Source organism: Blattabacterium cuenoti (genome assembly GCF_014252255.1).
Lineage (GTDB): Bacteria > Bacteroidota > Bacteroidia > Flavobacteriales > Blattabacteriaceae > Blattabacterium > Blattabacterium cuenoti_J.
The window spans coordinates 57,672-173,014 of record NZ_CP059213.1 but is presented as its reverse complement, the minus strand read 5'-3'; the positions used below and the strand labels follow the sequence as shown (position 1 = coordinate 173,014).

General features: G+C 22.9%; 107 protein-coding genes, 5 tRNA genes, 1 other RNA gene and 1 pseudogene (2 of these 114 cut by a window edge). 46 read left to right on the top strand and 68 right to left on the bottom strand.

The features are described 5' to 3' along the window. From purD to surE, 12 genes are all read right to left on the bottom strand, one after another. Nucleotides 1–1,140, bottom strand: the 5' portion of a protein-coding gene (gene purD / locus H0H41_RS00795; protein WP_185872354.1) for a phosphoribosylamine--glycine ligase. It extends 105 nt beyond the left edge of the window; the window shows 1,140 of its 1,245 coding nt (coding positions 1–1,140); its start codon is at nucleotides 1,138–1,140; the stop codon falls past the left edge of the window. A 19-nt stretch (nucleotides 1,141–1,159) separates the two neighbouring features. Continuing rightward, nucleotides 1,160–2,689, bottom strand: coding sequence for a bifunctional phosphoribosylaminoimidazolecarboxamide formyltransferase/IMP cyclohydrolase (purH, locus tag H0H41_RS00790; RefSeq protein WP_185872353.1), 1,530 nt, complete (start codon nucleotides 2,687–2,689; stop codon nucleotides 1,160–1,162). A 51-nt stretch (nucleotides 2,690–2,740) separates the two neighbouring features. After that, nucleotides 2,741–3,304, bottom strand: coding sequence for a formyltransferase family protein (locus H0H41_RS00785; RefSeq protein WP_185872352.1), 564 nt, complete (start codon nucleotides 3,302–3,304; stop codon nucleotides 2,741–2,743). A gap of 17 nt (nucleotides 3,305–3,321) precedes the next feature. Next, nucleotides 3,322–4,299, bottom strand: coding sequence for a phosphoribosylformylglycinamidine cyclo-ligase (gene purM / locus H0H41_RS00780; RefSeq protein WP_185872351.1), 978 nt, complete (start codon nucleotides 4,297–4,299; stop codon nucleotides 3,322–3,324). Next, the gene (purF, locus tag H0H41_RS00775) at nucleotides 4,296–5,741 is read right to left on the bottom strand and encodes an amidophosphoribosyltransferase (protein WP_185872495.1); all 1,446 of its coding nucleotides are present in this window, start codon (nucleotides 5,739–5,741) and stop codon (nucleotides 4,296–4,298) included. The genes purM and purF overlap by 4 nt, the downstream gene beginning before the upstream one ends. A gap of 62 nt (nucleotides 5,742–5,803) precedes the next feature. Beyond that, a complete protein-coding gene (purC, locus tag H0H41_RS00770; RefSeq protein ID WP_185872350.1) occupies nucleotides 5,804–6,526 on the bottom strand; it encodes a phosphoribosylaminoimidazolesuccinocarboxamide synthase in 723 nt (240 codons plus the stop codon). Between the two features lie 2 nt (nucleotides 6,527–6,528). After that, the gene (gene purE / locus H0H41_RS00765; RefSeq protein ID WP_185872493.1) at nucleotides 6,529–7,011 is read right to left on the bottom strand and encodes a 5-(carboxyamino)imidazole ribonucleotide mutase; all 483 of its coding nucleotides are present in this window, start codon (nucleotides 7,009–7,011) and stop codon (nucleotides 6,529–6,531) included. A 24-nt stretch (nucleotides 7,012–7,035) separates the two neighbouring features. Further along, on the bottom strand, nucleotides 7,036–10,731 hold the full coding sequence (locus H0H41_RS00760; RefSeq protein ID WP_185872349.1) for a phosphoribosylformylglycinamidine synthase: 3,696 nt from the start codon (nucleotides 10,729–10,731) through the stop codon (nucleotides 7,036–7,038). Nucleotides 10,732–10,755: 24 nt separating this feature from the next. Next, entirely contained in the window at nucleotides 10,756–12,192 is a 1,437-nt protein-coding gene (purB, locus tag H0H41_RS00755) for an adenylosuccinate lyase (RefSeq protein ID WP_185872348.1), read from the bottom strand. Between the two features lie 12 nt (nucleotides 12,193–12,204). Continuing rightward, on the bottom strand, nucleotides 12,205–13,503 hold the full coding sequence (locus tag H0H41_RS00750; protein WP_185872347.1) for an adenylosuccinate synthase: 1,299 nt from the start codon (nucleotides 13,501–13,503) through the stop codon (nucleotides 12,205–12,207). A 66-nt stretch (nucleotides 13,504–13,569) separates the two neighbouring features. Then, on the bottom strand, nucleotides 13,570–14,535 hold the full coding sequence (ruvB, locus tag H0H41_RS00745; RefSeq protein WP_185872346.1) for a Holliday junction branch migration DNA helicase RuvB: 966 nt from the start codon (nucleotides 14,533–14,535) through the stop codon (nucleotides 13,570–13,572). Nucleotides 14,536–14,555: 20 nt separating this feature from the next. After that, nucleotides 14,556–15,362 (bottom strand): 5'/3'-nucleotidase SurE, encoded by an 807-nt coding sequence (surE, locus tag H0H41_RS00740; protein WP_185872345.1) that lies wholly within the window; start codon nucleotides 15,360–15,362, stop codon nucleotides 14,556–14,558. A 57-nt stretch (nucleotides 15,363–15,419) separates the two neighbouring features. Between surE and H0H41_RS00735 the strand changes: the two genes are divergently transcribed. Next, nucleotides 15,420–17,534: a carboxy terminal-processing peptidase gene (locus tag H0H41_RS00735; protein WP_185872344.1), complete on the top strand. Its 2,115-nt coding sequence runs from the start codon at nucleotides 15,420–15,422 to the stop codon at nucleotides 17,532–17,534. On the opposite strand, the gene gyrA is transcribed toward H0H41_RS00735, so the two are convergent. Beyond that, entirely contained in the window at nucleotides 17,518–19,974 is a 2,457-nt protein-coding gene (gene gyrA, locus H0H41_RS00730; RefSeq protein ID WP_185872343.1) for a DNA gyrase subunit A, read from the bottom strand. The two genes, H0H41_RS00735 and gyrA, sit on opposite strands and share 17 nt — an antisense overlap. 79 nt (nucleotides 19,975–20,053) lie before the next feature. Next, nucleotides 20,054–21,133, bottom strand: a complete 1,080-nt coding sequence (gene aroB, locus H0H41_RS00725; protein WP_185872342.1) for a 3-dehydroquinate synthase — start codon at nucleotides 21,131–21,133, stop codon at nucleotides 20,054–20,056. Between the two features lie 244 nt (nucleotides 21,134–21,377). Here aroB and H0H41_RS00720 point away from each other — a divergent pair, with 244 nt between their 5' ends. After that, nucleotides 21,378–22,025 carry a DedA family protein gene (locus tag H0H41_RS00720; RefSeq protein ID WP_185872492.1) on the top strand — a complete coding sequence of 216 codons (648 nt, stop codon included), beginning with the start codon at nucleotides 21,378–21,380 and terminating at the stop codon, nucleotides 22,023–22,025. On the opposite strand, the gene H0H41_RS00715 is transcribed toward H0H41_RS00720, so the two are convergent. From H0H41_RS00715 to H0H41_RS00705, 3 genes are read right to left on the bottom strand one after another with little or no spacing between them, the layout of a single operon-like run. After that, nucleotides 22,018–22,452, bottom strand: a complete 435-nt coding sequence (locus tag H0H41_RS00715; protein ID WP_185872341.1) for a nucleoside deaminase — start codon at nucleotides 22,450–22,452, stop codon at nucleotides 22,018–22,020. The genes H0H41_RS00720 and H0H41_RS00715 overlap by 8 nt on opposite strands. Before the next feature lie 25 nt (nucleotides 22,453–22,477). Beyond that, the gene (locus tag H0H41_RS00710) at nucleotides 22,478–23,119 is read right to left on the bottom strand and encodes a 50S ribosomal protein L25 (protein WP_185872340.1); all 642 of its coding nucleotides are present in this window, start codon (nucleotides 23,117–23,119) and stop codon (nucleotides 22,478–22,480) included. A 1-nt stretch (nucleotide 23,120) separates the two neighbouring features. Further along, a complete protein-coding gene (locus H0H41_RS00705; RefSeq protein ID WP_185872339.1) occupies nucleotides 23,121–24,059 on the bottom strand; it encodes a ribose-phosphate diphosphokinase in 939 nt (312 codons plus the stop codon). Nucleotides 24,060–24,134: 75 nt separating this feature from the next. Between H0H41_RS00705 and H0H41_RS00700 the strand changes: the two genes are divergently transcribed. Then, nucleotides 24,135–24,929 carry a thymidylate synthase gene (locus H0H41_RS00700; protein WP_185872338.1) on the top strand — a complete coding sequence of 265 codons (795 nt, stop codon included), beginning with the start codon at nucleotides 24,135–24,137 and terminating at the stop codon, nucleotides 24,927–24,929. A 5-nt stretch (nucleotides 24,930–24,934) separates the two neighbouring features. On the opposite strand, the gene thrC is transcribed toward H0H41_RS00700, so the two are convergent. Genes thrC through thrA form a run of 3 tightly spaced genes read right to left on the bottom strand, consistent with a single transcriptional unit; the run spans nucleotide 24,935 to nucleotide 29,685 of the window. Next, nucleotides 24,935–26,272, bottom strand: coding sequence for a threonine synthase (gene thrC, locus H0H41_RS00695; RefSeq protein WP_185872337.1), 1,338 nt, complete (start codon nucleotides 26,270–26,272; stop codon nucleotides 24,935–24,937). Nucleotides 26,273–26,290: 18 nt separating this feature from the next. Continuing rightward, a complete protein-coding gene (locus H0H41_RS00690; protein ID WP_185872336.1) occupies nucleotides 26,291–27,232 on the bottom strand; it encodes a homoserine kinase in 942 nt (313 codons plus the stop codon). Nucleotides 27,233–27,237: 5 nt separating this feature from the next. Then, on the bottom strand, nucleotides 27,238–29,685 hold the full coding sequence (gene thrA, locus H0H41_RS00685) for a bifunctional aspartate kinase/homoserine dehydrogenase I (RefSeq protein ID WP_185872335.1): 2,448 nt from the start codon (nucleotides 29,683–29,685) through the stop codon (nucleotides 27,238–27,240). Nucleotides 29,686–30,078: 393 nt separating this feature from the next. Here thrA and H0H41_RS00680 point away from each other — a divergent pair, with 393 nt between their 5' ends. Together H0H41_RS00680 and ureC are read left to right on the top strand one after the other, a co-directional pair. Next, nucleotides 30,079–30,708, top strand: a complete 630-nt coding sequence (locus H0H41_RS00680; protein ID WP_185872334.1) for an urease subunit gamma — start codon at nucleotides 30,079–30,081, stop codon at nucleotides 30,706–30,708. Beyond that, complete coding sequence (gene ureC, locus H0H41_RS00675) at nucleotides 30,705–32,423, top strand: urease subunit alpha (protein WP_185872333.1); 1,719 nt, start codon at nucleotides 30,705–30,707, stop codon at nucleotides 32,421–32,423. Before H0H41_RS00680 ends, ureC begins: the two co-directional genes overlap by 4 nt. Before the next feature lie 17 nt (nucleotides 32,424–32,440). On the opposite strand, the gene H0H41_RS00670 is transcribed toward ureC, so the two are convergent. Then, nucleotides 32,441–32,526, bottom strand: a tRNA-Leu gene (locus H0H41_RS00670). Then, a complete protein-coding gene (locus tag H0H41_RS00665; RefSeq protein WP_317168634.1) occupies nucleotides 32,480–32,821 on the bottom strand; it encodes a deaminase in 342 nt (113 codons plus the stop codon). Before H0H41_RS00665 ends, H0H41_RS00670 begins: the two co-directional genes overlap by 47 nt. 138 nt (nucleotides 32,822–32,959) lie before the next feature. Between H0H41_RS00665 and H0H41_RS00660 the strand changes: the two genes are divergently transcribed. Next, on the top strand, nucleotides 32,960–33,778 hold the full coding sequence (locus H0H41_RS00660; RefSeq protein WP_185872332.1) for a TrmH family RNA methyltransferase: 819 nt from the start codon (nucleotides 32,960–32,962) through the stop codon (nucleotides 33,776–33,778). On the opposite strand, the gene H0H41_RS00655 is transcribed toward H0H41_RS00660, so the two are convergent. Beyond that, nucleotides 33,775–34,260 carry a ribonuclease HI gene (locus H0H41_RS00655; protein WP_185872331.1) on the bottom strand — a complete coding sequence of 162 codons (486 nt, stop codon included), beginning with the start codon at nucleotides 34,258–34,260 and terminating at the stop codon, nucleotides 33,775–33,777. The genes H0H41_RS00660 and H0H41_RS00655 overlap by 4 nt on opposite strands. Before the next feature lie 7 nt (nucleotides 34,261–34,267). After that, nucleotides 34,268–35,026, bottom strand: a complete 759-nt coding sequence (locus tag H0H41_RS00650; protein ID WP_185872330.1) for a lysophospholipid acyltransferase family protein — start codon at nucleotides 35,024–35,026, stop codon at nucleotides 34,268–34,270. A 94-nt stretch (nucleotides 35,027–35,120) separates the two neighbouring features. Here H0H41_RS00650 and fbp point away from each other — a divergent pair, with 94 nt between their 5' ends. The 3 genes from fbp to H0H41_RS03075 are packed head-to-tail and all read left to right on the top strand — an operon-like array spanning nucleotide 35,121 to nucleotide 36,492. Next, the gene (gene fbp / locus H0H41_RS00645; protein WP_185872329.1) at nucleotides 35,121–36,128 is read left to right on the top strand and encodes a class 1 fructose-bisphosphatase; all 1,008 of its coding nucleotides are present in this window, start codon (nucleotides 35,121–35,123) and stop codon (nucleotides 36,126–36,128) included. 17 nt (nucleotides 36,129–36,145) lie between these two features. Next, entirely contained in the window at nucleotides 36,146–36,331 is a 186-nt protein-coding gene (locus tag H0H41_RS00640; protein WP_185872328.1) for a hypothetical protein, read from the top strand. Next, the gene (locus tag H0H41_RS03075) at nucleotides 36,328–36,492 is read left to right on the top strand and encodes a hypothetical protein (protein WP_185872491.1); all 165 of its coding nucleotides are present in this window, start codon (nucleotides 36,328–36,330) and stop codon (nucleotides 36,490–36,492) included. The genes H0H41_RS00640 and H0H41_RS03075 overlap by 4 nt, the downstream gene beginning before the upstream one ends. A 26-nt stretch (nucleotides 36,493–36,518) precedes the next feature. Here H0H41_RS03075 and H0H41_RS00630 read toward each other — a convergent pair whose 3' ends face one another. Continuing rightward, nucleotides 36,519–37,091 (bottom strand): MarC family protein, encoded by a 573-nt coding sequence (locus H0H41_RS00630; protein WP_185872327.1) that lies wholly within the window; start codon nucleotides 37,089–37,091, stop codon nucleotides 36,519–36,521. A gap of 198 nt (nucleotides 37,092–37,289) precedes the next feature. Further along, nucleotides 37,290–38,660, bottom strand: coding sequence for an orotidine-5'-phosphate decarboxylase (gene pyrF / locus H0H41_RS00625; protein WP_185872326.1), 1,371 nt, complete (start codon nucleotides 38,658–38,660; stop codon nucleotides 37,290–37,292). A gap of 64 nt (nucleotides 38,661–38,724) precedes the next feature. On the opposite strand from pyrF, the gene H0H41_RS00620 reads away from it, so the two are divergent. Then, the gene (locus H0H41_RS00620; protein WP_185872325.1) at nucleotides 38,725–39,660 is read left to right on the top strand and encodes a dihydroorotate oxidase; all 936 of its coding nucleotides are present in this window, start codon (nucleotides 38,725–38,727) and stop codon (nucleotides 39,658–39,660) included. Here the strand turns inward: H0H41_RS00620 and proS are convergent. Further along, a complete protein-coding gene (gene proS / locus H0H41_RS00615; RefSeq protein WP_185872324.1) occupies nucleotides 39,654–41,129 on the bottom strand; it encodes a proline--tRNA ligase in 1,476 nt (491 codons plus the stop codon). The two genes, H0H41_RS00620 and proS, sit on opposite strands and share 7 nt — an antisense overlap. 86 nt (nucleotides 41,130–41,215) lie before the next feature. Between proS and rpmF the strand changes: the two genes are divergently transcribed. Genes rpmF through accC form a run of 3 tightly spaced genes read left to right on the top strand, consistent with a single transcriptional unit; the run spans nucleotide 41,216 to nucleotide 43,248 of the window. Next, nucleotides 41,216–41,401, top strand: a complete 186-nt coding sequence (gene rpmF / locus H0H41_RS00610; RefSeq protein WP_185872323.1) for a 50S ribosomal protein L32 — start codon at nucleotides 41,216–41,218, stop codon at nucleotides 41,399–41,401. A gap of 14 nt (nucleotides 41,402–41,415) precedes the next feature. Next, nucleotides 41,416–41,877, top strand: coding sequence for an acetyl-CoA carboxylase biotin carboxyl carrier protein (gene accB, locus H0H41_RS00605; protein ID WP_185872322.1), 462 nt, complete (start codon nucleotides 41,416–41,418; stop codon nucleotides 41,875–41,877). A 6-nt stretch (nucleotides 41,878–41,883) separates the two neighbouring features. Then, the gene (gene accC / locus H0H41_RS00600) at nucleotides 41,884–43,248 is read left to right on the top strand and encodes an acetyl-CoA carboxylase biotin carboxylase subunit (RefSeq protein ID WP_185872321.1); all 1,365 of its coding nucleotides are present in this window, start codon (nucleotides 41,884–41,886) and stop codon (nucleotides 43,246–43,248) included. A 24-nt stretch (nucleotides 43,249–43,272) separates the two neighbouring features. Here the strand turns inward: accC and prfA are convergent, their stop codons facing one another. Continuing rightward, complete coding sequence (gene prfA / locus H0H41_RS00595; RefSeq protein WP_185872320.1) at nucleotides 43,273–44,361, bottom strand: peptide chain release factor 1; 1,089 nt, start codon at nucleotides 44,359–44,361, stop codon at nucleotides 43,273–43,275. 35 nt (nucleotides 44,362–44,396) lie between these two features. Beyond that, nucleotides 44,397–44,783: a DUF4293 family protein gene (locus tag H0H41_RS00590; protein WP_185872319.1), complete on the bottom strand. Its 387-nt coding sequence runs from the start codon at nucleotides 44,781–44,783 to the stop codon at nucleotides 44,397–44,399. Between the two features lie 167 nt (nucleotides 44,784–44,950). On the opposite strand from H0H41_RS00590, the gene rho reads away from it, so the two are divergent. The 3 genes from rho (at nucleotide 44,951) to H0H41_RS00575 (ending at nucleotide 47,867) form a co-directional block, all read left to right on the top strand. Next, nucleotides 44,951–46,525, top strand: a complete 1,575-nt coding sequence (rho, locus tag H0H41_RS00585) for a transcription termination factor Rho (protein ID WP_185872318.1) — start codon at nucleotides 44,951–44,953, stop codon at nucleotides 46,523–46,525. Between the two features lie 70 nt (nucleotides 46,526–46,595). Next, a tRNA-Met gene (locus H0H41_RS00580) sits at nucleotides 46,596–46,668 on the top strand. Nucleotides 46,669–46,697: 29 nt separating this feature from the next. Beyond that, complete coding sequence (locus H0H41_RS00575) at nucleotides 46,698–47,867, top strand: DNA recombination protein RmuC (protein WP_185872317.1); 1,170 nt, start codon at nucleotides 46,698–46,700, stop codon at nucleotides 47,865–47,867. A 2-nt stretch (nucleotides 47,868–47,869) separates the two neighbouring features. Here H0H41_RS00575 and H0H41_RS00570 read toward each other — a convergent pair. The 3 genes from H0H41_RS00570 to H0H41_RS00560 all read right to left on the bottom strand — a co-directional run bounded on the left by H0H41_RS00570 (nucleotide 47,870) and on the right by H0H41_RS00560 (nucleotide 49,016). Continuing rightward, nucleotides 47,870–47,955: transfer RNA gene (locus H0H41_RS00570), tRNA-Ser, on the bottom strand. Nucleotides 47,956–47,959: 4 nt separating this feature from the next. Then, an RNA gene (gene rnpB / locus H0H41_RS00565) (RNase P RNA component class A) lies at nucleotides 47,960–48,303 on the bottom strand. Then, a complete protein-coding gene (locus H0H41_RS00560; protein ID WP_185872316.1) occupies nucleotides 48,297–49,016 on the bottom strand; it encodes a YebC/PmpR family DNA-binding transcriptional regulator in 720 nt (239 codons plus the stop codon). The genes rnpB and H0H41_RS00560 overlap by 7 nt, the downstream gene beginning before the upstream one ends. A gap of 63 nt (nucleotides 49,017–49,079) precedes the next feature. Here H0H41_RS00560 and rpmB point away from each other — a divergent pair, with 63 nt between their 5' ends. From rpmB to htpG, 5 genes are all read left to right on the top strand, one after another. Next, nucleotides 49,080–49,313, top strand: coding sequence for a 50S ribosomal protein L28 (gene rpmB / locus H0H41_RS00555; protein ID WP_185872315.1), 234 nt, complete (start codon nucleotides 49,080–49,082; stop codon nucleotides 49,311–49,313). Nucleotide 49,314: 1 nt separating this feature from the next. Continuing rightward, nucleotides 49,315–49,497: a 50S ribosomal protein L33 gene (gene rpmG / locus H0H41_RS00550; protein ID WP_185872314.1), complete on the top strand. Its 183-nt coding sequence runs from the start codon at nucleotides 49,315–49,317 to the stop codon at nucleotides 49,495–49,497. Between the two features lie 3 nt (nucleotides 49,498–49,500). After that, nucleotides 49,501–49,662, top strand: a complete 162-nt coding sequence (locus H0H41_RS00545; RefSeq protein ID WP_185872313.1) for a DUF4295 family protein — start codon at nucleotides 49,501–49,503, stop codon at nucleotides 49,660–49,662. After that, nucleotides 49,659–50,615 carry a signal recognition particle-docking protein FtsY gene (gene ftsY, locus H0H41_RS00540; protein WP_394798448.1) on the top strand — a complete coding sequence of 319 codons (957 nt, stop codon included), beginning with the start codon at nucleotides 49,659–49,661 and terminating at the stop codon, nucleotides 50,613–50,615. Before H0H41_RS00545 ends, ftsY begins: the two co-directional genes overlap by 4 nt. 70 nt (nucleotides 50,616–50,685) lie before the next feature. Next, on the top strand, nucleotides 50,686–52,560 hold the full coding sequence (htpG, locus tag H0H41_RS00535) for a molecular chaperone HtpG (RefSeq protein ID WP_185872311.1): 1,875 nt from the start codon (nucleotides 50,686–50,688) through the stop codon (nucleotides 52,558–52,560). 17 nt (nucleotides 52,561–52,577) lie between these two features. Here the strand turns inward: htpG and H0H41_RS00530 are convergent, their stop codons facing one another. Next, entirely contained in the window at nucleotides 52,578–53,348 is a 771-nt protein-coding gene (locus tag H0H41_RS00530; RefSeq protein WP_185872310.1) for a 3'-5' exonuclease, read from the bottom strand. A gap of 21 nt (nucleotides 53,349–53,369) precedes the next feature. Further along, nucleotides 53,370–54,074, bottom strand: a complete 705-nt coding sequence (locus H0H41_RS00525; RefSeq protein ID WP_185872309.1) for a CDP-alcohol phosphatidyltransferase family protein — start codon at nucleotides 54,072–54,074, stop codon at nucleotides 53,370–53,372. Between the two features lie 37 nt (nucleotides 54,075–54,111). On the opposite strand from H0H41_RS00525, the gene ybeY reads away from it, so the two are divergent. The 3 genes from ybeY (at nucleotide 54,112) to fumC (ending at nucleotide 58,313) form a co-directional block, all read left to right on the top strand. Further along, a complete protein-coding gene (gene ybeY / locus H0H41_RS00520; protein WP_185872308.1) occupies nucleotides 54,112–54,528 on the top strand; it encodes an rRNA maturation RNase YbeY in 417 nt (138 codons plus the stop codon). Nucleotides 54,529–54,538: 10 nt separating this feature from the next. Continuing rightward, a complete protein-coding gene (mnmG, locus tag H0H41_RS00515) occupies nucleotides 54,539–56,413 on the top strand; it encodes a tRNA uridine-5-carboxymethylaminomethyl(34) synthesis enzyme MnmG (protein ID WP_185872307.1) in 1,875 nt (624 codons plus the stop codon). 514 nt (nucleotides 56,414–56,927) lie between these two features. After that, a complete protein-coding gene (gene fumC, locus H0H41_RS00505; RefSeq protein WP_185872306.1) occupies nucleotides 56,928–58,313 on the top strand; it encodes a class II fumarate hydratase in 1,386 nt (461 codons plus the stop codon). Between the two features lie 27 nt (nucleotides 58,314–58,340). Here fumC and H0H41_RS00500 read toward each other — a convergent pair whose 3' ends face one another. Continuing rightward, entirely contained in the window at nucleotides 58,341–59,114 is a 774-nt protein-coding gene (locus H0H41_RS00500; RefSeq protein WP_185872305.1) for a TatD family hydrolase, read from the bottom strand. Nucleotides 59,115–59,158: 44 nt separating this feature from the next. Between H0H41_RS00500 and fabD the strand changes: the two genes are divergently transcribed. From fabD to H0H41_RS00485, 3 genes are read left to right on the top strand one after another with little or no spacing between them, the layout of a single operon-like run. Continuing rightward, nucleotides 59,159–60,043: an ACP S-malonyltransferase gene (gene fabD / locus H0H41_RS00495; RefSeq protein WP_185872304.1), complete on the top strand. Its 885-nt coding sequence runs from the start codon at nucleotides 59,159–59,161 to the stop codon at nucleotides 60,041–60,043. Next, nucleotides 60,036–60,956, top strand: coding sequence for a GYDIA family GHMP kinase (locus H0H41_RS00490; RefSeq protein ID WP_185872303.1), 921 nt, complete (start codon nucleotides 60,036–60,038; stop codon nucleotides 60,954–60,956). The genes fabD and H0H41_RS00490 overlap by 8 nt, the downstream gene beginning before the upstream one ends. A 59-nt stretch (nucleotides 60,957–61,015) precedes the next feature. Next, the gene (locus H0H41_RS00485) at nucleotides 61,016–62,275 is read left to right on the top strand and encodes a citrate synthase (RefSeq protein WP_185872302.1); all 1,260 of its coding nucleotides are present in this window, start codon (nucleotides 61,016–61,018) and stop codon (nucleotides 62,273–62,275) included. A 4-nt stretch (nucleotides 62,276–62,279) separates the two neighbouring features. On the opposite strand, the gene H0H41_RS00480 is transcribed toward H0H41_RS00485, so the two are convergent. The 3 genes from H0H41_RS00480 to H0H41_RS00470 form a co-directional block, all read right to left on the bottom strand. After that, nucleotides 62,280–62,362: transfer RNA gene (locus tag H0H41_RS00480), tRNA-Leu, on the bottom strand. A 63-nt stretch (nucleotides 62,363–62,425) separates the two neighbouring features. Beyond that, nucleotides 62,426–63,967: an Rne/Rng family ribonuclease gene (locus H0H41_RS00475; protein WP_185872301.1), complete on the bottom strand. Its 1,542-nt coding sequence runs from the start codon at nucleotides 63,965–63,967 to the stop codon at nucleotides 62,426–62,428. 196 nt (nucleotides 63,968–64,163) lie between these two features. Next, on the bottom strand, nucleotides 64,164–64,457 hold the full coding sequence (locus H0H41_RS00470) for an HU family DNA-binding protein (RefSeq protein ID WP_185872300.1): 294 nt from the start codon (nucleotides 64,455–64,457) through the stop codon (nucleotides 64,164–64,166). Nucleotides 64,458–64,540: 83 nt separating this feature from the next. Here H0H41_RS00470 and H0H41_RS00465 point away from each other — a divergent pair, with 83 nt between their 5' ends. From H0H41_RS00465 to H0H41_RS00440, 6 genes are all read left to right on the top strand, one after another. Beyond that, nucleotides 64,541–65,620, top strand: coding sequence for an A/G-specific adenine glycosylase (locus H0H41_RS00465; protein ID WP_185872299.1), 1,080 nt, complete (start codon nucleotides 64,541–64,543; stop codon nucleotides 65,618–65,620). A 65-nt stretch (nucleotides 65,621–65,685) separates the two neighbouring features. Continuing rightward, nucleotides 65,686–67,020, top strand: coding sequence for a gliding motility-associated protein GldE (gldE, locus tag H0H41_RS00460; RefSeq protein ID WP_185872298.1), 1,335 nt, complete (start codon nucleotides 65,686–65,688; stop codon nucleotides 67,018–67,020). 41 nt (nucleotides 67,021–67,061) lie between these two features. Beyond that, nucleotides 67,062–67,700, top strand: a complete 639-nt coding sequence (locus H0H41_RS00455) for a tetratricopeptide repeat protein (RefSeq protein WP_185872297.1) — start codon at nucleotides 67,062–67,064, stop codon at nucleotides 67,698–67,700. Between the two features lie 11 nt (nucleotides 67,701–67,711). Continuing rightward, on the top strand, nucleotides 67,712–68,194 hold the full coding sequence (ribH, locus tag H0H41_RS00450; protein WP_185872296.1) for a 6,7-dimethyl-8-ribityllumazine synthase: 483 nt from the start codon (nucleotides 67,712–67,714) through the stop codon (nucleotides 68,192–68,194). A 1-nt stretch (nucleotide 68,195) separates the two neighbouring features. Continuing rightward, the gene (gene mutL, locus H0H41_RS00445; protein ID WP_185872295.1) at nucleotides 68,196–69,953 is read left to right on the top strand and encodes a DNA mismatch repair endonuclease MutL; all 1,758 of its coding nucleotides are present in this window, start codon (nucleotides 68,196–68,198) and stop codon (nucleotides 69,951–69,953) included. After that, on the top strand, nucleotides 69,950–70,645 hold the full coding sequence (locus H0H41_RS00440) for a rhomboid family intramembrane serine protease (protein ID WP_185872294.1): 696 nt from the start codon (nucleotides 69,950–69,952) through the stop codon (nucleotides 70,643–70,645). Before mutL ends, H0H41_RS00440 begins: the two co-directional genes overlap by 4 nt. An 8-nt stretch (nucleotides 70,646–70,653) precedes the next feature. Here H0H41_RS00440 and lepB read toward each other — a convergent pair whose 3' ends face one another. Further along, nucleotides 70,654–72,045, bottom strand: coding sequence for a signal peptidase I (gene lepB / locus H0H41_RS00435; RefSeq protein ID WP_185872293.1), 1,392 nt, complete (start codon nucleotides 72,043–72,045; stop codon nucleotides 70,654–70,656). A 10-nt stretch (nucleotides 72,046–72,055) separates the two neighbouring features. Beyond that, nucleotides 72,056–72,760, bottom strand: coding sequence for a 4-hydroxy-tetrahydrodipicolinate reductase (gene dapB, locus H0H41_RS00430; RefSeq protein ID WP_185872292.1), 705 nt, complete (start codon nucleotides 72,758–72,760; stop codon nucleotides 72,056–72,058). A gap of 76 nt (nucleotides 72,761–72,836) precedes the next feature. Between dapB and H0H41_RS00425 the strand changes: the two genes are divergently transcribed. Continuing rightward, nucleotides 72,837–72,923 (top strand) — tRNA-Leu (locus tag H0H41_RS00425). 12 nt (nucleotides 72,924–72,935) lie between these two features. Here the strand turns inward: H0H41_RS00425 and ilvA are convergent. From ilvA to atpB, 15 genes are all read right to left on the bottom strand, one after another. Next, on the bottom strand, nucleotides 72,936–74,201 hold the full coding sequence (ilvA, locus tag H0H41_RS00420; protein ID WP_185872291.1) for a threonine ammonia-lyase: 1,266 nt from the start codon (nucleotides 74,199–74,201) through the stop codon (nucleotides 72,936–72,938). A 50-nt stretch (nucleotides 74,202–74,251) separates the two neighbouring features. Continuing rightward, nucleotides 74,252–75,304: a ketol-acid reductoisomerase gene (gene ilvC / locus H0H41_RS00415; RefSeq protein ID WP_185872290.1), complete on the bottom strand. Its 1,053-nt coding sequence runs from the start codon at nucleotides 75,302–75,304 to the stop codon at nucleotides 74,252–74,254. 14 nt (nucleotides 75,305–75,318) lie between these two features. Beyond that, a complete protein-coding gene (locus H0H41_RS00410) occupies nucleotides 75,319–75,633 on the bottom strand; it encodes an acetolactate synthase (protein WP_185872289.1) in 315 nt (104 codons plus the stop codon). A gap of 25 nt (nucleotides 75,634–75,658) precedes the next feature. Then, nucleotides 75,659–77,356 carry a biosynthetic-type acetolactate synthase large subunit gene (gene ilvB / locus H0H41_RS00405; RefSeq protein WP_185872490.1) on the bottom strand — a complete coding sequence of 566 codons (1,698 nt, stop codon included), beginning with the start codon at nucleotides 77,354–77,356 and terminating at the stop codon, nucleotides 75,659–75,661. A 5-nt stretch (nucleotides 77,357–77,361) separates the two neighbouring features. Continuing rightward, nucleotides 77,362–79,047, bottom strand: a complete 1,686-nt coding sequence (ilvD, locus tag H0H41_RS00400) for a dihydroxy-acid dehydratase (RefSeq protein ID WP_185872288.1) — start codon at nucleotides 79,045–79,047, stop codon at nucleotides 77,362–77,364. 315 nt (nucleotides 79,048–79,362) lie between these two features. Continuing rightward, a complete protein-coding gene (mnmA, locus tag H0H41_RS00395) occupies nucleotides 79,363–80,550 on the bottom strand; it encodes a tRNA 2-thiouridine(34) synthase MnmA (protein WP_185872287.1) in 1,188 nt (395 codons plus the stop codon). 93 nt (nucleotides 80,551–80,643) lie between these two features. Then, on the bottom strand, nucleotides 80,644–81,762 hold the full coding sequence (locus H0H41_RS00390; RefSeq protein ID WP_185872286.1) for a DnaJ C-terminal domain-containing protein: 1,119 nt from the start codon (nucleotides 81,760–81,762) through the stop codon (nucleotides 80,644–80,646). A gap of 12 nt (nucleotides 81,763–81,774) precedes the next feature. Continuing rightward, nucleotides 81,775–82,338 carry a nucleotide exchange factor GrpE gene (locus H0H41_RS00385; RefSeq protein ID WP_185872285.1) on the bottom strand — a complete coding sequence of 188 codons (564 nt, stop codon included), beginning with the start codon at nucleotides 82,336–82,338 and terminating at the stop codon, nucleotides 81,775–81,777. A gap of 85 nt (nucleotides 82,339–82,423) precedes the next feature. Continuing rightward, a complete protein-coding gene (gene trpS, locus H0H41_RS00380) occupies nucleotides 82,424–83,416 on the bottom strand; it encodes a tryptophan--tRNA ligase (RefSeq protein WP_185872284.1) in 993 nt (330 codons plus the stop codon). A 53-nt stretch (nucleotides 83,417–83,469) separates the two neighbouring features. Beyond that, a complete protein-coding gene (atpG, locus tag H0H41_RS00375; protein ID WP_185872283.1) occupies nucleotides 83,470–84,381 on the bottom strand; it encodes an ATP synthase F1 subunit gamma in 912 nt (303 codons plus the stop codon). 9 nt (nucleotides 84,382–84,390) lie between these two features. Further along, on the bottom strand, nucleotides 84,391–85,971 hold the full coding sequence (gene atpA, locus H0H41_RS00370; RefSeq protein WP_185872282.1) for a F0F1 ATP synthase subunit alpha: 1,581 nt from the start codon (nucleotides 85,969–85,971) through the stop codon (nucleotides 84,391–84,393). A 21-nt stretch (nucleotides 85,972–85,992) separates the two neighbouring features. Continuing rightward, on the bottom strand, nucleotides 85,993–86,550 hold the full coding sequence (gene atpH, locus H0H41_RS00365) for an ATP synthase F1 subunit delta (RefSeq protein ID WP_185872281.1): 558 nt from the start codon (nucleotides 86,548–86,550) through the stop codon (nucleotides 85,993–85,995). 42 nt (nucleotides 86,551–86,592) lie between these two features. After that, the gene (gene atpF, locus H0H41_RS00360; RefSeq protein WP_185872280.1) at nucleotides 86,593–87,081 is read right to left on the bottom strand and encodes a F0F1 ATP synthase subunit B; all 489 of its coding nucleotides are present in this window, start codon (nucleotides 87,079–87,081) and stop codon (nucleotides 86,593–86,595) included. An 8-nt stretch (nucleotides 87,082–87,089) separates the two neighbouring features. After that, on the bottom strand, nucleotides 87,090–87,317 hold the full coding sequence (atpE, locus tag H0H41_RS00355; RefSeq protein ID WP_185872279.1) for an ATP synthase F0 subunit C: 228 nt from the start codon (nucleotides 87,315–87,317) through the stop codon (nucleotides 87,090–87,092). Between the two features lie 20 nt (nucleotides 87,318–87,337). After that, a complete protein-coding gene (gene atpB, locus H0H41_RS00350; RefSeq protein WP_185872278.1) occupies nucleotides 87,338–88,399 on the bottom strand; it encodes a F0F1 ATP synthase subunit A in 1,062 nt (353 codons plus the stop codon). A 165-nt stretch (nucleotides 88,400–88,564) separates the two neighbouring features. Between atpB and H0H41_RS00345 the strand changes: the two genes are divergently transcribed. Further along, nucleotides 88,565–89,710, top strand: coding sequence for a trans-sulfuration enzyme family protein (locus H0H41_RS00345; protein WP_185872489.1), 1,146 nt, complete (start codon nucleotides 88,565–88,567; stop codon nucleotides 89,708–89,710). On the opposite strand, the gene cysS is transcribed toward H0H41_RS00345, so the two are convergent. The 3 genes from cysS to nadE all read right to left on the bottom strand — a co-directional run bounded on the left by cysS (nucleotide 89,702) and on the right by nadE (nucleotide 92,712). After that, nucleotides 89,702–91,159: a cysteine--tRNA ligase gene (gene cysS, locus H0H41_RS00340; RefSeq protein ID WP_185872277.1), complete on the bottom strand. Its 1,458-nt coding sequence runs from the start codon at nucleotides 91,157–91,159 to the stop codon at nucleotides 89,702–89,704. The two genes, H0H41_RS00345 and cysS, sit on opposite strands and share 9 nt — an antisense overlap. 13 nt (nucleotides 91,160–91,172) lie before the next feature. Continuing rightward, nucleotides 91,173–91,823 (bottom strand): GTP cyclohydrolase I FolE, encoded by a 651-nt coding sequence (gene folE, locus H0H41_RS00335; protein WP_185872276.1) that lies wholly within the window; start codon nucleotides 91,821–91,823, stop codon nucleotides 91,173–91,175. 97 nt (nucleotides 91,824–91,920) lie between these two features. Then, entirely contained in the window at nucleotides 91,921–92,712 is a 792-nt protein-coding gene (gene nadE / locus H0H41_RS00330) for an NAD(+) synthase (RefSeq protein ID WP_185872275.1), read from the bottom strand. 15 nt (nucleotides 92,713–92,727) lie between these two features. On the opposite strand from nadE, the gene tsaB reads away from it, so the two are divergent. The 3 genes from tsaB to H0H41_RS00315 all read left to right on the top strand — a co-directional run bounded on the left by tsaB (nucleotide 92,728) and on the right by H0H41_RS00315 (nucleotide 96,136). Continuing rightward, nucleotides 92,728–93,363: a tRNA (adenosine(37)-N6)-threonylcarbamoyltransferase complex dimerization subunit type 1 TsaB gene (tsaB, locus tag H0H41_RS00325; RefSeq protein ID WP_185872274.1), complete on the top strand. Its 636-nt coding sequence runs from the start codon at nucleotides 92,728–92,730 to the stop codon at nucleotides 93,361–93,363. Between the two features lie 309 nt (nucleotides 93,364–93,672). Beyond that, the gene (locus H0H41_RS00320) at nucleotides 93,673–95,430 is read left to right on the top strand and encodes a TrkH family potassium uptake protein (RefSeq protein WP_185872273.1); all 1,758 of its coding nucleotides are present in this window, start codon (nucleotides 93,673–93,675) and stop codon (nucleotides 95,428–95,430) included. A gap of 16 nt (nucleotides 95,431–95,446) precedes the next feature. Next, entirely contained in the window at nucleotides 95,447–96,136 is a 690-nt protein-coding gene (locus H0H41_RS00315; RefSeq protein ID WP_185872272.1) for a potassium channel family protein, read from the top strand. A gap of 80 nt (nucleotides 96,137–96,216) precedes the next feature. On the opposite strand, the gene H0H41_RS00310 is transcribed toward H0H41_RS00315, so the two are convergent. From H0H41_RS00310 to H0H41_RS00285, 6 genes are read right to left on the bottom strand one after another with little or no spacing between them, the layout of a single operon-like run. Next, nucleotides 96,217–97,398 (bottom strand): hypothetical protein, encoded by a 1,182-nt coding sequence (locus tag H0H41_RS00310; protein ID WP_223843740.1) that lies wholly within the window; start codon nucleotides 97,396–97,398, stop codon nucleotides 96,217–96,219. A gap of 47 nt (nucleotides 97,399–97,445) precedes the next feature. Beyond that, complete coding sequence (locus H0H41_RS00305; protein ID WP_185872270.1) at nucleotides 97,446–98,048, bottom strand: c-type cytochrome; 603 nt, start codon at nucleotides 98,046–98,048, stop codon at nucleotides 97,446–97,448. A gap of 12 nt (nucleotides 98,049–98,060) precedes the next feature. Continuing rightward, a complete protein-coding gene (locus H0H41_RS00300; RefSeq protein ID WP_185872269.1) occupies nucleotides 98,061–98,591 on the bottom strand; it encodes a DUF3341 domain-containing protein in 531 nt (176 codons plus the stop codon). Beyond that, entirely contained in the window at nucleotides 98,584–99,963 is a 1,380-nt protein-coding gene (gene nrfD, locus H0H41_RS00295) for an NrfD/PsrC family molybdoenzyme membrane anchor subunit (RefSeq protein ID WP_185872268.1), read from the bottom strand. Before nrfD ends, H0H41_RS00300 begins: the two co-directional genes overlap by 8 nt. A gap of 21 nt (nucleotides 99,964–99,984) precedes the next feature. Further along, nucleotides 99,985–102,954, bottom strand: a complete 2,970-nt coding sequence (locus H0H41_RS00290) for a 4Fe-4S dicluster domain-containing protein (RefSeq protein WP_185872267.1) — start codon at nucleotides 102,952–102,954, stop codon at nucleotides 99,985–99,987. A 36-nt stretch (nucleotides 102,955–102,990) separates the two neighbouring features. Further along, nucleotides 102,991–104,304, bottom strand: coding sequence for a c-type cytochrome (locus tag H0H41_RS00285; protein WP_185872266.1), 1,314 nt, complete (start codon nucleotides 104,302–104,304; stop codon nucleotides 102,991–102,993). Between the two features lie 120 nt (nucleotides 104,305–104,424). On the opposite strand from H0H41_RS00285, the gene H0H41_RS00280 reads away from it, so the two are divergent. Genes H0H41_RS00280 through H0H41_RS00260 form a run of 5 tightly spaced genes read left to right on the top strand, consistent with a single transcriptional unit; the run spans nucleotide 104,425 to nucleotide 108,835 of the window. Next, complete coding sequence (locus H0H41_RS00280) at nucleotides 104,425–105,756, top strand: M16 family metallopeptidase (protein WP_185872265.1); 1,332 nt, start codon at nucleotides 104,425–104,427, stop codon at nucleotides 105,754–105,756. Next, nucleotides 105,737–107,191 (top strand): M16 family metallopeptidase, encoded by a 1,455-nt coding sequence (locus tag H0H41_RS00275; protein WP_185872264.1) that lies wholly within the window; start codon nucleotides 105,737–105,739, stop codon nucleotides 107,189–107,191. Before H0H41_RS00280 ends, H0H41_RS00275 begins: the two co-directional genes overlap by 20 nt. Continuing rightward, nucleotides 107,188–107,517 (top strand): iron-sulfur cluster assembly protein, encoded by a 330-nt coding sequence (locus H0H41_RS00270; RefSeq protein WP_185872263.1) that lies wholly within the window; start codon nucleotides 107,188–107,190, stop codon nucleotides 107,515–107,517. The genes H0H41_RS00275 and H0H41_RS00270 overlap by 4 nt, the downstream gene beginning before the upstream one ends. A gap of 21 nt (nucleotides 107,518–107,538) precedes the next feature. After that, nucleotides 107,539–108,474 (top strand): SPFH domain-containing protein, encoded by a 936-nt coding sequence (locus H0H41_RS00265; protein ID WP_185872262.1) that lies wholly within the window; start codon nucleotides 107,539–107,541, stop codon nucleotides 108,472–108,474. Nucleotides 108,475–108,487: 13 nt separating this feature from the next. Then, nucleotides 108,488–108,835, top strand: coding sequence for a DUF3127 domain-containing protein (locus H0H41_RS00260; RefSeq protein ID WP_185872261.1), 348 nt, complete (start codon nucleotides 108,488–108,490; stop codon nucleotides 108,833–108,835). Nucleotides 108,836–108,843: 8 nt separating this feature from the next. Here H0H41_RS00260 and H0H41_RS00255 read toward each other — a convergent pair whose 3' ends face one another. The 3 genes from H0H41_RS00255 to sucC all read right to left on the bottom strand — a co-directional run bounded on the left by H0H41_RS00255 (nucleotide 108,844) and on the right by sucC (nucleotide 113,006). Continuing rightward, nucleotides 108,844–109,479, bottom strand: a complete 636-nt coding sequence (locus H0H41_RS00255; protein WP_185872260.1) for an endonuclease III domain-containing protein — start codon at nucleotides 109,477–109,479, stop codon at nucleotides 108,844–108,846. Then, nucleotides 109,476–111,599, bottom strand: a complete 2,124-nt coding sequence (locus H0H41_RS00250) for an ATP-dependent Clp protease ATP-binding subunit (RefSeq protein ID WP_185872259.1) — start codon at nucleotides 111,597–111,599, stop codon at nucleotides 109,476–109,478. Before H0H41_RS00250 ends, H0H41_RS00255 begins: the two co-directional genes overlap by 4 nt. A gap of 204 nt (nucleotides 111,600–111,803) precedes the next feature. Further along, nucleotides 111,804–113,006 carry an ADP-forming succinate--CoA ligase subunit beta gene (sucC, locus tag H0H41_RS00245; protein WP_185872258.1) on the bottom strand — a complete coding sequence of 401 codons (1,203 nt, stop codon included), beginning with the start codon at nucleotides 113,004–113,006 and terminating at the stop codon, nucleotides 111,804–111,806. A 210-nt stretch (nucleotides 113,007–113,216) separates the two neighbouring features. Here sucC and H0H41_RS00240 point away from each other — a divergent pair. The 3 genes and pseudogenes from H0H41_RS00240 to H0H41_RS00230 all read left to right on the top strand — a co-directional run bounded on the left by H0H41_RS00240 (nucleotide 113,217) and on the right by H0H41_RS00230 (nucleotide 115,135). Next, nucleotides 113,217–113,892, top strand: a pseudogene (locus H0H41_RS00240) (ABC transporter ATP-binding protein). 8 nt (nucleotides 113,893–113,900) lie between these two features. Beyond that, on the top strand, nucleotides 113,901–114,563 hold the full coding sequence (locus H0H41_RS00235; protein WP_185872257.1) for an alpha/beta hydrolase: 663 nt from the start codon (nucleotides 113,901–113,903) through the stop codon (nucleotides 114,561–114,563). A gap of 17 nt (nucleotides 114,564–114,580) precedes the next feature. Next, a complete protein-coding gene (locus H0H41_RS00230) occupies nucleotides 114,581–115,135 on the top strand; it encodes a hypothetical protein (protein ID WP_185872256.1) in 555 nt (184 codons plus the stop codon). Nucleotides 115,136–115,160: 25 nt separating this feature from the next. Here the strand turns inward: H0H41_RS00230 and odhB are convergent, their stop codons facing one another. Beyond that, a protein-coding gene (gene odhB, locus H0H41_RS00225) for a 2-oxoglutarate dehydrogenase complex dihydrolipoyllysine-residue succinyltransferase (RefSeq protein WP_185872255.1) crosses the window boundary here: on the bottom strand, nucleotides 115,161–115,343 show its final stretch. It continues 1,008 nt past the right edge of the window; only the last 183 of its 1,191 coding nucleotides appear in the window; the start codon falls outside the window, past its right edge; the stop codon is at nucleotides 115,161–115,163.

The following is a 115,343-nucleotide window of genomic DNA, read 5'->3' as shown; positions in this document are numbered from 1 at the left end:
TAATCCAATGATGTTGAGAACACGTCCACTTGATGTTATCCATTTTTCTTTTTCTTTTTTTGCTCCTGCAATATAAAAAGGATCTTTTAATGAATCTAATCCTATTATAATTTGTCCATTTTCGTGTTTTTCTGGATATCCTTTAGAAGATAAAACAACACAACAAGAACATAATTTTTTCCAAAAAATAGATACTTTTTTATTTATAAAAAAAGATTGAATTATATCTAAAAAATTACTTTTCATTAATGGTAATAAAGTTTGAGCTTCAGGATCTCCAATACGAGTATTATATTCTAATAAATAAACTTTATTTGAAGTTATCATTAATCCAAAATATATAAAACCAAAAAAAGTTAATTTTTCCGAAATTAATCCTTCTAAAGTAGGCATTAATATATTTTTTTGAAAATCAATCCAAATAGCATTCGTCATATATGGATTTGGAACAATTGCTCCCATTCCTCCTGTGTTCATTCCTGTTTCATTTTCTCCAATTTTTTTATAATCTAGAGCAGATAAAAAAGGAATAATCTGTTTTCCATTAAAAATAGATATTATAGAAGCCTCTTTTCCTTGTAAAAATTCCTCTATAATAATTTTATTTCCAGATTTTCCAAATTTTTTTTTTATCATTATAGTTTCTAAAGCTTTTTTTGCTTCATTTTTATTATGAGTTAAAATTACTCCTTTTCCTCCAGCTATTCCATTTGTTTTAATAGCTAAAGAAACAGTAGTTTTATCTAAAAAACGTATAGCTTTTTTATAAGAATAAAAAATATTATACTTAGGAGTTCTAATTCCATATTTTTTCATAAACGATTTAGAAAAAATACGATCTCCCTCAAGTTTAGCTGCTAAATAATGAGGACCTATGATTTTTAATCCTAATTTTTGAAAAATATCAACAATTCCTTCTATTAAAAAAACTTCAGATCCTACAATAGTTATATCTATTAAATTTTTTTTAGCAAAAAAACCTAATTCTAATAAAGAATATTTAGTTTCAATATTTTTTCCTATCATGCTCGTTCCTCCATTTCCAGGATAAAAATAAATATTGATATAATGATTATCTTCTAATAATTTTTTTCCAATAGCATGTTCACGTCCACCATTTCCAATAATTAAAATATTCATAACTTATAATGTTTTTATATTAATGTTTAAAATGTCTTTTTCCAGTAAAAGCCATAGCTATTCCATAATCATTACAAGCTTTTATAGATTCTTCGTCTCTGATAGATCCTCCTGGTTGAAGAATAGCACATATTCCACCTGAACGAGCCGCTTCATCTACAACATCCCGAAAAGGAAAAAAAGCATCAGAAACAAGAACTAATCCTGTTTTACTTTTTTCTAAAGCTCTTTCTATAGCTTGACGAGCAGCCCAAATTCTATTAGTTTGTCCTCCAGAAATACCTAAAGTTTGCGTTCCTTTAGATACAACAATAGCATTAGATTTTACATATTTTACTATTTTTTGAGAAAAAAATAAAGATTCTATTTCTTTATTATTAAATTTTTTTTTAGTAACTATTTTATAATTTCCATCATAAGGAAAAAAATAATCGGATTCTTGTACTAAGATTCCTCCATCTATTTGAATATATTCTAGTTTATCCGAAATAGGATTATTAATATTAATAATTCTAATATTTTTTTTAATTTTTAAAATATTTAATACATCTTCTTCATAATTTTGAGAAATAATAACTTCTAAAAAAATATGATTAATCTCTTTTGCTAATTCTTTTGTTATTGGAATATTAACTGCCATTATTCCTCCAAAAGAAGAAATAGTATCAGCATAATAAGTTTTTTGAAACGCTTCTATAATGTTATTTCCTAATGCTACTCCACAAGGAGTAGAATGTTTAACTATACAACAAGCAGGTTCTGAAAATTGAGAAACTATTTTCCAAGCTATATCCATATCTCGTAAATTATTAAATGATAATTGTTTTCCATGTAACTGATTAAAATTACACATGGATCCATTCTGAATGGTATTAATATAATAAGATGCTTTTTGATGAGGATTTTCCCCGTAACGTAGAATCATTTTTTTCTTATAAGAAGAATGTAAATAAATAGGAAATTTTTCATCCATTAAAAAATATTGAGAAATAGCAGAATCATAAGAAGAAGTAAAATTAAATACTTTTCCTGCTAATTTTTTTCTCATTTTTAATGAAGTAAATCCATTATGTTCAATTTCATTTTGTACTAATTCATAATCATTTTCGTCTATAATAGCAGTAACATGTAAATAATTTTTAGCAGCTGCACGAAGCATAGAAGGACCTCCAATATCAATAAATTCAACTATTGAATTGATATGATATTTTTTTGTATGCATTTTTTCAAAAAATGGATAAAAATTAACCAATACAATATCAATTAATTTAATATTATGAGTATGAATAGATTTTACATGTTTTTCAATTAAACGATTGGCTAAAATACCTCCATATATATTCGGATGAATAGTTTTTACTCTTCCATCTAAAATTTCAGGAAAAGAAGTTACATTTGATACTTCTATTACATTAGATAAACCATTTTTGATTAAAAATTGGTAAGTACCACCAGTAGAAATTATTTGATATCCCTTTTTATATAAAAAATTAGCAAACTGAAATAATTTATTATTTTTAGAATAAACACTAATTAATGCTCTTTTCATACTACTTATTTTATTTTTTAATAAGTGTATTTTAAATAAAAATTTTTTTTATTAAAAATTTTTTATAGATTGAATTAATATTTCTTTTTCTATAAGAGAAACTTTTTTTGATAAAGATATTGGAGTTTCTTCTAATGAAACTTGACATGATTTTTTTAAAATTATATCTCCAGAATCTATATTTTTAGTAACATAATGAACTGTAGCTCCTGATATTTTTTCCTTATTTTTAATAACTTCTTGATGTACCTTTATTCCATACATTCCTTTTCCTCCATATTTTGGTAAAAGAGAAGGATGAATATTAATAATTTTTCTGAACCATTTTTTACAAAATTTAGCATCAAGTATAGAAAGAAATCCAGAAAGAACTATAATATATGGAATATCTTTTACTAAAAAGTTATTTATTTCATTAGAAATAAATTTTTTATTAATTTTTTCTAAAGATATAGCTTTTATATTTTTTTTTAACGCATATTGAATAGCATAACAATGTCTATCAGATATAACTAAATTAATTATAAAATTAGGAAGTATCCCATTTTTAATTGCTTGAAAAATATGCTGCATATTAGTTCCTTTTCCAGAAACTAAAATAGTTATTTTTTTCATGATATATGAAAATATTTTTATTTAAAAAACACTTTTTGATTTCCTTTTATAATTTGTCCAAAAACAAAAGGTTTTTCTCCTAAAAAATGTAATTTTTTTAAAATAGAGGTTTCATCCTTACAAGATGCTATTATAATCATTCCTACTCCCATATTAAAAGTATTCCACATTTCTTTATCAAATAAATTACCTTTTTTTTGAATATAATTAAAAATAGGTTGAATAGGAATTTTTTCTTTTTCTACTATAGCTGATAAATTTTTTGGAAGAATTCTAGATAAATTATCTGATATTCCTCCTCCTGTAATATGAGCTAATCCATGAATCATAAATTTTTTTAATAAAAAATGAATAGGAAAATGATAAATTTTAGTAGGTATTAAAAGAGTTTCATAAAACGGTTTTTTTTGAAAAATTTTCATAAAATCTTCTGTAGAAAAAATGTTTCTAATTAGAGAAAAACCATTACTATGAACTCCAGATGAAGGAAGTCCTATTAAAATATCTCCTTCATGAATAAATTTTTTTCCATCTATAAGATGATCTTTTTCTACAATACCAACACAAAATCCAGAAATATCATAATCATTTTCTTTATAAATTCCAGGCATTTCTGCAGTTTCTCCTCCAATGAGACATGTATTAGTTCTTTTACAAGAAAAGGCTATTCCTTGTATTATTTTTTTTACAATAGTATAATCAATTTTACCACAAGCTAAATAATCTAAAAAAAATAAAGGAGTAGCTCCATGACATAAAACGTCATTTGCGCACATTGCGAAGCAATCTTCTCCAATTAAAGAATATTTTTTATAATTGATAGCTAAACGTAATTTTGTTCCAACTCCATCAACTCCAGATACTAAAATAGGTTTTTTATATCCACATTCATATATTTTATAAAATCCAGAAAAATGATCTAACGTACTAATAACTCTATTATTATAAGTTTTTTTTAAAATTTTATTTAATATGTCGATATTTTTTTCTTTCATAATTTATTATTATATTTTTTAACAGGATAATTTCCTGTAAAACAACCAAAACAATAATTATTACCACCTAGAATAGATATTAAATTAGACATGCTTAAAAATTCTAAACTATCTACATCTAGAATTTTGGCAATACTATTTTTATCAAAATGATTATATGAAATTAGATCTTTTTTACTTGGAGTATCAACTCCTAAATAACATGGAGCTATAATAGGAGGAGAAGCACTTCTAAAATGAATTTCTTTTGCTCCTGCTTTTCTTAAAATATAAACTAATCTACGACTAGTTGTTCCACGAACTATAGAATCATCAATAATAACAATACGTTTTTCTTTTATTTCATCTAATATAGGATTTAATTTTAAGTTTACCATCTTTTCACGCATTTCTTGTTTAGGTAAAATAAAAGATCTTCCAATATATTTATTTTTTACTAAAATAGGTTTAAAAGGTATTCCAGAAGCTTTAGAATAACCAATTGCAGCTGGTACACCTGAATCTGGAACACCAATGACTACATCTGCTTCTACTGGATGTTGTTCATAAAGTTTTTCTCCACTTTTTTCACGAATTTCATATACATTTATATTTTCAATTAAAGAATCAGGACGAGAAAAATAAATATACTCAAAAGAACATATTCTTTTTTTTGTATATTTTTTTTCTTTCAACATAGAAAATTTAATTGATTTTTGATCTACTATAATAATTTCTCCTGGGAATAAATCTCTTACAAAAAATCCACTTACAGAATCTATTCCACAAGTTTCAGAACTGAATATATAAGTTTTTTCATTTAACATTCCATAACATAAAGGACGTATTCCATTTGGATCTCTAAATGCAGCCATTTTATTATTCATAAGTACTATGACAGAATAAGCTCCTATAATATCTATAGTTGTTTTTTGAATAGCTTTTTCTAAATTATTATTATATTGTAATAAATATTTTTGTATTAAACGTAAAATAACTTCAGAATCAGAATATTCAGATATAAAATGTATTCCTTCAGATTCTAATCTTTTACGAATTAATTGAGCATTAACTAAGTTACCATTGTGTACTATAGATATAGTACTTTTTCCATTAGTATCCTCTCCAAAAAAAGGTTGAATATTTTTCTTACTTTGTCCTCCTTCTGTTGAATAACGTGTATGGCCAATTACGGCATTACCATGATAACATTTAGAATTAGAAATATTTTTAAAAAAATCTAAAACAAGACCTTCACTTTTATGAGATATAATAAATCCATCTCGTAAAACAGAAAAACCACAAGCTTCTTGTCCTCTGTGTTGTAATGCAAATAAACCAAATTGAACTAAAGAAAAAGTGTCTACTTTATGAGGAGAAAAAATCCCAAAAATACCACATTCATCATGAAATTTATCAAAATAATTATTTTTCAGGATTGAAATAAATAATTGAGATATCATCTTTTTGGAAAAAGAATATCTTTGCCCCATTATTTTAATGGTTTAATTAATGAATGTATGTATTATTTTACATTTAACCTTTTTAATATTTCCATATAAATGTCAAGTACATCTTCCTGTAATTTCATTCTAAATAAATCTTTATCTAGTTTTTTCATTGTTTTTTTATCCCAAAAACGACAAGTATCAGGAGTAATTTCATCAGAAAGTAAAATATTATTTTTATGATCTTTACCAAATTCTATTTTAAAATCTACTAAAATAATATTTTTATCTAAAAAATATTTTTTAATAATATTATTGACATTCGATATAATCTTATAAATATTATTGAGTTCTTCATAAGAAATAATTCCTAAAAATACAGCATGATGATCATTAATCAATGGATCTTTTAATTTATCGTTTTTATAAAAAATTTCAAAAATTGGATTTAATAAACGAACCCCTTCTTTAATATTTAAACGTTTCGACATACTTCCAGCTACAATATTTCGAACGACAAATTCTAAAGGAATTATATCTACTTTATGACATAACTGTTCTCGATTATTTATTTTTCGTATAAAATGAGTTTTAATTTCACAAGAATTAATAAATTTAAATACTAATGTACTTATTTCATTATTTAAAATTCCTTTATCTTGTAAAAATTTATTTTGTAATCCATTACAAGCAGTTATATTATCTTTATAATGAATTAATACTTGAAATGGATTATTAGTGTTATATATTTTTTTTGTTTTTCCTTCTAAAAAAAGATTTTTTTTAATTACAGATTTCATAATTATAAATATTGCTCTATTTCATTTATTAATTTTTTTCTTTTTTTTATTCGAAATTCTAGCAATGATTTTTTAAGATCTTTATTTTTTATAGATAAAATATGAACGGCTAACAAAGCAGCATTATAAGAATTATTTATACCTACCGTAGCAATAGGTACATCTTTAGGCATTTGAACCATAGAAAAAAGAGCATCTATTCCTCCTAATAATCCATTATTATTACATATAGGAACTCCTATTACAGGTAATATCGTTTTTGACGATATAATTCCAGGTAAATGAGCAGATAATCCAGCTCCTGCAATAATTAAATCAATTCCTTCATTTTCTATTTTTTTTATGGTATTTGATAAAATGTCAGGAAGTCTATGTGCAGAAATTATATAAGATATATAATTTATATTAAATTTTTTTAGTATTTCAGTTGCTTCTTTCATTACTTGTTTATCAGAAGCACTTCCAATAAATATAGCGACTTTCATACTCATATAATATGATTTAATTTTTTATAAAAAATATTGTACTGCATTTCTAAAAATAGAATGTTCATGAACATTATGTATATTTTTTAATAAACCATGTTCATAACGTTCTGGATGAGTCATCCTACCATAAATTTTTCCATTTTCACTTAATAATCCTTCTATAGCGTCAACAGATCCATTGGGATTATATAATCTTTCTAAACTAGGATTACCACATAAATCAACATATTGTGTAGCAATTTGATTTTTTTGAAATAAAATATTTGTAATTTCTTTTTTAGCATAAAATCTTCCTTCACTATGTGATATGGGAAGAGTATATATTTTATTTTTCATACCATTTAACCATGGAGATTTATCAGAAATAACTTTTATATTAACACATTGAGATATATGTTTTTCTATTTTATTATAAGTTAATGTAGGCGATTTATAATTTCTTAACCCAATTTTACCATAAGGTAATAATCCAGATTTAATTAATCCTTGAAATCCATTACAAATACCTAATATTAATCCATCTTTACTAAGAAAATTTTGAATAGCATCCATAATATATGGATTATGTAATATAGATACAATAAATTTTGCTGATCCATCTGGTTCATCTCCAGCACTAAATCCTCCACAAAGCATAAATATTTGAACAGATTCTATATATTTTTTAATAGAAAATATAGATTCAATAATATCTTTATTATTCAAATTTTTAAATACAAAAGTATTTACTATAGATCCCGCTTTTTCAAATGCACGAATAGATTCGAATTCACTATTTGTTCCAGGAAATATTGGAATAAATACGCGTGGTATTCCTTTTTTTTTAAATTTACATTTCCATATTATGGTATTATTTTTTTGTTTTTTATAAATTATTTTTTCTTTTTTTTTAATATTTTTATTTTTTTTAATTTTACTTTTAATTTCATTATAAGAAAAAATAGGAGTAAAAGTTTTTATCCAATTTTTTATTGATTCATCAATATCAATAGATATTCCATTAAAATTTAATGATTTAGAAGAAGTAATTTCTCCTATTTGAATAAAATTATCTGACATTGGATATGAAGATTCTATAATTAAGGATCCTATATTCATTTCAAATAAATGCTCTTTACAATTTATAATTACTCCTAAATGATTTCCAAATGCCATTTTTGCAATAGCAATAGAAATTCCTCCATCTTTTACTGTTTTTACTGAAACAATTTTTCCTGAACAAATTCCTTTATAAATTTGATTATAAGCTTTTTTTATAGAATGAAAATCTGGCATTTCATTTTCTAATGAACGATGATAATATAAATAAATTTTATTTCCTATTTTTTTAAATTCAGGAGAAATAATATTTAAACAAGAACCAGTCGAAACTCCAAAAGCAATGAATGTCGGAGGAACATGTATATTTTTATATGTTCCGGACATAGAATCTTTTCCTCCAATAGAAACTAATCCTAAAGACATTTGAGCATGATAAGCTCCCAATAAAGCAGAAAAAGGTTTTCCCCAATTTTTTGGATCATTTCCTAATTTTTGATAATATTCTTGAAAACTAAAATAGGAATTTTTATAATTTCCTCCCATCGAAACAATTTTAGAAATACATTCTACAATTGCATAAGCTCCTCCATGAAAAGGACTCCAAGAAGAAATTTCAGGATGAAAACCCCAAGCAGCTAAACTAACCGTATTTGTAGTTCCTTTTAAAACAGGAATTTTTTGTACACTCCCTTCACATGGTGTCATTTGATATTTTCCACCAAAAGGCATTAAAACTGTAGTAGCACCTACAGTACTATCAAACATTTCTATTAAATTTTTTTGAGAAGCTATATTTAATTTAGAAAGAGTATTTAAAAATGTTTTTTTATTAAATAAAAATTTTTTTGATTTTTTAAAAGGAGAAATTAAAGTTGGAGAACTAATAATAACAGATTGTTCTTTATGATATCCCCTTGTATTCATAAAAGAACTTTTTATATTAAAAATTTCTTTTTTTTTATAATAAAAAATAATACGGTCATTATCAGTTACTCTACCTATAGGTGTAGACATAATATTTTCTTCATGAGCTAAATCAATAAATTTTTCAACATTGTTATAATCTAATAATACAGCCATACGTTCTTGAGATTCTGAAAGAGCAATTTCAAGTGCATTCATTTTCTCATTTATAGGTATTTTATCTAAATATAATATCAAACTATTACTTAATTCTCCTATAGCAACTGCAGCTCCACCTGCTCCAAAATCATTACATTTTTTTATTAAAGATATGACTTCTTTTTTTCTAAAAAATCTTTGTATTTTTCTTTCTATTATTGGATTTCCTTTTTGTCCTTTTTGTATATTTTTTTTATCACTATTATCGTCTTCCTTAGAAGAATCAATAGCTCCTCCTATTCCTTCTTTTCCTGTTAATCCTCCAATCAATAAAATTATATCTCCTTTTTTTGGTTTTTCCTGTTTTATAAAATGAACAGGAACAGCACCAATAACCATACCCATTTCCATTCTTTTTGCTCTATACCCTTCATGATAAATTTCATTAACATGAGTTGTAGCTAATCCTACTTGGTTACCATAAGAACTAAAACCATAAGCTGATTCTAAACATATTTGATCTTGTGGCAATTTTTTATCAATAGTTTTTGATATTGTAGGATCAGAGGATCCACTTAATCTTAGTCCTTGATAAACAAAAGCTCTTCCTGATAATGGATCTCTAATAGCACCTCCTATACAAGTAGAAGCTCCACCAAAAGGATCAATTTCTGTAGGATAATTATGTGTTTCATTTTTAAAAAATAAATACCATTTTTCTTTTTTTTTGCAACCTATAATATCAACATCTATCATAATAACACACGCATTATGTTCATGAGATAAAACAAAATTTTTTAATTTTCCTTTTTTATAAAAAATTTTAGAAGGTAAATTAGATAAATCCATAAAATTAATGGGATCTTTTGATTTTCCTATTGAATCTTTATCTTTTAAATATTTTTTAAAAATTTTTTGATATGTTTTTTTTAAAAAACCATCAAAAGATATGTTTACTAATTTTGTATAAAATGTTTTATGTCTACAATGATCAGACCAATAAGTATCCAATATCTTAAATTCTTCTTCTGTTGGATTTTTTTTTTCTTGAATAAAATATTTTTGTATAAATAATAAATCGTTTATATCTATAGATAGATTAGAATTATTATGAAATTTTTTTATTTTTTCGAAAGAAAAATTTATAAAATTTTCTACAATTTTAACTTTATATTTTTTATTATCATTATTTTTATAATTATTATTATTATTAAAATATTTCTTTATTTTATAAAAATCTTGATTTTTATTTATTCCAATTAACTCTATTAATTGATTACTTCTTACTAAAACATTATTAGATTTTGATTTAAAATCCAAAATTTTTATACATTGTACAGCTGCATTTGCACGATTATTACATTTTTTTGTAAATTTTTCTATATAATATGAATTATTCCAATTCATTTTTTTATGTAAAATATCTGTTACAGGATCTACAAAAATTTTTGATAAACTTTCTAAAAAAAGTTCTTTTTTTATATAAAAAATATCATATATATGATAAATAATCACTTTAGATAAAGAAATATTTAAATTTTTTAATTTATGATATAATTTTCTAGAATCAATATCAAAAGGATTTTTTTTTTGTATATAAATTCTGAAATTCATTATTCAAATAGATAATTTAATTTATTAAATTTTTCTATCCATATTGGATATATCATCATCAATTAAATGATGGAATCGATCTAATATTGGATTAACTTCTTTTTCAATAAATTCTAAAGTTTGATCTGAAGAAAATCCTATAAAATTTTTAGAATTGAGCATTTGATTCATTTTTTTTTCATAAATTGGTATTTTTTTATCCTGTAAAATACGTTTAATAAAATCATTTTTTTTTCCTTCTAATTTTATTTTTAAATTTGTTTTCATAGAATGAATTCGTATTCTTTCATGAATTTCTTGTCTATCTGCTCCATTTTTTACACATTCTATAATAATGTATTCAGTAATTAAAAATGGAAGTTCTTCTTGAATATGTTTTTCAATGATTTTAGGATATACAATAATATTTTCTAATATATTATTCCAAATCATTAAAATAGCGTCTACAGCTAAAAATGATTGTCCTATAACTAATCTTCTATTAGCAGAATCATCTAAAGTACGTTCTAACCATTGAGTAGCTGCAACCATATATGAACTATTTGATAAAGAAATAACAAATTTTGCTAAAGAAGCTATTCTTTCACTACGTATAGGATTACGTTTATAAGCCATAGCACTAGATCCAATTTGATGTTCTTCAAAAGGCTCTTCCATTTCTTTTAAATTTTGCAATAAACGTAAATCATTGCTAAACTTATGAGAAGATTGAGAAATATTAGATAATAAATTTAATACTTGAGAATCGATTTTTCTGTCATAAGTTTGTCCCGTAATTGAAAAAAAATTTGGAAATCCAAATTTATTAGATATTTTTTTTTCTAAATATTTTACTTTTTGTAAATCTCCATGAAATAATTCTTTAAAGCTATCAGCTGATCCAACAGTTCCTTTTACTCCTCTAAAACGAATATTTTTTAATCTAAATTCTAATTCTTCTAGATCTAAAAGTAAACTTTGTATCCATAAAGAAGATCGTTTTCCTACAGTAGTTAACTGAGCAGGTTGATAATGTGTAAAAGCTAAAGTAGGAACTTTATGATATTCTAGTGAAAAATTTCTCATACGAAAAATTAAGTTTATCAATTTTTTAAGTAAAATTTCTAATCCATCACGAATCAAAATAATATCTGTATTATCTCCTAAAAATGCACTTGTAGCACCTAAATGAATAATAGATTTTGCTTTATTCGCTTTTTCTCCAAAAGCATATAAATGTGCCATTACATCATGACGAAATTTTTTTTCAAAAAAAGAAACTCTATCCCAATCAATATCATATAAATGATTTTTTAGATCATGTATTTGTTCATCGCTGATATTTAATCCTAATTCTTTTTGTATTTCTGCTAAATAGAACCATAATTTTCTCCAAGTAGTAAATTTTTTTTCTGGAGAAAAATTATATAACATTTCTTTGCTACTATATCGTTCTACCAAAGGATTTTTATATTCTTTCACAAGAAAATATTTTTAAGAAAAAATTTTAAAAAATGAATATTTATTTTTAATAATATTCTGTTCTCTTTCAGAACCTACAGAAATTAAAAGTATTTCTATATTTAAATAATCCTCAATAAATTTAATATATTTTTTACAATTTTTTGGTAAATTTTCATACTTATTAATATGAGATATATCCTTTTCCCAACCAGGAAAATCTATATAAATAACTTCTATATCTTTTTCTTCTATATTTGCTGGAAAATATTTTATAATTTTTCCATTATATTTATATTTGATACCTACTTTAATAATTTCTAATTCACTTAATACATCTAATTTTGTAATAATTAAAAAATGAATTCCATTAATCATACAAGAATATTTAAGTGCTATTAAATCTAACCAACCACATCGTCTTGGTCTATTTGTTGTAGATCCATATTCATTTCCTTTTTTACGTATAATATTATTAATATCATTATTAATTTCTGTAGGAAAAGGACCAAATCCTACACGTGTACAATATGCTTTTGCTATTCCTATAAAATTTTCTAAAAAATGAGGAGGAATTCCGGTACCTATACATACACCTCCTGTAGAGGTAAAAGAAGTTGTTACATATGGATATGTTCCATAATCAATATCTAATAATAAAGCTTGAGCTCCTTCAAATAAAATTTTTTTTTTATTATAAAAAGCATCATGTATTTCATAAACGGCATCAATTATCCGATTTGAAATAGCTTTTGCATATTCTACATATTCTTCATAAATAAGTTTAAAAACAATAGGTTCTTTTTTATAAATTTTCGTAATAATTTTATTTTTAAAATTTATATTATATTTTAATTTTTTATAAAAATTTTTTAGATTTAATAAATCTAATGCACGTATCCCCATACGTGCTGTTTTATCTTCATAAGTAGGACCTATTCCACGATGTGTTGTACCAATAGATTTATTTTTTAATATTTCTTCTTTATATTGATCTAATAAACGATGATAAGGCATAGTTATATGTGCTCTTTTTGATAAAAAAACTTTTGATGTATTAATATTCATTAATTCTAAATCTTGTATTTCTTTAATAAAAGATTTAGGATCAATAACTACACCCGGTCCAATAATGCATTTTACATTAGAATAAATTACTCCAGAAGGAATTAAATGAAGAATAAAACGACTACTTTTAACATGAATTGAATGACCAGAATTATTACCTCCCTGATAACGGATTACATAATCTGAATTTTTAGAAAGTAAATCTGTAATTTTTCCTTTTCCCTCGTCACCCCATTGGAGCCCAACAATAACATTTGAAGGCATGATTTTTATTTTTTATACTTTAACAAAGTTAATTTTTATAAATAGATAAATAAAAAATATTTCAGTTTATTTTTTTTTTAAATATCTTTTTAAATGTTTATATGCCAATTTTGTAACTTTTCTACCTCTTGGTGTTCTAATTAAATATCCTTCTTTAATAAGAAAAGGTTCATAAACTTCTTCTATTGTATCTGAATTTTCACTAACAGCTGTTGCTATAGTATTAATTCCTACAGGACCACCTTGAAAAGTATTTATAATAGATAGAAGAATTTTATTATCCATTTCATCTAATCCATTTTTATCTACATTAAGAGATTGTAATCCTAAATTGCATATATTGATATCAATAGTTCCATTTCCTTTTATTTGTGCAAAATCACGAATACGACGAAGTAAAGCATTAGCTATACGTGGAGTTCCACGACTTCTATTTGCTATTTCATTAGAAGCTTCTTCTGTAATTGGAATATTTAATAATTTTGCACTTCTATTTACAATTTTTTTTAAAAATTTATTTTCATAATAATTAAAACGAAAATTAATACCAAATCTAGAACGCATAGGAGCTGTAAGTAACCCAGATCTCGTTGTTGCACCTATTAAAGTAAAAGGAGATAAATCTATCTGTACTGATTTTGCCTTAGATCCAGAATCTATAATAATATCTATTTTGTAATTTTCCATAGCTGAATACAAATATTCTTCAACTATTGGAGAAAGTCTATGAATTTCATCAATAAAAATGACATCATTTACTTTTAAATGAATTAATAATCCCGCTAAATCTCCTGGTTTATCTAAAATAGATCCTGAAGTCACAGTTATATTCACACATAATTCATTAGCTACAATATAAGCAAGTGTTGTTTTTCCTAATCCTGGAGGTCCATGAAATAAAATATGATCTAAGGAATCTTTTCTTTTTTTAGCAGCTTGAATAAAAATTTTTAAATTTTCTAATATATCATGTTGTCCAACAAAATCTTCAATTTTATTTGGATTTAAAGATTCTTCTAAAGAATATGACACAATATCTATATTTTAATATATTAAAAATTAATAAATGAATCTAAAATAAAAAATACAAAACTCCAATATTTTAAAATATTTAATATAGGATAATTTGTTAAATCAAATTGAATAGGAACTATAGATATATATCCATTTTTTAGTGCCCATTCATCTGTATCTATATTTTTATCAAAATTGATAAAATCTCCAACTAACCAATAATAAGTTCTTCCTTTTGGATTTGATCTTTTATCAAAACTTTCTTTCCATTTAGATTTAGCTTGTCTACATATTTTAATTCCTTTTATTTGTTCTTTTTTCAATTTTGGAATATTCACATTTAAACTAATTATTTTTTCTGGAATAGGATTATAAAGTATTTTTTTTACAATTTGATAAACATATTTTTTTGAAGGCTCAAAATCAGCATTCCAATTAAAATCTAAAAGAGAAAATCCTATAGATGGTATCCCCTCTATTCCAGCTTCAATAATAGCGGAAACTGTCCCAGAATACATAATATTTATAGAAGAATTTGATCCATGGTTAATTCCTGATACACAAATATCAGGTTTTCTTGGAAGAATTTTATTAATAGCTAATTTAACACAATCTACCGGAGTTCCTGAACATTCCCATTCTTTTTGAATTCCGTTATCAATTTTTACCGAATCACAATACAATATAGAATCCATAGTTATTGCATGTCCTACTCCAGATTGAGGTTTATTTGGAGCAACAACATAAACATCTCCTAAAGGATTAATAACCTTAATAAGGGTTCTAATACCTGGAGCTATAATACCATCATCATTGGTTACTAAAATAATTGGTTTTTTTTTCATTTTTTTTTTTCATAAAAAAAAGTTATTTATACTTATGTTTAAAAAAAAAATAGAGTTTTGAATTCTAAAATAAAAAAATTTAAGAAAGTTAAGTATATAATAATTGGTTTTCTTTTTATTTTTCTATTAAGTTTTTGTTCTTCTAATGGAGAACAAGAAAAACATCGTTTAATCCTTAAAACAATATATAAAACACTTCATTTTCTACATCCAAATCCTATTTCTATTGATAATAATTTTTCACAAAAAGTATATAATCAATATTTTGAAAAATTAGATAATCAAAAACGATTTTTTTTACAAAAAGATATAGAAGATTTGTCTTTTTATAAAAATAAAATAGATGATTTTTGGATTCATGGAGATCCTACATTTTTCAATATTGTTATGAAACGTTTTTATCAAAGAATAAAAGACGTGGAATCTATATGTTTTAAAATTTTGAAAAAACCTTTTGATTTTAATCAAAAAGAAATGTTTTTTATTGGAAAAAAAAATATTTTTTATTCAAAAAATAATATAGAATGGATTATAAAATGGAGAAAATATTTAAAATATTTAACATTATTAGAAATAATAGATTCTATTAACCAAAAAAAATTAAATATTTCAAAACAAAAAATTTGGAAAAATGCATTTTTGAACGAAGAAAAAATTTCAAGGAAAAAAGTGCAAGAATATATTCAAGAATATTTAAGAAAATTAAAAATGAAAAAAGAATTTGATTGGTTTTCTATTTATGTAAATATTATTACTTCTCAATATGATCCTCATACTAGTTATTTATCTCCTAAAGAAAAAGAAATTTTTGATTTAAATATATCTGGTCAAATAGAAGGAATAGGAGCTGAATTACAAGATTACAAAGGATATCCTACAGTTGTAAATATTATTTTTGGTGGACCAGCATGGAAAAGTAAAAAAATAGAAATAGGAGATAAAATTATACGAGTAGCAAAAGATATAAATTCAGAATCTCAAAATATAGTGGGAATGTTATTGGAAAATTCTATTCGTTTAATAAGAGGAAAAAAAGGAAGTAAAGTTAAACTTACTATTCAAAAAAAAAATGGATTTATAGAAGAAGTATTATTAATACGAGATATTATAGAAAAAAAAGAAATTTTTGCAAAAAGTGTTATTATTTTAGATAAAAATAAAAATAAATATGGTATTATCTATTTACCTGAATTTTATTTTAATCCTGAAAATAAAAATGGAAGAAATGCCGCTAAAGATATCAAAAAAATTATTAATAAATTAAAAAAAGAAAATATAAAAGGTCTTATTTTAGATATAAGAAATAATGGGGGTGGATCTTTAGATACTGTAATAGAAATTACAGGTTTTTTCTTAGGAAAAGTTCCAGTAGTACAAATAGGTGGTAAATATAATAAGAAAAAAAAGATATTAAAAAATGATAAGGAAAAAATATTGTGGGAAGGGCCACTTGTAGTTCTTGTTAATGAATTATCCGCATCTGCTTCTGAAATTTTCGCTGCAGCTATATCTGATTATAAAAGAGGAATTATCGTGGGAAGTTATCAAACATATGGAAAAGGAACAGTACAAACTATTTATCCACTAAATCAATTTTTATTAACTAATAAAGAATTAGGTGCTTTAAAATTTACCATCAATAAATTTTATCGTGTTAATGGAAGTTCTACCCAATTAAAAGGAGTTCATTCAGATATAGTAATGCCTAGTAATTTAAGTAATATTTCGTTAAAATTAATGGAAAAAAATCAAAAAAATTCTATGAAATGGGATTCTATAGACCCAATTTTATATTCTTATTGGAATAAGAAAAAAAATTTAGAAAAAATAAAAATAAAAAGTATTCAACGTTTGAATAAAAAAAATAATTTAATGAATATTTATAAAAAAATACAATTATTAGAAAATAAATTTTTAGAAATTAAAAAATTTTCCTTAAACTGGAAAAAATTTTATTATGAAAATAAAAAAATAAAAGAAAAAAATAAAAAATTTCAAAAACTAAAAAATTATTTTCATATATATGGATTACGATATTTTCCTCCTTATTATCAAATTATTATCAATAAAGAAAAAAAAGAAGAAGAAGAAGAATGGCAAAAAAACTTGATAAAGGATTTTTACATTTCAGAATGTGTTAATATTTTACATGATTTTAATGAAACCCCATAATAGGTTTATAAACTTTTGCAACATCAGCTATGGCATCATTTTTTTTTAAATTAATTAATCGAACGCCTTGAGTTGTTCTACCCATAACTCTTATATCTGAAATAGGTATACGTATAATGATTCCCGATTTTTTAATAATCATCAAATCATCTCTATCTGTAACATTTTTAATAGAAATTAAATTACCTGTTTTTTGAGTAATATTTATTGTTTTTATTCCTTTTCCTCCACGATTAGTAATACGATAATCTTTTAAATGAGACCTTTTTCCAAATCCTTTTTCAGAAACAACTAATAAATTTCCTTTTTCTTCTTTATTGACACATATCATTCCAATTACCATATCATCTATAATTGTAAAATTAATACCTATTACTCCAGAAGAGGTTCTTCCAGTTGCACGAACTTTATTTTCTGAAAAACGAATAATTCTTCCACTTTTAACAGCGATAAAAACATGACTATCTCCCTTAGTTAAAATAGCTTCTAATAAAGAATCTCCTTTACGAATTATAATAGCATTAATACCATATTTTCTAGGACGAGAATAATTTTCTAAAGATGTTTTTTTAATAATTCCTTTTTGAGTAACCATCATAACGTAATAATCTTTTACGTATTTTTTATTAGTCAAATCTCCTGTTAATATATAAGCATTAACTTTATCATCTTGTTGAAGATGAATAATATTTTGTATAGCTCTTCCTTTAGAAATTTTAGATCCTTCTGGTATTTCATATACCCTTAACCAAAAACATTTTCCTTTTTCTGTAAAAAAAAGTAAATATTGATGATTTGTTGCTATAAGTAAATGTTTAAAAAAATCAGCTTCTCTAGCTGTAGCTCCTCTATTTCCTACACCACCTCTTCCTTGACGTTTATATTCTGATAAAGATGTTCGTTTTATATACCCAGCATGAGAAATAGTCAAAACAACTTGTTTATTTTCAATTAAATCTTCTATATGTACTTTATTACCTGAATAATCAATTTGTGTACGACGTGAATCTTGATATTTTTTTTTGATATCTAAAAGTTCTTCTTTAATAATTTTTGTTCTTATAGAATATTGAACTAATATATTTTGGAAATGCTCTATTTTTTTTATAATATCATTATATTCTTTTTTGATTTTTTCTAATTCTAAAGAAGTCAAACTTTGTAAACGCAAATCTAAAATAGATTTAGATTGATCCTCTGATATATGAAATTTTTTAATCAATGTAGAACAAGCGTCATGATGATTTTTAGATTTTTTAATCAATTGAATCATCATATCTAAATGATCTAATATTTTTAAAAAACCCATTAATATATGAACACGATTTTTACACTTTTTTAATTCATATTTGGTACGACGAATAATGACATCATGTCTATGATCTATAAAATGTTGAATAAGATCTTTTATATTTAATTGAACGGGAGTTCCATTAACTAATGCAATACTATTAACATTAAAAGAAGTTTGAAGAGAAGTATATTGAAATAATTTATTTAATATAATGTTAGAATTTGTATTATATTTAAGCATATAAACAATTCGTAATCCATTTCTATCCGATTCATCACGAATTTGATAAATTCCTTCCATTTTTCCTTCTTTCATTAATCCTACAGTTTTAGATATCATTTCTGCTTTATTTACTTGATAAGGAATTTCATCTATTATGATACATTGTCTTCCTTGAAGCTCTTCTAAATGAACTTTTGCACGCAAAATAATACGACCTCTACCAGTATGAAAAGCATTTTTTACTCCATCATATCCATAAATAATTCCACCTGTTGGAAAATCGGGAGCTTTAATATATTTCATTATTTGTTCAATAGATAAATTATTATTATCTATATAAGCACAAATAGCATTTATAGTTTCTTTTAAATTATGAGGTGGAATATTAGTAGCCATTCCAACTGCAATTCCTGAAGATCCATTAATTAAAAGATTAGGAATTCTCGTTGGTAAAACAGTTGGTTCCTCTAAAGAATCATCAAAATTTAATTGAATATCTACTGTTTCTTTTTTTATATCTAACAACATTTCTTCAGAAATTTTTTTCATTCGTACTTCTGTATAACGCATAGCTGCAGGTGGATCTGCATCTAATGAACCAAAATTTCCTTGTCCATCTATTAATGGATAACGAAGAGTCCATTTTTGTGCCATACGAACCATAGTATCATAAACAGAAATATCTCCATGGGGATGATATTTTCCTAAAACTTCTCCAACAATACGAGCCGATTTTTTATAAGAATTATTAGAAAAAATTCCTAATTGATACATTCCATAAAGAACTCTTCTATGTACAGGTTTTAATCCATCTCTAGCATCAGGAAGAGCTCTTGATACAATTACAGACATAGAATAATCTATGTACGATGATTTCATTTCATCTTCTATATTTATAGGAACTAATTTTTCTCCTTCACTCATTTTTATTATAAAATTATGAGATTTTTATTTTTATTTATTTTTAATATAAATAATATTTAAGAAAAAAAATGAAAAATTTTTATTTTAAAAAACTTTCCTTAATTAATAAATATGGAACTTCACAATTATAAGAACATTTTCCTATTTCTTTTAATAAAGAAAATTGAATTTTATTTTTTTCATTTTTTTTATCAAATTCCATAATTTTTAATATTTTTTCGATTTCTGAATCAGATAAATTATAAATTTTTTTTTGCATTGGATACAATGTAGATAATGTATCTTTTATATTTTTAAAATCATAAATGGATAATCCATTAATTTTGTATGAAATCCAAGATTCACAAATTATTCCCATAATAATAGCTATACCATGTAATATTGTATCCGTATTCATAAAATAACTTTCTAAAGCATGACCAATGGTATGTCCAAAATTAAGAATTTTTCTTAATCCTTTTTCTTTAGGATCTTTATCTACAATTTTCTTTTTTATTAATATAGATTGATTAATTAAATGATCCCATTGATTATTTTTTATATCACTAATATTTTTTATTTTATTTAAATTGATCCAAAAATTTTTATCTTCTATTAAACTATGTTTAAATATTTCAGCCATTCCAGAAATAATTTCTTCATAAGGAAGAGTTTTTAAAAAAGAAGAATCAATTATTAAAAATTCTGGAATATAAAAAGATCCTATTTCATTTTTAATAAAATTTAAATTAACACCTGTTTTATATCCTACAGATGCATCAACCATTCCTAATAAAGTAGTAGGAATATTCACAAAACGAATTCCTCTTTTAAATATAGAAGCAACAAATCCACCTATATCTGTTATAACACCTCCTCCTAAATTTATTATTATACTTTTTCTAGTAGCTTTCAATTTTTCCAAATTTTCACATATTTGAATACATGTATAAATATTTTTTTCTTTTTCTCCTGATTTAATCTTAATTAGATTAGATTTTTTTAAAAAATCAATATGAGAAAAAAGAATAGGAAGACAATATTGATCAGTATTATTATCCACTAAAATAAATATATTTTTTATAGAATCTATTTGATAAAGAAGATAATTTTTTAGTATTTCATAAGCTTTTTTATTAAAATAGATGAATTCCAATTTATCCTTATCATTATTTTTCATTCGTATACATTTGGATATTTTTAACAAAATTAACTAATTTATTAATCAATAAAATGAAATATTCTATATAACCAAAAAATAAGAAAAAAAAAACCAATTATTAAAAATAATATATTAGGATACCATCCTAAAATATTAATAAATTTGAATAAATACTCCATATCATATCATTTAAAATATAAAATAAATATTTTTTACTTTATAAAAAATGGAAATATTAAATTTTGTTTCTCATATTTGTAATATGTCGGATATTTGGGATTTTTTTCAACATTTATTCAATCCTAGATGGATATTTTTATATTTTGGAAATACAGCTTTTTTTATTCTTTTATCAATAGTTTTTGCAGAAACTGGATTTTTTATTGGATTTTTTTTACCAGGTGACTCTTTATTATTTACTGCTGGAATATTTGGAGAAGACTTATGCAAAAATTTTTATAATGTTCCTTTTTTTGTAATTATTTTAATTGTCGCATTTGTAGCTACTCTTGGTAATATGCAAGGATATTGGTTAGGATATAAATCAGGAAAATTATTATATAAAAAAAAGGATACATTTTTTTTTAAAAGAAAACATTTAATTATAGCAAAATTATTTTATAATAAATATAAAACAACTGCATTAATTATAAGTCGTTTTCTTCCAATGTTTCGTTCTTTTGCTCCTATTGTAGCAGGAGCAATTCGTATTAATTTTAAAAAATTTATGGTATATAATATTATAGGAGCGTTAACTTGGACTTTTTCTATTATGTTAGCTGGACATTATTTAGATAAAAGTTTTCCTGAATTAAAAAATCATCTTGAATGGATAATATTATTAATTATATTTACTACAACTATTCCAATTATTATAAAATTAAAAATAAAGAAAAAAGCACTTATTTAATTTTTTTTTTGAATTCTCTTTTAAAAGAAAAAAATTTTTTTATCAAATCTCTACATTTATTTTTCATAATTCCAGATAAAAATTTAGTTTTTGGATGTAATTTTATACCATAATATAAAAATCCTCTTTTAGGATTATTTAAAGCTCCACAAACTACTCTTCCTATTTGAGACCAAAATAAAGCTCCTGCACACATAATACATGGTTCAATAGTTACGTATAAAGTACATTTTTTCATATATTTATTTTTTAAATAATTAGATGCTAAATTAATTGCTAATATTTCTGCGTGTGCTGTTATATTATTAAAAGTTTCAGTTAAATTATGAGCTTTTGCAATAATTACATCTTCATATGTTATTGCAGCACCTATAGGAACTTCATTTTTTTGAAAAGCAATAATAGCTTCTTTTAAAGCTATTTTCATAAAATGAAAATCTTTTATAAAAAAATTATTTATGTTTTCCTTTTTGATCTTCTTTTCCTTTTTGATCTTCTTTTCCTTTTTGATCTTCTTTTTCTTCTTGTTCTTGTGTTCCTTTAATATTTATTCGTGAATTTTTTACACTTGCTATTAGTGTATGAGACGGATGTAATATAACATATTTATCGTTAAATAAATCTTTAACTGTTATTCTATCTCCTATATCTAAAGAATCAATATTTAATTTTATATATTCCGGTATATTATATGGAAAAGATTTCACTTTTAATTTTTTAATTGGAGAATAATATTCTCCACCTTTAGAAACTCCAATAGGTCTTCCAAAAGAAATTATAGGAATTTCTAATATAATTTTTTTTGATTCATCAATTTGAAAAAAATCTGCATGTAATATTGTATCGTGAATAGGGTCAAATTGTATTTCTTTTTTAACTGCATTTATATTTTTATGATATCCTTCTATTTTAATAATTATTCCATATACCTCTGTTTTTAATACTATTTTTTTTAAATCTTCTAATGAAGTAAAAAATGGAATATTAATATTTTTTCCATATAAAATACATGGAACTTTTCCAGACCTTCTAATAGAATGAACAGCTTTTTTCCCTACATTTCTTTTTTTTCCGTATAGATTTACATATTTCATATTATATTATAAATTTATTACTAATAGATTCATCATTATGTACCGATTGCATTACTTCAGCAAAAAGAGAAGCGCAAGATAAAACTTTTATTTTATTATTAGATTTTATTTTATCTATAGGAATAGTATCTGTAACAACTAATTCTTTTAGTACAGATTTATTTATTTTTTCGTATGAATTTCCTGATAAAACTGGATGAGTAGCAATAGCACGTACACTTTTAGCTCCTTGTTTTTTGATTAAATTAGCAGCTTCTGTTAGAGTACCAGCGGTATCTACCATATCATCTATAAGTATTATGTTTTTTCCCCTAACATTTCCTATAAGATTCATAAATTCAATTTCATTTGCCTTTTTTCTTTCTTTATAACAGATTACTACATCTGTTCCTAAATAACCAGCATAGCTTCTAGCCCTTTTTGCTCCTCCCATATCTGGTGAAGCAATAATTAATTGATTGATATTTAATTTTTTTATATAATTAATGAATATTCTAGATGCATACAAATGGTCTACAGGTATATCAAAAAAACCTTGAATTTGATCTGCATGTAAATCCATGGTCATAACTCTAGTTGCTCCTGAAGCAACCATTAAATTTGCTATAAGTTTTGCAGCAATAGGAGTTCTTGGTTTATCTTTATGGTCTTGTCTAGCCCATCCAAAATATGGAATAACAAGTGTTATATTATGAGCAGAAGCTCTACGAGCAGCATCACACATTAATAATAATTCCATTAAGTTATCCACTGGAGGAAAAGTAGAACCAATTAAAAAAACTTTAGATCCACGAACTGATTGTTCAAAAAAAGGAGTATATTCTCCATCACTAAATTCTAAAAATCTTACTTTACCAAGAAAAGTTCCATAAAAAGAAGCTATATTTTCTGATAATTTTAACCCACTTCTTGTAGAAAAGAAGAGAACCTTTTGATTCATAGTTATATTTTTTTTATGCAAAAATACTCTTAAAATTAAATTAAAAATTTAATAATTTTACTCATATTGAAAATTATGCAACAATATTTAAATTTATTAAAATACGTATTAAAAAATGGAAAAAAAAGAAAAGATCGTACTGGAATAGGAACAATAAGTATATTTGGATATCAAATGAGATTTAATTTAGACAAAGGATTTCCTCTTTTAACTACGAAAAAATTAAATATAAGATCTATTATTTATGAATTATTATGGTTTTTAAAAGGATATACAAATATTCAATATTTAAAAAATAATAAAGTTTTTATATGGAATGAATGGGCAGATAACAATGGAGAACTTGGTCCAATATATGGGTTTCAATGGAGAAAATGGCCTACATATGACGGATCTTTTATTGATCAAATAACTAATCTTATAGAAGAAATGAAATCAAATCCTAATTCAAGACGTTTAATTGTTTCTTCTTGGAATGTTGGAATGATTCCAAATATGGCGCTTCCTCCATGTCATTTATTATTTCAATTTTATATATCTAAAAAAAAATTATCTTTATTATTATATCAGAGAAGCGCAGATATTTTTTTAGGTTTACCTTTTAATATAGCTTCTTATGCTCTATTACTTATTATGTTAGCTAAAATTATTAATTTAAAAGAAAAAGAATTTATACACACTATAGGTGATGCTCATATATATAATAACCATATTAAACAAGTCCAATTACAAATAAAAAGAACTCCAAGAATACTTCCAACAATGATCCTTAATCCATCAATTAAAAATATTTTTGAATTTTGTTTTGAAGATTTTCAATTAAAAAATTATAACCCTTATCCTCATATAAAGGGAGATATTGCTATTTAAATTTTTTATTTTCTTTTTAATAACCAATCTTTAAAAATATTAAAATCCTTAGATAAGGATATTTTTTGTTTTTTTCTTTTTTTACTTAAAAATGTTTTCAATTTTTTAGGAAAAATAATTTTTTTTCTTAAAAAAGATGGAATTTCATCTATAAATTTAATTGGATGAGCTGTTTCTAAAAAAATGGCTATAGTAGATGAATCGTTTTGAACTTTTTGTTTTTTTAAATACTTTTTAAGTCCTAAATAACCAATAGCTCCGTGTGGATCTAACATATATTTATACTTTTCCCATACCATATTTATGGTTTTTATAGTTTCATCATCCGTAAATTTATAGGAAATAAATTTTTTTCTTAATTCATATATATTTTTTTTATATAAATACCATATTCTAGAAAAATTACTAGGATCAGATATATCCATAGCATTTGATATAGTTTTTTTGACTGGAAGAGGATAATATTTTTCAGTTTTTAAAAATCTAGGAATAGTATCATTAATATTTGTGGAAGCAATAAAAAATTTTATTGGTAATCCCATTTTTTCAGACATTATTCCAGCACATATATTACCAAAATTACCACTAGGAACTGAAAAAATTAATTCTATAGAATTATCTATTTTTTCTTCTATTATTATTTGTCTATAAGCTGAAAAGTAATAAAACATTTGAGAAAGCCATCTAGCTATATTAATAGAATTAGCAGAAGTCAATACATATTTTTGTTGTATTTCTTTATCTAAAAATGCTTTTTTTACCATTTTTTGACAATCATCAAAATTTCCATCAATTTCTAAAGAAAATATATTCTTTCCTAAAGAAGTAATTTGTTCTTCTTGTAAAGAACTAATTCCATTATATGGATATAAAATAATTACTTCTATTCCAGGTTTATTATAAAATCCTTTAGCTACAGCTCCACCAGTATCTCCTGAAGTAGCTACTAAAACTGTTACATTTTTTTCTATTTTTTGAGAAAAAAAACTTAAACATCCTGCCATAAATTGAGCTCCAATATCTTTAAAAGCTAAAGTAGGTCCATGAAAAAGTTCTAATACATGAATATTATCATGAATTTTTTTCAATGGAAAAGAAAAATTTAAAGTATCATGAATGATATTTTTAAGAAATTTTTCTGGTATAGATTTTTCTATATAAGGTTTGATAACAGTTAATGCTATTGTATAAATATCATAACTAGAAATATTATGAATAAATTTAGGATTTAACATAGGAATATATTCAGGAATGTATAATCCTCCATCAGAGGATAATCCTGTTAAAACAGCATTTTCAAAAGAAACTAAATTTTTATTATTTTCTAAACTATGATATAACATAAAATTATTTTATTTATTTTAAAGAATTTTAGACCATTTTACTCCTTTTTGATTTATAGAAGAAGTGTAAGTTTTATAATCAATTTGTAATGTTGAATAAACACGATTCATCATTTCAGTTACTTTTTTAGCCGTATGGTTTCCTTTACTTAACATAAAAACAGAAGGCCCTGATCCAGAAATACCTCCACCAAGAGCACCTATTTCTTTACATCTAATTTTTAATTCATAAAAAGCTGGAATAAGTATTGCTCGTATTGGCTCGACAATAAAATCTTCTAAAGATCTACTTATTAATCGATAATTTTCCTGATATAATCCCGCAACTAATGCTCCTATATTACCCCACTGTCGAATAGCATCTGTCATTAATATTTTTTGTTTTAAAATTTCTCTTGCATCCGATGTTTTAATTTCAATTTGTGGATGAATAATACTTATCCATAATTCATTAGGTACGTGTAATTTTGTAATATCTAGTGGCTGATAACTTCTTACTAATGTTAACCCACCCATTATAGCAGGAGCAACATTATCAGCATGAGCGGTTCCACTTGCTATACGTTCTCCTTCCATAGCAAAACGTATTAATTGCATAGTATTAAAAGGGTATCCTAATAATACATTAGCCCCATAAACAACTCCTGCTGCACTAGCAGCACTAGATCCTATTCCACTTCCAGGATGTATATTTTTAATTAATTCTATTTCAAATCCTATTTTTTTTTCTTTTTCTTGTTGGTATTTTTTTAAAAAAAACTGTAAAGCTACAAAAGCTACATTTTTTTTTGGATCATTTGGTAATGATGTTCCATGTATTTTTCTGATACGTATTCCTGGATTATTAGATTTATATAAAAAAATTTCATCTTTTGGAAAATCCAAAGCTAATCCAATTACATCAAAACCACAAGCTAAATTAGCAACAGTAGCTGGTGAAAAAATTTTAATCCCCTTCATGATTTTTATTTAGTAGCTTTAATAATATCAGAAAAAACTCCAGATGCCGTAACCTCTGCTCCAGCCCCTGCTCCCTTTATTATGAGAGGTTGTTCCGCATAACGATATGTATTATATAAAACCATATTATCTTTTCCTTCTAATTGAAAAAATGGATGACTTTGTTGAATGGATTCCAATCCTACAGAAGCTATTCCATTTTCATAACAAGCAATAAAACGTAAACGTTTTTTATTTTCTTCTGCTTTATTTCTTATTTGAAAAAAATAATCTTTGTATTTATCTAATTCTTGATAGAAATTATCTATAGAAGTTGATTTTGAACAACTTTCAGGAAGAAAAGATTTTTTATGAATATCATTTAATTCTAATGGAGATCCACATTCTCGTGCTAAAATAAGTATTTTTCGCATAACATCTAATCCACTTAAATCAATACGAGGGTCTGGTTCTGTATATCCTTTATATTGGGCTTCTTTAACTACTTCTAAAAATGATTTTTTTCCTATAAAATGATTAAATATAAAATTTAAACTTCCTGATAAAACTGCTTCTATTTTATTTATTTTATCTCCACTATTGATAAGATCATTTAATGTACTAATAACTGGAAGGCTAGCTCCTACATTAGTTTCAAATAAAAATGGAGCTTTAAAATGTCGAGAAAGTATTTTTAATTTTTTATAATGATCATAATCAGAAGAACAAGCTATTTTATTACAAGTAATAACACCAATTCCATTTTTTAAAAATTTATCATAAGTCATCGCCATTTCTTCACTAGCTGTATTGTCAACAAATAAACTATTTCTTAAATTAAATTTCCATACTTTTTCCATAAAAGAATATATATTCATTTTATGACCATTTTGATTTATATATTTTTCCCAATGATATAAATTCATTCCATGATCATTAAAATACATTTTTTTGCTATTAGCTAATCCTATAACTCTAACTTGAAGTTTTAATTCTTCCAATAGATAATTTTTTTGTTGATATAATTGTTCAAGTAATTTATTTCCTACTTTTCCTACTCCACAAATAAAAAGATTAATTTGTTTTGGAGGTCTTTCAAAAAAGGCTTCATGTAAAGTATTTAATGCTTTTTTAAAATCAGTTTTTCTAATAACAGCTGATATATTTTTTTCAGTAGAACCTTGAGCTATAGCTCTAACATTAATACTATTTCTTCCTAAAGAAGAAAACATTTTTCCACTAGTTCCATGAAGATTTTTCATATTATCTCCTACTACAGCAATAATACAAAGATCTTTTTCTATTCTTAATGGATCAATACGTCTTTGATGTATTTCTTGAGAAAATTCACTATCTATTACAGCTTTTGCTTTGATTACGTCCATTTCATGAATTCCTGTAGTAATAGAGTGTTCTGATGAACTTTGAGTTATAAATATTACATTTATTTTTTCACGTGATAATGCTTCAAATAAACGTTTAGAATATCCAGGTATTCCTACCATACCACTTCCTTCGAGAGTAAGTAAAGACATATTTTGAATTCCAGATATACCCGTAACGGGTTGGCTTATATTTGTATTTTTACTAATATAAATTAAAGATCCTGGATCTAAAGGAGAAAACGTATTTTTAATTTGTATAGGAATATGTTTTTTCATAGCAGGTTGAATTGTTGGAGGATAAATTACTTTTGCTCCAAAATGCGATAATTCCATTGCTTCTTCATAAGAAATTTCTTTAATAGGAAAAGCTTGATTAACAATTTTTGGATTAGCAGTCATCATTCCACTTACATCAGTCCATATTTCAAGTAAACTTGCTGATATAGCTGCCGCTAAAATAGCAGAAGTATAATCAGATCCACCTCTACCAAGAGTAGTAGTTTCATTTTCTAAAGTAGAACCAATAAAACCTGGTAATACAATAAATTCTGATATTTTTTCTCTAAAAAATTGGATAATATGATGGTTACTTGTGATAAAGTCGACTTGTGCACATCCAAATTGAGAATCAGTAATTATTAAATCACGACTATCTTTATAAATTGCATCTAAACCATATTGTTTCAATTTTTCTGCAATAAGAAAAGAAGAACTTAATTCTCCAAAACTCATTATTTTATCTAAAGATCGTTTTGAAAGTTCTTCTACTTGAAAAATTCCATCACATAAACTTTCTAAATCATTTATATTTTTTTTTATCCAACTCATTAAATGACTTTGATAGGTTATTGGAAATAATTCTCTGATAATATTTAAATGACGAATTTCTATTTTTTCTAATATATTTTTATAAACATTTTTTCTTTCAGAAGCTAATTGACCACATTGTATTAATTGATCAGTAATATTTCCTAATGCAGATACAACAATAGCATATTTTCCTTTTGGTTTTTTTTCTAATAAAGAACAAATACGTTGAATAGCATCAGAATTAGATACGGAACTTCCCCCAAATTTTAAAACTTGCATTTCTTAATTATTTTTTAAAACAATTTTCCCATTATTAAGGATGATGACAAAAATAATAATAATTTACGGAGACGTCCTTTTTTATTTTTTCATATTATAAATACGTATGAATAAAATATGGTATAATTGGAATGAGTAGATTACTATAATATATAATATTAATTAGTATTAAATATTATTAATAAATTAATAAATATAATTAAATAATTAAAAATAATATAATTTTATTCATTTTTTTATTCATTTTATTTAATTTTTTAAAATTTTATGATAAATAAAAAATTATTATAATATTTCATAACTTTAAACTTACTTATTACTTATACTTGTTTGTTGCAACGATATTATGTTTATATTTTTTTTATCAAAATAACTTAAAGAAAGAAAGAAAGTATGCATTTAACTTCTTATGAAAAGGAAAAAATTCTTCTGCATATGGCTGGAGAATTAGCAAAAAAACGTTTAAAAAGAGGATTAAAATTGAATTATCCTGAATCTTTAGCTTTAATTACTCATTATGTAATGGAAGGAGCACGTGACGGAAAAACTGTAAAAGAACTTATGTATGAAGCTGAAAATATTCTTAATGATGAACAAGTTATGGATGGAGTATATGAATTACTTAATAATGTTCAAATAGAGGCTACTTTTCCTGATGGAACAAAATTAGTTACTATACATAATCCTATTAAAAAAAATAAAAAAGAAAATTCTAATATGATTCCAGGACAATATAATCTTATGAAAGAAGATATTATCTTATTACCTAATAGATCTCGTATCAAAAGAATTGTATCTAATAATGGAAATCGTCCTATTCAAATAGGATCTCATTTTCATTTTTATGAAACAAATCCTGCTCTTTTTTTTAATCGAAAAGGAACTAAAGGATATAGATTGGATATTCCTTCCGGAAGATCTGTTCGTTTTGAACCAGGAGAAACTAAAGAAGTTACATTAGTAGAAATAGGAGGGACAAAAAAAATTTATGGATTTTCAGGAAAAGAAAATACAATAATATGAAAAAAATAGACAGAAAATCTTATGCAAGTATGTATGGTCCTACAAAAGGAGATAAAATTCGTTTAGGAGATACATCTTTATGGATTGAAATAGAAAAAGATTATACTATTTATGGAGATGAATGTGTATTTGGAGGAGGAAAAGTTATTAGAGATGGTATGGGACAACATCCATTTGCTACAAGAAATGAAGGAGTTTTAGATTTAGTATTAACTAATGCTATTATTATTGATTATTGGGGTATTATAAAAGCTGATATTGGAATTAAAAATGGAATTATAGTTGGAATAGGAAAAGCGGGAAATCCATATTTTATGGATGGAGTTAATCCAAATATGTATATTGGAGCAGGAACAGAAGTTATTTCTTCAGAAAATATAATTATAACAGCTGGAAGTGTAGATAGCCATGTTCATTATATATGTCCGCAATTATTTGATGTTGCATTAGAAAATGGAACAACTACTATTATTGGTGGAGGATCAGGTCCAGCGACTGGTACTATAGCTACAAATTGTACTTCTGGAGTATGGAATATTCAAAGAATGTTAAAAAGTACAGATCATATTCCTATTAATTTTATTTTTCTTGCTAGTGGAAATAGCTCTAATCCTAAAGCTTTAATTGAACAAATAGAAGCAGGTGCTGGAGGATTAAAAATTCATGAAGATTGGGGAAGTACTCCTTATGTAATAGATCAATGTCTAAATGTTTCTGATAAATTAGATATTCAAGTAAATATACATACTGATTCATTAAATGAATCAGGTTATATTGAGGATACTTTAAAAATATTTAAAGGTAGAACTATTCATACTTATCATACAGAAGGAGCTGGAGGAGGACATGCCCCCGATTTATTAAAAGTAATATCTTTTTCTAATATTTTACCTTCATCTACAAGTCCTACAATGCCTTATACTTGTAATACAATAGATGAACATTTAGATATGTTAATGATTTGTCATCATTTAGATTCTAATCTACCAGAAGATATAGCTTTTGCTAAATCACGTATTAGATCTGAAACTATTAGTGCAGAAGGAGTTTTACATGATATTGGTGCTATTAGTATGACTAGTTCAGATTCACAAGCGATGGGGCGTATAGGAGAAATAGTAAAAAGAACTTGGCAAACAGCTGATAAAATGAAAAAAGAAAGAGGATGTCTTTTTAATAAAAATAAAAAGACAAATCCAAAAAATGATAATTTTAGAGTAAAAAGATACATATCAAAATATACTATAAATCCCGCTATTACTCATGGTATCTCAGAATATGTAGGATCTGTAAATATTGGTAAAATGGCAGATTTAGTATTATGGAAACCATCTTTTTTTGGAGTTAAACCTGAATTAGTTATAAAAAGTGGAATGATTGTATACGCTAGTATGGGAGATCCTAATGCAACTATTCCTACACCTCAACCATTCATGTATCGTAAAATGTTTGGTTATTTTGAACCAAAATTAAGTAGTCTTTTTGTTTCTGCATCTGCTATTAATAATGGTTTTTTTGAAAAAAATGAAATTAAAAAACAAATAAAAATAGTAAAAGGATGTCGTTTTTTATCTAAAAAAGATATGATCTTAAATGGAGAAACTCCCAATTTAGAAATTGATCCAAAAACCTATAATGTTTATATAAATGGGGAAAAAATTATTTCTAATCCTTCTGATATTTTACCACTATCCCAAAGATATTTTTTATTTTAATTTAAAAAAATGAAAAATACCCAGAGCGGGATTTGAACCCGCATGATTTAATAAAATCACTGGATTTTGAGTCCAGTGCGTATACCAATTTCGCCACCTGGGTTTAATTTTTTAATTTTTATTTTTAATTTTTTTAAAAAAAACATTTCTTTATCATTTTTTGTAGACCTATGTAAATATATAATTTTTTTGATATTAGACTGATAAATCAATTTACAACATTTTTCACATGGAAAATGTGTAATGTAAATAGACGCTCCTTTACAAGATAAAAATGAAGAAGAAAGTTTTAATATTGCATTTTCTTCTGCATGTATTACATACCACTTAGTTTTTCCATTTTTTTCTTCACATATATTATCAAATCCATTTGGAGTTTTATTATAACCATAAGATATTATTTTATGATTATTAACAATAATAGCTCCAACTTTTTTTTTTTACAAAAAGATAATTTTGATTGCTCAATAGCAAATTTCATATATTTAATATCATTGTGTTTTTTGTAAATTTTGTAATTCATTATATAAAAATATATGAAAAAAATATACAGTTTACAAAATAAAGAAATTAAATTTTTAATCAAAAATTATAGAAATAAAAATTCTATTAGTGAATTTATTGTTGAAGGTATTCAAGAATTTAAAATGGCTATAAAAGGAAATTTTTTTCCTAAAAAAATATTTATATGTCAAAAAATATTTTATAAATATAAAAGTAATATGAATATAAATATAATTAAATTATATTATTCTATTATTTTTTTCATCAGTATAAAAATATTTAAAAAATTAGCATATAGAGAAAATTCTGGTGGAATTATTGCTTTATTTAAAGAAAAATTTATTAAAAATAAATTAAAAAATGAAACAATAACCGATAATTCTTTAATTCTTATATTAGATGGAATTGAAAAGCCTGGTAATATAGGAGCTATATTAAGAACATCTGATTCTGCAGGTATTCATTTGATTATATTATGTAATATGAAAACTTATATTTATAATTCTAATGTAATTAGGTCTAGTTTAGGAAGTGTTTTTACAACAAAAATTTTTATAGAAAAAATGGAATCCATTTTTGATTGGTTAAAAAAAAATAAAGTAAAAATTATATTAACAGGATTTTATAATCATAAAAAAGAAAAAAATTTATATAAAATAAAGTTAAATTATTCAAAATTAGCTATTATTTTTGGTTCAGAAAATAAAGGAATATCTAATTTTTGGTTCAAAAAAACAGAAACAATTATAACTATTCCTATGTTTGGAAATGTAGATTCATTAAATGTTAGTAATGCTATCTCTATAATAATATATGAAATTATTAGACAAAAAAATTTTTCTATTATTTAATAATTTAATTTACTAATATTTTCATATACATAATCTATTTGAAGAATTTTTTTTTTAGATGCCTGAACAGATAATTTATCACAAAAATCATTAATATAATGGTTATTATGAGATTTTATCCATTGAAAAATAATAAATTGTTTATGAAACAAATTTAAAAATCTTTTCCAAAGATCTACATTTTTTTTTTTTAAAAAATTATTTTTTTCCCATTTATAAATCCATTTTTTTTGAATTGTATTTACGATATATTTAGAATCAGTAAAAATTACAATATTTTGTTTTTTTTTTTCTATTTTTTCTAAACCTACTATAACTGCTAATAGTTCCATTCTATTATTAGTTGTATAACGATATCCTTCAGATATTATTTCTCTATTATAAGAATTTCCAACAATTTTTTCTATAAAAATTCCATATCCTCCTGGTCCAGGATTTCCTTTAGAAGAACCGTCAGTATAAATATGAATTTTTTTATTCACGAATAATTCATTTATTTTTTTCACGTTCAAATTTTTCTAATTGATATTTAATTAAATTAAAACATTTTTTGTTCAAATTATTTTTATCTTTTAAAGATAAATTTTTTGTTGATATAGAATGATGTTGTTTTATTCTTACTTTTCCTGGGCATCCTTTTATAAAAGAAAAATTAGGAAATTTAGTTTTTATATCAGCAATGGTAAAAGGTATAATAGATATTTTTTTTATTATTGCTGTAAAAAAAGCTCCATTTTTAAAATTATCCAAAAAAATAGAAGGATTAGGAACTCCACCTTCTGGAAAAATACAAACACTTTTTCCAGAATCTACTTTATCTTGTATTTTTTTAAATACTTTTATACAACTAGATAAATTTTTTCGATCTATAAGAATATTACTTTTTTTATAAACAAAACCAAAAAATGGAAGTTTCGCTAATTCTGCTTTTCCTACAAAAACTAGAGGATGATTTCTCATTAAAGAATAAATTAACATAATATCCATAATAGATGTATGATTACTGATAATCACATATTGTTTATTTTTATCTAATATTTCTTCATCTTTTTCTAAAATATACCAAAATCCCATAAGAAGTAAATTACTTCTAGCCCACATTTGATGGAACCAATATGCAATAGGATAATATTTATCTTTAAAAAGAAACGGAATAGAAACTCCTGCCCATAATGGAATTAAAAATATATTTATAATAAAAAACCATATTCTCCATAATAATACAAATAATATTTGCAATATTCTCATTAATAAATAAAATTTAATAAAAATAAAAAAATTTTTAATAACTTTATTAAATTAAGATAGTAATTTAAAATAAAAGTGTTGTATTTCCTGATACATGTATACATTAGGAGAGTTTATTATAGAAAATCGAGATTATTTTTCGTATTCAACTGAATCTTTATTGCGATTATTTAGTTCTATTAAGTTAGCTTCTAAAGCTATTCATAAAGAAGTTAATAAAGCAGGATTAACTACAGAAATTATAGGTAGTTCTGGAGTAATTAACATTCAAGGAGAAAATCAAAAAAAATTAGATGATTTTGCTCATAGAGCTTTTCTTGAATCTTTTAAAAATAGAAATGTAGTTTGTGGAATAGCTTCTGAAGAAGCTAAAGATTTTATAGTGATAAATAATAAAGATAAAAAAGAAAATTTTTTACAAAATCAATATATTGTTTTAATAGATCCACTTGATGGATCTTCTAATATAGACGTTAATGTATCTATTGGAACTATATTTTCCGTATATATAAAAAAATCTCCTATTCAAATGGATGTAACAATAGAAGATTTTTTACAACAAGGAAATAAACAAATTCTTGCAGGATATATTATTTATGGATCTTCAACTATATTAGTATACAGTACTGGAAATGGAGTACATGGATTTACTTTAGATCCTTCAGTTGGTACTTTTTATTTATCTCATTATAATATTCATTTTCCTGTAAAAGAAAAAATTTATTCTATTAATGAAGGAAATTATGCAAAATTTTCTAATGGAATTAGAAAATTTATAAGATATTGTCAAGAAAAAAAAGATAATCGTCCTTATACAGCAAGATATATTGGATCTTTAGTTGGTGATTTTCATAGAAATATAATACAAGGAGGAATATATATTTATCCTAAAACAGCTTCTTATCCAGAAGGAAAATTAAGATTGCTTTATGAATGTAATCCTATAGCTTTTTTAACAGAACAAGCTGGAGGAAAAGCTTCTGATGGAAAAAATAGTATTCTAGATATAGAACCAAAAGAATTACATCAAAGAACTCCATTTATATGTGGCCCCATAGGAATGGTGTCTCAATTAGAAAAATTTATGAACAATTTTGGATAAAATTCATATATATTATTATGAAAATAAAAAATCATAAAATTTTTAATCAAATTATAAAAAATGGAAAATATTTATTAGTAGATCCTATTTGTTGTGTTTTTATATTAAAAAAAATAAATTATAAAAAAAATTCATTTAGCAACTTAATTGGAACTTTAGTAAAAAAAAAAATTTTAAAAAATCGGTTCATAGAAATAGAATAAAACGTTTATTAAGAGCTTGTTTTTCATTAAATCAATATATTTTAGAAAAAAAAATTATAAATAAAAATTTTTACATAATTTTTATTTATAAAAATTTTTATTTTCCTAAATTTCAAGATATCAATCAGGCTATTCAAAAAATATTCAATAAAATAAAATAAAAAATATATTTTATTATGATTTATGATTATTGAAATAATTGACTAGCATTTGCTCCAAAAATTTTAACGGCAAATGCTAATAAAACAATTCCAAATATTTTTTTAAGAATGTCTAAACCATTATTTCCTATTTTTTCTGCTATAAAATCACATCTATCTATTACAAAATAAACAACTATCATATTAAGTATTAAAGATAAAAGAATAATATTTACATCATAAGTTGTTCTTAATGAAATTAATGTAGTTAAAGATCCAGGTCCAGCTATAAGAGGAAAAGCTATTGGAACAATAGAAGTTTGCGCATTTTCTGTAACCTTATGAAAATCTACTCCCAATATCATCTCTAACCCAATTAAAAATAATACTATAGATCCTGCAACAGAAAAAGAATGAACATCTACTCCAATAATTTTTAACATAGGTTGTCCTAAAAATAAGAAAGATAAGAATATAATAAGAGAAGTAATTATAACTTTTTTAGTATCTATTATATTACCTTTTGATTTAAACCCCATAATAATTGGAGCGTTTCCTAATATATCTATAATGCTAAAAAGTATCATAAAACAACTAATTAATGAATTTATCCATTCCATATTCAAAATTTTTATAAAAAATTTTTATTTTATTATGAATTATAATTTTTTTTTGATTAAAAACACACTTTCAATGATTTTTATTTTTTTTTGTATAAAAAAAAAAGAAACATACACAAATTAAATAAAAATATAATCAATATCATTAGTTTTTTTACAAAAAACTTAAAAAACGTGAATTTTATTCGATTTTTATTTTTATAGTCCATTTTCATATGCTTTCCATCCTGCATTTCTATATTTTTCTGCTGCTATTTTTGGATTTTTAGACTGATAAATAGCTTTTCCTACAATAATAAAATCACTTCCATTTTTTTCAAAAGCTTGATTAGGATGAATATAAGTATTTCCTAAGTTATTTGAATTAGAAAAATGAATTCCAGGTGTAAATAAAAGTAATCTATCGTCTACTTTTCTTTGTGCAACAGTTCCAATAACTTTTGGATTTTTTAAAGAAATATTTAATACTTTTCGGATATAATTATCATCGGATAATCTACCATAAGAAGACATCTCCGATATTGTAATTAATCCCATATTAGAAGGAATCTTCAAATTTTGTATACTTGCACTTCCAGCAAATACATGTGTAGTAATAATATCTGCCCAAGAAGAAATTTTATATATTCCATAATGTAATTGAAGATAATTAGTAGGACCGACATCACATAATTTTCTATCTTCAAATAATAAAAATTTTTTTTCTATAGAAATATTTTTAAGAGAATTTATAAATGAAAATGAAAAATCATTAATTATATCTACATGAAGTTTTAATCCACAAATTATGTCTCCAATTAAATGGACTAATTTTAATATATTTTTAGAATATACTAAATCTGCAGAAACTATTAAATTTGTTTTTTTTTTCAATGTTATATCAATAAGTTTTTGTCCTATAGGATGAGAAATTATCTTTTTTTTTTCTTCATAAGAAATACGTTTATTTTGAATATTTTTTCTATTTTTTTTACTAAAAAAAAATTGAATTGTATGTATTTCTTTTTTTTTTAAAAAAAATTTTTTTTCTAAAATTTTTAATACTTCTCCTATACGAAATAAAGTTCTTATATTATATCCTTTTTTTTTTATATTTTCTATTCCTCCTTGTTCTCTATCCAAAATAGACATAATATATTTTATAATCAATCCTTCTTTTTCAAGATCTATTATAGTTTTTAGTAAACTATCTCCACTTGTTATGACATCTTCTATAAGAAGACAATTTTGTCCTTTTTTATAAATACCTTCAATCATACGTTTAGTTCCATAACCTTTATTTTCTTTTCTTTTAATAATTAATGGAATTTTAGATCGTAAAGATAAAGTTGTAGCTATAGGTAAAGCAGCGTAAGGAACTCCACAAATTAGTTCAAAATTATTAGAATTATTAGATGATACTTCATTAAGAAGTAAATCTGATAATTTTATTAAAAAATCTGGTCTAGAAGCTATTGGACGAAAATCTATATATATAGGAGAATTCATACCGCTTTTTAAAGTAAACTTTCCAAATTTTATGATTCCTAAATTGTAAATTTTTAAGAAGAACTGTTCTTTTTCTTTCATAAAAAAAACTGTTTTGGTAAAGTTAAAAATTTTATACTTGGATATTATTATAATTCATATAACTATGAAAAAAATAGATATTTCTACTTACATAAATAAAATTAAACTTACATCATGTATTATGAATGCTTCAGGAGCTCTTTGTACTACAGATAAAGAATTATCTGACCTTTTGAACAGTTCTTCTGGTGCTATTGTTACAAAAAGTTGTACAAAAAAACCAAGAAAAGGAAATATAAAACCAAGATATTTTGAATGGAATATAGGAAGTATTAACTCTATGGGATTACCTAATCTAGGAATAGATTTTTATTTAAATTTTTTTCAAAATAAAAAAATAAAAAAACCTATTTTTCTTTCTATATCTGGATTATCAATAGAAGAAAATTTTTTTCTCATTAAAAAAGCTAATTTTTCTAAAAAAATTACAGCTATAGAATTAAATTTATCTTGTCCAAATATTAAAGAAGAAATATTAGGAAATAATTTATACAAAATTTCTGATTTTTTAGAAAGTATATTTAAATTTAATAAAAAACCTTTAGGAATTAAATTACCTCCTTTTTTTAAGGAAAAACATATTAAAAATATATCTTTAATTTTAAATAAATTTCCTATTATTTTTGTCACTTGTATTAATAGTTTACCTAATGGTATTTTTATTGATATAAATAAAGAAAATACTGTTATAAAACCAAAAAATGGATTTGGAGGAATAGGGGGATTAATTATAAAACCATTTGCATTATCCAATATTCGTAAATTTTATACTTTTCTTAGAAAAGATATTTCTATTATAGGATGTGGTGGTATTTCTTCTGGAAAAGATATTTTTGAGCATATATTATGTGGAGCTTCCGCAGTTCAAATTGGTACACAATTTATAAAAGAAGGAATTTCAGTATTTGATAGATTAAAAAAAGAATTTATCATTTTTTTGCAGAAAAAAAATTATTCATCTATAAATAATTTTAAAGGAAAATTAAAAAATTTTCAATAAGATTTAGAAAAAACAACCCTTTGAAAAGAAGTATTCCCAGAATATATACATTTTCCTTTTTCTTTTTCTGTATTATATAATGGGATACAACGTATAGTTGCTTCTGTTTCTTCTTGAATTTTTTTACATGTATTTTTAGTTCCATCCCAATGAGAAAAAATAAAACCTCCTAAATTATTTATTTGATTTTTAAAATCATCATAATTATCTAATTTTAGAATCAATTTTTTAGTTCTATCTAATGCTTTTTGATAAATATTTTTTTGTATATCATTAAGTAATTGAGGAATAAAATTTGTTAAATTCATATAAGATATATACATTTTTTCATATGTATCTCTTCTAAAAATTTCTATTTTTTCATTTTTTATTTCATCTGCTCCTATACTAATTCTTATAGGAACTCCTTTCATTTCATATTCATGAAATTTCCATCCAGGAGTAAATGTTCTTCTATTATCATATTTTACTCGTATTTTGTTTTTTTCTAAAATAGATATAATTTTTTCAATCATATTATTTATTATTACAACTTTTTCTTCATTTTTATATATAGGAATAATAATTATTTGTATAGGAGCTATTTTAGGAGGTAAAATTAAACCTTTATCATCTGAATGAGACATAATCAATCCTCCTATTAATCTAGTAGATATTCCCCAAGAAGTTGACCATACATATTCTTTTTTTCCATTATAATTAGTAAATTGAACATTAAAAGCTTTAGAAAAATTTTGTCCTAAAAAATGTGAAGTACCAATTTGTAATGCTTTTCCATCTTGCATAAGTGCTTCTATACAATATGTTATTTCTGATCCAGAAAATTTATCCATATATGGCTTAATTCCTTGTAAAACAGGAATTGCCATAAAATTTTTAGAAAAATCTGTATAAATATTTAATATTTTTTTAACTTCCTCTATTGCTTCTTTTTTTGTAGAATGAGCAGTATGACCTTCTTGCCATAAGAATTCATTTGTTCTTAAAAATAATCGTGTTTTCATTTCCCATCTTAATGCATTTCCCCATTGGTTGAATAAAATTGGAAGATCTCTATAAGATTGAATCCACCGTTTATAAGTTTTCCATATGATACTTTCAGAGGTAGGTCTAATAACTAATTCTTCTTGTAATTTAGATTTAAAATCAATAACTAATTCTTCTTCTTTTTTATTTTTTTTCAATCTATAATGTGTTACAATAGCACATCCTTCAGAAAATATTTTAGTGTGTTCTTTTTCTTTTGAAAAAATAGATTTAGGAATTAGTAAAGGAAAATAAACATTTTGATGTCCTGTATTTTTGAGAATTTTATCTAATTCTTTTTTCATTCTTTCCCATAAAGAATAACCATATGGTTTTATAATCATAAAACCACGTATCCCAGAAAATTCTGCTAAACCAGATTTTACGACTACTTCATTATACCATTTTGAATAATCCTGACTCCGTTTAGTTAATTTATTCATAATTAAAAAATAAATAAAGATATAAAAATTAATTTTTAATTTTATCTATAAATTAGTAAAAAAATTAAAAACTAATTTAATAATATATGGCACATCCTAAAAGAAGACAATCTAAATCTAGAAGAGATAAAAGAAGGAGTCATTTAAAAATAAAAGAACCTTTATTAATAAAATGTTCTTTAACAAAGAAAAAACATTTATATCATCATGCTTATTGGCATGAAAAAAAACTTTATTATAGAGGAAAAATTGTGTACAGTAAAGAAGAATAAAAATCCTTATTATTATGGATTTCAAAAAAATTAAGTCACTTATTCAAGTTATATCAAAATCAAATATTAGCGAAATAAAGATTAAAATAGATAATACTAAAATTTATATAAAAAATAAAACATTTATCAAAAAAAATGAAAAAAATTTATGGAATTATTCTAAAATTTCTTCCTCTATTTCTGATTTTTCTGATAGATTTTCTAAAATAGAAAAAGAAGAAAATAGAAATCAATATTTAACAATAAAATCTCCTATGATAGGAACATTTTATAGAAAACCTCATCCAGATCAAGAACCTTTTGTAAAAATAGGAGATAAAATAAAAATAGGAACAAAAGTTTGTATGATAGAAGCTATGAAATTATTTAATGATATTGAATCTGAAGTAAATGGAAAAATTATTAAAATTCTTGTAGAAGATTCTACTCCAGTCGATTATGATCAACCTTTATTTCTTTTAGATCCAAATTATTAATTTTTTATGTTTAAAAAAATATTAATAGCTAATCGTGGAGAAATTGCTTTAAGAATTATACGAACAGCTAAAGAAATGGGTATTAAAACAGTAGCTGTTTATTCTACAGTAGATAAATATAGTCTTCATGTTTATTTTGCGGATGAAGCTGTATGTATTGGTCCAGCACCTCCAATTCAATCATATTTAAATGTTCCCAATTTAATTTCTGCAGCAGAAATTACAAATGCAGATGCTATTCATCCTGGATATGGATTTTTATCTGAAAATGCATATTTTTCATCCATGTGTCATAAACATGGAATTAAATTTATAGGAGCTAATCCAAATAATATAATTCAAATGGGAAATAAAATTTTAGCTAAAAAAACTATGAAAAAAGCAGGAATTTCTTGTTTACCTGGATATAATTGTTTTTCAGAAAATTCTTATAAAGAAATAGAATATTTTGCAGATAAAATAGGATATCCTATTATTATTAAAGCTGTTTCTGGAGGTGGAGGAAAAGGAATACGATCCGTTTTTGATAAAAAAAGTTTAAAAAATTCTTGGGAAGAAGCTAAAAAAGAAGCTTGGTCATGTTTTGGTAAAAAAGATATGTATATAGAAAAATTAATTTTAAATCCAAGACATATAGAAATACAAATTATAGGAGATAAATATGGAAAAGTATGTCATTTATCCGAAAGAGATTGTTCTATTCAAAGAAGAAATCAAAAACTTATAGAGGAAGCCCCTTCTCCATTTTTAACTTCATCTCTTAGAAAAAAAATAGGAAAAGAAGCAATTAAAGCTGCTGAATTTATTCATTATGAAGGAGTCGGAACTATGGAATTTTTAGTAGATAAAAATAAAAATTTTTATTTTTTAGAAATGAATCCGAGAATACAAGTAGAACATGCTATAACTGAAGAAATTACAGGGGTTGATTTAATTCAAGAACAAATATTTTTAGCTAATGGAAAAAAAATTTCTAGAAAAAATAATTTTTATCCAAAAATGTATTCAATAGAATGTAGAATTAATGCAGAAGAACCATATAATAATTTTAGACCAGTTCCAGGAAAAATTACTCAAATGCATTTACCAGGAGGAAAAGGAGTTCGTGTAGATACACATATTTATGCAGGATATTTTATTACACATTATTATGATTCTATGATTGCTAAAATTATTACTACATCAAAAAATAGAAAAGAAACTATTGAAAAAATGCGTCGTTCTTTAGAAGAATTTATAATAGAAGGAATTAGAACTACTATTCCTTTTCATCGAAAAATTCTGCAAAATGATGATTTTTTAAAAGGAAATTATAATACAAATTTTTTAGATAGAATAGATTTAAATTTATTATTATCAAATAATTATTAATTTTTATTAATTAAAAATTAATAATTATATTATTTTTTTTTCAAAAAATTTTAAAAAATTAATCATTTCTTGAATATTTCCATTCATAAATCCTATTAGATCATAAATAGATTTATGAATTCTATGATCCGTTATTCTATTTTTTGGATAATTATAGGTTCGTATTTTAACAGAACGATCTCCTGTAGAGACTAAAGATTTTCTTTTTATAGATATTTTTTTTAATTTTTTTTCTTTTTCAATTTTATAAATTCTTGCTCGTAAAACATTTATAGCTTTTTCAAAATTTTTATGTTGAGATCGTTCTTCTTGACATTCTACTGTTATTTTACTTGGAATATGGGTTAATCGTACAGCAGATTCTGTTTTATTAACGTGTTGACCTCCTGCTCCACTAGATCTAAAAGTATCTTTTTTTATATCAGATAAATTAATATTTACTTCTATATCCTCTACTTGAGGAAATACAGCGACTGTTATAGCAGATGTATGAACTCTTCCTTGAGACTCTGTTTTTGGAATTCTTTGTACTCTATGTACTCCAGATTCAAATTTTAAATTTCCATAAATTCCTTCTTTTCCATTTCCATTTACATCTAAAATAATTTCTTTATATCCTTTTATTCCTCCTTTTTGTGCATGTATAATTTTGTATTTCCAACCTGATTTTTTAAAATACATTGTATACATTCTTAATATGTCTTCTACAAAAAGACAAGCTTCATCTCCTCCTGTTCCAGAACGTAGTTCTATAATAACATTTCTATGATCTTCTGTTATTTTTTCTTTTGAAAGAAATAAAAAATAATCATAAGATTCTTTTTCAATAGAGGATAAATTTTCTAAAATTTTATTTTTTTCTTGATAAGCTAATTCTTTTAATTCAATATCTGAATCGTTTTTTAAAATAAAATTTGCTTCTTGTAATAAAGATAATTTTTTGTTATATCTTTCATAAAGAAATACTATTTTTTGAAGTTGAAGATATTTTTTTAATAATATTTTATATTTTTTTTGATTAGATAAAATATTAGGTTGAATAATAGATTTTGAAATTTCATGAAATTTTTTTTTATATTCTTCAAATTTTTGAACTAATGAAGATTTTTTCATTATTTTTAATAATTTATTATTTATTAATAATAAATTTATCGTATTCTATTCATAGAATCGATTAATTCTATATCTTTTTTTATTTTTTTATTGCATATATATAAAACCAATATGTTACAAATACATAAAATAAAAAAAAGGTATATATTTTTTTTTAGAAAAATTTTTTGATTAAAAAGAAGAATCAAATTAATACTATTTAAAAGTATATTTATTTTATTCATAAATATTTGTAGTTTTTTTTTTTTAAAAAAAAGAATATTTAAAATAGATAGAATTAAACATAAAAAAATAAAAATTGTTTTTGAAATAAAATTAAATGTATTAAATGTATTAATATTATAATTATAATAATAATATAAATAAATTGAATAAATAAAAATAGAAATAATTAGATATAATGTTTGTATTCTATATAACATAGAAAAAAAATTAAAAATTATTATAAAATATATAATTTGTTATTTATTATTTTTTAAGTTCAAATTAATTTTTTGTATAATTGTATTTATCGTTTATAATAATACTTAAAAAGTATAAAGTATATTATTTTCCAAATATTTTATATAAAATATAACCCAATTACTTTATGTTTGACATTACTGAATTAAAAAGTAAAAAACTTTTTGAATTACAGGAGATTGCTCGCTCTTCAGGATTAAAAAAATGTACACAATTACGAAAAAATGAACTCCTAGAGAAAATTATCTCCATTTTTAATAATAAAAAAACTTCTACACATTCTTCTTTAAATTTAAAGAAAGAATTTAAAGTTCGAAAAAAATTAGAATCAAAAAATTTATTTTCGGAAAAAAAAAATATAAATAAAAATAGAAATAATGGAAAAAAAAAATTAGTTTTTCAAGAAAATTTAAAAGTTTCTAATTCAAATTTATCAGAAAATATAAAATATCAAAAAAAACATCAAAATTTTACACATTGGAAAAAAAATGATAAATCTGAATCTCATATATCATCTCATCATCATGGTACAGAAGAAGTATCAACAAAAATTTCTTCGAATAAATATCGTACTCCTGAATACGAATTTGAGGGGATTATAATTAGTGAAGGAGTATTAGAAATTATGCCAGAAAATTATGGTTTTCTAAGATCTTCTGATTTTAATTATTTATCATCTCCTGATGATATTTATGTTTCTCAATCTCAAATTAGACTTTTTGGAATGAAAACAGGAGATACAATAAGAGGAGAAGTTCGACCACCTAAAAATGGAGAAAAATATTTTCCATTAATTAAAATCCTTGAAATAAATGGGAGACCACCTTCTTTTATAAGAGAAAGGGATCCTTTTGAACATTTAACTCCATTATTTCCTAATGAAAAATTTAAATTAGCTGAAAAAAATGCAACTCTTTCTACAAGAATAGTAGATCTTTTTACTCCTATAGGAAAAGGACAAAGAGGAATGATTGTTGCTCCTCCAAAAACAGGAAAAACTACTTTATTAAAAGAAATAGCTAATGCTATTGCAGCTAATCATCCTGAAGTTTATTTAATTATCTTATTAATTGATGAACGGCCAGAAGAAGTTACAGATATGCAAAGAAATGTAAAAGGAGAAGTTATCGCATCAACTTTTGATGAACCAGCAGATAGACATGTGAAAGTAGCTAATATTGTTTTACAAAAAGCAAAAAGAATGGTTGAATGTTCTCATGATGTAGTCATATTATTAGATTCTATTACACGTTTAGCACGTGCATATAATACTGTAGCTCCTGCATCTGGAAAAGTATTATCAGGTGGTGTAGATGCAAATGCTTTACATAGACCAAAAAGATTTTTTGGAGCAGCAAGAAATATAGAAAATGGAGGTTCTTTGTCTATTATTGCTACAGCTATGATCGATACAGGTTCAAAAATGGATGAAGTTATTTTTGAAGAATTTAAAGGAACAGGAAATAAAGAACTTCAATTAGATAGAAAAATAGCTAATAAGAGAATTTATCCGGCTATTGATTTAGTTTCTTCCAGTACAAGAAAAGATGATCTTTTATTAGATCAAAATACATTGCAAAGAATGTGGATTTTACGAAAGCATCTTTCTGATATGAATTCAGTGGAGGCTATGGAATTTTTAAGATCTAGAATGTCTAGAACTCAAAATAATGAAGAATTTTTAATATCTATGAATGGATAAATTTATAAAATATAAAAATTTATATTGATTAATATTTGATTTTTTATATGAAAAATATTATATTATTAGTCGCGGGGTGGAGCAGTTGGTAGCTCGTCGGGCTCATAACCCGAAGGTCATAGGTTCGAGTCCTATTCCCGCTATTATTCTTTTTTTTGATCAAATAATTTTCATGTATTATTTTTTTATTTTATTTTTTTTTTGTTGTTTTATTTTTTTCATATTTTTATATTCTTTTATAAAATTAGAATTTTTTTTTAGAAAAGAATTTAAAGATCAAAAAGATGAATTTCAAAAATTATTTCAATTTAATAAAAAAGAGATTGATAATTCTTTCATAGAAACAAAAAATGTATTATCACAATATATAAGAGATTCTCAAGATTTTTTAGATAAAAAAATTCAATTTTATATTGATAATCAATATCAAAAATTAGATTATGTTTCTAATGTACAAGAGAAATTGATTAAAATTATAGAAAAAAAATTTGAAGAAATAAAAGAAATTGTTAATGAAAAACTTCAATCTACTTTAAAAATTCATTTAGGAAAATCATTTGAAATAATCGGTAATCAATTATTGTTTTTACAAGAAGGATTAGGTGAAATGAAAATTTTGGCAAAAGACGTAACTTCTTTAAAAAGAACTTTGAATCATGTAAAAATATGTGGTAGTTTTAGTGAAATGCAGCTTTCAATGCTTTTACAGCAAATTTTATCTCCAGAACAATATGAATCTAATGTTATTACGAAATCTAGTACAAATTTTGTAGTAGAATTTGCAATAAAACTTCCAGGACTTGGTGATGGAAATATTATATGGTTACCTATTGATGTAAAATTTCCAAAAGAAACTTATGAAAAAGTACAAGAAGCTTATCGTATAGGTGGTGAAAAAAATATAGAAATAGCTATAAAAAATATGGAATCTGTACTTAAAAAAATGTCAAAAGATATTAAAGATAAATATATAGATCCTCCACATACTACTGATTTTGCCATTATATTCCTTCCTTTTGAAGGAATATATGCTGAAATAGTAAAAAATTCTAGTTTACTAGAAGAGCTATTAAGAAAATATAAAATTGTAATAACAGGTCCATCGACATTAGCCGCTGTATTAAATAGTTTACAAATAGGTTTTAGAACTTTAGCTATTCAAAAAAGAAGTTCTGAAGTATGGAAAATTTTAGAAATGGTTAAACAAGAATTTACAAAATTTGGATTTTTACTTCATCAAGCTCAGGATAAATTGCAAGGAGCTTCAAAGGATTTAGATAAATTATTAGGTGTTAGAACTAATTTAATTGAAAAAAAATTAAAAGATATAGAAAATTATTGAAACGGAGAGAAAGGGATTCGAACCCTTGACACTTTTTTTGTGAACACGCTTTCCAGACGTGCGCCTTAATCCTCTCGGCCATCTCTCCAAAAAAAATAAGTAGGACTATAAGCCGGATTCTGTATTAATATTTTATTTTAAAATTATATTATACCTATCATTTATCTAGAATTTAGGTTACCCAAAATCTCTATCTGCCCACCCCCCGGTATCAACCGAGCTAGTTTTCCGGTATATATGGCATTTCACCACATAGAGTTTACATGATTCCACTACAGCAATAGTAATTCTGTACTTTCTTTCTGTTGCACTATTCCTCATCTCACGATGGATGGGTATTACCCATTATGTTGCTCTATGGTGTCCGGACTTTCCTCATTATTATTATTAATGAATAATTATTCATGATATATAATGCAATAGGTCATCCTACTTTTTTAAATTTGAATAAATTTTTTCTACATCATCATATTTTTTAAGAATTTTAATAAAATTAAAAATTTTTTCTTTATTTTCTTTCGAAATCCATTTAATCATTTTTTTAGGAGTACGTATTATTTTTCCTTCATATAATATTTTTAATTTTTCTAAATTATTTTTCATATATCCAAATAATTCAAAATCTGTGTATACATAAACCATATCTATATTTTCATTTTTTATAATAAAATCTTTAGCTCCAAAATCTATTATCATCAATTCAAATTCCTCCATGGAATAATGGATATCTTTTTTTTTTATATAAAAAAAACCTGTTTTATGAAATAAATGAGTTAATTCTCCATTATTACATAATCTTCCTCCATTTTTATTAAAAAATGTTCGAATATTAGAAATTGTACGAATATTATTATTTGTTATACATTCTATAATTAAACTAACTCCATGAATATATCCTTCTAAATTGAAATTTTTATTACCGTCTTTTTTGATTTGTAAAGCTTTTTTTATAGCTTTTTCTATCGTTTTTTTAGGAATATTAATTGATTTTGCATTTATAATTGCGTTTTTTAAACGAAAATTATTTATTCCTGATTTTTGAACAGCTATTGTTATTTCTTTAATAATTTTAGAAAATTTTTTAGATTTTATAAAATCTTTATTAGATTTTCTATGTTGTATATTTGCCCACTTACTATGTCCTGACATGAAGTGTCTTTATTTTTATTATACTAAATTAGTAAAAAGAAATTTATAAAAAAAAAACTATATATGTCAAAAATTTGTGAATTAACAGGAAAAAAAGCAATGATAGGAAATAAAGTATCTCATGCAAATAATAAAAAAAAACGTTGGTTTAATATTAATTTATGTAAAAAACGTTTTTTTTTAATAAAAGAAAAAAAATGGATTACTTTAAAAATTTGTGCTTATGCAGTTAAACTTATTAATAAAATAGGAATTGAAAATGCATTAAAACGTTATAAAAATATAAAAATTAAGTAAAATGGCGAAAAAAGGAAATAGAATACAAGTTATATTAGAATGTATGGAACAAAAAAAAAGTGGAATTTCTGGATGTTATAGATATATAACAACAAAAAATAAAAAAAATACTCCAAATAGAATTGAATTAAAAAAATATAACCCAATATTAAAAAAATATACAATTCATAAAGAAATAAAATAAAATATGTCTAAAAAAATAAAAGAAAATAAGAAAAAAATATCAAAAAAAATGACTTTAGCTATAAAAATAGTTAAATCTAAAAAATCTGGTTTTTATACTTTTGAAAATAAAATTATTTCTGATGATAAAGTAAAAATTTTTTTTAAAAAAAGTAATAATTCATAATGTTCTTAAAAAAGAAAAATAAATCAGATAAAACATTTGATCATGAATTGAAAAAAACTAGAGAATCTTTTTTTTCTAAAATAAAAAATATTTTTTTTAAAAAATCAAAAATAGAAAAAAATATTATTGATCATATAGAAAATATATTATTATCTGCAGATATAGGAATAAAAACTACGATAAAAATTATTAATAATTTAGAAAAAAAAATTCAAAAAGAAAAATACGTAGATTCAGAAGAATTATATAATTTTCTTAAAAAAGATATAGAAAATATTTTTTTAAATGTTAAAAATAAATGTTTAGAAAAAAAAATAAAAAATTATAAAAAACCATATGTAATTATGATGGTAGGAGTAAATGGAGTAGGAAAAACAACAACAATTGGAAAATTAGCTTTTTATTTAAAAAACAAGGGCTATAATTTAATGATAGGTGCATCTGATACATTTAGAGCAGCAGCTATTGATCAACTTGAAATATGGGCAAATAAAGCTAAAGTATCTTTAGTAAAACAACATATGCATGCAGACCCAGCCTCTGTTGCGTATGATACTTTACAATCTGCTAAATATAAAAAAAAAGATATAGTATTAATCGATACAGCAGGTAGATTACAAAATCGTATTGGTTTAATGGAAGAACTTTCTAAAATAAGTAGAGTTATGAAAAAAATTATACCTGAATCTCCTCATGAAACGATACTTGTTTTAGATGCAACTACAGGTCAAAATGCTTTTGAACAGGTAAAAAAATTTACCTCTTTTGTTAAAATTTCTTCTATTATATTAACAAAAATAGAAGGAACAGCTAAAGGAGGAGTTATAATAGGAATTATGGATCAATTTAAAATACCTATACAATATTTAGGTACAGGTGAAAAAATACAAGATTTGAAAAAATTTGATGAAAAAAAATTTATAAATTATTTTTTTAAAAAAAATGAAAACTGACATGATGTCTTTATTTATTAATTATGGTATGATCTTTGTTTTATATTTAATTAATCAATAATTCAGTTTCATGAATAAGAATAAGATTAATGTTACTTCAGATAATATTTTCCCTATTATTAAAAGATTTCTTTATTCTGATCAAGAAGTTTTTTTACGTGAGCTTGTTTCTAATGCTACAGATGCTATTGTAAAATTAATAACTATAGGAAAATTCAAAAATGAAAATACCAATGATTTTGATTTTATAGAAGATGATTTAAAAGTTAATGTTTTAATAGATAAAAAAAACAAAACTGTTCATATCATAGATAATGGTATTGGAATGACAAAAGAAGAAGTAGAAAAATATATTAATCAGATAGCTTTTTCTGGAGCAGAAGAATTTATTAAAAAATATAATACATCTACAAAAGATAATCATATTATTGGTCATTTTGGATTAGGTTTTTACTCTTCTTTTATGGTTTCTAATAAAGTTATGATATTTACTCAATCTTATAAAAAAGATTCTGAATCTATATTTTGGTCTTGCGAAGGATCTCCTAATTTTATTATGAAAGAAATTGAAAAAAGAGATAGAGGTACAGAAATAGTTTTATTTATTAATGAAGAAAATAAGGAGTTTTTAGAATATAATCGTGTTTTAAATATTTTACAAAAATATTGTAAATTTTTACCTGTAAAAATTTATTTATTATCTAAAGATAAAAATAATGAAAATGAGAAAGATATTCTTATTAATAATGTTGATCCAGCTTGGAAAAAAAATACAACTCAACTAAATGATAAAAATTATTTAGATTTTTATCATGAATTATATCCAAATCAATTGGATGATCCTTTATTTTGGGTTCATCTAAATATAGATCATCCTTTTCATTTAACAGGTATTTTATTTTTTCCTAAAATAGAAAGAAGAATTGATATACAAAAAGATAAAATTCATTTGTATCAAAATCAAGTATATATTACGGATAATTTAGAGGGAATAGTACCAGATTTTCTTAGTTTATTAAGAGGAGTTATAGATTCTCCAGATATTCCTCTTAATGTATCACGTTCTCACTTACAAAGTGATACATCTGTAAAAAATATATCAAAATATATCACAAGAAAAGTTGCTGATAAATTAGATATAATGTTTAAAAGTAACAGAGAAGATTTTCAAAAAAAATGGGAAGATATAAAAATTATAGTAGAATATGGAATGATTAGTGTACAAAACTTTTTTGAAAAAGCTATAAAATTTTACATTTTTACTACTGTAAATAATATTTATTTCACTTTAGAAGAATTAAAAGAAAAAATAAGAAAAATTCAAAAAAATAAAGAAGGAAATATTGTTTTTCTTTATTCTTCGGACAAAGAAAAACAATATAATTATATTAAAGATGCAAAAGATAGAACTTATGAAGTTTTAATTTTAAATAGTCCTCTTTCAGTTCATTTTATACAAAAATTAGAATTTTATGATAAAGAAATTACTTTTGTACGAGTAGATTCAGATCATATTGATAAATTAATTTATAAAGAAAAAAAATATGATTCAAAACTATCTGAAAAAGAAAAACAAGATTTAAAAAATTTCATTAATACTTATTTAATGGAAGATTATAAATTTTCTATAAAATTAGAAAATTTATCTAAAAAAGATTATCCTTTTTTAATTATTGTTCCTGAATTTTTAAGAAGGATGAAAGAAATGAATTCTATAGGAAAAGAAATTTTAGAAGAAAAAGAAGAAAAAAATAAAACAAAATATTATCAATTGATAATAAATACAAATCATATTTTAATGAAAAAAATATTACAAGAAACATCTGAAGAAAAAAGAAAAGAAATTATTCAAGAAGCTTTAAATTTAACTCTTTTATCTAAAAATTTACTTTATGGAAAAAATCTAACTAACTTTATTTCTAAAAAAATAGAAGACTTAATTTAATATTAATCATAATTTTTTTAAGATTTATTAAATTTTCTTAATTTAACTCCTGTTAATATTTTTTTTGTATATAAAGGAAAATCTGAATTTTGTATCCATCCATAGTAATTAGGATCTTTTTCAAAAATTTCAAAAACTTTTTCTCCTTTATATTTACCAAAATTAAATATTTCATTTCCATTTTCATCTATTTTAATAAATCCAGCAAGATCTGCTATATTTTTTTGATGAGAAAATTGATTTAAACTTTTAACATTTTTTTTTAAATTTTCATATTTTTCCAATTGTGCAAGTAAAATTTCATACGTAGCAAATGCATCTGCTTTAGAACTATGAGCCTTCATAAGGTTTTTATTGCAATAATATTTATAAGCGGCAGAAAGTGTTCTAGGTTCCATTTTATGAAAAATAACTTGTACGTCTATAGTTTTATGTTTTTTAATATCGAAAGATATTCCAGCACGAAGCATTTCTTCTGCTAAAATTGGTATATCAAATCTATTAGAATTATATCCTGCCAAATCTGTATTTTCAATCATTTTAAAAATCAATAAAGAAACATCTTTAAATTTAAGTTTTCCTATTACGTCTTTATCTTTAATTCCATGAATAGCAGTTGATTGTGGAGGAATAGGTATTCCAGGATTAATAAGCCAAGTTTTATCTTCTTGATTTCCATTAGGAAATATTTTTAATATAGATATTTCTATAATTCTATCTTTTCCTATATTTATTCCTGTTGCTTCTATATCAAAGAAACAAATGGGACGATGAAGTTTTAAATTCATATTAATATTTTGTATTCGTCACTAATTTTTCAACCTATTTTTATAAATAGAAATTGTTATATAAAAAATAATAATGCATGGTAAAGAAACTATATGTAAAGTTAATAAAAGAAATGTACTAATCAATAAGAAAACATAACGTATTTTATTTTTTTTCCAATAAATTCCTTTAAAAGTAAATGAAATCATTGGTATTTTTGATACTAAAAAATAACAAGAACAAAATATCAAAAAAATAATTATAATAGGAGACATAATGATATTTATAATAAAAACAGGAATTATATAATGATTTTTTATAATAATAGATAAAGAAGAAAAAAATAAAGTATTTACAGGTGTAGTCAATCCTCTATATCTAGAATTAGAAGAATTAATATTGAATTTTGCTAAACGATATGCTGAAAAAATGGAAATAAAAAAAGAACTCCATTCAATAAGTGGTATTTTTTTTTTCATTGTTTTCAATAAAATAAAAACTATTATAGATGGAACAACACCAAAAGAAACCATATCAGAAAGAGAATCTAATTCTTTTCCAAATTTATTTTCGTTATTTATAAATCTAGAGATAAACCCATCTAAAAAATCAAACATTATTGAAAATAATGTAGATATAAAAGAATATTCAAAATTTTTTGATTGTAAAAAAATTATAGATATACATCCACAAAAAAGATTTAATAAACTAAAAATATTTGGAATGATTTTTTTTATTTTTATCAAAATATGCAAAAATTATATTATTTAAAATAAGAAATTAATGATTAAATTATTTTATGAAATTTCTGATTTTTATATTCAAGATGAATCTTTATTGATTCAAGAAATATGTATTTTATTAAATAATGAAGGAATGTATATTGGAAATATTAATTATATTTTTTGTAATGATAATTACCTTTTAAATATGAATAAAAAATATTTAAAAAAAAATTTTTATACAGATGTACTTTCATTTAATTATTCTATAAACAAGTGTATATCTGGAGATATATTTATTAGTATAGATCGTGTTTTTGATAATTCTAAAAAATGGAATCAGTTTTTTACAATTGAATTAAAACGTGTTATCATCCATGCTATATTACATCTTTTAGGATATGATGATAAAAAAAAAATTGATAAAAAAATAATGAAAAAAAAAGAAGAGTTTTATTTAAATTTATTTCAATTTTGAAAATTGAATCATGTTTTTAGATATATATGATATTATAGTAGTTGGTGGAGGTCATGCTGGAATAGAAGCTTCTTTAGCATCTTCTAATATAGGAGCTAAAACTTTACTTATTACTACTAATTTACAAACTATAGGTCAAATGTCATGTAATCCATCTATAGGAGGCATAGCAAAAGGACAGATGGTTCGGGAAATAGATGCTTTAGGAGGTTATTCTGGAATTATTTCTGATCATAGCATGATTCAATTTAGAATGCTTAATAAATCTAAAGGACCTGCAATGTGGAGTCCTAGAGCTCAATGTGATAGAAAATTATTTTCTTATTATTGGAGATTTTTTATAGAAAAAAATAATAAATTAGATTTATATCAAGATACCGTAACATCTTTAATTATAAAAAAAAATAAAATAAAAGGAGTAAAAACTTTTTTAGGATTAAAAATTAAAGGAAAATTAGTTATACTTACAAATGGTACTTTTTTAAATGGAAAAATACATATTGGAGAAAAAAAAATGAATGGTGGAAGAATAGAAGAAAAAGATGTTCATGGAATTACAGAACAATTAACTAAACAATTTGGATTAAAATATGGTAGAATGAAAACGGGAACATCTCCAAGAGTTGACGGACGTTCATTAAATTACGATAAAATGAAATCTCAATATGGAGATATTTATACTCAAAAATTTTCTTTTTTTTATAAAACAAAAAAATTAACAAAACAACGAAGATGTTATATAACTTATACAAATCAAAAAGTACATAATGTTATACGTAATAATTTCGATTATTCTCCAATTTTTTCAGGAGATATTAAAGGAGTAAGTCCTAGATATTGTCCTTCTATAGAAGAAAAAATTTATAGATTTCCCAATAAAGAAGAACATCCTATTTTTGTAGAACCTGAAGGATGGAATACTGTAGAAGTATATATTAATGGATTTTCCACTTCTTTTCCAGAAAAAATACAATATCAATCATTAAAAAAAATTTCTGGATTTGAAAAAGTAAAAATATTAAGACCTGGATATTCAGTTGAATATGATTATTTCCCTCCTGAACAATTAAAACCTACTTTAGAAAGTAAAGTTATAGAAAATCTTTTTTTTGCTGGACAAATTAATGGAACGACGGGATATGAAGAAGCAGCGTCTCAAGGATTAATAGCAGGAATAAATGCTTCTTTAAAAATTTTTCAAAAAGAACCGTTTATTCTAAAAAGAAATCAAGCTTATATTGGTGTTTTAATAGATGATTTAATTACAAAAGGAACAAAAGAGCCTTATAGGATGTTTACTTCAAGAGCTGAATATAGAATGTTATTACGTCAAGATAATGCAGATGTTAGATTAACTCCTCTAGGATATAATATTGGATTAATATCAGAAGAAAAAATGAGAATATTAGATATAAAAAAATCTAAAATTCAAAGATGTATGTATTTATTTCATAATATAAGTTTTTCCCCAAAAGTTATAAATCCTATTTTAGATCAAAAAAAATCTCCTAGAATAGATATTCATAAAAAAATAGAAACTATTTTATCTCGTTCTGAAATTGATATAAAAGATATTATATCTATTCCTATTATAATGGAAAAAATTAAAAAAAATAATTTTAATCAAGAAATATTGGAACAAGTTTCTATTCAAATAAAATATAAAGGATATATAAATAGAGAAAAAGAAAATGCAAAAAAACTATTAAGATTGGAAAACTTAAAAATTCCAAATAATTTTGATTATAAAAAAATTAAATCTATTTCTTTAGAAGCACGAGAAAAATTGGATTATTATCGTCCAATATCATTAGCGCAAGCATCAAGAATTAGTGGTGTTTCTCCTTCTGATTTAAGTATTTTACTTATTTATATGGGACGTTAATCGTTAATAATATTTTTTTTCAGAAAATATTACAAATAAGTCTTCATCTTTTTTTTTCATATAAAATTTTTCTCTTGCTAATTTTTCTAAATATTTAGAATCTGTATTCAATTTTTTTAAATGATTTTCTTCTAAAAAGATTTTTTTTTTAAAAAATCTCTATCCAATGTCATTTTTTTAATATTTTTTTTAAATTTATAATGAAGTATAAAAGAATTAGAGTCAAAAAAAGACATCCATATCAAGAAAAAAAAACTAATCCAAAAATATTGTTTTTTAAACATTTTATATTTTTTCTTTTTTACGTTTTAAATTAATTTTAAAATTTATAAAAAAATTAATAAATAAACTTAAAATAATCCAATAAATACTAAAAAAAGATAGAAACAAAATACACCAAAAACCAGATATAGTTATTATTAAAAATAGTAAAAATCCTATAAATTTAATTATCATAATACTTTGTAATATAATAAAATTTTTTTCTATAATTTCGTAAAATAAAAATAGTATAATGATTTATAGAACAGAAAAAGATATTTTAGGTGTAGTAAAAGTTCCTGTAGATAAATATTGGGGTGCACAAACAGAAAGATCTAGAAAAAATTTTAAAATAGGAAAAGAATCTTCTATGCCTATAGAAATTATTCATTCATTTGCTATTTTAAAAAAAGCAGCGGCTCATGCAAATTTTGAATTTGGTCTTTTATCTAAAAAAAAAAGAGATATTATTTCTTTAGTTTGTGATGAAATTATAGAAGGAAAATTAAATAATCAATTTCCTTTAGTTATATGGCAAACAGGATCTGGAACTCATACTAATATGAATATTAATGAAGTAATTTCTAATAGAGCACATGTTTTAATGGGAGAAATTCTTGGAACAAAAAAATCTTTTATACACCCAAATGATGATGTAAATATGTCTCAATCATCTAATGATACTTTTCCGACAGCAATGCACATTGCTTCTTATAAAAAATTAATAGAAAAAACTATTCCTTCTATTAAAAAATTAAAAGAAACTTTGGAAGAAAAATCAAAATCATTTAAAAATATTATTAAAATAGGTAGAACTCATTTAATGGATGCTACTCCAATTACTTTAGGACAAGAATTTTCTGGTTATGTTTCTCAAATAAATCATGGATTATCCTCTATTCAAAAAACTTTAGATAATCTTTCTGAATTAGCTATAGGAGGAACTACTGTGGGAACAGGATTAAATTCTCCTAAAGGGTATGATACAAAAGTAACCGAATATATATGTCAATATACAGGTTATCCTTTTAAAATTGCAAAAAATAAATTTGCTGCCTTATCATCTCATAATGCTATGGTAGAAGCTCATGGTGCTTTAAAAGAAATAGCTGTTTCTTTAATAAAAATATCAAATGATATTCGTTTTTTAGCTTCTGGTCCACGTTCAGGAATTGGAGAAATTTTTATTCCTGAAAATGAACCAGGATCTTCTATTATGCCTGGAAAAATAAATCCTACTCAATGTGAAGCTATTATTATGGTTTGTATACAAGTTATAGGAAATGATATGTCTATTTCTATAGCAGGATCTTCAGGAAATTACGAATTAAATGTAACTAAACCATTAATAGTGTATAATTTTTTACAATCATCTCAACTTCTTTCAGATGCTTGTACATCTTTTGATTCTTTTTGTATAAAAGGAATACAACCAAATTATAAAAGAATTAAAGAATTTTTAGATAAATCTTTAATGTTAGTAACAGTACTTAATACTCATATTGGATATGAAAAATCAGCAGAGATTGCAAAATCTGCTTATAAAAATAATAAAACTTTAAAAGAAGAAGCAATTAGATTAGGATATTTAACTGAAGATCAATTTGAAAAATTAGTTAATCCATCAAAAATGATATAAGTATATATTTATATTATATTATAATTATCAATATGAAAAAAATAATTTTTCTACATTCATATGAATGATATCGGATATTTTTTCTTCTGAAAGAGAATAAATTTGAGACAGTTTTTTTAAAATTATTCTTAAATTTTGTGGTTCATTTCTTTTTCCTCTAAAAGGATGTGGAGAAAGATAAGGACAATCTGTTTCTAATATTATATGATTTAAATTTATTTTATGCAAAAATTGACTAATATGATTATTTTTAAAAGTAATTATTCCTCCAATTCCTATTTTAATTCCTAAATCAATAATTTTTTTTGCTTCTTCTAAAGTTCCAGAAAAACAATGAAAAACTCCTCTAAGAGGATAATTTTTCTCATTTGATAAAATATTAAAAATATAATGAAAAGCATTTCTACAGTGTATAACTATGGGTAGTTTTTTTTCTTTTGCCCATTTTATTTGAGTTTGAAAAGCGTATTCTTGTTCTGAAAGAAATTTATTTTTTAAATAAAGATCTATTCCAATTTCTCCTATTGAAATAAAAGAATGTTTATTTAACCATTTTTCAATAATTTTTAATTCTTTTTCTAAATTATTTGGAAAAACCCTATTAGGGTGTAGTCCAATCATAGAATAACATATATTAGGATACTTTTTTTCTAATTTTAATATATCTGAAATATTAGAAGTATCTATGGAAGGAAGAAAAAATCTATTTACTCCTTGAGTAATAGCTTTTTTTATTACAAAATCAATATCTTTATTAAATTCTTTCATATACAAATGAGCATGGGTATCTGTAATTTTCATATAATGAATTTATTAATTTTAAAAAAAAATTTTTATTATTTATTATGAAAGCTTATCTATTTCCTGGACAAGGATCTCAATTTATAGGAATGGGAAAAAATTTATATAAAAATTCTCATTTTGCTAAAAAATTATTTCAATTAGCTGATGATGTTTTAGAATTTAAAATGACATCCATAATGTTTGAAGGTCCTATAAATACTTTAAAAAAAACAAAATACACACAACTTGCAATTTATATATATTCAGTTATAAAAGCAAAAATTTTAAATGATTTTACCCCTGATATGGTAGCTGGACATTCTCTTGGAGAATTTTCTGCTTTAGCTGCAATTGATGTTTTTTCTTTTGAAAATGGTTTAATATTAGTTAATCAAAGAGCATCAATTATGCAAAATATTTGTGAATTAATTCATGGAGGAATGGCTGTAATATTTGGTTTAAAAGATGATATTATAGAAGAAATTTGTAAAAATGATAATGGAATTATTGTTCCATCTAATTATAATGCACCTGAACAGTTAGTTATTTCTGGAGAAATTAAAGCTCTTAAAAGAGTGTGTATTTCTTTAAAAAAAATAGGAGCAAAAAAAATATTTTTTCTTCCTGTTCATGGAGCATTTCATTCTCCGATCATGGAACCAGCTAAAAAAAAATTAAAAGAATTTATAAATCAAATTTCTTTTAAAGATTCTATATGTCCAATTTATCAAAATTTTTCCGCTAAATCCTTCACAAAATCTGAATATATAAAAAAAAATCTTATAGAACAATTGACTCATCCTGTAAAATGGAAACAATCTATAGAAAATATGATTAATAATGGTGCTATTTCATTTACAGAAATAGGTCCAGGAAATATTTTACAAGGATTAATGAAAAAAATTTTAATCAATTTTTCAAAAAAATATAAATGTTATCATGTATAAACATAAAAATTTTTTTTATAGTCATGGAAAATTGTTATTAACAGGAGAATATTTTATATTATATGGTGCTTATGGATTAGCTTTACCTACAATCAAAGGACAATCATTAACTATATTAAAAAATAATTTTTCTTCTTATTTATATTGGATAAGTTATGATGAAATAAATAATCCTTGGTTTAAAGTAATTTTTAAACTTCCTTCTTTAGAAATTTATTATGATACAGAAAAAAAAATAGCTAAAAAATTAAGAGATTTATTATTAAAATCTAAAAAAATTCAAAAAAATTTTCTTTCTAATACATTAGGAATGTATGTAAAAACAAAATTAGAATTTCCGATAAATTGGGGATTAGGAAGTAGTTCTACTTTAATTTATAATATAGCAAAATGGGCTAAAATAAGTCCCTATATGTTATTAGGAAATAATTTTCCAGGAAGTGGTTATGATATAGCTTGTGTTTCAAATTCAAAACCAATAATTTATAAATTATATAAAAAAAAACCTTATATTATTCCTATAAATTTTAATCCTCCATTTAAAGATAAACTCTTTTTTCTGTATCTCAATAAAAAACAAAATACTTGTGATGGAATACAATTTTTTCTTTCTAAAAAAAATATATCTCTTCAAAATATTGAATCTATATCTTCTATTACAAAAAAAATTCCTTTTTGTAAAACATTAGAAGAATTTGAAAAATTATTATTAAATCATGAGATGATTATATCCAAAATATTGAATATTCCTACTATTAAAGAAATATATTTTACAGATTATTTAGGATTAGTTAAAAGTTTAGGAGCTTGGGGGGGTGATTTTGTTTTGATAAGTTATAGAAAAGGAATGAGAAATTATTTTTATAATAAGGGGTTTCATACATTAATTTCATTTGAAAATATGATTTTATAAAATAAAAATAATTACATTTTATTTTTATATTATATTGTATATTTTAAATTTTATTTTATATGTGCAGTGTTGTTTTTTTAGATATCAATGGATGTCATTATAAGTTTCCTGTTGTCTATGGAACTTTTTATGAAAAAGCAATTAATATTTCTCAATTAAGAGAAAATACAGGTATTATGACATTTGATCCAGGATTAAAAAATACAGGAATTGCTAAGAGTTCTATAAGTTTTATAGATGGAGAAAAAGGAGAACTTTTATATAGAGGCTATCCTATTGAACAAATTATTAATAAATGTTCATTTATAGAAACAAGTTATTTAATTTTAAATGGAGAACTTCCTAATACTGCACAATTAAAATGTTTTTCTGAAAAAATAAAAAAATTCAATCATATTAATAAAGAAATTTATCAAATACTTGATAAAGTTCCTGATAATTATCACCCAATGGGTGTATTATCTTTTTTAACTTATGTTTTGACTTCTTTTACAAACTTTATACAAGAAAAAGATGAAGATATGTATCTTCATCTTTTAGCTAAATTACCAATATTAGCATCTTTAATTTATAGAAAAAAAGTTGGACTTCCTCCTTCTTATGCAGATAAGAATATGGATTATACTTCCAATTTATTAAAAATGTTTTTTTCTAAATCTAATAAATCTTATCAACACAATCCTATTATTACGGATACTTTAGATAAATTATTAATATTGCATGCTGATCATGAGCAAAATTGTTCAACAACTACTGTACGTTTATTGGGATCAGCTCATTCAGGATTATTTTCATCTATATCTGCAGGAATTAGTGCTCTTTGGGGTAAATTACATGGAGGAGCTAATCAAGCTGTAATTGAAATGTTAGAAAACATTGTTATAAGTGGAGGAAATATAAAAAAATGGATAGAAAAAGCAAAAAATAAGAAAGATCCATTTAGATTAATGGGATTTGGACATAGAATTTATAAAAATTTTGATCCAAGAGCGAAGATAGCTAAAAAAATAGCGGAAAATCTTATTCAAGAATTAAGAATTGTTGATCCAATTTTAGAACTTGCAAAAAATCTTGAAGAAAAAGCTCTTCAAGATCCTTATTTTGTTGAAAAAAAACTTTATCCTAATATTGATTTTTATTCAGGAATTATATATCAAGCTATAGGAATTCCAAAAGATATGTTTACAGTAATGTTTTCTTTAGGAAGATTACCAGGATGGATGGCTCATTGGAAAGAAATAAAATTGAATAGAGATCCCATAGGAAGACCTAGACAAATTTACATAGGATATAAAAAAAGAAATATCATACATAAATAAATAGTGCGGGCGAAGGGATTCGAACCCTTACACCAAATAGGCATCAGATCCTAAGTCTGACGTGTCTACCAATTCCACCACGCCCACTACACATTGCATTATTTATTGATATGATATTATATTGATTTAGTGAAATAATGAGATAAATAATCAATGAAAAGAAGAATATATAATTTCATTATTTTTATTAAATACTTGGTAATCTGTATATCCAAATGAATTTCTTGGAATTATTTTAATCCATTTTTTATATTTAAAAAACCATTTTTGTTGAATAGAAGGAAATCCTTTTTTTAAATAAGCTGAAACAAAAGAATGTATATGTAATTTTATTCTTTTATGATTTTTATTTTTTATAATCGATTCTATAATAAATTCTAAACGATAAATATAATCAATAGGAGAATTTTTATATTTTTCATTATTATTTATATTTATTATATTTAATTCAGGTCTTACTCTATGACGAGTAAATTGAACTAAACCAAATTTATTAGGAGGCAAAATTTTGTGTTTAGCTCTGTCATTTTTCATTTTTTCCTTTAAATGTTCATATAATTGTTTTTTTTGAATAGGGTCAGCCATATCTATAAAATCAACTACAATTATACCTCCCATATCTCTTAATCTAAGTTGTCTAGATATTTCTGTTGCTGCTAAAAGATTAATTGTTAATATATTATTAATTCGATCCGATTCTGTACAATTTTTTTTTATATAATTATTTATTCCACTATTAACATCAATAACATGTAAAGCTTCAGTATGTTCTATAATAAGATATGCTCCATTTTCAAGAGGAACATTTTTACCTAAAAAAATTTTTATTTGTTTTTCTATTCCATATTTTTTAAATATGGGAATATTTTCTTTATAATATTTAATTATATTAGTTTTTTCTGGAGCTATTAAAGATAAATAGGAATAAATTTCTTTACATAAAAAATTATTATTACAATAAATAGATTTAAAATCATCGTTAAATGTATCTCTTAATAAAGAATAAATTTTACTTATTTCACTTAATACTCTAATTGGAGGTAATTTTATCAGATTTTTTAATATTTTTTTCCATTTTTTTATTAAAAAAATTAATTCTTCATATAAAATTTTTTCTATTTTATTATAGGAAGCTGTACGAATTATTATACCAAATTCATTAGGTTTTATTTTCTGTATGTAAGTAAGCAATCTATTTGTTTCTAATAAATTTTCTTTTTTTATTTTTTTAGAAATGGAAATACCCTCTGAAAAAGGTATAAGAACCAAATATCTTCCTGGTATACAAATTTTTGCAGTTAGTTTTGGTCCTTTATTAGAAATAGGTTCTTTTGAAATTTGAACTAAAATTTTTTGTCCAGGATATAATATATTATTTATAGAATTTTCCTTTTTTTCAATTTTTTCAAAATTTTTATCTAAAAATTTTTTATTTATAGAAATTAATTCTAACATTTTAGTTATTTGAAATCCAAGATCATTATAATGTAAAAAAGCACCTTTAGAATGTCCTATATCAATAATAGCAGCATTTAATCCATATAAAATTTTTTTTACTATTCCTAAATAAATATCTCCTACAGAAAATTTTTTATTGAAAATATCTTTATGAAGCTCTAATAATTTTCCTTCTTCTAAAAGAGCTATTTTTATTTCTTGTTTTTCTGCATTTATAATTAACTCTTTATTCATAATACATAATACATAAAAACAAGGAAAAAAATTTCAGAATTTTATAATATTTTAATTAAATTTTATTTTTTTTTATGCCTATTTTTTCTATTTCTTTTTTTTCTTTTATGAGTAGCAATTTTACGTCTTTTTCTTTTTTTTCCGTTTGGCATAATTTTCAATCGTTATTGATTCAAATTCCTAAAATAAATATATACTATTTTTTTATAGGAACATTTTTTTTTACTAATTCAGTAAAAGATTTTGCGGGTTTAAATGCTGGAATATTATGAGCTGGAATAACAATCGATTCATCCTTAGATATATGACGACCTAATTTTTTTGCTCTATATTTAATAATAAATGATCCAAATCCTCTTAAATAAACATTTTCTCCTGAAATAAGGCTTTGTTTTATTTTTTTCATAAATATTTCTATAACCTTTTGCGTATCAATTCTTTCAGATCCAGTTTCTGATATGATTTCTGTTATTATATCTGCTTTTGTCATGTTAAATCATTATATCGAATAACAAAATTCGGTTTCCTAAATATACCAATTTTTTATAAAATTGCTCTAAAATTAAATAGAGTATGGATTTTTCTCAAAAAATAATAAATTGGTATAAAAAAAATCATAGAAAACTTCCTTGGAGGAAAACTAAAAATCCATATTATATATTGGTTTCAGAATTTATGTTACAACAAACAAAAGTTTCGAAAACTATAAAATATTATTTAAATTTTATAAAAAAATTTCCAAACTTGGAAAAATTAGCTCAAGAAAAGGAAAAAAATGTATTAAAAGAATGGGAAGGTCTAGGTTATTATTTTAGAGCAAAAAATTTACATTCTTTTGCTAAAAAATTGAAAAAACAAAATAATATTTTTCCAAAAAAATATAAAGAATTAATAAAATATAAAGGAATAGGTCCATATACAGCAGCTGCTATTGCATCTATATGTTTTAATGAAGTAGTTCCTGCTATTGATGTAAATGCTTATAGAGTATTTTCTAGATATTTGGGTATTTATGATGATATAACATCTACGAAAACAAAAAAGATGTTTAAAATTATCATTTTAAAAATGATGAAATGTAAATATCCAGGTTTTTTTAATCAAGCAATTATGGATTTAGGTTCTATTTTATGTACTATAAAAAATACAAAATGTTTATTATGTCCAGTTAAAAATTCTTGTTTTTCCATTAAAAATAATACTGTATATAAATTACCTGTAAAAAAAATAAAAAAATACATTTTAAAAAAACGATTTTTTTATTATATTTTTATGTATGATCATAATAAAAATATTTGTCTAAATAAAAGATCTCATAAAGATATATGGAAGGGACTTTATGATTTTCCTTTAATAGAATCAAAAAAAAATCTTACTATTCATGAAATTAAAAATAAAATTTGGAAAACATTTAAAATAGTTTCTTCTAATCCAATAATGATTATTTATAAAATAAAACATAAAATTACTCATCAAATTTTATTTATTCAATTTTTGAATTTTAGAATATTATTAGATTTTAAAAAAAATATATTTTTAAAAAATTTTTTTTTTATTCACTATAATGAAATAGAAAAATTTCCTTTTCCTAGTCCTATTATATTATTTTTACAAAATGTAAAAAATAATTTATTTATTAATTTTAATTTTTGATATTATAATGGATTATGTAAATTTTGCAATTTTTTTTCTAAAAATTATAATCAAAATTTAATCTATTGAAAAAAGAATCTTCGACGAATATTTTTTTAGAAAGTACTTTATATTTAGTTTTTTATTTTGTATTAATAATAATACTATTATTATTTTCTGCATTAATATCTGGATCAGAAACTGCTTTTTTTTGTCTTGAAAAAAAAACTATTGATAAAGAAAGAAAAAAAAACTCTTATAAGGGAAATCTTGTATTAAAAATTCTTAAAAATAAAAAAAAACTTTTAGCAACAATATTAATATCTAATAATTTTTCTAATATTGGAATTGTGATATTAAGTTCTTATTTAATAACAGAATTTTTAGAAAATGAATATTTCATTTTTTATAATCAATTTTATATACCTATTAATTTTTTTTTAGAAGTAGGTCTTTTAACTTTCATTTTACTTTTATTTGGAGAAATAATTCCTAAAATATATGCTAGTAAAAATAATTTTTATTTTGCTATTTTTATGTCAAAACCATTACTATTTCTTAGTAAAATATTAGATCCTATGAGCAGAATAGTAATTTTTATTTCAAAAATTATAGAAAGAAAAATAATTAAAAAAAAGAATATTATTTCTGTAGATCAACTTTCAGAAGCATTAAAAATTACATCTTCAAATCAAAAAAATATTAAAGAATGTCAATTTTTACAAAGAATTGTTGATTTTGGAAATACAGAAACACATCAAATTATGACTCCTAGAATAGATATGTTTGCTTTAAATAGTAAAACTATTTTTTCTAATGTTTTAGAATTAGTTAGTCATCAAGGTTATTCTAGAATACCTATATATAAAGATAGTATTGATGATATAGAAGGAGTTCTTTTTGCTAAAGATCTTCTTCCATTTATTTATGATAAAAATTTTAAATGGACTAGATTAATTCATCCTCCATTTTTTGTACCAGAAAAAAAAAAAATAGATGATCTTTTAAGTGATTTTAAAAAAAGAAAAATTCATTTAGCTATTGTAGTAGATGAATATGGAGGAACTTGTGGATTAATTACTCTTGAAGATGTAATTGAAGAAATAGTAGGAGATATTATTGATGAATTTGATGAAGAAGATATGTCTTATTCCAAATTAAATCAAAATAATTATTTATTTGATGGAAAAACTTCTTTAATTAATTTTTATCGTATTATGGAAATAAAAGAAGAAGTTTTTTTCGAGAAAAAAAAAGGAGATGCAGATACTTTAGGCGGTTTTATCATGGAAATAAATAAAGAATTTCCAAAAAAAAAACAAAGAATAAATTTTTTAAATTATTCTTTTCTTATAAAAAGTATTGATAATAAAAGAATAAAAACTATAGAAGTAATAAGAAAAAAAAATAATTATAATTAATAAATATATTTATTAATTAATTTATTATTGTTATGATTATTATGAATAAAATAAAGAAACATTTTCAAAAAAAAAATCGTATTTTTTTTTATATTATATTTCTATTACTACTAATAATTAGTATATATTTTTTTTTCAAAAAATTTTTTTTATATCCTTCAGAAAAAAAAGCTCTTCAAGAATTAAATTATGCTCAACAATATCTTTATCAAGGATTTATAGATAAAGCTTTAAATAGAAAAAAAAATAAAATTAATTATTTAGGATTTTCAGGAATTTCTTCTAAATATTCTTTTACAAAAGCAGGAAATATTTCCAAATTTTATGCTGGTATTTGTTATTATAAATTATCTAATTACAAAAAAGCTATTGATATGATGAAAAATTTTTCTGCAAAAGATGAAATTTTATCTTCTATAAAATATGGAATAATAGGAGATTCTTTCACACAAATGAGAAATCAAAAAGAAGCATTAAAAAATTATATTATTGCGGCAAATATTAGAGAAAATGAAATAACAACTCCTCTTTATTATTACAAAGCTGCATTATTAAGTTTTTATATGAAAGAATATAAAAATTCTAAATTTTTTTTTCAAAAAATAGAAAATAAATATCCTTTTTTTTTGTATAAAAAAAATGTAGAAAAATATCTTATGTTTATTGAAAATAAGTTATAAATTATACTTTTATGAAAAAATGTCCTATTTATTCATTAGATAAAAAAAAAATAAAAGATGCAAATTTAAAATTTGCAATTATTATTTCTTTATGGAATAAAGAAATAACTAATAGATTATATAAAGGAGCTTATGAAACTTTAATTCAATTAGAAATTCTTAAAGAAAATATACGTACTTGGAGAGTACCTGGAAGTTATGAATTAATTTATTCTGCTAAAAAAATAGCACATTGTTATAATTTTGATTCAATTATTACAATTGGATCTTTAATAGAAGGAGAAACTTATCATTTTAAATATTTATGTCAATCTATTTCGCAAGGAATAAAAGATATTAATATAAAATATGATGTTCCTGTTATATTTTGTATTCTTACTGATAAAAATAAACAACAATCTTTTGATAGATCAGGTGGAAAAAATGGAAATAAAGGAATAGAATGTGCTAAAACAGCTATATATATGTCTTTATTTAAAAAATCTATAAAATAAAATGAAAGATATTATTCAATTTTTGCCTTTTAACGTTATTAGTCAAATAGCGGCAGGGGAAGTTATTCAACGACCTTCTTCTGTACTAAGAGAACTTATAGAAAATGCAATAGATGCAAATGCAAAAATTATCGATGTCTTTATAAAAGATTCAGGAAAAACATTAATTCAAATAGTAGATAATGGAGATGGAATGAGTAAAAATGATGCAAAAATGAGTATTCAAAAATATGCTACTTCAAAAATAAAAAAAGAAAATGACATTTTTAAAATTAATACAAAAGGATTTAGAGGAGAAGCTTTAGCTTCTATTGCTATCATTTCTCAATTAGAAATACAAACTAAAAATAATGAAGATATAGTAGGAACACATCTTATTGTAGAAGATGGAAAAATAAAAGAGGAAATTTCTTTAAATATGCTTAAAGGAACAAGAATTTCTGTAAAGAATATTTTTTATAAATTTCCTGCTAGAAGGCAATTTTTAAAATCTTCAAGAATAGAATTTCAGCATATTGTTCATGAATTTTATAAAATAGTTATAGCACATAGAAATATTCTATATCGTTTTTATCATAACGATAAAATTCTTTTTTATTTTCAAGAAACTTCTTTAAAAGAAAGAATAAAAGAAATTTTTAAAAAAGAAAATAAATTAACGCCAATTATAATAAATACAAATAAAATTTTTGTAGAAGGATTTGTTAGTGTTCCAAATACTTCTATAAAAAAAGGAGATCAATTCATATTAGTAAATAATCGTTGTGTTACACATTTATTTTTGCATAAAAAAATTATTCATTCTTATAATGGTTTTGTGAAAGATTTTAAAACAATTTCTTATTTTATTTTCATTAAAATCGATTCAAGTTTAGTAAATTGGAATATTCATCCCACAAAAAAAGAAGTTAAATTAGAAAAAGAAGATATTATTGGTTATATGATTCAAAAAGAAATAAAAAAAATTTTATTTTATCAATATGAAGTAAAAAATAAAGAATTGAAAAATTCAAATATTTCATTTTTATCTAATTCAAAAAAATCTTTTTTAAATGATTTTTCTTTAAAAAAGAATATTTTTTTAACAAAAAAATTATCCAATTATATTTATAATGAAAAAAAAATTATTCAATTAAAAAATTCATTTTTATTTAATGATTTTTCTTTAAAAAAGAATATTTTTTTAATAAAAAAATTATCCAATTATATTTATAATGAAAAAAAAATAAAAACTTTTCAAATTCATAAAAAATATATAATTTTTACATTGAATAATGAATATACTATATTAGTAGATCAACATAGAGCACATAGAAATATATTATTTGAATTTTTTTTAAGAAAAAAAAACTTAATAAGTCAACAATTTTTTTTTCCTATAAAAATAAAATTGATGAAAAAAGAATTGATTTCTTTAAAAAATATAGAAAATGATTTAATTTATTTCGGATTTCATTTATATTTTTGTAATGAATCAGTTTATTTACATTCTATACCTGAAAATATACATAAAAATATATTGGTAAAAATTTTTCAAAATATTTTAAAATATAATTTTATTAAAGGAGAAAAAAATAATAAAAAAATACTTATTCAATCAATATCAAAATCTGCATCTATAAAATACGGAACAGAGTTATATCCTGATAAAATGGAATGTTTAATTAGGGATTTATTTTCTTGTCATAATCTAAATTATACAACATTTTCTAAAAATCCTATATTTTTTGTTTTTAAAAAAATTTTTTTGAAAAAGTGAATTTTTATATAAATCTTAACTCAGATGCTGTAAAACATTTAATTAGTATTAATATACTTATATATACAGCTACTTTTGTTTTTTCACAATATAAGATAGAAAGTATACTTTCTTTATATCATCCTTTTGATGAACATTTTAAACTATATCAAATTGTAACTCATATGTTTATTCATTCTAAACGTCTTTTTTTACATATCATTTTTAATATGTTAGCTTTATTTATGTTTGGAGGTCAAATAGAAACTTTATTAGGAATAAAAAAATTTCTAATAATATATTTTTTTTCAGGAATTTTTGCTGCGTTATTTCAAATAATTTTTAATACTAGTGTAATGTATTATTTTATTCAAAATTTAGATTTTTCACAATCTAAAATAATATTATATTATTTAAATGAAGAACAAAGAATGAATCTTTATAATTCTATGTATTCTCCTATGATGGGATCTTCTGGTGCAGTAAGTGGAATAGTAGGAGCTTTTGCTAAATTTTTTCCAGAACATAAAATTTTTATTCTTCCTTTTCCTTTTCCAATTGCAGTTAGAAAAGCTCTTATTATTTTTATTTTTGGAAGTTTAATTTCATCTATTTTTAATTTAGCTCCTGGAGTTGCTCATTTTGCACATATTGGAGGAATTGTTTCTGGTTATTTTATAGGAAGTTTTTTTTTTATAAAAAGAAATTTTTAAAGTATATTTTATTTTATTATTTTCATAATACGATTTAAACGTAATTTCCAATTAAATAAATTTAAAGGATTTTTTCTATCCCAATCTATACTCATCCATATAAATATAGGTTTCCCTACTATATGATTTTCTGGAACAAAACCCCAATAACGAGAATCATATGAATTATGTCTATTATCTCCCATCATAAAATAATAATTATTTTTTATTTTATAATACCTTTCTGAGGGTACATTAATTTTTTCTCCTTTTTCATAAGTAATAATTTCGTTATAAATATGAATATTTTTTAAATTTAATTTAATTAATTCTCCTTTTTTTGGAATATGTAATGGACCAAAAAAATCTCTATTCCAACCATAATTATTTGGAAATATAGAATATTCTTGATAATTAATTGGAAAAATATTTTTTTTTATAAAAACTATATTATCAAAAAAATTTTTTATTTGAATTACTTTTTTTTCGGTTAACATAATTTTATAAAAATATTCATCATTTTTTTCTTCAATTAATTCAATATCTTCAATATCCATTTTATTTTTAAGATATTCTATGTTTAAAGGAATATTTTCCGTTTTAACAAAATAAGCTTGTTGTTTTTTTTCAAAAAATTTTTCTTTTTTTTGATTTATAAATAAAACTCCTTCTTTTATAGAAATTAAATCACCTGGTAATCCTATACAACGTTTAATATAATGATCTTTTTTATCTATAATTTTATGATTAAAATCTTTTGGAAAATTAAAAACAACTATATCATTTCTTTGTATAGATTGAATAGGAGAAAAACGAAAATAAGGCCATTGTAAAATAGATATGTAAGATTTTATATTTTTATAAATTTTATTATGTGTAAAAGGAATAGAAATAGGGGACATTGGCATTCGTAATCCATAATGAATTTTACTGACTAATATAAAATCTCCTACTAATAAAGTTCCTTCCATAGAAGAAGTAGGAATAACAAAAGGTTGAATTATATAAGTATGTGTTATAAAAGAAAATATTATAGATAATAATATTCCTGTATTATCTTCTTTTTTTATTTTTTCAATTTTTAAAAATTGAATTTTTTCAAAAAAATTTATATAATAAATATATATACCTGCAGAAAAAAGTAATAATATTATATCTTTTTTTGTTCCTTTTCCAAAAGAACGAATTAAATCTATCCACAAAATAAAAAGTAAGATAATACTTGTTAATGGATTTAATAATAGTATCATATACCATATAGATCTACCATAATTTTTTAAAAGAATAAAAATATTATATATAGGAATAAAAATTTTCCAAAAATTTATTCCTGCTTTTCTACAAAGTTTCCATGTTCCTAAAACATGAATAATATATTCAAAAAATAAAAAAATACCACTTAAAATAAAATATTGGTACATAAAATGATTTTTATATTCCTAAAACATCTTTCATAGAAAAAATTCCTTTTTTATTTTTTATCCATTCTGCTGCTATCACAGCACCAATAGAAAATCCTTCTCTATTATTAGCTTTATGTTGTATTTTTATATTTTCTATTTTAGATTCATATATAACAATATGTGTTCCTGATACATTTTCAAATCTTTTTGAAATAATTAATATTTGATCTTTTGTTTTTTTTTTATCTAAAATCCATGTTTTTTTCATATTATTTTTAATAATATCATTTGCTAATGAAATTGCAGTACCACTAGGTTTATCTACTTTTTCTTTATGATGAATTTCCTCAATTTTTACTTCATAATTTTTAGAATATGGAAATAAAAATTTTGATAATTTTTCATTAATTTTAAAAAAAATATTCATTCCAATACTAAAATTGGAAGAATATAAAAAAGATCCATTATTTTCTTGACATATTTTTTTAATAATTTCAAATTTATCTAGCCAACCTGTAGTTCCACATACTGTAGGAATGTTATTTTCTATACAAATTTTTATATTATTAAAAGCTGAGTTAGGTTGACTAAACTCTATTGCAACATCAGAATTTTTTAATAAAGATGGAGTCGGAGTTCCATCATAAATTAATGAAATTTTATGATTTCTAATTTTTGCTATTTTTTCTATGGATTTCCCCATTTTTCCATACCCTATTATTGCTATATTCATAGAATTTTTTTAAATTTATTTAAAGATAGATTATATTTTTTTTTAATAAAATTTCAATAATTTTTCTTTTTTTTTAGCCCACGTGGTGAAAATGGTAGACACGCCACTTTGAGGGGGTGGTATCCAATATTAGGATGTACTGGTTCAAATCCAGTCGTGGGTATTATCAATAAAATTATATTAGAATACGAAATAAATCTGGATCTTTATTTAGATATTGAAAATGAACTTTATATTTTTTCATTCTTCCTAATAATGCCGAAAATTCATTTTTATCTGCTAATTCTATTCCTATTACAGCAGGACCTTCTTCTTTGGAAGTTTTTTTAGAATATTCAAAATAAGCAATATCATCTTTTGGACCTAAAATATTATTAACAAATTCTTTTAAAGCACCAGATCTTTGTGGGAATTTAACAATAAAATAATGCTTTTTTTCTTCATATAAAAGAGATCTTTCTCGTATTTCTTCCGTTCTAGTGATATCGTTATTACCACCACTTAAAATACAAACAATAGTTTTTCCTTTTATTTTTTCAGAATAAAAATCTAATACGGCTATTGAAAGAGCACCAGCTGGTTCTGCTACAATAGCTTCTAAATTATATAAGTCTAAAATAGTTGTACAAACTTTTCCTTCTGGAACTGTTTTAATATCGTATAATATTTGATTACATATATTAAAATTCAATTCTCCTACTTTTTTAACTGATGCCCCATCAATAAATCTATCTATTGTTTCTAATTCTATAATTTTTCCTTTTTTTAAAGAAAAACTCATAGATGGAGCTCCTTGAGGCTCCACTCCTATAATTTTAGTTTTTGGACTAAATTCTTGAAAATGACTTCCTATACCAGAAGCTAATCCTCCTCCTCCAATAGGAATAAAAATGTAATCTATATTTGAAATGGATTGTTGTAAAATTTCCAAACCAACAGTAGCTTGTCCTTCAATAATTTTAATATCATCAAAAGGATGAATAAAAATTTTTGAATTTTTTTTACAATCCTTTATTGCCTCATAACTAACAGCATCAAAAGTATCTCCAATAAGAATTACTTTAACATATTCTTTTCCAAACATTTTTACTCTTTCTACTTTTTGTTTTGGAGTTGTACTAGGCATATAAATTTTTCCTGGAATTTTTAATATGTGACAAGAATATGCCACTCCTTGTGCGTGATTTCCTGCACTAGCGCATACAATTCCTTTTTTTAATTCTATTTTAGATAAACTTTTTATTTTATTATAAGCACCTCTAATTTTATATGAACGTATAATTTGTAAATCTTCTCTTTTCAAAAAAACATTAGCTTTATATTTTTCTGATAAAATAGAATTTCTCTGTAACGGAGTTTCATAAATAATATCTTTTAATACATGTTTTGCTTTGATAATATCTTCATAAGAAGGAAAGTATCCTTTAAATTTTTTTTTCAATTTATTTAATAAATGGTGGTAAAAATATTATTAATATTTAAAATAATAAATTATTTATTATGTTTTTTTTCTGGTCTAAGATTGCGAATAATAGATCCTACTTCCCATAATTCACTTTTTCTAAGATTTTTTAATTCTTTTTTTAATTTTATTCTATAATCTATATCACTATTAGATTTTATAATTCTTTTAGCCTCGTTTCCAGAAGAAACCTCATTATATAATTCTTTAAATATTGGTAATGTGGCATCTCTAAATTTTCTCCACCAATCTAAAGCTCCTCTTTGTGCTGTTGTAGAACAATTTTCATACATCCAATCCATTCCATTTTCTGCTACTAATGGCATTAAACTTTGAGTTAATTCTTCAACTGTTTCGTTAAAGGATTCTGAAGGAGAATGACCTTTTTCTCTTAAAATTTGATATTGTGCAGAAAAAATTCCTTGTATAGCTCCCATTAAAGTTCCTCTTTCTCCTACTAAATCAGAATATACTTCATTTTTAAAACTTGTTTCAAATAAATATCCAGATCCAATTCCTATTCCAATAGATAATGTTTTATCTAAACTTTTTCCACTATAATCTTGATAAATAGCATAACTTGAATTAATTCCTTTACCTTGTAAAAAAAGTCTTCTTAAACTAGTTCCTGATCCTTTAGGAGCTACTAAAAAAATATCTATATTTTTAGGAGGATATATTTTTGTTTTTTCATCAAAAGTTAATCCAAATCCATGTGAAAAATATAAAGATTTTTTTTCAGTAAGAAATTTAGAAAGAATAGGCCAAAAAGAAATTTGTCCAGCATCTGATAAAAGATACATAATTATACTCCCTCTATCAGAGGCTTCTTCTAAAGAAAAAAGATTTTTTCCTTCTATCCATCCATCTTTAAGTGCTTTTTTCCAAGAATTTGAATTTTTTCTTTGTCCTACAATGACGGAAAATCCATTATCTCTTAAATTAAGAGATTGTCCTGGTCCTTGAACTCCATATCCTAGTACAGAAATAGTTTCTTTTTTTAATATTTCTTGAGCTTTTGATAATGGAAATTCTTCTCTTGTTACAATATTTTCTTTTATTGATCCAAATTTAATTTTCATGATTTTTATTTAATTTAAGATGTTGCTAGTGGTAAATCTATTTTTTTCCATAAATTTTTTCTGGAATTTTTTTCTTCTATTTTAGAATAATAAACATGAATAATTCCAATTAATTTTTCAATTAATTTTTTGATTTTAATTAATTGTTCTTCTTGACATTCTAAATCTAGAACATATTGAAATTGAATAATTCCAGTATTTTTATTTTCATTACTAGAAACATTTATATGATTTGTTTTTAAATTTTTTCTATTTAATATAATAAGTATTCTACTCAATAATCTTGTTTCTTTCTCTCCTAAAATTATTATTCTGAATTGTTGCTTCATGATATATAAATATTTTTTTAATTAATTATGTTAAACGAATTTTATCTACAGATGCTCCTGAAGGAATCATAGGGAATACATTGTCTTCTTTTTCTATTAAAACTTCTAATAAAAAAGCTTTTTCGTTATTCAATGTTATTTTTACAGATTCCTTTAATTCTTCTCTTTTTATGACTTTTTTTGCTTTTATATTATAAGCATTAGATATTTTTATAAAATCTGGATTAATTAATTCTGTACATGAATAACGTTTATCAAAAAATAACTGTTGCCACTGACGTACCATTCCTAAAAAATTATTATTTAATAAAATTATTTTTATAGGAATCTTATTTTGTAAAATAGTTCCCATTTCTTGTATAGTCATTTGAATTCCTCCATCTCCAATAATACAAATAACTTGTCTATTTTTTGCTCCTAACTTAGCTCCTATTGAAGCTGGTAAAGCAAAACCCATTGTTCCTAATCCACCAGAAGTTATTTGACTTTTTTTATAAGTAAAATTAAAATATCTTGAAGCTATCATTTGATGTTGTCCTACATCAGTTACAAGAATAGCATTTTTTTGTTTATATTTATTAATCCATTTAATAACTTCCCCCATAGTCATTCCTTTTTTTTTTGGATTTATATCATTTTGTATAACTATAGTTTTTTCTTTTTCTTGAAGATTATAAAATTTTTTTTTCCATTCTTCATGATTAGATTTATTGACATAGTTCATCAATTTTATTAAAGAAAATTTACAATTTCCTAAAATTGGAATATGACATAATATATTTTTATTAATCTCCGAAGAATCAATTTCTAAATGAATGATTTTAGCTTGTTTTGCATATTTATTTACATCTCCTGTCACACGATCATCAAAACGCATTCCTATTGCAATAAGAACATCACATTGATTTGTTAAAATATTTGGAGCATAATTTCCATGCATACCTAACATTCCTACATATAAATGATGATTTGTATCTAAAACACCTAATCCTAATAAAGTACTAGCTACGGGAATTCCTGTTTTTTCAATAAATTTTTTAAATTCTTCTTCTGCTTCAGCTAATATTACACCTTGACCTACAAGAATTAAAGGTTTTTTAGATTTATTTATTAAATTTGCAGCTTCTATTATTTTTTTTTCTTCTAGAGAAGGATATGGATGAAAATTTTTTACGTATTTATAACGTTTATTATAATAAAATTCAGATTTTTGAAATTGAGCATCTTTAGTTATATCTATCAATACAGGACCTGGTCTACCTTTTTTAGCTATAAAAAATCCTTTTTGAATTGATTCACAAATATCCTCAGCTTTAAATACTTGAGTATTCCATTTAGTTACAGGAAGAGAAATATCGATAATATTTGTTTCTTGAAATGCGTCAGTTCCTAATAAATAAGAAGATACTTGACCAGTAATACAAACAATAGGGGTACTATCTATTAAAGCATCAGCTAATCCAGTAATTAAATTTGTTGCTCCTGGACCTGAAGTAGTAAAACATACACCTATTTTTCCAGTTGCTCTAGCATATCCTTGTGCTGCATGAATTGCTCCTTGTTCATGACGCATTAAAATATGTGAAATAAAATTTAAATAATCATGTAAAGAATCATAAATAGGCATAATAGCACCACCTGGATAACCAAATATATATTCTACTTCTTCATTTAATAGTGTTTTTATTACTATTTCTGAACCTGGAAATAATTTTTTTTCCATATCAATTACAATTGATCTGTAATACATCCTTCAGATGCTGAAGATACCGTTTTTATATATTTATATAAATATCCTTTTTTAACTTTTAATAAAGGAGGACTCCATAGGTTTTTTCTTTTTTGTATTTCTTGGTCTTCTACTTCAAGAGTAATAGTATTATTTTCTGCATCTATTGTAATAAAATCTTCATTTTGTATTAAAGCTATTAATCCTCCAGATTGTGCTTCAGGAGTAATATGTCCAACAACAAATCCGTGTGATCCTCCTGAAAATCTACCATCTGTAATAAGAGCTACTTTTTTACCTAGACCAGATCCCATAATGTAAGATGTTGGTTTTAACATTTCTGGCATTCCAGGTCCTCCCATTGGACCAACATATCTAATAACAATTACAACTCCAGGTAAAATTTTATTATTCAAAATAGCTTGATTAGCTTCTTTTTCTGAATTAAAAACATTAGCTTTTCCACGAAAAATAGTCCCTTCTTTTCCAGTAATTTTAGCTACTGATCCTTGTGGAGAAAGATTTCCATATAAAATTCTAATATGTCCATTTTTTTTAATAGGATTATATAAAGGATGAATAATTTTTTGATTAAAAGTTATATTCGGAACATTTTTCATATTCTCATATAACGTTTTTCCCGTAACAGTTATACAATCTCCTGATAATATTCCTTCATTTAATAAATATTTTATAATAACAGGCATTCCTCCTATATACATATGAATATCCTCCATTAAAAAAATTCCACTTGGTTTTAAATTTCCAATAAGAGGAACTTGATTGCTTATTCTTTGAAAGTCTTTTAAAGAAAAATTAATATTTGCAGATTTAGCAATAGCTAAAAAATGTAAAATTAAATTTGTAGAACCTCCTAAAGCCATCGCTAATTTTACTCCATTCTCTATAGAAGATTTAGTTACGATATCTTTTGGTTTTATTCCTATTTCTAAAAGTTTTTTAATATATATAGAAACTTCTTTACATTCTATTTTTTTATTTTCACTTATAGAAGGAGATGAAGATGAATAAGGGAGCATCATTCCCATAGCTTCTAAAGCAGAAGCCATAGTATTTGCGGTATACATACCTCCACAAGCTCCTGGACCTGGACAAGAATTTTTAACAATATTTTTGTACTCTTTTTCGGTGATTTTACAAGTATTTTTTTTTCCTAAAGCTTCAAAAGAAGAAACAATATCCAATTTTTTACCATTATAATAACCTGAAGAAATACTTCCACCATATACTATAATAGAGGGACGATTCAATCGAAGTAGTGCAATCATAACTCCTGGTATATTTTTATCACATCCAGGAATAGCAATTATTCCATCATAATAATGTGCATTAACTACTGTTTCTATACTATCCGCTATTAATTCTCTAGAAGGTAAAGAATATCTCATTCCTGATGTCCCCATAGTAATTCCATCACTAACACCAATAGTTGTAAATTGAAATCCTATTAAATTTTGAGATAAAATCGATAATTTTATTTTTTTAGCTAATTTATCTAAATGCATATTACAAGGATTTCCATCGAACCAATTGCTTACTATTCCTATTTGAGCTTTACAAAAATCTAATTCTTTCATTCCTGTAGCATATAACATAGCATGTGCAGCTGGTAAATTTGGCTCATTTGTTATATTTTTACTAAAATTGTTAATCCTTTTTTTCATGAGATATTTTATAAATCAAAAAGCCCTACTGATTAGTAGGGATAAAAAAAATAATACTCAATTTAAAATTGAATATATTTTCCATAAAAATCCATTCAAATAATGAATTATATAATATGCAAAAATATGAAAAAAATAGATTATATAAAAGAATTTTTTAGGTATTTATTTTTATAAAATAATCATTTTTATAATTAATTTATGAATATATTGTAAAGTTTATAATCATAAATTCTATCTACAACGTATTATTGTTAATAATAAAAAAAAATAGTTTTTTTTTAAAAAAAATTAAATTTTTAAATTTTTAAAAATTTAATAAATAATTCCTGATCCTATCAATTCCTTTCCAAGATACCAAACAGCAAATTGTCCTTCTGTTATAGCACATTGCATTTTTTCAAATTCAATAAACATTCCCTTTTTTATTTTGTATAATTTGGATTTCTGTAATGGTTGTCTATAACGAATTCTACAAAATACATCCATTTTTTCTCCTTCATTAATACTCAAATCTTCCCTTAACCAATGAATATTTTTTTCTTGAATAAATAAATATTTTCTATATAATCCTGGATGTTTTTTACCTATTCCAGTATAAACAATATTGTTTTTAACATCGGTTTCAATAACAAAAAGAGGTTCTGAATAACCACCTAAAGATATTCCTTTACGTTGACCTTTAGTAAAACAATGAGCTCCTTGATGATATCCAATTACTTTTCCATCTGATTTTTTATATTTTTTTTTTCTAGATAAAAAAAATAATTCTTCTTCCTTAGAAAAAAAGGATTTATTTTCTTTATCTATAAAAGAATCAGTTGTAATACAAATTACCTCTCCTTTTTTAGGAAGAATTTTTTTTTGTAAAAATTTTGATAATTTAATTTTACCTACAAAACAAAGACCTTGTGATTCTTTTTTATGAGCGTTATGTAATCCATTTTGATGTGCTATTTTTCTAACTTGATTTTTTGTTAATAATCCTAATGGAAATAAGGATTTTTTTAATTGATATTGCGTTAATTGACATAAAAAATATGATTGATCTTTATTAAGATCTTTTCCTATTAAAAGACGATAAATTATTTTTTTATTTTTTATAATTTTTTTTTTATATACATAATGTCCTGTAGCAATACAATCCGCTCCTAAATCAATAGCTTTTTTTAAAAAAAAATTGAATTTAATTTCTCTATTACATAATATATCTGGATTAGGAGTTTTTCCTAAACTATATTCATTAAACATGTAATTAATTACATATTTTTTATATTCATTTTTCATTTCAATTACTTGAAAAGGTATATTTAATTGTTGAGACACCAACATAGCATCAATTATATCTTCTTTCCAAGTATTACATTTATTATCAACATAATCTTCCTCTTCCCAATTATGCATAAATAAACCAATAACTTTATAACCTTTCTTTTTAAGAATTAATGCAGCGACACTTGAATCTACTCCTCCTGAAAGTCCAACTGCTACTATTTTTTGCATAAATTATTATTAATATGATAATTATTATTTTAATAAAAATAAAAGAATATTAATATATAAAATTTATGCAAAAAAAAATATTTTTCTTTTTTTTTAAAAAAACATTTCTCTTACACGATCAAAAAATGATTTTTCTGAATTACCGGGATGTGGAAAAAAATTTTCATTTTTTCTCATTTTTTCAAAAAATTTTCTTTGTTCATCATTAATTTTTTTTGGAGTCCAAACATTAACATGAATAAAAAGACTTCCATATCCATATCCTTCAATATTAGGTAATCCTTTATTTTTTAATCTAAGAGTTTTTCCTGATTGTGTTCCTGCATCTATTTTTATTCTTGCTTTACCATTAATAGTTGGAACCTCTTTTGAGGCTCCTAATATTGCATCTGGAAAAGAAATATACAAATCATAATGAAGATTAATTCCTTCTCTTTTCAATTGATTATGAGGAATTTCTTCAATTAATACAATTAAATCTCCAGAAATTCCTCCAAATGGAGCTTCATTTCCTTTTTCAGAAACTTTCAGTTGAATTCCTTCTGTAAGTCCTGCTGGAATTTTAATATTAACCAATTCTTCTTCTTTAATTAATCCATGTCTATTAGCTCCATAAGGTATATTTTCAATATTTTTTCCAGTACCTGAACATATATGACATTGAGAAGTTGTTTGCATTCTTCCTAAAATAGTATTAGTAATACGTATAATTTGACCAGTTCCATTACAAGATGAACAATTTCTAAATTTTATTCCTTTGGCTATTTTTAATCTTTTTACTTTAACTTTTTTGTCTATTCCATGAGCTATTTCTTCTAGTGACAATTTTACTTTTATTCTTAAATCACTTCCTTTAATAGTTTTATGACGATTAGATCTTCCAAATCCAAAACTAGAAAATCCTTCTCCAAATGCATCTGCAAAAATATCTCCAAAATTCGTAAAAATATCTTCCATATTCATTCCTGAACCAGAAACACTTTCTTTCACACCAGAATGACCAAATTTATCATAACGTTTTCTTTTTTCTGTATTACTTAAAACTTCATAGGCTTCAGCGGCTTCTTTAAATTTTTCTTCTGCTTTTTTTTTATTATCCAAATTTTTATCTGGATGATATTTTATTGCTAATTTTCGATAAGCTTTTTTAATTTCTTCTAAAGAAGCATTTTTAGAAATTCCTAATACTTCGTAATAATCTTTTTTTACCATGAAGATAAAAATTTATTTTCCGGTTATAACTTTTGCATGTCGTATGACTTTTTCCTTAATAATATATCCAGCTTCTATAATTTCTATAATTTTTCCTTTTAAATTTTCTGTAATAACTGGAACTTGTGAAATAGCATTGTGTAAATCTGTATTAAAATCATCTCCTTTTTTAATTTTTATTTTATTTAATCCTTTTTCTTTTAAAATTTTAATCAATTTTTCTTGTATTAAAAAAATTCCTTGAACTAAATATTCATCTTTATATTTTTTTAACTCTTTAATTCCTCTTTCAAAATCATCTAAAATTGGAATTAAATCTATAAAAATTTGTTCATGAACTGTTATAAAAATATCTAATCTTTCTTTTTTAATACGTTTTTTATAATTTTCAAATTCTGCAAAAAGACGTAAAAACTTATTTTTTTCTTTTTCTAATTCTTCTTTCAAAAATTGTATTTCTTTTTTCAATGGATCCTGTATTTCATCTGAACAAGAAAAAGATCCAACATTACAGGCATCATTAGATGAATTAGATGAATATGATTGTTTTTCAGTATTTTTTTGATGAATATCCATAATTAAATATTTTCAACATAACTATATTAGTTAAAAAGCAAAAGATTTGCCATAATTTATTTCTGTCATTATGACATTAATTTTATTAAATTAAAGGGTTTAATTTCAAATATTTTCTAATTTTATTCAACCTTTCACTAGCTATTTTTTTTGCTTTTTTAGCACCTAAAAAAAGAATATGATCTAATAAAGATTCCTTTTTTATAAAAGAAAAAAATTTTTTTCTTTCTATTGCAAATTTAGAAATTATAAGCTCATACAAAGCTATTTTTGCATCATTATATCCATATCCTCCTTTTTTATATTTTTCTTTCATTTTAACAATTTTATCAGAAGTTGCTATTAATTTATATAAAGACATTATATAATCTGTTTCAGTATTTTTTTTTTCTTTTAAAGATTTATTATCTGTACGAATACTCATAATTTGTTTTTTTAAAATTTCATCTGAAGAAAAGATGTTAATCAAATTATTTTTCGATTTACTCATTTTTTCTCCATCTATTCCAGGTACAGACATAGTTTTTTTTTGTAAAAAAGCATTAGGTAATGAAAATAATTTAGTACCTATTTTTTTATTAAAAGAATTTGCTATTCGTCTAGCTATTTCTATATGTTGTAATTGATCTTTACCAACAGGAATAATTTTGGCATTATAAAGTAAAATATCAGCAGCCATTAAAATAGGATAAGAAAATAATCCTAAACTAATTTTTTCTTTATTTTTTTTTTGAATTTCATTTTTAAATGAATGAGCTAATGTCAGTCTTTGATAGGGATAAAAACAACTAAAATACCAAGCTAATTCCGTTACTTCTGAAATATCAGATTGTCTATAAAAAAAACAATTTTCTGTATTTAAACCAAAAGCTAACCATGCTGCTGCAATTTGATAAATATTATTTTTTATTGTTTTAATATTATTTATTTGAATCATAGAATGTAAATCTGCTATAAATATAAATGAAGAATCTTTTTTATTTTTATTAGCAATATTGATTGATGGAATTATAACACCTAAAATATTTCCTAAATGAGGAGTTCCTGTACTTCTAATTCCTGTTAATATTTTTTCCATAATTATTTCATAATATACAATCTATTTATAAAAAAAATAAAATTGATAATAATTTATTTTTTTTCATTTAAAGATTCTAATCCACTAATAATTTCAAGTATTTCTTTTGTAATTATAGTTTGTCTTTCTTTATTATAATTTAATATTAAATTATTTTTTATATCCAATGCATTTTCTGTGGCTTTATGCATAGATATCATACGTGCTGTGTGTTCTGATACAGAAGATTCTAAAAAAATCTTTAATAATTTTGTATTTATAAATTTGGGTATTAAATAATCAAATACTTCCTTTTTAGAAGGTTCTATAAGATAATTAATTTCTGTTTTTTTTCTTTTTTTTTGAAAATTTTCAATATTTATTGGAAGTAATTTTTCTATAATTACTTCTTGAAATAAAGAATTTTTTAAATTATTATATATCAAATAAATAGAATAAAAATCTTTTTTTATAAAATTTAAAATTAATTTTTTTGTTAAAAATTTAATATTATCATGAATTATAGTAAAATCATCTATTAAATTAATCCAATTATTTTTTTTATCATAAATTTTATATCTTTTTCTTAAAAAGTCAAATCCTTTTTTTCCAATTGAAAAAAACATACATTCATTATATGAATAATTATTTTTTTGAAATAAAAAATTAATTTTTTCAAAAATTGATGAATTAAAAGATCCGCATAATCCACGATTAGAAGTAAATACAATAAATAATTTATTTTTTTGAATATTTTCTTTTTTTTCTATTAAAAAAAATTTATTTTTTTGAATATTTTCTTTTTTTTCTATTAAAAAAAAATCTGAAAAAAGTAATTCTATATGATCTGAATAATTTTTAACATTTATTAATAAATTTTTAGTTTTTTTTAATTTTACAATAGAGATCATTTTCATAGCTTCCGTCGTTTTAATAACTGATTCTATAGATGATATTCTTCTTTTAATCTCTTTTGGATTAGACATAAAAAAAAATTAGGATACGTATTTTTTACTTAATTCTAAAGCTACTTTTTCTAATATTTCAGATATTGAATCATCAAATATTCCATTTTTTAATGAAATTAATAAATCTTTATGTTTTTCTTTTAAATAAAAAAGATATTCTTTTTCAAAATTTGAAATTTTATCAATAGAAACATTTTTTAAAATATTTTTAGTTCCAATATAAATTATGGCTATTTGATCTGCTATATCATACGGAGAATGAGGCTTTTGTTTTAAAATTTCTATATTTATTTTTCCTTTTTTTATAATTTCCATAGTAGATGAATCTAATTCAGAACCAAATTTTGAAAAAGATTCCAATTCTCTAAATTGAGCTTGATCTAATTTTAGAGTTCCAGATATTTTTCTCATTGATTTAATTTGAGCAGATCCTCCTACACGAGAAACAGATATACTTTCATTAATTGCGGGACGTACTCCAGAATGAAATAAATCTTTTTCTAAAAAAATTTGTCCATCTGTTATAGAAATGACATTAGTAGGAATATAAGAAGATATATCACCAGACTGTGTTTCAATAATAGGTAAAGCTGTCAAAGAACCTCCTCCTTTTACCATTTTTTTAATGGATTCTGGAATATCATTCATTTTTTCAGCCATTTTTTGATCTTTAATAATTTTAGATGCACGTTCTAAAAGACGAGAATGTAAATAAAAAACATCTCCTGGATAAGCTTCTCTACCAGGAGGACGTCGTAATAAAAGAGAAATTTCTCTATAAGAAACAGCTTGTTTTGACAGATCATCATATATTACTAAAGAAGAACGACCAGTATCACGAAAATATTCTCCAATAGAAGTACCTGAAAAAGGAGAAAAAACTTGCATAGAAGCTGGTTCAGATGAGTTTGATGAAACTATTATTGTGTAAGGCATAGCTCCTTTTTCTTGTAAAATGTTTGCTATTCTAGCAATAGTAGAACCTTTTTGACTAATAGCTACATAAATACAATAAACCGGATTATTTTGTTCATAAAATCTTTTCTGATTAATGATAGTATCAATAGCTATTGTTGTTTTTCCAGTTTGTCTATCTCCAATAATTAATTCTCTTTGTCCTTTTCCTATAGGAATCATGGAATCTATAAATTTAATTCCAGTTTGAAGAGGTTCTTTCACAGGTTCCCTGTAAATAACACCTGGAGCTTTTCTTTCTAAAGGCATATCAAACAATTTTCCTTCTATAGGTCCTTTTCCATCAATAGGATTTCCTAATACATTAATAACACGACCTAACATACCTTCTCCAACTTTTATAGAAAAAACTTTTCCTGTTCTTTTAACTATATCTCCTTCTTTTATATTTTTTGATGAACTAAGCAAAACAATACTAACATGATCTTCTTCTAAATTAAGAACTATTCCTTTTATTCCATTATTAAATTCTACTAATTCTCCATAAAAAGCAGAATTTAGACCAACAGATCTAGCTACTCCATCTCCTACTTGAATAATAATACCAGATTCAGATAATTTTGATTCAAATTTAAAATCTAATAATTGTTCTTTAAGAATCGATGATATTTCTGAATATTTTAAATCTGACATATAAATAAAATATTTATTTAATTAATATTTAAAATTTTTTTTAATATAATATAATTGACTTTTAATACTAAAATCCCATTCTTTGTATCCTATCCGCAATAAAATACCTCCAATAATAGATTTATCTATTTGATTAATGATTTGAAATTGTTTTTTTTGATACTTAGGATTAAGTTTTTTAATTTGATATATAATCATTTTTTGTATATCGATACTTAAATAAAATGTAGAAATAATAATACATTTTATAAAACCTTTTTTTTCCTCTTTATATATTTCTTGATATTTTAAAAAAATTTCTTTTAAAAAAGTTTCTCTTTTTTTTAAAATTAAAAGTTTTACAAATTGAAAAAGTGAAATATCAAAAGGATAAAGAATTTTTTTAAAAATTTCTATTTTTTTTTTAGAATTTAATAATGATGTATTAATAATTTTATTTAAATATGAATGATTATATAATAAATAAGATATTTTTTTTACTTTTTTATAAAAAAAATCATTTAAATTATTATTATTCATGATAGAATATTCAAAAAAAATTCTAGCGTAATGTTGAATTATTTTTTTATTTAAAAACATTTTTATTTATTTAAAATATTCCATCAAATTTAAATTAGTTAATTAAGATAATTTATCTACCAATTCTTTTATAAATTTATATTGTTTGTTTATTTGAGATAACTCTTGTTTTAATATTTTTTCAGCTATTTTTACAGAAATATCTCCTATTTGATTTTTTAAATCAAAAATAGCAGCTTTTCTTTCTATTTGAATACTTTTTTTTGTTTCTTCTATAATTTTTTTTTTTTCAATTATACTTTCTTTTTTTGCTTCTAATTTTATTTTTTCCTTAATTTGAATAGCTTCTTTTAAAATCATATCTCTTTTTATATGAGTTTCTTTTAATATTTTATTTTTTTGATTTTCTACATTTTTTAATTCATTTTTTATTTTATATGCATTGTTAATAGACATTTCAATTTTTTTTTCTCTTTGATCAATAAAATTCATAATTGGCTTCCAAGCAAATTTGGAAAGAAATAATATAAGAGTTACAAATATTATAGTATGCCAAAAAATCAATCCAATAGAAGGAGTAACTAAATCCATTTTTATTATTATTTAAATACAGCTAGTAATGTAGTTACTATTCCAAATAAAGCGGCTCCTTCAATCAATGCAGCTGCAATAATCATCGCATTTTGTATTTTTTCTGAAGCTTCAGGTTGTCTAGCAATAGCATCCATTGCAGAACTTCCAATTCTTCCAATTCCTAATCCAGCTCCTATTACAGCAATTCCTGCTCCTAAAGCAGCTAATCCAGAGTAAGTTAAATCTATATCCATATAATTTAATTAATTAATTTTTAATGTGTTTTACTTTCATAATTTTTAACAGACATTCCTATAAGTAAAGAAGATAAAGTAGTAAAAATAAAAGCTTGTAAAAAAGACACCATAATTTCTAACATAGAAATAAAAAAACCGAAAATTATGGAAAAACCGGCTATAAAAAAATTTTGAAAAATAAAAATAAGACAAATAAAACTTAAAATAATTATGTGACCAGCAGTAATATTAGCAAATAAACGAATACATAAAGTTAATGGACGAATAAAAATTCCAATAAACTCTATAATAGCTAATAAAAATTTAATTATTATTGGGACCCCTGGTGTCCAAAATGTATGCTTCCAATAACTTTTACTTGCATTTATATTAGTTATTATAAATGTAGTTATAGCTAAAACAAATGTTATATTTATATTTCCTGTAATATTTGGAAATACTGGAATAAGACCCATCAAATTATTAAATAATATAAAAAAAAATGATGTTAATAAAAAAGGAAAATATTTCTTATATTTTTTTTCTCCAATATTTGGAATTGCTATTTTATCACGTATAAATAGAATTAAAAATTCTAAAAAAATACCAAAACTCCATTTAATTTTATCATTTTTATAGCTATGTTTCATTCGAATAAAAAGGTAACATAATAAAAAAAAAGAAATAAAAAGAGCGATTACATTTTTTGTAATAGAAAAATCCCAAGGTTTATTATTCATAGGAATCCCTTTTGAATTTAAATAAATTATTCCAATAGAATTAGTATTATATATTTTTCCATGAAAAATTTTATAATATCCATATTTTCCTTTAACTATTTTTCCATTTGATAATTTGTATGAAGAAAAAATTTCTAAACCATGATTACGATTCCATAAAATAATAGGAAAATATAAAATAATTCCATTATTGTGATTTCCTATAATATTCCATTCATAAGAATCATTTATATGTTCAAAAATTGTATGAGATATATTTATTTTATTTTTCTTATCCTTATTTATATCATCAAGTGTATTACTTGTATTTTTATATAAAAATAAAGATAAAAATAAGAATAATAAATTTTTTGAAATCATTTACTTTATAATCAAAAAATAGGAAACAAATTTATATTTTTTTCAAAAAAAAAGTATTATTTTTAATGAAAATAATTTTTCTAATAAAAATTGTATTTTCATTTTAAGTACATTTGTATTTTTATTTACATACAATTTTATTATGAAATTTACAATACAATGATAATGAAGGAAGAAACAAAGCTCATTCAAAATATTTTATCAGATCCTCTTACAGGAGCTATTTCAACACCAATATATCAAACATCAACTTATGTACAGGAATCTCCTGGAGTTCATAAAGGATTTGATTATACAAGAACAAATAATCCTACAAGAAAAATATTAGAACGTTTAATTACTGATTTAGAATACGGTTATGCTAGTTTAGCATTTTCATCAGGTTTAGCATCTATAGATGCTGTTTTAAAATTATTAGAATGTGGAGATGAAATTGTAGCTGTTGATGATATTTATGGAGGAACTTTTCGTTTATTGAATTTGTATAAAAAATTAGGAATTAGTACTAAATTTGTAGACACAACTAATGCAGAAAAAGCTATATCTGAAATTTCTAATAAAACAAAATTAGTTTGGCTAGAAAGTCCTACAAATCCTACTTTAAAAATATCTGATATAAAATATATTAGTAATAAATCTAAGAAAAAAAATTCCAAAATATTGGTTGTAGTGGATAATACTTTTGCTTCTCCTGCTATTCAAAATCCTCTTAAGTTAGGTGCAGATATTATCATTCATAGTGCTACAAAATATTTATCAGGACATTCTGATGTGTTAGCTGGATTGATTACAGTAAAAAAACCAGATTTATATGAAAAATTGAAATATATACAAAATGCAAGTGGAGGAGTATTGTCTCCTATTGATTGTTGGTTAACAATTAGAGGTTGTCAAACTTTATTTTTACGTATTAAAAAACAATCTAAAAATGCGTTTCAAATTGCTTCTTTTTTAGAAAAGAAAAAAAATTCCTGTATTGATAAAGTTTATTATCCTGGATTATCAAATCATAAAAATCATTTAATAGCAGTTAAACAACAAAGATATTTTGGAGGAATTGTTTCTTTTAGTTTAAAAAATGATACAATAGAATCAGCAAAAAAAATTGTTACATCAACTAATGTATTTAAGTTAGCAGAAAGTTTAGGAGGAACAAAAAGTTTAATTTGTCATCCATCAACTATGACTCATAAATCTACTCCTTTAAAAATTAGAATGAATGCTGGTATACAGGATTCTCTTATTCGTTTATCTATGGGAATAGAAAATGTAGAAGATCTTATAGAGGATATAGATCAAGCATTAAAATAATTTTTCATCATGTAATGATATTCCTATGTATGATAGTTCTTTACGAATTCTATCCGAAATAATCCAATTTTGTTGTTTTCTTGCTTCCATATGAAATTTAATTAATCGATGGATAAGTATTCTTAGTTTTTTTTCAGAACTAAGATAGTTATTTTCTATTTTTTTTTCTTTTTCTTGAAGACCTAGAATATCAAAAACAAAATGAATCATATATTTTTTCAATAAATTTATGTTATGTTTTTCTATATTTATATCATTTATAGAATGAATAAAATGAGTAGCTTTAAATAAATAAGAAATTAATAATGGAATATTAAAATCATCATTAATAGCTTTATGACAATCATTAATCCAATGAGATACATCAAAAATATTATTATTTTTTTTTGATATTTTTGGAGAAAAATTTTTTAATATTTTTATAGAATTCATAATTTTATTATATCCTTTTTCTGCATTTATAAGTCCTTGATTTGAAAAATTCATAACACTTCTATAATGAGATTGCAACATAAAAAATCTTAGAATGCTTGGAAAAAAAGGTTTTTTATAGGATTGAATGATATCTTTTATTTCTAAAAAATTTCCTGTTGATTTACTCATTTTTTTACCATTTAAAGTTAACATATTAGTATGCATCCAATAATGAGCAAAATTACTTTTATTATTATAAATAGCTTTAGCTTGTGCTAATTCACATTCATGATGAGGGAATTTTAGATCAATACCACCTCCATGAATATCAAAAGTCTCTCCTAAATATTTTGTACTCATAACAGTACATTCTATATGCCAACCAGGGAATCCTTTTCCCCATGGAGAATTCCAATTCATAATATGACTAGAAGAAGCCTTTTTCCAAAGAGAAAAATCTTGTGGATTTTTTTTTTCTAATGAAAAATTTAATTTTTTTTTGAAAAGATTATCAATTTTATTCTTACTAAGAATTCCGTAAGAATATAATTTTTCATATTCTTTCAAATTAAAATAAACAGAACCATTTACTTCATATGCTAAATTTTTTTCAATTAATTTTTTAATCATATCTATTTGTTCTATTATATGACCTGTAGCTGTTGGTTCTATATTTGGAGGTTGAACATTTAAAATATTTAATAAATTATGGAAAGAAAGAGTATATTTATGAACTACCTCCATAGGTTCTATTTTTTCTATACGAGATTTTTTAGAAATTTTATCTTCTAAATCATTTTCTAAATGTCCAACATCAGTAATATTTCTAACATAACGAACTTTATAACCTAAATATTTTAAATAACGAAAAACAATATCAAATGATATGAAAGTTCGACAATTTCCTAAATGTAGGTTATTATAAACTGTAGGACCACAAACATAAATTCCTACATATTTTTTATGAATTGGTTTAAATAATTCTTTTTGACCTGTTAAAGAATTATATAATTTTAAATTATATATTTCATTCATATTTTTTTTTTCTTTAAGAAATTTTAATATGATGTAGAAATTCTCTTCGAATTTCTGAATTTTTTTGAAAAGATCCTACTAATTTAGTAGTAATAGTGCTACTATCTATATCTTTAATTCCACGAGAATTTACACATAAATGTTTTGCTTCTATAACACAAGCTACATCTTGTGTATGTAACATTTTTTGTAAAAATTCAACAATTTGTATAGTTAAACGTTCTTGAATTTGTGGTCTTTTTGCATAAAAATTTACAATTCTATTAATTTTAGAAAGTCCTACAACTTTTCCATTAGAAATATAACCAACATGAGCTTTTCCTACAATTGGAAGAAAATGATGTTCGCAAGTAGAATAAACTGTTATATTTTTTTCTATTAGCATTTGATTATATTTATATTTATTTTCAAAAATAGAAATATTAGGAGTATTATTTGGATTAAGTCCACTAAATATTTCTTGAATAAACATTTTTGCAACACGTTTTGGAGTACGACGTAAACTATCGTCGTTCATATCTAAACCTAATATTTTCATAATTTGAAAAAAATATTTTTCTATTTTTTCAATTTTTTCTTTATCACTCATTAAAAAAATATTTTTATGTAAATAATTTTCATTATTTATTAAATTTTTTAAAAATTTTTTATTTTTTTCTTCCATGCATAGAATGAACTTAATCCATATAAAAACAAAGTTACGAAAAGGATTATGGATGTATATTATTTATGTTTTTACTATTATTTTATTTTTTTACATATCATTTTGATATTTCTTTTTTAAGAAAAGAAGGTATCCTGCAAACAGGAATAAGTTTCATTTTATGTTTATTTTTTTGATTTAAAATTTGAAATTTTTTGAAAATTTCTTGTTCTTTTTTATTAGAAAAATTATAATATTTTTTTTTTGTTATTTTCATTGCCCATTCTAATTCCTCATAAGTTGCACCTAATTGATCTTCATCTGATCGTTCATCTTCCCAAAGACCATCTGTTGGTTTTGCTTTTTGAATTTCATATGCAATGTTTAATTCTTTTGCAATTAAACGAATTTCACTTTTCATTAAATCAGCTATAGGATGCAAATCTACTCCTCCATCTCCATATTTTGTAAAAAAACCTACACCAAAATCTTCTACTTTATTTCCAGTTCCAACAACAAGATAATTTTTTATATTAGCATAATAATATAAAGTTAACATACGAAAACGGGATTGAACATTAGCTAATTCTAAAGAATATCTTTTATTTTTTTTGTTAATTACTTTACAAAAAGAAGTAAATAAAATAGATAAATCTTTTTTTAAATAAAAAACATTTGAAAATTTTTTAGTTAAAAATTGTACATGTTTTCTAGATAAAAAATTTATTTTTTTTTCTAAAATAGGCATTTCTAAAATTAGAGTAGGAAATTTTGTCATAGAAACAAGAAAAGAAGTAACAGAAGAGTCTATTCCTCCAGATATTCCTATTATAAAACCATTTGATTTAGATTTATAAATATATTTTTTTAACCAGGATACAATATATTTGATTATCTTTTTTGTTTTCAAAATAAAAAAATTTATATGTCTTTAATTCTAAATTTAGAAACTTCTACTAAAAATTGTTCAGTAAGTATTGCTAAAAATGGAATATGTCTAACTTCTGTAGAAGAATGTTCTGAAAAATATTTTCATTCAGAAAAATTACATACATTTATAAAATATGCTACAGAAATTTCTAAAATACATCTTAAAGATTTAAAATCTATTTGTGTCAGTAAAGGTCCAGGATCATATACTTCTTTAAGAATAGGATCATCAGCAGCTAAAGGTTTATGTTTTTCATTAAAAATTCCTTTATTATCTATAGATTCTTTAACTATTATTATTCAAAAAGTAAATATAAAAAGTGGATTATTGATTCCAATAATACATGCTAAATCTGATTTATTTTATACAACATTATTTTCTAAATCAAAAAAGAGATTAAATTCTATTTGTATCAAAAAAATTAATGATGATTTTTTTACACATTTAACAAAAAATGAGAAAGTATATTTTATAGGTAAAAAAAATTTTTTTGATACAAAACTATTTTCTAATAAAATCTTTTTTTTAAAAAATTATCCATCTGCAATGGATATGTCTTACATTTCTTATGTAAAATTCTGCAATAAAAAATTTGAAAATATTGAAAAATATATACCTTTTTATTTATAATTAAAAAATAATAAATCTATTAAAAAAAACATTAATAATTATATCGTATTATATTATATCATATAATAATTAAAATAATTTATATATAATATAAAAATTGATATATTTTTTTTATATATAATCAGTATAAAATGTACTTTTTTAAAAAAAATTATTATTGTAATACATCATAAAATTTAATAAAAAATATAAATATTAAATTAATAAAATTATAATATGTACTAATTATGATATAATTATATTTCAATATGCTAAAAATATTATAATAAAAATAAGGAAAAAAATACTAAAAAATATTTTATAAATATCATGATTCAAATTAAATTCCGAAATATTTTAGAAATATTAACTCCAATTATATTTATTTATATAATTATTTCTTTAGGATGGAAAACTTTCCGATTTTTTAATTCAGAAATTATTATAACAATAGTATTAACAATAATTTTTTTACATATTTTTATCATTTTTTGTAAAAACAATTTACCAAAAAATTATAAATCTATGATTTTTTTATCTTTTTCTATATTAGTAATCTTTCTTTTTTTTTCTTTTATAAAAATATTTATATACAATAATGGAAAAATTACAGATGATATTAAAATATATTTATTGATTAGTTTAATTTTATACATACTTATTCGTGTAACATATTTTATGCGAAAAATATATGTTAAAATACATAATCCTGCTTTCGTATTTATTATAAGTTTTATTTTTTTATCTTTTTTAGGATCTTTTTTATTAATGCTTCCATCATCTACAGTAAAAAAAATATCATTTATAGATGCCTTATTTACTTCTACTAGTGCTGTATGTGTTACGGGATTAGTTGTATTGGATACAGCTAAAGATTTTACTTATTTAGGAAAAGTTATTATACTTATTTTAATTGAATTAGGAGGATTAGGAATTTTAACTATAACTTCTTTTTTTAGTTATTTTTTTAGAGATGGATTTTCTTTTAAAGAAGCTATTTTTGTTAGTAATTTTTTAAATACAAAAACAACTAATAACGTTCTTAGTTTAGCTGTAAAGGTCGTATTATTTACTCTAACAATAGAATTTATAGGAACTTTATTAATTTATTTTTCTATTAATAATAACAAAAATATAGTATATCTAGACAATGATAGTCCTTTATTTTTTTCTATTTTTCATTCTATATCTTCTTTTTGTAATAGTGGATTCTCTACCCTAAGTCAAGGTTTATATTCACAATCTGTAAGATTTAATTATTATTTACAAATAATTATTGCTTTTTTATTAATATTGGGTGGAATAGGGTTCAATATTTTATTTAATTTTTTTACATATATATGGTTAAATATGAAAAAATATTTTTATAAAATTTTTAAAGATGAATATTTTCGTTATCCTGTACATGTAGTAACTTTAAATACTAAAATTGTTGTCACAACAACTTTTTTTTTACTTTTTTTTGGAACTATTTTTTATTATATCAGTGAATATAATTTTTCTCTTTCAGAACATTCTTCTTTTTATGGAAAATTTATTGCTTCATTTTTTTCTTCTGCTACATCTAGAACAGCTGGTTTTCATGTTATTAATATGAATAATTTATCTCCAATAACTATTTTTTTTACGATTTTTTTAATGTGGATAGGAGCTTCTCCAGCTTCTACTGGTGGAGGTATTAAAACAAGTACTTTTGCATTAGCTTTAATGAATATTTTTTCTTTATCTAGAGGAAAAAATAGATTAGAAATACAAAGAAAAGAAATATCTTCAGAATCTGTTCGATTAGCTTTTTCAATTATTATGTTATCATTAATTGTAATATATATAAGTATTTTACTTATTATTTTTTTGGATCCTAAAGAAGATATTTTATCTATTTCTTTTGAAGTTTTTTCTGCTTTTTCAACAGCAGGGTTATCTTTAGGGATAACTTCTAATTTATCTAATGGAAGTAAGTTAGTTTTAATATGTTTAATGTTATTAGGAAGAATAGGAGTATTTAACGTAATGATGGGATTATTAAAAAATAAAATTAGTTCTCATTATTATTATAGATTTCCTAAAGGAAATATTCTTATTAGTTGATTAACATTATAAAAACATGAAAATTATAATTATTGGTTTAGGAAATTTTGGAAGATCTTTAGCTCTACATTTAACAGATAATGGACATGAAGTTTTTGGAATAGATCATAAAATGGAAAAAGTAGATTTATTAAAAGATCATATAGCAAATGTAGTATGTATGGATGCTAATAATGAAGCTGCTTATAAAGTATTACCTATTCAGCAAGCAGATTTAGGAATTGTAGCTATTGGAGAAAACGAAGGTTCATCAATAGTAACTACGGCTATACTTAAAAAGTATAAAAATCTTAGAATAGTTAGTAGATCTTTATCAAAGATACATGACACCATATTAGAAGCAATGGGAATTAATGATGTAGTACATCCAGAACAGGATGCTGCTTTTAGATTAACAAAACAAATTTCGTTCAATTATGCTTTAGATTATTTTAGAGTAGATAATAAACACTCTATAGCAGAAGTTTTTTCTCCATATTCTTTTAATGGAAAATCTGTTAAAAGTTTAAGATTAACGCAAAAATATTCTGTTTCTTTAATTACTGTAATACGAGATATAAAAAATCCTTTGTATTTAAAAAAAAATTCAAAAAGAAAAGTTATTGGATTAGTTACAGGTGATACTATTTTGCAAAAAGGAGATATATTAACTCTTTTTGGTTCTAATAAATCTATAATGAATTTCGTTAAAGATAAAAATAAATAGTAAAATTAAAGTAATGATGAATATTATTTTTTTCTTATGAAAAATTTTTATGATGTATCTATTTATTATAGATGTATATATTATATATGAGGATATTTATATTTTTTACTTTCTTTAAAAAAAGGATTTCCTGTATAATGATTTAATTCTTTTTTATTTTTATTGAAATTAATAAACAAAATATAACTAAAAAAACTACCTATTAATAAAAAAGAACCTATTTCCGATATACCAAATTTTAGACCATTATTATAAATATCTGGCGCTATTAAATTATATATATCTATATAATGTCCAATTAATAAAATTAAAGATATTGTGAATACAATTTTAGGATCATATTTATTTTTACTATTTATTAATCCAAAAAAAGGTATTATAAAATTTGGAATAAGCATCCATAAATGAATAGAATTATACATTTCTTCTCTTTTTAAGAAGTAAATAATTTCTTCTGGAATATTTCCGTACCAATAAAGTAAAAATTGTGAAAACCAAATATAAGTCCATAGTAAACTACTAGAAAATAAATATTTACTTAAATCATGTAAATGACTATTTCTAAATAATGGAAAAAATCCTTTTTTATTAAGGTAAATAGATATTATTGTAATAGTAGATATTCCTGTCACTATATAACTACTCAAAACATACCATCCAAATAAAGTGCTAATCCAATGTGGATTTAAAGACATAATCCAATCCCATGCCATGAATATAGAAATAATAGAAAAAAATATAATAAAAATAACAGATATAAAATATAATTTTTTATAATCATTCAAAGAATGTGTTTTATTTAATATAGAAGAAATTTTTTTAATTTTTAAATAAAAAAAACTACATCCTAATGTATAGATAATGCTTCTCATTAAAAAAAAAGGAATATTTAAAAAAAATTTTTTATTTACAATAATTTTATCATACTTACCATAAGTATCATCATATAAATAATAATCCATCCAATGAAATATATGTATAAAATTCATGGCATTTAATAATAAAATGATAAAAATCATAAAACATCCATATGGAATAAAAGAAGCTATTTTTTCCATAATTGGGTGAATAATAACTGACCATCCTGATTTGGAAACATTTTGTATGCTTAAAAAAAATAGAGAACCTAAAGATATAGAAGTAAAATAAAAAATAGAAATATATAATCCTGTACAAATACTATTATTTATTTCTGTATTTTTAATTATATTTTTTTCTAAAAATATTTTATCAAAAAGAATAAAAATAAAACCTATGATCATTATCAAAATATAAATTTGTTTCTTTTTTTTAAAAAAATGATGCATATTTATTTGTTTTTTAAATACATTACGTATTCTGCTATTTTCCATCTATCTATTTCATTTAATTGAGAAGCATAAGAATTCATATTATTTTTACCATATTTTATAACATAATAAACACTTCCAATAGTTATATTTCTATCTTTATAATTAGGAATTCCTAAAATTTTTTCATTTTTTACTAATTTACCTTGTCCATCTCCATTATTTCCGTGGCATATAGAACAATTAATTTGATATAATTTTTCTCCTCTTTTTAAAAAATCTTCTGTATATCCTTTTCTAGGAAAAGAATATGTAATAATTTTTTTAGAAAAATTAAATCCTTGATTGGATATTTTATAGGAAATTGAATCATAAAAATTAGTTCTTGGAATAGTATTTTTTACTGGTAAAAGAGAAGAAGTTTTTCCATTTAAAAATAATGGAATTTTAATTTCTTTCATTTTTTTATTATAATTAAAATAAGGATCTGAATAAGGTTCATATGCATCTGAATAATACATATCTGGCATATAAACTATATTTGGTTTTGTTTTATCAAACCAACAGGATCCTAATAAAAAAGCATTTAATATTATAATAATAACTCTATAAATATTTTTCATAATTCAAAAGAGTTATTTAATTTTTTCTTTTATAAGAACTTCTATTGCTCCATTTTTTTTCAATAAATTTATTATTTTTTGAGTATCTTTTTTAATATTAATTTCCATTAAAAACATATCATCAGTAGTTCTTGGATCCGGATTTTTTCGTATAAATCCTGGAAATAACCTACATTGAATAAGATAAGTGATACACATAAAATGTGCAGAAAAAAAAATAGATAATTCAAATATTATAGGTATAAAAGAAGGAACATTTCTGATAAAGGAAAAAGATGGTTTACCTCCGATATTTTGAGGCCAATCAAAAATCATAGTATACCAAATTAATAAACTTGCTATAAAAAATCCAAATAATCCATATATAAAAGATAAAAAAGATAAATTAGTTTTCTTTAATTTAAGAATTTTATCCAAATTATGAATTGGAAAAGGTGAATATACTTCATGTATGCTATAATTATTACTTTGAATAATTTTAATACTGTTTATTAGTGTAGAATCATTATCATATAATGCATGTATATATTTATTATTATTCATTTTCTGGTTTTTTATTATCAGTTTTTAATATTGTTTTTAATTCTGATTGTGAAATAACTGGAAATGTACGTATGTATAATAAATAAAGAATAAAAAATAAACCAATAGTTCCTATAAATATTCCAACATCTACAAATGATGGAATAAAACCGGTCCAAGAAGAAGGAAGATAATCATGACTTATATTTAAAACAATAATATCAAATCTTTCAAACCACATTCCTATATTTATAATTATAGCTATTACATAAGACCAAAAAAAACTTCTTCGTATATATTTTATCCATAAAAATTGAGGAATGATAATATTACAAATAATTAATGCCCAAAAAGCCCACCAAAATGGACCTTTAGCAGCTTCTTTAGAAAAATAAATAAATTTTTCAAAAGGATTTCCTGAATACCAAGCAAGAATAAATTCTGAAATATAAGCTAATAAAACAATTCCTCCTGTCAATAAAATAATCATATTCATATATTCTATATGATTTCTTGTTATATAACTTTCTAAAGAAAGAACTTTTCTTGCTACACCAAGTAAAGTTTGAACCATAGCAAACCCAGAAAATATAGCACCTGCTACAAAATAAGGAGGAAATATGGTGCTATGCCAACCTTTTATAACAGAAGTTGAAAAATCAAATGAAACTATAGTATGAACAGAAAAAACTAATGGTGTACATAAACCAGCTAAAATTAAGGAAATTTCTTCAAATCTTTGCCAGTCTTTTGATGTACCACCCCATCCAAAACTAAGAATACTATAAATTTTTTTTTGAAAAGGATTTGAGATTCTATCTCGTATCATAGCAAAATCAGGTATTAAACCCATAAACCAAAAAACAGTAGATACAGAAAAATAAGTACTAATTGCAAAAACATCCCATAATAAAGGAGAATTAAAATTAGGCCATAAAGAACCAAATTGATTAGGAATGGGTAATACCCAATGAGCATTCCATGGTCGACCCATATGAATAATAGGAAATAAACCAGCTTGAATAACAGCAAAAATAGTCATAGCTTCTGCTGAACGATTGATAGATAAACGCCATTTTTGACGAAATAATAATAAAACAGCAGAAATTAAAGTTCCAGCATGACCAATTCCTACCCACCATACAAAATTAGTAATATCCCAAGCCCAATTTACTGTTCTATTCAACCCCCATACTCCAATACCCGTTCCTATTGTATAAAAAATACATAATAATCCCCATAAAAAAGCTAAAATAGAAATGAATAAAGCTATCCACCATAAATTACCCGCTTTATTTTCTATAGGTTTTAATATATCATTAGTAATATTTTTAAATGTTTTTTTTCCTAAAATTAATGATTTTCTTAAAGAAGATTCATAATGATTTGACATAATTTTTCTATTTCATTTTTACTATTTTTTATCATTTCTTATTTTTACTTGATAAGATACATTAGGCCGTATTCCTATAAACTCAAGAAGTTTATAAGATCTTGTATTTTTTATTTTTTTAAAAATAAGACTGTCTTTATCATTAATATCTCCAAAAGTAATAGCTTTTGTCGGACAAGAAATACTACAAGCTGTTTCAAATTCTTTATCTTTTATTTTTCTATTTTCTTTTTTTGCTATTCCTATAACATATTGTGTTCTTTGTATACATAAAGAACATTTTTCCATAACACCTCTAGTTCTAACTACTACATCAGGATTTAATACCATTTTTCCTAAAGTATTATTCATATTAAAATCAAATTTTTGATTATTAGCGTAATTAAACCAATTAAATCGTCTTACTTTATAAGGACAATTATTAGCACAATAACGAGTTCCTACGCAACGATTATAAACCATCATATTTTGTCCTTGTTTTCCGTGAACAGTTGCTCCAACAGGACATACAGTTTCACAAGGGGCATAATCACAATGTTGACACATAATAGGTTGAAAAGAAACCTTTATTTTTTTATTATTATAAATATTTTTGTATGATTCTTTATCATTATTATTTGTAGAATAATATCTATCTATACGTAACCAGTGCATATCTCTAGATTTTCTAATCTCTTCTTTACCAACAATAGGAACATTATTTTCTGAATGACATGCAATGACGCAAGCACCACATCCGATACAAGCATTTAAATCTATAGATAAATTAAAATGATGTCCACTTTTTTTCTTTTCTTCTTTATTTTTATTCTGATTCCAAATAGAAATTTCTTGTGGAGAGAGTCTTCCTTTATAAGTATCAATTTTTTCTTCTTCATTCCAAACTTCTTTAGTTTTTTTTAAAAAAATATTTAAATCTGTTTCTTTAACTAAATTTCTACCTATTGTTGTATTTTGTAGTTGTATACAAGCAAATTTATGTATTTTATTTACTTTATTTATTTGTATATTTTTTTGTATTATACAAAAATCTTCATAAATTTTATAAGCATTTTTTCCATTACACAATTTGGATAGTTTTCCATTTTTTTGACCATATCCAAAAGCTAATCCAATAGATCCTATTGCTTGTCCAGGTTGAATAAAAACAGGAACATCTTGAATTAAGATTTCATTATTTCTAATTAAGTTAACACAATTTCCATTTAACGATCCATCTCCTACATTCCAATTTTTTATTTTCATTTTAGTTGCATCTAAATATGACATAGTCAAATAATTATCCCAAGTAGTTCGTGTTATAGGATCTGGAAATTCTTGTAGCCAAGGATTATTATATTGATGTCCATCTCCTATACTAGTTTTTGTATATAATCTTAATTCAAAATTATTTTCTATTTTTTTTTCATAATTGATTAATTTATTCTTATATTTTTGTATTATATTTATATTATTTAAATAATTATTATTTTTATTATAAATTTTATTTTTTACTTGTACTACTCCATAAAATAATGCTTCATTAAAAGAAGAAACATTAGATTGAGGAATAATATTTTTTTCCCAAGTTTTTTTTAAAAAATCATAATAATTTTTATATTTCATTCCTCCCCAAATAATTAAAGAATCTTGTAACTGTCTTGTATCAAAAATTTTTTGAATAGTAGGTTGAATGAGTGTAAAAGTATCCGTAATAGGATTTGTATCACCCCAAGATTCAAGCCAATGAGGAATAGGAGCTAATACGTCTATGAATCCACTAGTATCATCTTGATTTGTGGAAAATGATACAGTTAGTGGTATTTTTTTTATAAATTCTTTAATTTTTTTAGAAATTGATAATGGAAGACTATAAATAGGATTAATATTGTGAATAAATAAACAACCTATATTTTCTTTTTCTAAATTTTTGAGAAATTTTTTGAATTTTATATCATTACTTTCTTTAGATAAAATATATTTATCATTTTGTAATGCATCACTATTAATTTTTTGATTAATTAAAAAAGATAATTCATATGATTCTTGGTCTCCATCTGCAATAATAACACTCTTAGATCCTTTTTTATCAATTAAATACGATATTTTTTTTACATCATCATCTTTAGGTTCCTTACCAAAAAAAATTTTTTGATAAATTTCAAATAACATTTTTTTAATATCAGAAGGTTTTCTAGCTATTCTAATATCTGCATTAGCTCCAGAAATACTCATATTACTTTCTATTTGAATATGTTTCATCATTGATTTTATAGGATTTCTATTGGAAACATAATATTTACTCATATTTTCTGGACTCCAATCTCCTAATAAATCAGCATCAAAAGACACGATTAATTCAGATTTTCTTAAATCAAAAAAAGGAAAATATCGAATTCCAAATATTTCTTTTGATGCATCTAATGCTTTAGAATATGAAATAGCATCATAAGTAATCCATTTAGTATTAGGATAAATTTCTTTAAAATTTTGAATTAATTTTTTTGTAGAAAAACTGGGAAAAGAAGAAGAAAGAAAAACTATATCTTTTTTTGTTTTAGATATATTTTTTAAATGTTTAATAATATAATTATCTATATTTATCCAAGAATTTTTTCTTCCTTTTAAAAAAGGATATTTTAATTTTTCCTCATCATAAAGAGATAATAAAGAAGATTGTATTCTAGCAGGAGTTGTATTGAAATATTTTGAAATTGAATTAGGTTCTATTTTTATAGGACGTCCTTCTCTTGTTTTTACTAAAACGCATCCTATATCAAAAGAATCAATCATAGTAGAAGCGTAATAATTAGGAATTCCAGGAATTATAGAGTCTGGTTTAACAATATAAGGAATAGATTTAATAACTGGTCCTTTACAAGAGGCTAAAGTAACTGACGCGGTACTAAAACCTATCCATTTTAAAAAATCACGTCTAGACGTTTTTTTTTTAAAAAAATTTTTAATTGTATTATTATAATTTCTAACTATTTTTTTATTCTTTAATTTCATATAATTGATTTTTTTAATAACTTTTATTTATATAATTCAATAATGACATTTAGCACATTCTGTCCCACCAATCATATCTACAGTTATTTTTTTTTCTTTTTTTATATCATTTGAAAAATATTTTTTATAATATTGATTATTAATATCAATTTCTACATTTCTATGACAAGAAATACACCATTCCATAGTAAAATCGTTAGACATTTCTACTTGATCCATTTTTTGTACATCTCCATGACATGCATTACAAACTAAATTCACTTTTTTAAATTTTTTTATCATTTTTTCTCCAGTTATAACATGTTGAGAATGATCAAAATAAACAAAATCAGGCATATTATGTATACGTATCCATTGAATGGGATGATTTTTTTTTGAATATTCTCTAGTTTCTTTATTCCATCCTACCGCATGATATATTTTTTGTATTTCTTCATTATATTCATTTCTACTTTTTCCTTTTTCTAAATAATCTCCTTTATATTCATCAATAGTAATATGACAACTCATGCAAACATTTGCTGAAGGGATACTGGATACTTTACTATATTTTGCAGAAGAATGACAATATTGACAATCAATTTCATTAATATCAGAATGAATTTTATGAGAAAAATAAATAGGTTGTTTAGGTTTATATCCTTTATTAATATCTATTTTCATTAAAAAATTCCAAATACCATATATTCCTATAAAAAATAGAAAAAATATAAAATAAGATAATAATCTCCATCTGATCTTTTTTTTTCCTAAAATTTTTTTATACAAAATTTTGATAAAAAAATCTTTTTTATCAAAAATAAGATCTTTTTTTTCATTTAATAACTTAGTTAAAATTTGTATTCTGTATAATATCCATAGTAAAATCAAAGATAAAATGCTAAAACAAAAAATAACTAGTTTAGTTAAAAATTTTTTTTCTTCTATTTCATTTTCATTATTTTCATTATTATTTTTATAATTTTTTATTTCTTCTTTTTTTTTTATTAATATTGGATTTTGAATAAATGATAAAATATCATCTACTTGTTTTTCTGATAATTGAGGAAATAAATTCATTTCTAAATTTCCATATTTTTTATAAATAGCTATGGCGTCTTTATCTCCACTTTCTCTTAAAGATTTATTATTTATAATCCATCTATGTAACCATTCACGAGTTCTATTTTTTGTTACTTCAGCTAAAGCAGGTCCTATCATTTTTTTTTCTAATTCCATAGAATGACATGCTGTGCAATTTTTTTTAAAAAGTTCTGCTCCTATTTCAGCATCTCCTTTTATATTTTCAGATTTTAATAAAAAAAAGAAAAATAAATAAAAAATGAAAATAGAGAATAAAATTTTTTTCATATTTAAATAAACAAATTCATAATTTGACAAAAATAGAATAAAAGAAAAAAATTCCATTTTTTAGAAAAAAAAATTTGTAAATTTCTTTTGTTAATCTTTAACTTTGTTCTATATAATATAATGTATAAAATTTATTTTTTTTTATTAATGTTATTATCTACAATGTTTAATCATTTAAACTCTAAAGAATTGTATAAAATAAAATTTTTAGAAGAGAAATTATCCAATGGGTTGCATGTTATCTTGCATCAAGATAATACAAACCCTTTAGTTTCTATTTCTGTTTTATATCATGTTGGAAGTAAAAATGAAACACCTGGAAAATCTGGGTTTGCTCATTTTTTCGAACATCTTATGTTTGAAGGATCCAAAAATATAAAAAAAGGAGAATACTTTAAGTATATAGCATCTCATGGTGGAAAAAATAACGCTTATACAAATCATGATGAAACTTGTTATTATGAAATTTTACCATCTGATCGTCTACCATTAGCTTTATGGTTAGAATCTGAAAGAATGCTTCATGCAAAAGTAGATGAAGAAAGTATTAATATACAAAGAGAAGTTGTTAAAGAAGAAAAAAAAATGCGTGTAGAAAATCAACCTTATGTAACAGCTATTTCAGAAATAATTCCTTCTTTATTATTTAAAAAACATCCATATAGATATCCTATTATTGGTTTTGAAAAAGATTTAGATGCAGCTACAGAAAATGATTATAAAAAATTTTATAAAACATATTATGTTCCAAATAATGCTGTTTTAGTTGTAGCAGGAGATTTTGATATAAATGAAGCAAGGAAATTAATTCAAAATTATTTTTCTTCTATTCCAAAAGGAATAATGAATTTTAAAATGAAAAAAATAGAAGAAGATCCAATTAATAAAGAAATATTTTCTACATATGTAGATAAAAATACTAAGGTTCCTGGAGTATTTTTATCATATAGAGTTCCAAATATAACAAATAAAGATTCTTATGTATTAAGAATTATAGATCATATTTTGTCTTACGGAGAAAGTTCACGTATTATAAAAAGTATTGTCAATTCAAAACAAATGGCTTCTTATGCAGGTTCTTTTTTTGATACAATGGAAGATTATGGAATTTTTATTATATATGGACTTATTAATCCTGGAATTAATTTAGATAAATTAACAAAAATAATAGATGAGGAAATTGATCTATTAAAAGAAAAAGGAATCACAGAATATGAATTAGAAAAACAAAAAAATTTTTTTGAAAAAAAATTTTTATCCGATAATTATTATATGAGTGGAATAGCCGCAAATTTATCTCATTATTATTTATACTACAAAAATGCAAATTTAATTAATACTGATATAAATATATACCGTAAAATAACCGTAGAGGACATCAAAAGAGTCGCTAATAAATATTTAAATAAAAACAATAGAGTCCGTTTATACGATGTTCCAGAAAACAAGTAAATTTTTTCAAAAAATTATTTTTATTTTAACAATTTTTTTTTATACAACAATTATGTTTGCTAACACTGTTAATCGTAACATTCCACCAAAATCTTTAAAAAGAAAAATTACAATCAATATTAAAAACCCTGAATTTTTTCATATGAAAAATGGATTGAAAGTTTTGGTTGTAGAAAATCATAAACTTCCTTTAGTTCGAGTAGGTCTAGAATTAGATTGTAAACCTTTTTTGGAAAAAGATAAAGCTGGAATAAGAAAAGTTTTTGGTCAAATGCTTCGTTCTGGAACAAAAAATCATTCTAAAGAAGAATTAGATGAAATGATTGATTGTATAGGAGCTAATTTATATACTTCTTTTTTTGAAATATCTATTTCTATTTTAAAAAAAAATATAAATAAATCTGTTTCTATAATGAGTGATATTTTAATGAATAGTAAATTTGATAATTCCAAAGAATTAGAAAAAATAATAAAACAAAGAATTATAGATATTCATCTTATTGAAAAAGATCCTAATGCTATTTTACAGCGAGTGAGAAATGTTTTATTCTTTGGAAAAAATCATCCTTATGGAGAATATGAAACTCATGAAACTATTAAAAATATAACTCTTGATGATTTAAAACAATTATATAATAAATATTATATCCCAAATATATCTTATCTTTCTTTTATAGGAGATATTTCAAAAAAAGAAGTAGAAAAGTTATGTAATGTATATTTTTCTCAATGGAAAAGTAAATCATATTTTGATCCTTCTATTAAAAAAGAATATATTATTCCATCTGAAACAGAAATTGATATAGTAGATCTTCCTTCTATGACACAATCTACTATTTGTTTTGGAGGTCCTGTTTGTTTAAAAAAAAGTGATTCATTATATTTTTCTTCTATATTAGCAAATGGAATATTAGGTGGTGGACCACAAAGTCGTTTATTTTTAAATCTTAGAGAAAAAAAAGCTTATACATATGGGGCTTATTCTATTTTAAAATCAGATAGATATATCGGTTATTTTTCAGTATACACTCAAGTTAGAAATGAAGTTACAGAAAAAGCAATTAAAGATATTTTAAAAGAGATTGAAAAAATAAAAAAGGATAAAGTTTCTTATGAAGAATTATATATTAAAAAAAAAGAAATAAGTGGACAATTTATTCTTGATTTTGAAGATCCAAATAGAATTAGTGATCTTTTTATTTGTGAATTAAAAAATAATCTTCCAAATGGATTTTATAAAAATTACTTAAAAAAAATACAATTGGTTACTGTAGATGATATACATAAATCATGTAAACAATTTTTTTCTATTAAAAATGGTAGAATTATAATTGTTGGAAAAATTAATGATATTTTACCTTCTATAAAAAAATTAGGTTATCCTATTCACTATTTTGATCAATTTGGATCTTTATTAAAAAAAAATGAAAAATGAGTGAAGATCATTATTTAGAAGATCGTAATTTAGAAGATCGTATTATTTTGGTATTAAAAAGTATATATGATCCGGAAATTCCTGTAGATATTTATGAATTAGGTCTTATTTATGATATTAAAATTTCTATAGAAAAAAATGTAAAAATAATAATGACTTTAACTACACCAAATTGTCCAGTAGCAGAAAGTTTACCTATAGAAATAAAAAATAAAGTGGAATCTTTAAAAGAAATAAAAAATGTAGATGTCATTTTAACATTTGATCCTCCTTGGAGTAAAGAATTTATGAGTGAAGAAGCTCGTTTAGAATTAGGTTTTTTATAAAAAATTTTTAAGTAAATAAATATGAATATCTTTAGTTTACTATTTTATGGTGTATTAACTCTTTTAATTTTATCTCTTATTTCAAGTTTTATTTTTATAGTTAATCAAGAAACTGCATTTATTATTGAAAGAATGGGAAAATTTCATAGTATTCGTTATGCTGGATTAAATTTTAAAATTCCAATTTTAGATCATGTAGTAGGAAAATTAACTTTAAAAATTCAACAATTAGATATTTTAGTAGATACAAAAACAAAAGATAATGTTTTTGTAAAAGTAAAAATATCAGTTCAATTTAAAGTCATTGAAGAAAAAGTATATGAAGCTTTTTATAAATTAGATAATTCTCATGCTCAAATTACTTCTTATATTTTTGATGTTGTTAGAGCAGAAGTTCCAAAAATGCGTTTAGATGATGTTTTTGAAAGAAAAGATCATATTGCTCTTGTAGTAAAAGGAGAATTGGGAGGATCTATGTTAGATTATGGATATTCTATTATTAAAGCATTGGTAACAGATCTTGATCCTGATGAACAAGTTAAACAAGCTATGAATCGTATTAATACAGCTGAAAGAGAAAAAGTAGCAGCTGAATATAAAGCAGAAGCTGAAAGAATTAAAATTGTTGCTAAAGCAAAAGCAGAAGCTGAAAGTAAAAAATTACAAGGAATAGGAACAGCAGATCAACGTAGAGAAATAGCGAGAGGAATATTAGAATCAGTTGAAGTATTAAATAATGTAGGAATAAATTCACAAGAAGCTTCTGCTTTGATCGTAGTAACACAACATTATGATACATTACAATCTATGGGAGAAAATAGTAATACAAATTTAATTTTATTACCTAATTCACCAGGATCTGCTAGTGAAATGTTAAATAATATGATTACTTCATTTAATATTTCTAATCAAATTGGAGAAACACTTAAAAAAAAGAATAATAATAAAAAAAAATAAATTATAAATTTTCATGGAAATTATAGGAATAGTAAAAAAATTATTTAAAATTCAGAAATTTGATAGTGGATTTCGAAAAAGAGAAATGGTTTTAACTTCTGAAGAAGCATATCCTCAAAATATATTGATTGAGTTTATTCAAGATAAGGTTGATTTATTAGAAAATATAAATATAAAAGATAAAATAAAAGTTTTTATCAATATTCGTGGAAGAGAATGGACTAATCCTGAAGGAATTATTAAATATTTTAATTCTATTCAAGGATGGAAAATTGAAGATTATTCTACAAATTCTTCAAAAAAAACGTCTTCTATCTCTCAATCTTTATCTTCTGATGACTTTGATGATTTACCTTTTTAAGGTAGAATTTAGAATAATAAATTTTTTTTTAATAATTCTTGATAAATTATATCTTTATTTAAATTTATTTTTTTAGAAGGAGAATATTCTTTCGCATAAGAAATAATTTGAAGATGTAATTTTTTCCAATTTTTTTTATTAAAAATACTTTTTGCATCTTTTTCTGTTTTTGTAACATTTTTTCCATTACTTAATTTCCAACGATACATCATTCTATGTATATGAGTATCGACAGGAAATACAGGTATTTTTGATACAAAAGATAAAAAAACCGAAGCGGTTTTATGTCCTACTCCAGGTAAAGATTTTAGTTTTAAAATATTTTTAGGAATGACACTATTATATTTATTTATTAAAATAATAGATAAATCATAAATATTTTTTGCTTTTTTATTATGAAGTCCTATATTTTGTATATCATTTTTTATTTCTTCAATAGAAAAATAAAAAATATCCTTAGGATATTGTATTTTTGTAAATAAACGTTTTGTTGTTTTATTTACTATTTTTTCCTTACTTTTTGCAGTAAGTATAATAGCTATTAATAAAGTATATTCGTTTATATAATATAGAGTACTAATTGGATCTGGATATAAAAAATCTAATATTTTTTCAATTATTTTTTTTTTTATTAAAATATTCATATTTTTTTAATAAAAGCTTCTATGTCATTATTTTTTTCATTCATTTTTAATGAAATTATATCTCCTTTTTTTAATTTTTCATTAATAATACATTCTGATATAGGATTTTTAATAAATTTTTCTATTACTCTTTTTAAAGGACGAGCTCCATATTCATTATCAAATCCTTTATTTTGAATAAATTCTTTTACTTCAGGAAATAAAGTTAATTGATAACCGATATTAGATACATGAAGTATTATTTTTTCTAATTCTATAGAAGTTATTTTAGATATATTTTTTCTTGTTAAAGAATTAAAAATAATAATATCGTCTATTCTATTTAAAAATTCTGGAGAAAAAGTTCTTTTTAAAGCTTGTTCTAAAACATTTTTTATGTAATTATTTGATTTTCTTGCTTTTGTACAAAAACCAATTCCTTGACCAAATTCTTTTAATTGTTGCGTACCTATATTTGATGTAAAAATAATTACAGTATTTTTAAAGTTTATTTTTCTTCCAATACTATCTGTTACACATCCGTAATCTAACATTTGTAATAAAATATTAAATACTTCATGATGTGCTTTTTCTATTTCATCTAATAATATTACTGAATAAGGTCGACGACGTATAATTTCTGTTAATTGACCACCCTCTTCATAACCAACATAACCTGGGGGAGCCCCTATTAATCTAGAAACAGAGAATTTTTCCATATATTCACTCATATCTAGACGTATTAATGATTCTTCTGAATCAAATAATTCTTTAGTAAAAATTTTTGCTAAATAAGTTTTTCCAACACCTGTTGGTCCTAAAAAAATAAAAGAACCTATAGGAGAATTAGGATCTTTTAATCCAGTTCTATTTCTTTGAACTGATCTTACTATTTTTTCTACTGCTTCATTTTGACCTACTATTTTTTCTTTTAAAATATCTGTCATTTTATTTAACTTCCTCATTTCAGCTTGAGCAATTCTATTTACTGGAACTCCACTCATCATAGATACAACTTCTTCAATATTTTCTTCGGATACAATTTCTTTATTTTCTTTAGAAGATTCTTCCCATTCTTGTTGAGCTTTAATTAATTGTTTTTCTATACGTTTTTCTGTATCACGTAAACGTGCAGCTTCTTCGTATTTTTGACTTTTTACAACTTTAGATTTTTCTTCACGAATATTTTCTAATTTTTTTTCTAAAAAAATTATTTCTTGGGGTACTTTTATATTTTGTATATGTACACGTGATCCTGCTTCATCTAATGCATCAATTGCTTTATCAGGTAAATAACGATCTACAATATATCGTACAGTTAGGGCTACACAAGCTTTAATTGCTTTTTCTGTATATAAAACATTATGATGACTTTCATATTTACTTTTAATTTTTTTTAAAATTTCTATAGTTTCTTTTTCCGAAGAAGGTTGAACCATAATTTTTTGAAATCTTCGTTCTAAAGCTCCATCTTTTTCTATATATTGTCTATATTCATTTAATGTAGTAGCTCCAATACATTGAATAAATCCTCTTGCTAAAGCAGGTTTAAATATATTAGATGCATCTAATGATCCTGTAGTTCCTCCAGCTCCAATCATTGTATGAATTTCATCTATAAAAAGTATTAATTCTGAATTTTTTTCCGATTCATTTATAATAGACTTCATTCTTTCTTCAAATTGACCTCTATATTTAGTTCCCGCAACTAAACTTGCTAAATCCAATACAACTACTCTTTTATTGTATAATACTCTAGATACTTTTTTATTCACAATACGAAGGGCTAACCCTTCAGCTATAGCTGATTTACCTACTCCAGGTTCTCCTATAAGTAAAGGATTATTTTTTTTTCTTCTACTCAATATTTGAGAAACACGTTCTACTTCTTTATCTCTTCCTACTACAGGATCTAATTTTCCTTCCATTGCTATTGCATTTAAATCCCTTCCAAAATTATCTAAAACTGGAGTTTTGCTTCTTATTGAAGTTCCTCCATAATAACCAGATCCTGTTCCTGTTCCACTTCCTCCAGATCCGTAAGAAGAAGAAGAAGTAGAACTATTATCAATATCTTCATCTGAATAAGCAGAAGAGAAAAAAATTTTTTTTCTACTGTTTGACGAGTAATAATGAATCATAAATTAAAATTTATAAAAAGATAAAACATCTTATGTATTTTATTGGAAAATGAATAAAAATATTAACATAGTTTATAAGTATAAATTTGTTAAATTTTTATTAAATAATATAAATATTTTGTTTTTCTATTAATTTATTCCATTTTATTTAATGGTTTATATTTTTTATATCATATAATTTTTTTAAAAAAATTTTTTCATAAACTATATTGTATGCAAAATTTCTTTAATTTTATCAGACGCATCTTTTAACGTATCAGTAGAATAAATAGGTAATAAACTTTTTTGAAGCATTTTTTTTGCTATTTCTTCATTTGTACCTTGTAAACGAATAACTACCGGAATTTTAATATTATCATCAATTTTAGAATACGAATTAATTATACCTTCTGCTACCGTATCACAACGAACTATTCCACCAAATATATTGATTAATATTGTTTTAACAGATTTATCTTGTAATATAATAGAAAAAGCTTTTTCTACACGTTTTTTATCCGCTGATCCTCCTATATCTAAAAAATTAGCAGGTTCTCCCCCACACAATTTAATCATGTCCATAGTAGCCATAGCTAAACCCGCTCCATTTACCATACATCCTACGTTACCCTTTAATTTTAAAAAATTTAAATTTGCTTCTTTTGCTTTTTTTTCAAGATGAATATCAATGTCATTTTTATTATACATAATAGCATATTTTTTATGACGAAATAAAGCATTATCATCTAATACAATTTTAATATCTACAGGAATGATTTTATTATCAAATGTTTTTATTAAAGGGTTTATTTCTAATAATAAAGTATCATAAGCTATATAAGCTTTATAAAGAGAAATTAAAAAATTACTTAAATTTTTTAAGGAATCATGATACATATCCAAATGAAAAGCTATTTTTCTTATTTGAAAGAATTGTAATCCTAATAATGGATCTATTTCATCTGTATATATTTTTTCTGGATTTTTTTTTGAAAGATCTTCTATATTTACTCCTCCTTCTTTAGAATATAGAATTATATTTTTTTCTATATCACGATTAAGTAATATCGATAAATAATATTCTCTAGGTGGATTTAATTCATAAGAATAAATATCTTCAGATAATAAAATTTTTTTAACTAATTTTCCTTTTTTCGAAGTTTGTGGAGTTACTAAAAATTTTCCTAAAATATTTTTTGATTTTTTATAAACTTCATCTAAATTTTTTGCAATTTGAATACCACCAGATTTTCCACGTCCCCCTGCATGTATTTGAGCTTTAATTATTAAAGAATTTTTTTTAGTTTTTTGAAAAATGATTTTTGCTGATTTTACAGCTTCTTCTGGAGAAGAAGCAAGTATTCCATATGGAACTTGAATTGCAAAAGAATTTAATATTTCTCTACCTTGGTATTCATGTAAATTCATTGAAAATAATTTTAAGTAAATTTAAATTAAAATTCGTTTATTTTTGAAATGTTTCTTTAACTTGAAGTTGTTGATATTTATTTATTTTATTATTTATTTTATTTTATTATAAGTTATAAGATATAATAATAATCATATTAAATTAAAATTAAAGAAATAAAATAAAAGAGTATACTAAACAATAGTATTAGTATTATAATTTACAAAAAAATGATTCAAGCTGAAAATATTTATAAATCTTTTGGAAAAGATGAAATAATTAAAGGAGTAAATCTTTTTGTAAGAGAAGGAAAAATGGTTTGTATATTAGGTGAATCTGGAGCAGGAAAAAGTACTCTTTTGCAGATTATTGGAACTTTAGAAAAACCTACTATAAAGAAAAAAATAAAAACTATTTTAAAAATAAATGGAAAAGAAATTTTATATCTTTCAGATAAAGAACTTTCTTCTTTAAGAAATCAAACAATAGGTTTTATTTTTCAAACTCCTCAACTTTTTCCTGAATTTACTGCATTAGAAAATATTTGTTTACCCGGATTTATAAATGAAAAAAATAAAAATAATGTAAAACAAAAGGCGAAAAGTTTATTAAAAAAATTAAATCTTTCTAAATATAAAAACTCCAAACCAGAAGAATTATCTGGAGGACAAAAACAAAGATTATCTGTAGCAAGAGCTTTAATTAATGATCCTAAAATTATTTTTGCAGATGAACCTTCTGGAAATTTAGATAAAAAAAATGCAGATAAATTACATAATTTTTTTTTTTTTAAAAAAAGAACTAAAACAAACTTTTTTAGTTGTTACTCACAATATGCAATTAGCAAACATGGCTGATGAAAAACTAAAAATAGAAAATGGAAAAGTATATCAAATGAAAAAATAAAATATTTTATGCTTTTAAAAAATAAACTTTCTATTAAACATATTATAAAAAAACCAAATAATGGAAATAATACTACTCTTTTTTTAATGATTCACGGATATGGAAGTAATGAAAGAGATCTTTTTTCTTTTCAAAAAGATCTTCCTGAAAATTTTTTTATAATTAGTATTCAAGGAATTTATTCTCTTGGAATAGATAAATATTCTTGGTATGATATTGATTTTTCAAATGAAAAAAAATTTATTAATATTTTACAAGCTAAAAAAACTATTGATAAAATATCTTTTTTTATAGATGAAGCTATTACAGAATATAAATTAAAAGAAAACCACGTTTGGTTATGTGGATTTAGTCAAGGAGCTATTTTAAGCTATCCTATAGCTTTTAAAAAACCTAATAAAATAAAAAAAGTAATTTCTTTAAGTGGATATTTAGAAAAAAGTCTTTTACCAGAAAAAATAAATTTATTTAATTATACGGATTTAGAATTTTTTATATCTCATGGAAAATATGATACAATAATTCCTTTAAATTGGACAAAAGAAGGATTAAAATTTCTTAAAAAGAAGAAAATACTTTCTTTATTTTATAAAGAATATGATTCTGGACATACTTTAAATAATGTAAATTATTTAGATTTAATGAATTGGATTAAAAAAAAACATATTTAATAAAAAAATTCAATTTTATGAGTAAATATTCAAAAATCATATTATTTTTAATAATTTTTTTTCTATCCATTTTTTTATTTTTACAAAAAAATTACTTTTGGGGAAGTATTTTATTTTTTTTAAGTTTGATTCCTATTTTTTTTATATTTAGAAATGAATTTTTATTATTAGCTTTTTTAAAAATAAGAAAAAAAGATATGAATGGATTAAAAAAGTATTTAGAATATATAAAAAATCCTGAATTACAACTGACTAAAAATCAAATAGCTTATTATTATTTTTTAAATGGAATTTTATATTCAGAAAAAAATATTATTGAATCAGAAAATTATATGCAGAAAGCTTTATTTTTTGGATTAAAATTCAAACAAAATATAGCCATTGCTAAATTAAACTTAGCAATAGCTTCTTTATCAAAAGGAGATAAAAAAAGAGCAGAACTTTTATTATTAGAAGCAAAAAAAATGGATATTTCTGGTTTATTACATGATCAAATTCAAATTATAAAAATACAAATGAAAAAAATAAATATAGGAAATAAAAATAAACCAAATCCTTATACTAGAAAATAAGTACTATAGTAATATGTTATATTAATTATAATTCTAAAATTTTATGAATATTTTTTTCATTTCCTTCCATTAAAAATTTTATTGGATTTTCTATAGATTCTTTTATAGACATTAAAAAACCAACAGATTCCCTACCATCAATTATTCTATGATCATAAGATAAAGCTAAATACATAATAGGACGTATTTCAATAGATCCGTTAATTAC

What these genes read in the sequence shown, in the direction of transcription:
- H0H41_RS00690 (WP_185872336.1), bottom strand. Translation starts at nt 27,232, where the DNA reads ATGAAGGGGATTAAAATTTTTTCACCAGCTACTGTTGCTAATTTAGCT.
- H0H41_RS00235 (WP_185872257.1), top strand. Translation starts at nt 113,901, where the DNA reads ATGCTTTTAAAAAATAAACTTTCTATTAAACATATTATAAAAAAACCA.
- sucC (WP_185872258.1), bottom strand. Translation starts at nt 113,006, where the DNA reads ATGAATTTACATGAATACCAAGGTAGAGAAATATTAAATTCTTTTGCA.
- thrA (WP_185872335.1), bottom strand. Translation starts at nt 29,685, where the DNA reads ATGCAAGTTTTAAAATTTGGGGGAAGTTCCGTATCTAATTCTGATGCT.
- H0H41_RS00530 (WP_185872310.1), bottom strand. Translation starts at nt 53,348, where the DNA reads ATGAATTTAAAACTTCATCGTCCCATTTGTTTCTTTGATATAGAAGCA.
- rpmB (WP_185872315.1), top strand. Translation starts at nt 49,080, where the DNA reads ATGTCAAAAATTTGTGAATTAACAGGAAAAAAAGCAATGATAGGAAAT.
- H0H41_RS00390 (WP_185872286.1), bottom strand. Translation starts at nt 81,762, where the DNA reads ATGGTAAAAAAAGATTATTACGAAGTATTAGGAATTTCTAAAAATGCT.
- H0H41_RS00660 (WP_185872332.1), top strand. Translation starts at nt 32,960, where the DNA reads ATGAAAAAAATATACAGTTTACAAAATAAAGAAATTAAATTTTTAATC.
- H0H41_RS00305 (WP_185872270.1), bottom strand. Translation starts at nt 98,048, where the DNA reads ATGAAAAATATTTATAGAGTTATTATTATAATATTAAATGCTTTTTTA.
- atpH (WP_185872281.1), bottom strand. Translation starts at nt 86,550, where the DNA reads ATGTTTTTAAATAAAAAAATAATTCAACATTACGCTAGAATTTTTTTT.
- H0H41_RS00465 (WP_185872299.1), top strand. Translation starts at nt 64,541, where the DNA reads ATGGATTTTTCTCAAAAAATAATAAATTGGTATAAAAAAAATCATAGA.
- ilvD (WP_185872288.1), bottom strand. Translation starts at nt 79,047, where the DNA reads ATGAAAAAAAGGATTAACAATTTTAGTAAAAATATAACAAATGAGCCA.
- purE (WP_185872493.1), bottom strand. Translation starts at nt 7,011, where the DNA reads ATGAAAGTCGCTATATTTATTGGAAGTGCTTCTGATAAACAAGTAATG.
- H0H41_RS00620 (WP_185872325.1), top strand. Translation starts at nt 38,725, where the DNA reads ATGAAAAAAATAGATATTTCTACTTACATAAATAAAATTAAACTTACA.
- folE (WP_185872276.1), bottom strand. Translation starts at nt 91,823, where the DNA reads ATGGAAGAAAAAAATAAAAAATTTTTAAAAAATTTAATAAATAATGAA.
- rpmG (WP_185872314.1), top strand. Translation starts at nt 49,315, where the DNA reads ATGGCGAAAAAAGGAAATAGAATACAAGTTATATTAGAATGTATGGAA.
- accC (WP_185872321.1), top strand. Translation starts at nt 41,884, where the DNA reads ATGTTTAAAAAAATATTAATAGCTAATCGTGGAGAAATTGCTTTAAGA.
- H0H41_RS00590 (WP_185872319.1), bottom strand. Translation starts at nt 44,783, where the DNA reads ATGTTATATAGAATACAAACATTATATCTAATTATTTCTATTTTTATT.
- H0H41_RS00560 (WP_185872316.1), bottom strand. Translation starts at nt 49,016, where the DNA reads ATGTCAGGACATAGTAAGTGGGCAAATATACAACATAGAAAATCTAAT.
- H0H41_RS00575 (WP_185872317.1), top strand. Translation starts at nt 46,698, where the DNA reads ATGTATTATTTTTTTATTTTATTTTTTTTTTGTTGTTTTATTTTTTTC.
- H0H41_RS00310 (WP_223843740.1), bottom strand. Translation starts at nt 97,398, where the DNA reads ATGATCATAGGTTTTATTTTTATTCTTTTTGATAAAATATTTTTAGAA.
- H0H41_RS00490 (WP_185872303.1), top strand. Translation starts at nt 60,036, where the DNA reads ATGTATAAACATAAAAATTTTTTTTATAGTCATGGAAAATTGTTATTA.
- H0H41_RS00315 (WP_185872272.1), top strand. Translation starts at nt 95,447, where the DNA reads ATGAAAATTATAATTATTGGTTTAGGAAATTTTGGAAGATCTTTAGCT.
- mutL (WP_185872295.1), top strand. Translation starts at nt 68,196, where the DNA reads ATGAAAGATATTATTCAATTTTTGCCTTTTAACGTTATTAGTCAAATA.
- htpG (WP_185872311.1), top strand. Translation starts at nt 50,686, where the DNA reads ATGAATAAGAATAAGATTAATGTTACTTCAGATAATATTTTCCCTATT.
- H0H41_RS00760 (WP_185872349.1), bottom strand. Translation starts at nt 10,731, where the DNA reads ATGAATTTCAGAATTTATATACAAAAAAAAAATCCTTTTGATATTGAT.
- thrC (WP_185872337.1), bottom strand. Translation starts at nt 26,272, where the DNA reads ATGTTATATCATAGTTTAGAAAATAATAAAAATTTAGTTTCTTTTGAA.
- proS (WP_185872324.1), bottom strand. Translation starts at nt 41,129, where the DNA reads ATGAATAAATTAACTAAACGGAGTCAGGATTATTCAAAATGGTATAAT.
- H0H41_RS00475 (WP_185872301.1), bottom strand. Translation starts at nt 63,967, where the DNA reads ATGAATAAAGAGTTAATTATAAATGCAGAAAAACAAGAAATAAAAATA.
- trpS (WP_185872284.1), bottom strand. Translation starts at nt 83,416, where the DNA reads ATGGAAAAAATATTAACAGGAATTAGAAGTACAGGAACTCCTCATTTA.
- H0H41_RS00230 (WP_185872256.1), top strand. Translation starts at nt 114,581, where the DNA reads ATGAGTAAATATTCAAAAATCATATTATTTTTAATAATTTTTTTTCTA.
- dapB (WP_185872292.1), bottom strand. Translation starts at nt 72,760, where the DNA reads ATGAATATAGCAATAATAGGGTATGGAAAAATGGGGAAATCCATAGAA.
- rpmF (WP_185872323.1), top strand. Translation starts at nt 41,216, where the DNA reads ATGGCACATCCTAAAAGAAGACAATCTAAATCTAGAAGAGATAAAAGA.
- purF (WP_185872495.1), bottom strand. Translation starts at nt 5,741, where the DNA reads ATGATATCTCAATTATTTATTTCAATCCTGAAAAATAATTATTTTGAT.
- H0H41_RS00470 (WP_185872300.1), bottom strand. Translation starts at nt 64,457, where the DNA reads ATGACAAAAGCAGATATAATAACAGAAATCATATCAGAAACTGGATCT.
- fbp (WP_185872329.1), top strand. Translation starts at nt 35,121, where the DNA reads ATGTATACATTAGGAGAGTTTATTATAGAAAATCGAGATTATTTTTCG.
- H0H41_RS00300 (WP_185872269.1), bottom strand. Translation starts at nt 98,591, where the DNA reads ATGAATAATAATAAATATATACATGCATTATATGATAATGATTCTACA.
- H0H41_RS00545 (WP_185872313.1), top strand. Translation starts at nt 49,501, where the DNA reads ATGTCTAAAAAAATAAAAGAAAATAAGAAAAAAATATCAAAAAAAATG.
- purH (WP_185872353.1), bottom strand. Translation starts at nt 2,689, where the DNA reads ATGAAAAGAGCATTAATTAGTGTTTATTCTAAAAATAATAAATTATTT.
- H0H41_RS00705 (WP_185872339.1), bottom strand. Translation starts at nt 24,059, where the DNA reads ATGAATCAAAAGGTTCTCTTCTTTTCTACAAGAAGTGGGTTAAAATTA.
- purM (WP_185872351.1), bottom strand. Translation starts at nt 4,299, where the DNA reads ATGAAAGAAAAAAATATCGACATATTAAATAAAATTTTAAAAAAAACT.
- H0H41_RS00650 (WP_185872330.1), bottom strand. Translation starts at nt 35,026, where the DNA reads ATGAGAATATTGCAAATATTATTTGTATTATTATGGAGAATATGGTTT.
- H0H41_RS00385 (WP_185872285.1), bottom strand. Translation starts at nt 82,338, where the DNA reads ATGGATATTCATCAAAAAAATACTGAAAAACAATCATATTCATCTAAT.
- purC (WP_185872350.1), bottom strand. Translation starts at nt 6,526, where the DNA reads ATGAAATCTGTAATTAAAAAAAATCTTTTTTTAGAAGGAAAAACAAAA.
- H0H41_RS00680 (WP_185872334.1), top strand. Translation starts at nt 30,079, where the DNA reads ATGCATTTAACTTCTTATGAAAAGGAAAAAATTCTTCTGCATATGGCT.
- atpB (WP_185872278.1), bottom strand. Translation starts at nt 88,399, where the DNA reads ATGATTTCAAAAAATTTATTATTCTTATTTTTATCTTTATTTTTATAT.
- H0H41_RS00630 (WP_185872327.1), bottom strand. Translation starts at nt 37,091, where the DNA reads ATGGAATGGATAAATTCATTAATTAGTTGTTTTATGATACTTTTTAGC.
- H0H41_RS00290 (WP_185872267.1), bottom strand. Translation starts at nt 102,954, where the DNA reads ATGAAATTAAAGAATAAAAAAATAGTTAGAAATTATAATAATACAATT.
- H0H41_RS00260 (WP_185872261.1), top strand. Translation starts at nt 108,488, where the DNA reads ATGGAAATTATAGGAATAGTAAAAAAATTATTTAAAATTCAGAAATTT.
- H0H41_RS00785 (WP_185872352.1), bottom strand. Translation starts at nt 3,304, where the DNA reads ATGAAAAAAATAACTATTTTAGTTTCTGGAAAAGGAACTAATATGCAG.
- aroB (WP_185872342.1), bottom strand. Translation starts at nt 21,133, where the DNA reads ATGAAAAATAATGATAAGGATAAATTGGAATTCATCTATTTTAATAAA.
- tsaB (WP_185872274.1), top strand. Translation starts at nt 92,728, where the DNA reads ATGTCTTTAATTCTAAATTTAGAAACTTCTACTAAAAATTGTTCAGTA.
- H0H41_RS00255 (WP_185872260.1), bottom strand. Translation starts at nt 109,479, where the DNA reads ATGAATATTTTAATAAAAAAAAAAATAATTGAAAAAATATTAGATTTT.
- surE (WP_185872345.1), bottom strand. Translation starts at nt 15,362, where the DNA reads ATGAAAAAAAAACCAATTATTTTAGTAACCAATGATGATGGTATTATA.
- H0H41_RS00500 (WP_185872305.1), bottom strand. Translation starts at nt 59,114, where the DNA reads ATGAAAATTACAGATACCCATGCTCATTTGTATATGAAAGAATTTAAT.
- ribH (WP_185872296.1), top strand. Translation starts at nt 67,712, where the DNA reads ATGAAAAAATGTCCTATTTATTCATTAGATAAAAAAAAAATAAAAGAT.
- H0H41_RS00320 (WP_185872273.1), top strand. Translation starts at nt 93,673, where the DNA reads ATGATTCAAATTAAATTCCGAAATATTTTAGAAATATTAACTCCAATT.
- prfA (WP_185872320.1), bottom strand. Translation starts at nt 44,361, where the DNA reads ATGAAAAAATCTTCATTAGTTCAAAAATTTGAAGAATATAAAAAAAAA.
- H0H41_RS00410 (WP_185872289.1), bottom strand. Translation starts at nt 75,633, where the DNA reads ATGAAGCAACAATTCAGAATAATAATTTTAGGAGAGAAAGAAACAAGA.
- H0H41_RS00275 (WP_185872264.1), top strand. Translation starts at nt 105,737, where the DNA reads ATGTTCCAGAAAACAAGTAAATTTTTTCAAAAAATTATTTTTATTTTA.
- H0H41_RS00485 (WP_185872302.1), top strand. Translation starts at nt 61,016, where the DNA reads ATGTGCAGTGTTGTTTTTTTAGATATCAATGGATGTCATTATAAGTTT.
- atpG (WP_185872283.1), bottom strand. Translation starts at nt 84,381, where the DNA reads ATGTCTAATCCAAAAGAGATTAAAAGAAGAATATCATCTATAGAATCA.
- H0H41_RS00710 (WP_185872340.1), bottom strand. Translation starts at nt 23,119, where the DNA reads ATGAAATATGTAAATCTATACGGAAAAAAAAGAAATGTAGGGAAAAAA.
- lepB (WP_185872293.1), bottom strand. Translation starts at nt 72,045, where the DNA reads ATGTACCAATATTTTATTTTAAGTGGTATTTTTTTATTTTTTGAATAT.
- fumC (WP_185872306.1), top strand. Translation starts at nt 56,928, where the DNA reads ATGATTTATAGAACAGAAAAAGATATTTTAGGTGTAGTAAAAGTTCCT.
- H0H41_RS00715 (WP_185872341.1), bottom strand. Translation starts at nt 22,452, where the DNA reads ATGAAAATAGCTTTAAAAGAAGCTATTATTGCTTTTCAAAAAAATGAA.
- mnmA (WP_185872287.1), bottom strand. Translation starts at nt 80,550, where the DNA reads ATGCAAAAAATAGTAGCAGTTGGACTTTCAGGAGGAGTAGATTCAAGT.
- pyrF (WP_185872326.1), bottom strand. Translation starts at nt 38,660, where the DNA reads ATGAAAGAAAAAGAACAGTTCTTCTTAAAAATTTACAATTTAGGAATC.
- ureC (WP_185872333.1), top strand. Translation starts at nt 30,705, where the DNA reads ATGAAAAAAATAGACAGAAAATCTTATGCAAGTATGTATGGTCCTACA.
- mnmG (WP_185872307.1), top strand. Translation starts at nt 54,539, where the DNA reads ATGTTTTTAGATATATATGATATTATAGTAGTTGGTGGAGGTCATGCT.
- ilvC (WP_185872290.1), bottom strand. Translation starts at nt 75,304, where the DNA reads ATGAAAATTAAATTTGGATCAATAAAAGAAAATATTGTAACAAGAGAA.
- atpA (WP_185872282.1), bottom strand. Translation starts at nt 85,971, where the DNA reads ATGTCAGATTTAAAATATTCAGAAATATCATCGATTCTTAAAGAACAA.
- H0H41_RS00720 (WP_185872492.1), top strand. Translation starts at nt 21,378, where the DNA reads ATGTCGGATATTTGGGATTTTTTTCAACATTTATTCAATCCTAGATGG.
- H0H41_RS00700 (WP_185872338.1), top strand. Translation starts at nt 24,135, where the DNA reads ATGCAACAATATTTAAATTTATTAAAATACGTATTAAAAAATGGAAAA.
- H0H41_RS00455 (WP_185872297.1), top strand. Translation starts at nt 67,062, where the DNA reads ATGAATAAAATAAAGAAACATTTTCAAAAAAAAAATCGTATTTTTTTT.
- H0H41_RS00250 (WP_185872259.1), bottom strand. Translation starts at nt 111,599, where the DNA reads ATGATTCATTATTACTCGTCAAACAGTAGAAAAAAAATTTTTTTCTCT.
- nrfD (WP_185872268.1), bottom strand. Translation starts at nt 99,963, where the DNA reads ATGTCAAATCATTATGAATCTTCTTTAAGAAAATCATTAATTTTAGGA.
- H0H41_RS00280 (WP_185872265.1), top strand. Translation starts at nt 104,425, where the DNA reads ATGTATAAAATTTATTTTTTTTTATTAATGTTATTATCTACAATGTTT.
- fabD (WP_185872304.1), top strand. Translation starts at nt 59,159, where the DNA reads ATGAAAGCTTATCTATTTCCTGGACAAGGATCTCAATTTATAGGAATG.
- ilvB (WP_185872490.1), bottom strand. Translation starts at nt 77,356, where the DNA reads ATGGAAAAAAAATTATTTCCAGGTTCAGAAATAGTAATAAAAACACTA.
- H0H41_RS00265 (WP_185872262.1), top strand. Translation starts at nt 107,539, where the DNA reads ATGAATATCTTTAGTTTACTATTTTATGGTGTATTAACTCTTTTAATT.
- atpE (WP_185872279.1), bottom strand. Translation starts at nt 87,317, where the DNA reads ATGGATATAGATTTAACTTACTCTGGATTAGCTGCTTTAGGAGCAGGA.
- H0H41_RS00750 (WP_185872347.1), bottom strand. Translation starts at nt 13,503, where the DNA reads ATGCCTTCAAATGTTATTGTTGGGCTCCAATGGGGTGACGAGGGAAAA.
- rho (WP_185872318.1), top strand. Translation starts at nt 44,951, where the DNA reads ATGTTTGACATTACTGAATTAAAAAGTAAAAAACTTTTTGAATTACAG.
- H0H41_RS00345 (WP_185872489.1), top strand. Translation starts at nt 88,565, where the DNA reads ATGAAGGAAGAAACAAAGCTCATTCAAAATATTTTATCAGATCCTCTT.
- gyrA (WP_185872343.1), bottom strand. Translation starts at nt 19,974, where the DNA reads ATGAGTGAAGGAGAAAAATTAGTTCCTATAAATATAGAAGATGAAATG.
- H0H41_RS00640 (WP_185872328.1), top strand. Translation starts at nt 36,146, where the DNA reads ATGAAAATAAAAAATCATAAAATTTTTAATCAAATTATAAAAAATGGA.
- ybeY (WP_185872308.1), top strand. Translation starts at nt 54,112, where the DNA reads ATGATTAAATTATTTTATGAAATTTCTGATTTTTATATTCAAGATGAA.
- atpF (WP_185872280.1), bottom strand. Translation starts at nt 87,081, where the DNA reads ATGGATTTAGTTACTCCTTCTATTGGATTGATTTTTTGGCATACTATA.
- H0H41_RS00285 (WP_185872266.1), bottom strand. Translation starts at nt 104,304, where the DNA reads ATGAAAAAAATTTTATTCTCTATTTTCATTTTTTATTTATTTTTCTTT.
- accB (WP_185872322.1), top strand. Translation starts at nt 41,416, where the DNA reads ATGGATTTCAAAAAAATTAAGTCACTTATTCAAGTTATATCAAAATCA.
- cysS (WP_185872277.1), bottom strand. Translation starts at nt 91,159, where the DNA reads ATGAATGAAATATATAATTTAAAATTATATAATTCTTTAACAGGTCAA.
- H0H41_RS00270 (WP_185872263.1), top strand. Translation starts at nt 107,188, where the DNA reads ATGAGTGAAGATCATTATTTAGAAGATCGTAATTTAGAAGATCGTATT.